Annotated in this window: 103 protein-coding genes and 1 pseudogene; 43 read left to right on the plus strand and 61 right to left on the minus strand. The window is 63.9% G+C overall.

Annotated features, from left to right (window positions below; genetic code table 11):
- Both BN1119_RS17095 and BN1119_RS17100 read right to left on the minus strand, forming a co-directional pair.
- Positions 1-1,376 (minus strand): sensor histidine kinase (locus tag BN1119_RS17095; RefSeq protein WP_042001335.1); only part of this gene is annotated, 1,376 nt, incomplete at its 3' end.
- Positions 1,366-2,070, minus strand: a complete 705-nt coding sequence (locus tag BN1119_RS17100) for a response regulator (protein ID WP_042000939.1) — start codon at positions 2,068-2,070, stop codon at positions 1,366-1,368. The genes BN1119_RS17100 and BN1119_RS17095, both read right to left, overlap by 11 nt.
- A gap of 197 nt (positions 2,071-2,267) precedes the next feature.
- Here BN1119_RS17100 and BN1119_RS17105 point away from each other — a divergent pair, with 197 nt between their 5' ends.
- Both BN1119_RS17105 and BN1119_RS17110 read left to right on the plus strand, forming a co-directional pair.
- Positions 2,268-2,480 (plus strand): hypothetical protein, encoded by a 213-nt coding sequence (locus BN1119_RS17105; RefSeq protein ID WP_042000943.1) that lies wholly within the window; start codon positions 2,268-2,270, stop codon positions 2,478-2,480.
- Positions 2,481-2,517: 37 nt separating this feature from the next.
- On the plus strand, positions 2,518-2,979 hold the full coding sequence (locus BN1119_RS17110) for a GNAT family N-acetyltransferase (RefSeq protein WP_042000946.1): 462 nt from the start codon (positions 2,518-2,520) through the stop codon (positions 2,977-2,979).
- Between the two features lie 132 nt (positions 2,980-3,111).
- Here the strand turns inward: BN1119_RS17110 and BN1119_RS17115 are convergent, their stop codons facing one another.
- The 4 genes from BN1119_RS17115 to BN1119_RS17130 form a co-directional block, all read right to left on the minus strand.
- Positions 3,112-3,747 carry an FMN-binding negative transcriptional regulator gene (locus tag BN1119_RS17115; protein WP_042000948.1) on the minus strand — a complete coding sequence of 212 codons (636 nt, stop codon included), beginning with the start codon at positions 3,745-3,747 and terminating at the stop codon, positions 3,112-3,114.
- Positions 3,748-3,888: 141 nt separating this feature from the next.
- The gene (locus tag BN1119_RS17120) at positions 3,889-4,407 is read right to left on the minus strand and encodes a DUF4865 family protein (RefSeq protein ID WP_244463760.1); all 519 of its coding nucleotides are present in this window, start codon (positions 4,405-4,407) and stop codon (positions 3,889-3,891) included.
- 5 nt (positions 4,408-4,412) lie between these two features.
- Positions 4,413-4,805 carry a tautomerase family protein gene (locus tag BN1119_RS17125; protein WP_042000954.1) on the minus strand — a complete coding sequence of 131 codons (393 nt, stop codon included), beginning with the start codon at positions 4,803-4,805 and terminating at the stop codon, positions 4,413-4,415.
- Positions 4,796-5,122, minus strand: a complete 327-nt coding sequence (locus tag BN1119_RS17130; protein ID WP_042000957.1) for a carboxymuconolactone decarboxylase family protein — start codon at positions 5,120-5,122, stop codon at positions 4,796-4,798. Before BN1119_RS17130 ends, BN1119_RS17125 begins: the two co-directional genes overlap by 10 nt.
- A gap of 96 nt (positions 5,123-5,218) precedes the next feature.
- Here BN1119_RS17130 and BN1119_RS17135 point away from each other — a divergent pair, with 96 nt between their 5' ends.
- Positions 5,219-6,109: a LysR substrate-binding domain-containing protein gene (locus tag BN1119_RS17135; RefSeq protein WP_042000960.1), complete on the plus strand. Its 891-nt coding sequence runs from the start codon at positions 5,219-5,221 to the stop codon at positions 6,107-6,109.
- Positions 6,110-6,218: 109 nt separating this feature from the next.
- On the opposite strand, the gene argH is transcribed toward BN1119_RS17135, so the two are convergent.
- The 5 genes from argH to argC all read right to left on the minus strand — a co-directional run bounded on the left by argH (position 6,219) and on the right by argC (position 11,850).
- Complete coding sequence (argH, locus tag BN1119_RS17140; RefSeq protein WP_042000963.1) at positions 6,219-7,604, minus strand: argininosuccinate lyase; 1,386 nt, start codon at positions 7,602-7,604, stop codon at positions 6,219-6,221.
- Positions 7,605-7,826: 222 nt separating this feature from the next.
- Complete coding sequence (locus tag BN1119_RS17145; RefSeq protein ID WP_042000966.1) at positions 7,827-9,062, minus strand: argininosuccinate synthase; 1,236 nt, start codon at positions 9,060-9,062, stop codon at positions 7,827-7,829.
- Between the two features lie 51 nt (positions 9,063-9,113).
- The gene (locus tag BN1119_RS17150) at positions 9,114-10,025 is read right to left on the minus strand and encodes an ornithine carbamoyltransferase (protein WP_042000969.1); all 912 of its coding nucleotides are present in this window, start codon (positions 10,023-10,025) and stop codon (positions 9,114-9,116) included.
- 22 nt (positions 10,026-10,047) lie between these two features.
- Positions 10,048-10,827, minus strand: coding sequence for an acetylglutamate kinase (gene argB / locus BN1119_RS17155; RefSeq protein WP_042000973.1), 780 nt, complete (start codon positions 10,825-10,827; stop codon positions 10,048-10,050).
- Between the two features lie 15 nt (positions 10,828-10,842).
- Positions 10,843-11,850 carry an N-acetyl-gamma-glutamyl-phosphate reductase gene (gene argC, locus BN1119_RS17160; protein ID WP_042000975.1) on the minus strand — a complete coding sequence of 336 codons (1,008 nt, stop codon included), beginning with the start codon at positions 11,848-11,850 and terminating at the stop codon, positions 10,843-10,845.
- A gap of 288 nt (positions 11,851-12,138) precedes the next feature.
- On the opposite strand from argC, the gene argE reads away from it, so the two are divergent.
- Both argE and ppc read left to right on the plus strand, forming a co-directional pair.
- Positions 12,139-13,284, plus strand: a complete 1,146-nt coding sequence (gene argE, locus BN1119_RS17165) for an acetylornithine deacetylase (protein ID WP_042000978.1) — start codon at positions 12,139-12,141, stop codon at positions 13,282-13,284.
- A gap of 323 nt (positions 13,285-13,607) precedes the next feature.
- On the plus strand, positions 13,608-16,241 hold the full coding sequence (ppc, locus tag BN1119_RS17170) for a phosphoenolpyruvate carboxylase (protein ID WP_042000982.1): 2,634 nt from the start codon (positions 13,608-13,610) through the stop codon (positions 16,239-16,241).
- Positions 16,242-16,316: 75 nt separating this feature from the next.
- Here ppc and BN1119_RS17175 read toward each other — a convergent pair whose 3' ends face one another.
- Positions 16,317-17,810: a diguanylate cyclase gene (locus BN1119_RS17175; protein WP_042000985.1), complete on the minus strand. Its 1,494-nt coding sequence runs from the start codon at positions 17,808-17,810 to the stop codon at positions 16,317-16,319.
- A gap of 202 nt (positions 17,811-18,012) precedes the next feature.
- Between BN1119_RS17175 and ybaK the strand changes: the two genes are divergently transcribed.
- On the plus strand, positions 18,013-18,483 hold the full coding sequence (ybaK, locus tag BN1119_RS17180) for a Cys-tRNA(Pro) deacylase (protein ID WP_042000988.1): 471 nt from the start codon (positions 18,013-18,015) through the stop codon (positions 18,481-18,483).
- 71 nt (positions 18,484-18,554) lie between these two features.
- Here the strand turns inward: ybaK and BN1119_RS17185 are convergent, their stop codons facing one another.
- Both BN1119_RS17185 and BN1119_RS17190 read right to left on the minus strand, forming a co-directional pair.
- The gene (locus BN1119_RS17185; protein WP_042000992.1) at positions 18,555-19,277 is read right to left on the minus strand and encodes a GNAT family N-acetyltransferase; all 723 of its coding nucleotides are present in this window, start codon (positions 19,275-19,277) and stop codon (positions 18,555-18,557) included.
- Positions 19,267-19,704 (minus strand): rhodanese-like domain-containing protein, encoded by a 438-nt coding sequence (locus BN1119_RS17190; RefSeq protein ID WP_042001338.1) that lies wholly within the window; start codon positions 19,702-19,704, stop codon positions 19,267-19,269. The genes BN1119_RS17185 and BN1119_RS17190 overlap by 11 nt, the downstream gene beginning before the upstream one ends.
- Before the next feature lie 119 nt (positions 19,705-19,823).
- Between BN1119_RS17190 and pdxR the strand changes: the two genes are divergently transcribed.
- Entirely contained in the window at positions 19,824-21,323 is a 1,500-nt protein-coding gene (gene pdxR, locus BN1119_RS17195; RefSeq protein ID WP_042000996.1) for a MocR-like pyridoxine biosynthesis transcription factor PdxR, read from the plus strand.
- Here the strand turns inward: pdxR and BN1119_RS17200 are convergent.
- Positions 21,290-22,192: a LysR family transcriptional regulator gene (locus BN1119_RS17200; protein ID WP_042000998.1), complete on the minus strand. Its 903-nt coding sequence runs from the start codon at positions 22,190-22,192 to the stop codon at positions 21,290-21,292. The genes pdxR and BN1119_RS17200 overlap by 34 nt on opposite strands.
- A 125-nt stretch (positions 22,193-22,317) precedes the next feature.
- On the opposite strand from BN1119_RS17200, the gene BN1119_RS17205 reads away from it, so the two are divergent.
- The 3 genes from BN1119_RS17205 (at position 22,318) to BN1119_RS17215 (ending at position 24,403) form a co-directional block, all read left to right on the plus strand.
- Positions 22,318-22,713, plus strand: a complete 396-nt coding sequence (locus BN1119_RS17205; protein ID WP_042001000.1) for a CidA/LrgA family protein — start codon at positions 22,318-22,320, stop codon at positions 22,711-22,713.
- Entirely contained in the window at positions 22,706-23,395 is a 690-nt protein-coding gene (locus tag BN1119_RS17210; protein ID WP_042001002.1) for an LrgB family protein, read from the plus strand. The genes BN1119_RS17205 and BN1119_RS17210 overlap by 8 nt, the downstream gene beginning before the upstream one ends.
- Positions 23,396-23,473: 78 nt before the next feature.
- A complete protein-coding gene (locus tag BN1119_RS17215) occupies positions 23,474-24,403 on the plus strand; it encodes a hypothetical protein (protein ID WP_042001004.1) in 930 nt (309 codons plus the stop codon).
- Positions 24,404-24,427: 24 nt separating this feature from the next.
- Here the strand turns inward: BN1119_RS17215 and BN1119_RS17220 are convergent, their stop codons facing one another.
- Positions 24,428-26,929: a bifunctional aspartate kinase/homoserine dehydrogenase II gene (locus tag BN1119_RS17220; RefSeq protein ID WP_280136500.1), complete on the minus strand. Its 2,502-nt coding sequence runs from the start codon at positions 26,927-26,929 to the stop codon at positions 24,428-24,430.
- The gene (gene metB, locus BN1119_RS17225) at positions 26,926-28,092 is read right to left on the minus strand and encodes a cystathionine gamma-synthase (protein WP_042001007.1); all 1,167 of its coding nucleotides are present in this window, start codon (positions 28,090-28,092) and stop codon (positions 26,926-26,928) included. The genes BN1119_RS17220 and metB overlap by 4 nt, the downstream gene beginning before the upstream one ends.
- 172 nt (positions 28,093-28,264) lie before the next feature.
- Between metB and metJ the strand changes: the two genes are divergently transcribed.
- The 3 genes from metJ to BN1119_RS17240 all read left to right on the plus strand — a co-directional run bounded on the left by metJ (position 28,265) and on the right by BN1119_RS17240 (position 29,787).
- Positions 28,265-28,588 carry a met regulon transcriptional regulator MetJ gene (metJ, locus tag BN1119_RS17230; protein ID WP_042001009.1) on the plus strand — a complete coding sequence of 108 codons (324 nt, stop codon included), beginning with the start codon at positions 28,265-28,267 and terminating at the stop codon, positions 28,586-28,588.
- A gap of 34 nt (positions 28,589-28,622) precedes the next feature.
- Positions 28,623-29,366 (plus strand): AraC family transcriptional regulator, encoded by a 744-nt coding sequence (locus BN1119_RS17235; protein ID WP_042001011.1) that lies wholly within the window; start codon positions 28,623-28,625, stop codon positions 29,364-29,366.
- Positions 29,367-29,448: 82 nt separating this feature from the next.
- Positions 29,449-29,787 carry a tRNA-binding protein gene (locus BN1119_RS17240; protein WP_042001013.1) on the plus strand — a complete coding sequence of 113 codons (339 nt, stop codon included), beginning with the start codon at positions 29,449-29,451 and terminating at the stop codon, positions 29,785-29,787.
- A 73-nt stretch (positions 29,788-29,860) separates the two neighbouring features.
- On the opposite strand, the gene BN1119_RS17245 is transcribed toward BN1119_RS17240, so the two are convergent.
- The 5 genes from BN1119_RS17245 to BN1119_RS17265 all read right to left on the minus strand — a co-directional run bounded on the left by BN1119_RS17245 (position 29,861) and on the right by BN1119_RS17265 (position 34,783).
- Positions 29,861-31,126 (minus strand): aromatic amino acid transport family protein, encoded by a 1,266-nt coding sequence (locus tag BN1119_RS17245; protein ID WP_042001015.1) that lies wholly within the window; start codon positions 31,124-31,126, stop codon positions 29,861-29,863.
- Positions 31,127-31,537: 411 nt separating this feature from the next.
- Entirely contained in the window at positions 31,538-32,350 is an 813-nt protein-coding gene (gene cysQ, locus BN1119_RS17250) for a 3'(2'),5'-bisphosphate nucleotidase CysQ (protein ID WP_042001343.1), read from the minus strand.
- Positions 32,351-32,376: 26 nt separating this feature from the next.
- Positions 32,377-32,961, minus strand: coding sequence for an ADP compounds hydrolase NudE (gene nudE, locus BN1119_RS17255; RefSeq protein WP_042001016.1), 585 nt, complete (start codon positions 32,959-32,961; stop codon positions 32,377-32,379).
- Positions 32,962-33,055: 94 nt separating this feature from the next.
- Positions 33,056-33,667 carry a LysE family translocator gene (locus tag BN1119_RS17260; protein ID WP_042001017.1) on the minus strand — a complete coding sequence of 204 codons (612 nt, stop codon included), beginning with the start codon at positions 33,665-33,667 and terminating at the stop codon, positions 33,056-33,058.
- A 9-nt stretch (positions 33,668-33,676) separates the two neighbouring features.
- Positions 33,677-34,783: an NADH:flavin oxidoreductase gene (locus BN1119_RS17265; RefSeq protein ID WP_042001018.1), complete on the minus strand. Its 1,107-nt coding sequence runs from the start codon at positions 34,781-34,783 to the stop codon at positions 33,677-33,679.
- 116 nt (positions 34,784-34,899) lie between these two features.
- Here BN1119_RS17265 and BN1119_RS17270 point away from each other — a divergent pair, with 116 nt between their 5' ends.
- Entirely contained in the window at positions 34,900-35,805 is a 906-nt protein-coding gene (locus BN1119_RS17270; protein WP_042001019.1) for a LysR family transcriptional regulator, read from the plus strand.
- On the opposite strand, the gene tyrS is transcribed toward BN1119_RS17270, so the two are convergent.
- Positions 35,800-37,065: a tyrosine--tRNA ligase gene (tyrS, locus tag BN1119_RS17275; protein ID WP_042001346.1), complete on the minus strand. Its 1,266-nt coding sequence runs from the start codon at positions 37,063-37,065 to the stop codon at positions 35,800-35,802. The two genes, BN1119_RS17270 and tyrS, sit on opposite strands and share 6 nt — an antisense overlap.
- A 161-nt stretch (positions 37,066-37,226) precedes the next feature.
- Here tyrS and BN1119_RS17280 point away from each other — a divergent pair, with 161 nt between their 5' ends.
- Positions 37,227-38,033: a helix-turn-helix transcriptional regulator gene (locus BN1119_RS17280; RefSeq protein WP_042001021.1), complete on the plus strand. Its 807-nt coding sequence runs from the start codon at positions 37,227-37,229 to the stop codon at positions 38,031-38,033.
- Positions 38,034-38,086: 53 nt separating this feature from the next.
- Here BN1119_RS17280 and chbG read toward each other — a convergent pair whose 3' ends face one another.
- From chbG to exeC, 19 genes are all read right to left on the minus strand, one after another.
- The gene (gene chbG, locus BN1119_RS17285) at positions 38,087-38,857 is read right to left on the minus strand and encodes a chitin disaccharide deacetylase (protein WP_042001023.1); all 771 of its coding nucleotides are present in this window, start codon (positions 38,855-38,857) and stop codon (positions 38,087-38,089) included.
- 48 nt (positions 38,858-38,905) lie between these two features.
- Positions 38,906-40,252 carry a 6-phospho-beta-glucosidase gene (locus BN1119_RS17290; protein WP_042001026.1) on the minus strand — a complete coding sequence of 449 codons (1,347 nt, stop codon included), beginning with the start codon at positions 40,250-40,252 and terminating at the stop codon, positions 38,906-38,908.
- 128 nt (positions 40,253-40,380) lie between these two features.
- Positions 40,381-41,208 (minus strand): transcriptional regulator ChbR, encoded by an 828-nt coding sequence (gene chbR / locus BN1119_RS17295; protein ID WP_042001028.1) that lies wholly within the window; start codon positions 41,206-41,208, stop codon positions 40,381-40,383.
- Between the two features lie 32 nt (positions 41,209-41,240).
- The gene (gene chbA / locus BN1119_RS17300; protein WP_042001031.1) at positions 41,241-41,594 is read right to left on the minus strand and encodes a PTS N,N'-diacetylchitobiose transporter subunit IIA; all 354 of its coding nucleotides are present in this window, start codon (positions 41,592-41,594) and stop codon (positions 41,241-41,243) included.
- A gap of 56 nt (positions 41,595-41,650) precedes the next feature.
- Positions 41,651-43,033 carry a glycoside hydrolase family 1 protein gene (locus BN1119_RS17305; protein WP_042001033.1) on the minus strand — a complete coding sequence of 461 codons (1,383 nt, stop codon included), beginning with the start codon at positions 43,031-43,033 and terminating at the stop codon, positions 41,651-41,653.
- A gap of 54 nt (positions 43,034-43,087) precedes the next feature.
- The gene (chbC, locus tag BN1119_RS17310) at positions 43,088-44,449 is read right to left on the minus strand and encodes a PTS N,N'-diacetylchitobiose transporter subunit IIC (protein WP_042001036.1); all 1,362 of its coding nucleotides are present in this window, start codon (positions 44,447-44,449) and stop codon (positions 43,088-43,090) included.
- Between the two features lie 10 nt (positions 44,450-44,459).
- Positions 44,460-44,780: a PTS sugar transporter subunit IIB gene (locus BN1119_RS17315; protein WP_042001349.1), complete on the minus strand. Its 321-nt coding sequence runs from the start codon at positions 44,778-44,780 to the stop codon at positions 44,460-44,462.
- 599 nt (positions 44,781-45,379) lie between these two features.
- Complete coding sequence (gene exeN, locus BN1119_RS17320; RefSeq protein WP_042001038.1) at positions 45,380-46,135, minus strand: GspN family type II secretion system protein ExeN; 756 nt, start codon at positions 46,133-46,135, stop codon at positions 45,380-45,382.
- Positions 46,132-46,623: a GspM family type II secretion system protein ExeM gene (gene exeM / locus BN1119_RS17325; protein WP_042001040.1), complete on the minus strand. Its 492-nt coding sequence runs from the start codon at positions 46,621-46,623 to the stop codon at positions 46,132-46,134. Before exeM ends, exeN begins: the two co-directional genes overlap by 4 nt.
- Positions 46,620-47,804, minus strand: a complete 1,185-nt coding sequence (gene exeL, locus BN1119_RS17330) for a GspL family type II secretion system protein ExeL (protein WP_042001042.1) — start codon at positions 47,802-47,804, stop codon at positions 46,620-46,622. Before exeL ends, exeM begins: the two co-directional genes overlap by 4 nt.
- 82 nt (positions 47,805-47,886) lie before the next feature.
- On the minus strand, positions 47,887-48,903 hold the full coding sequence (gene exeK, locus BN1119_RS17335) for a GspK family T2SS minor pseudopilin variant ExeK (protein WP_209434935.1): 1,017 nt from the start codon (positions 48,901-48,903) through the stop codon (positions 47,887-47,889).
- Positions 48,884-49,531, minus strand: coding sequence for a GspJ family T2SS minor pseudopilin variant ExeJ (gene exeJ / locus BN1119_RS17340; RefSeq protein ID WP_157438686.1), 648 nt, complete (start codon positions 49,529-49,531; stop codon positions 48,884-48,886). Before exeJ ends, exeK begins: the two co-directional genes overlap by 20 nt.
- A complete protein-coding gene (gene gspI, locus BN1119_RS17345; protein WP_280136501.1) occupies positions 49,528-49,926 on the minus strand; it encodes a type II secretion system minor pseudopilin GspI in 399 nt (132 codons plus the stop codon). The genes exeJ and gspI overlap by 4 nt, the downstream gene beginning before the upstream one ends.
- Entirely contained in the window at positions 49,923-50,468 is a 546-nt protein-coding gene (exeH, locus tag BN1119_RS17350) for a GspH family T2SS minor pseudopilin variant ExeH (RefSeq protein ID WP_042001048.1), read from the minus strand. The genes gspI and exeH overlap by 4 nt, the downstream gene beginning before the upstream one ends.
- A gap of 170 nt (positions 50,469-50,638) precedes the next feature.
- The gene (exeG, locus tag BN1119_RS17355; RefSeq protein ID WP_042001050.1) at positions 50,639-51,070 is read right to left on the minus strand and encodes a GspG family T2SS major pseudopilin variant ExeG; all 432 of its coding nucleotides are present in this window, start codon (positions 51,068-51,070) and stop codon (positions 50,639-50,641) included.
- Positions 51,071-51,301: 231 nt separating this feature from the next.
- Positions 51,302-52,522, minus strand: coding sequence for a GspF family T2SS innner membrane protein variant ExeF (exeF, locus tag BN1119_RS17360; protein ID WP_042001052.1), 1,221 nt, complete (start codon positions 52,520-52,522; stop codon positions 51,302-51,304).
- A gap of 9 nt (positions 52,523-52,531) precedes the next feature.
- Positions 52,532-54,040, minus strand: coding sequence for a type II secretion system ATPase GspE (gene gspE / locus BN1119_RS17365; RefSeq protein WP_042001054.1), 1,509 nt, complete (start codon positions 54,038-54,040; stop codon positions 52,532-52,534).
- Positions 54,040-56,070: a GspD family T2SS secretin variant ExeD gene (exeD, locus tag BN1119_RS17370; RefSeq protein ID WP_042001056.1), complete on the minus strand. Its 2,031-nt coding sequence runs from the start codon at positions 56,068-56,070 to the stop codon at positions 54,040-54,042. The genes gspE and exeD overlap by 1 nt, the downstream gene beginning before the upstream one ends.
- Positions 56,071-56,091: 21 nt before the next feature.
- On the minus strand, positions 56,092-56,958 hold the full coding sequence (exeC, locus tag BN1119_RS17375) for a GspC family type II secretion system variant ExeC (protein ID WP_042001058.1): 867 nt from the start codon (positions 56,956-56,958) through the stop codon (positions 56,092-56,094).
- Between the two features lie 186 nt (positions 56,959-57,144).
- Between exeC and hslR the strand changes: the two genes are divergently transcribed.
- The 7 genes from hslR to BN1119_RS17410 all read left to right on the plus strand — a co-directional run bounded on the left by hslR (position 57,145) and on the right by BN1119_RS17410 (position 64,221).
- Positions 57,145-57,543 (plus strand): ribosome-associated heat shock protein Hsp15, encoded by a 399-nt coding sequence (gene hslR, locus BN1119_RS17380; protein WP_042001060.1) that lies wholly within the window; start codon positions 57,145-57,147, stop codon positions 57,541-57,543.
- Positions 57,544-57,646: 103 nt separating this feature from the next.
- Entirely contained in the window at positions 57,647-58,531 is an 885-nt protein-coding gene (gene hslO / locus BN1119_RS17385; protein WP_042001062.1) for an Hsp33 family molecular chaperone HslO, read from the plus strand.
- 148 nt (positions 58,532-58,679) lie between these two features.
- Positions 58,680-60,305: a phosphoenolpyruvate carboxykinase (ATP) gene (gene pckA / locus BN1119_RS17390; RefSeq protein ID WP_042001064.1), complete on the plus strand. Its 1,626-nt coding sequence runs from the start codon at positions 58,680-58,682 to the stop codon at positions 60,303-60,305.
- Positions 60,306-60,470: 165 nt separating this feature from the next.
- Positions 60,471-61,136, plus strand: a complete 666-nt coding sequence (locus BN1119_RS17395) for a GntR family transcriptional regulator (protein ID WP_042001067.1) — start codon at positions 60,471-60,473, stop codon at positions 61,134-61,136.
- Positions 61,137-61,171: 35 nt separating this feature from the next.
- On the plus strand, positions 61,172-62,974 hold the full coding sequence (locus BN1119_RS17400) for an aminopeptidase P family protein (RefSeq protein ID WP_042001070.1): 1,803 nt from the start codon (positions 61,172-61,174) through the stop codon (positions 62,972-62,974).
- Between the two features lie 181 nt (positions 62,975-63,155).
- The gene (locus BN1119_RS17405; protein WP_042001354.1) at positions 63,156-63,596 is read left to right on the plus strand and encodes a GNAT family N-acetyltransferase; all 441 of its coding nucleotides are present in this window, start codon (positions 63,156-63,158) and stop codon (positions 63,594-63,596) included.
- Between the two features lie 160 nt (positions 63,597-63,756).
- Positions 63,757-64,221, plus strand: a complete 465-nt coding sequence (locus BN1119_RS17410) for an outer membrane lipoprotein (protein ID WP_042001074.1) — start codon at positions 63,757-63,759, stop codon at positions 64,219-64,221.
- A 60-nt stretch (positions 64,222-64,281) separates the two neighbouring features.
- On the opposite strand, the gene lysE is transcribed toward BN1119_RS17410, so the two are convergent.
- Both lysE and BN1119_RS17420 read right to left on the minus strand, forming a co-directional pair.
- The gene (lysE, locus tag BN1119_RS17415) at positions 64,282-64,899 is read right to left on the minus strand and encodes an L-lysine exporter (protein ID WP_042001077.1); all 618 of its coding nucleotides are present in this window, start codon (positions 64,897-64,899) and stop codon (positions 64,282-64,284) included.
- 204 nt (positions 64,900-65,103) lie between these two features.
- A complete protein-coding gene (locus BN1119_RS17420) occupies positions 65,104-65,883 on the minus strand; it encodes a LuxR family transcriptional regulator (protein WP_042001080.1) in 780 nt (259 codons plus the stop codon).
- A 59-nt stretch (positions 65,884-65,942) separates the two neighbouring features.
- Between BN1119_RS17420 and BN1119_RS17425 the strand changes: the two genes are divergently transcribed.
- The 8 genes from BN1119_RS17425 (at position 65,943) to BN1119_RS17460 (ending at position 76,291) form a co-directional block, all read left to right on the plus strand.
- Positions 65,943-66,578 (plus strand): acyl-homoserine-lactone synthase, encoded by a 636-nt coding sequence (locus BN1119_RS17425; RefSeq protein WP_042001083.1) that lies wholly within the window; start codon positions 65,943-65,945, stop codon positions 66,576-66,578.
- 193 nt (positions 66,579-66,771) lie between these two features.
- A complete protein-coding gene (locus tag BN1119_RS17430) occupies positions 66,772-67,671 on the plus strand; it encodes a LysR family transcriptional regulator ArgP (protein WP_042001085.1) in 900 nt (299 codons plus the stop codon).
- Between the two features lie 86 nt (positions 67,672-67,757).
- Entirely contained in the window at positions 67,758-69,794 is a 2,037-nt protein-coding gene (locus BN1119_RS17435; protein ID WP_042001088.1) for an exoribonuclease II, read from the plus strand.
- A 582-nt stretch (positions 69,795-70,376) separates the two neighbouring features.
- Positions 70,377-72,305, plus strand: a complete 1,929-nt coding sequence (locus BN1119_RS17440; protein WP_042001091.1) for a PTS mannitol transporter subunit IICBA — start codon at positions 70,377-70,379, stop codon at positions 72,303-72,305.
- A 36-nt stretch (positions 72,306-72,341) separates the two neighbouring features.
- Positions 72,342-73,484 carry a mannitol-1-phosphate 5-dehydrogenase gene (locus tag BN1119_RS17445; protein WP_042001093.1) on the plus strand — a complete coding sequence of 381 codons (1,143 nt, stop codon included), beginning with the start codon at positions 72,342-72,344 and terminating at the stop codon, positions 73,482-73,484.
- Positions 73,485-73,544: 60 nt separating this feature from the next.
- Positions 73,545-74,066: an MltR family transcriptional regulator gene (locus BN1119_RS17450; RefSeq protein WP_042001096.1), complete on the plus strand. Its 522-nt coding sequence runs from the start codon at positions 73,545-73,547 to the stop codon at positions 74,064-74,066.
- Positions 74,067-74,194: 128 nt separating this feature from the next.
- Positions 74,195-76,006: a cation:proton antiporter gene (locus BN1119_RS17455; protein WP_042001099.1), complete on the plus strand. Its 1,812-nt coding sequence runs from the start codon at positions 74,195-74,197 to the stop codon at positions 76,004-76,006.
- A gap of 36 nt (positions 76,007-76,042) precedes the next feature.
- Complete coding sequence (locus tag BN1119_RS17460; protein WP_042001102.1) at positions 76,043-76,291, plus strand: hypothetical protein; 249 nt, start codon at positions 76,043-76,045, stop codon at positions 76,289-76,291.
- Between the two features lie 60 nt (positions 76,292-76,351).
- Here the strand turns inward: BN1119_RS17460 and BN1119_RS17465 are convergent, their stop codons facing one another.
- Both BN1119_RS17465 and zntB read right to left on the minus strand, forming a co-directional pair.
- A complete protein-coding gene (locus BN1119_RS17465) occupies positions 76,352-76,870 on the minus strand; it encodes a mechanosensitive ion channel domain-containing protein (RefSeq protein WP_042001105.1) in 519 nt (172 codons plus the stop codon).
- Positions 76,871-76,872: 2 nt separating this feature from the next.
- Positions 76,873-77,838, minus strand: a complete 966-nt coding sequence (gene zntB / locus BN1119_RS17470) for a zinc transporter ZntB (RefSeq protein ID WP_042001107.1) — start codon at positions 77,836-77,838, stop codon at positions 76,873-76,875.
- A gap of 133 nt (positions 77,839-77,971) precedes the next feature.
- Here zntB and BN1119_RS17475 point away from each other — a divergent pair, with 133 nt between their 5' ends.
- From BN1119_RS17475 to BN1119_RS17510, 6 genes are all read left to right on the plus strand, one after another.
- On the plus strand, positions 77,972-78,424 hold the full coding sequence (locus BN1119_RS17475; RefSeq protein WP_042001111.1) for a YaiI/YqxD family protein: 453 nt from the start codon (positions 77,972-77,974) through the stop codon (positions 78,422-78,424).
- A 78-nt stretch (positions 78,425-78,502) separates the two neighbouring features.
- Complete coding sequence (locus BN1119_RS17480) at positions 78,503-79,063, plus strand: cytochrome b/b6 domain-containing protein (protein WP_042001113.1); 561 nt, start codon at positions 78,503-78,505, stop codon at positions 79,061-79,063.
- 86 nt (positions 79,064-79,149) lie between these two features.
- Positions 79,150-79,641 carry a metal-dependent hydrolase gene (locus tag BN1119_RS17485; RefSeq protein WP_042001116.1) on the plus strand — a complete coding sequence of 164 codons (492 nt, stop codon included), beginning with the start codon at positions 79,150-79,152 and terminating at the stop codon, positions 79,639-79,641.
- A gap of 583 nt (positions 79,642-80,224) precedes the next feature.
- Positions 80,225-83,695 (plus strand): beta strand repeat-containing protein, encoded by a 3,471-nt coding sequence (locus BN1119_RS19670; protein ID WP_052448085.1) that lies wholly within the window; start codon positions 80,225-80,227, stop codon positions 83,693-83,695.
- Between the two features lie 189 nt (positions 83,696-83,884).
- Complete coding sequence (dbpA, locus tag BN1119_RS17505) at positions 83,885-85,264, plus strand: ATP-dependent RNA helicase DbpA (protein WP_042001120.1); 1,380 nt, start codon at positions 83,885-83,887, stop codon at positions 85,262-85,264.
- A gap of 87 nt (positions 85,265-85,351) precedes the next feature.
- Positions 85,352-85,642, plus strand: a complete 291-nt coding sequence (locus tag BN1119_RS17510) for a YkgJ family cysteine cluster protein (RefSeq protein WP_042001123.1) — start codon at positions 85,352-85,354, stop codon at positions 85,640-85,642.
- Positions 85,643-85,866: 224 nt separating this feature from the next.
- Here the strand turns inward: BN1119_RS17510 and BN1119_RS17515 are convergent, their stop codons facing one another.
- Complete coding sequence (locus tag BN1119_RS17515; RefSeq protein WP_042001366.1) at positions 85,867-86,250, minus strand: hypothetical protein; 384 nt, start codon at positions 86,248-86,250, stop codon at positions 85,867-85,869.
- A gap of 223 nt (positions 86,251-86,473) precedes the next feature.
- Here BN1119_RS17515 and BN1119_RS17520 point away from each other — a divergent pair, with 223 nt between their 5' ends.
- Positions 86,474-87,847: a PepSY-associated TM helix domain-containing protein gene (locus BN1119_RS17520; RefSeq protein WP_042001126.1), complete on the plus strand. Its 1,374-nt coding sequence runs from the start codon at positions 86,474-86,476 to the stop codon at positions 87,845-87,847.
- A gap of 43 nt (positions 87,848-87,890) precedes the next feature.
- On the opposite strand, the gene BN1119_RS17525 is transcribed toward BN1119_RS17520, so the two are convergent.
- Complete coding sequence (locus tag BN1119_RS17525) at positions 87,891-89,501, minus strand: alpha-amylase family glycosyl hydrolase (RefSeq protein WP_042001129.1); 1,611 nt, start codon at positions 89,499-89,501, stop codon at positions 87,891-87,893.
- A 124-nt stretch (positions 89,502-89,625) separates the two neighbouring features.
- Positions 89,626-89,898, minus strand: a complete 273-nt coding sequence (locus BN1119_RS17530; protein ID WP_042001131.1) for a DUF2442 domain-containing protein — start codon at positions 89,896-89,898, stop codon at positions 89,626-89,628.
- Between the two features lie 249 nt (positions 89,899-90,147).
- Between BN1119_RS17530 and BN1119_RS17535 the strand changes: the two are divergent.
- Positions 90,148-92,100 (plus strand): annotated as a pseudogene (locus BN1119_RS17535) (LTA synthase family protein); the annotation flags it as partial.
- Positions 92,101-92,271: 171 nt separating this feature from the next.
- On the opposite strand, the gene BN1119_RS17540 reads toward BN1119_RS17535, so the two are convergent.
- Positions 92,272-92,742: an Lrp/AsnC family transcriptional regulator gene (locus BN1119_RS17540; RefSeq protein WP_042001133.1), complete on the minus strand. Its 471-nt coding sequence runs from the start codon at positions 92,740-92,742 to the stop codon at positions 92,272-92,274.
- 493 nt (positions 92,743-93,235) lie between these two features.
- Here BN1119_RS17540 and BN1119_RS20275 point away from each other — a divergent pair, with 493 nt between their 5' ends.
- On the plus strand, positions 93,236-93,412 hold the full coding sequence (locus BN1119_RS20275; RefSeq protein WP_084205547.1) for a hypothetical protein: 177 nt from the start codon (positions 93,236-93,238) through the stop codon (positions 93,410-93,412).
- A 124-nt stretch (positions 93,413-93,536) separates the two neighbouring features.
- On the opposite strand, the gene BN1119_RS17545 is transcribed toward BN1119_RS20275, so the two are convergent.
- Entirely contained in the window at positions 93,537-94,058 is a 522-nt protein-coding gene (locus tag BN1119_RS17545; RefSeq protein WP_042001135.1) for a GNAT family N-acetyltransferase, read from the minus strand.
- Between the two features lie 146 nt (positions 94,059-94,204).
- On the opposite strand from BN1119_RS17545, the gene BN1119_RS17550 reads away from it, so the two are divergent.
- Together BN1119_RS17550 and ypfJ are read left to right on the plus strand one after the other, a co-directional pair.
- Positions 94,205-94,489 carry a hypothetical protein gene (locus tag BN1119_RS17550; RefSeq protein WP_042001137.1) on the plus strand — a complete coding sequence of 95 codons (285 nt, stop codon included), beginning with the start codon at positions 94,205-94,207 and terminating at the stop codon, positions 94,487-94,489.
- A gap of 79 nt (positions 94,490-94,568) precedes the next feature.
- Positions 94,569-95,435 carry a KPN_02809 family neutral zinc metallopeptidase gene (gene ypfJ / locus BN1119_RS17555; RefSeq protein ID WP_042001140.1) on the plus strand — a complete coding sequence of 289 codons (867 nt, stop codon included), beginning with the start codon at positions 94,569-94,571 and terminating at the stop codon, positions 95,433-95,435.
- A 107-nt stretch (positions 95,436-95,542) separates the two neighbouring features.
- Here the strand turns inward: ypfJ and BN1119_RS17560 are convergent, their stop codons facing one another.
- Positions 95,543-96,244, minus strand: a complete 702-nt coding sequence (locus BN1119_RS17560; RefSeq protein WP_167335487.1) for an adenine nucleotide alpha hydrolase — start codon at positions 96,242-96,244, stop codon at positions 95,543-95,545.
- A gap of 167 nt (positions 96,245-96,411) precedes the next feature.
- Between BN1119_RS17560 and BN1119_RS17565 the strand changes: the two genes are divergently transcribed.
- Both BN1119_RS17565 and BN1119_RS17570 read left to right on the plus strand, forming a co-directional pair.
- A complete protein-coding gene (locus tag BN1119_RS17565) occupies positions 96,412-97,728 on the plus strand; it encodes an MFS transporter (RefSeq protein WP_042001146.1) in 1,317 nt (438 codons plus the stop codon).
- Positions 97,729-97,905: 177 nt separating this feature from the next.
- Positions 97,906-98,589, plus strand: coding sequence for a MarC family NAAT transporter (locus tag BN1119_RS17570; RefSeq protein WP_042001149.1), 684 nt, complete (start codon positions 97,906-97,908; stop codon positions 98,587-98,589).
- A gap of 93 nt (positions 98,590-98,682) precedes the next feature.
- Here the strand turns inward: BN1119_RS17570 and tldD are convergent, their stop codons facing one another.
- The 9 genes from tldD to BN1119_RS17615 all read right to left on the minus strand — a co-directional run bounded on the left by tldD (position 98,683) and on the right by BN1119_RS17615 (position 114,017).
- Entirely contained in the window at positions 98,683-100,131 is a 1,449-nt protein-coding gene (gene tldD / locus BN1119_RS17575) for a metalloprotease TldD (protein WP_042001153.1), read from the minus strand.
- A gap of 70 nt (positions 100,132-100,201) precedes the next feature.
- Positions 100,202-101,008 carry a carbon-nitrogen hydrolase family protein gene (locus BN1119_RS17580; RefSeq protein WP_042001155.1) on the minus strand — a complete coding sequence of 269 codons (807 nt, stop codon included), beginning with the start codon at positions 101,006-101,008 and terminating at the stop codon, positions 100,202-100,204.
- A gap of 33 nt (positions 101,009-101,041) precedes the next feature.
- The gene (locus BN1119_RS17585) at positions 101,042-104,941 is read right to left on the minus strand and encodes a YhdP family protein (protein ID WP_042001158.1); all 3,900 of its coding nucleotides are present in this window, start codon (positions 104,939-104,941) and stop codon (positions 101,042-101,044) included.
- Positions 104,941-106,410 (minus strand): ribonuclease G, encoded by a 1,470-nt coding sequence (gene rng, locus BN1119_RS17590; protein ID WP_042001162.1) that lies wholly within the window; start codon positions 106,408-106,410, stop codon positions 104,941-104,943. The genes BN1119_RS17585 and rng overlap by 1 nt, the downstream gene beginning before the upstream one ends.
- Before the next feature lie 83 nt (positions 106,411-106,493).
- Entirely contained in the window at positions 106,494-107,081 is a 588-nt protein-coding gene (locus BN1119_RS17595) for a Maf family protein (protein WP_042001165.1), read from the minus strand.
- Between the two features lie 2 nt (positions 107,082-107,083).
- Positions 107,084-107,569, minus strand: coding sequence for a rod shape-determining protein MreD (mreD, locus tag BN1119_RS17600; RefSeq protein ID WP_042001168.1), 486 nt, complete (start codon positions 107,567-107,569; stop codon positions 107,084-107,086).
- On the minus strand, positions 107,569-108,459 hold the full coding sequence (gene mreC, locus BN1119_RS17605; protein ID WP_042001171.1) for a rod shape-determining protein MreC: 891 nt from the start codon (positions 108,457-108,459) through the stop codon (positions 107,569-107,571). Before mreC ends, mreD begins: the two co-directional genes overlap by 1 nt.
- A 41-nt stretch (positions 108,460-108,500) precedes the next feature.
- Positions 108,501-109,541: a rod shape-determining protein gene (locus BN1119_RS17610; RefSeq protein ID WP_005308111.1), complete on the minus strand. Its 1,041-nt coding sequence runs from the start codon at positions 109,539-109,541 to the stop codon at positions 108,501-108,503.
- A 204-nt stretch (positions 109,542-109,745) separates the two neighbouring features.
- Positions 109,746-114,017: a DUF6701 domain-containing protein gene (locus tag BN1119_RS17615; RefSeq protein WP_042001176.1), complete on the minus strand. Its 4,272-nt coding sequence runs from the start codon at positions 114,015-114,017 to the stop codon at positions 109,746-109,748.
- Positions 114,018-114,040: the final 23 nt, after the last annotated feature.

Genomic DNA, 114,040 nt, shown 5'->3' on the forward strand with positions numbered 1-114,040 from the left:
CCGCCGTGGATGCGGGCGATGTGGCGGGCTATGGTGAGGCCGAGCCCGCTGCCGGGCAGATCCCGGGTCGACGCGACCCGAAAGTAGGGGTCAAATACCCGCTCCATCAGCGCCGGACTGATACCCGGCCCCTGGTCGCTGAATGCGATCCTCACCTTGTCCCCCCGGTGCGTCACCTGCACCCGCAGGCGCTCTCCGTACTTGATGCCGTTGTCTATGATGTTTTGCAGGCAGCGCTTGATGGCCAGCGGCTTGCCCACCAGCATCAGGCTGGCCGGCCCTTGCAGCGTCATCCTGGCTTCATCATGGTTATAGAGCTCGCCGCAGCGGCGCAGCATCTCCATCAGATCCAGCGCCTCTATCTCCTCGTGAATGTGGGTCTCCTTCATGTACTGCAAGGCCCCCTTTATCATCAGCTCCATCTCGTCCAGGTGAGCGGCAAACTTGCTCTGCTCCTCTGGGTCCGCCAGCATCTCGGTGCGCAGCTTGAGACAGGCCAGCGGGGTCTTGAGATCATGGGACATGGCGCTGAACAGCAGATCCCGCTCGTGCAGGTGGCTGCGAATGCGGCGCTGCATCTTGTTGAAGGCATGGATGGCGGCCCGGGTCTCGCTGCTCCCCTCCTCCTGTACCTCGGGGACCTCCCGCTTGCTGTCGAGCAGGGTGGCGGCCCGGGCCAGGTTGCGGATGGGCCTTATCTCCTTGCGTACCACCCACCAGGTGGCGATCAGGATGATCAATGCCGACCCCAGCATGAAACCGAGCTGGCTCGGGGTGAAGAAACGGGGATCCAGGCTCTCGTACGGGGCGGGCAGGGCCGCCGCCAGATAGAACCAGGCGCCGGGGGCGACGGCAATCTGGATCACCAGAATAGGCGGATTGAGCTCCCCCAGTGCCAGGCTGTAGTGGGCCCAGTTCAGGGGCAGATCGTCGATGGGGATTTCTGTGTTGAATACCCGCAGGTCGGCGCGGCTGGTGAAGTCGACCCGGCTGGTCACCTCGCGGCCCAGCTCCTGTTGCAGCACCCGCTCCACCTCTCCCACCATCTGGACCCGGCGCTGCGATCCCGAGATGGGGGTCACCGGCAGCGGGTGGTTGTTGAGGGAGACGAAGAAGCGGGTCCCCCCCATGTTGCGCAGCTGCTCCAGCACCAGATGACGGTAATCCTGGGGCAGCTTGCGAAAGAAGGCGATGGTGGAGGAGGCGCTCAGGGCCATGCTGCGCACCGTGCTGATCAAGCCCTGCTCCTGTGCCTGATTGCTGTGGCGATACCAGAAGAAACCGGCGCACAGTTCGGCCGCCAGGATGACGCACAGCAGAAACAGGCTGGTACGGCTGGCCAGGGAGCGGGGCCCCCAGCCCCGGTTAGGCCTCATAGACGGTCTCGGTCGCCAGCATGTAACCCTTGTTGCGCACCGTCATGATCAGGGTGCGCTCCTTGTCATCCAGGGCCTGACGCAGCCGGGAGACCTGCACGTCTATGCCTCGCTCGAAAGGGTCGCTCTCCCGTCCCCAGATCTCCTGGGAGATGAGATCCCGGCTGAGCAGCTCGTTGGGATGGCGGATGAAGAGACCGAGCAGGGTGTAGTCGGCCCCCGACAGCTGGCGTGGCGCCTCCCCCGCCCGGGAGAGCTGGCGGGTCACGCTGTCCAGGGTCCAGGGGCCGAAGCTGATGCGCCTGGCACTCGCCGCCTGCTGGGTGAGACGGCTGCGCCGCAGCAGCGCCTTGATGCGGGCCAGCAGCTCGCGGGGATTGAAACTCTTGGTGAGGTAATCATCCGCCCCTATCTCGAGCCCGGCGATGCGATCGGCATCCTCGGTCACGGCGGTCAGCATCATGATGGGCACGTTGGAGAGGCGGCGCAGCTGGGAGCAGAGGGTGAAGCCGTCATCCCCTGGCAGCATCACATCCAGGATCACCAGATCCGGCATGCCCTGGCGCACCTGCTGCCACATGGCCTCGCCATCACAGGCGGTGCGTACCTCGAAACCGGCGCGGCCCAGATACTCGGTGAGGGTATCGGTCAGCGCCTGGCTGTCATCGACGATGAGAATGACTTTACTGTCCATGGCATTATCAATCTGGCTACGAAGATCGGCCTAACTTACCAGCACTGGCGCGCCAGGGTCGAGGCAATTGGCAGGCTTTTTGTAACCAAACTCTTACAAATCAGCCAAGATGGGATCCCCCGCTGGGCAAGACGGGGTGGGGCTGTCAAAATGGCCGGACTGACCCAGACCGGGGTCCTGCTGCCAGGGAGGCAAACATGAGTCTGTGGACCGCCATCGTCCTTATTGTCCTGATCAGCATGCTGTTCGGCTATCTCGGCAAGCGCGCCCGCTACCAGCTGGGGGATGCCCGCATCACCGACCGCCTCGGCAAGCAGGATCTCGTCATCAAGGAGTTGCAGGAGCGAGTCGCCAACCTGGAGGCCATCGTCATCGAGGAAGAGAAGCGCCGGCCATTCAGAGATCTCTGAGCCGGGCACCCAGTCTCCGTTATCCAGAGAGGAAACAATGAACATTCGACGATTCAACATCGGGGATGAAGCCGCGTTATTTAAGGTTTTTTTATCGGCAGTGCATGAAGTTGCATCGGCAGAGTACACAGCGGAGCAGATTCAGGCATGGGCGCCCGAGGATATTTCCCCGACGTTGTGGGCTGACCATATCAGGACATTACGCCCCTTTGTCGCCGACATTGATGGTGACATCGCCGGGTATGCTGACGTTCAGCCCAATGGCTATATCGACCACTTTTTCGTGTCGGGCTCTCATGCACGACAAGGGGTCGGCACCCGCTTGATGATGCGCCTTCATGAAGAGGCCAGGTTATTGGGTATTGGCGAACTGACGGCCGATGTGAGCAAGACGGCGGAACCCTTCTTTGCACTACATGGCTTTCATGTGGAGGAGCGAAGGTATCCCGTCCGCCGTGGCGTCATGATCCCCAATGCATTGATGCGCAAGGCATTGTAGTCCAGGCAGCCACTCGAAATAGACGCTATGACGCCAGCCGCCTGGCCAATGATGCTCTGAACGGACGCACCATCAACAACGGCAACCCATGGGTTGCCGTTTTGCTATCTCTCCACATGGTGGAATTTATCGCTATCGCGGCGAGAGTGGTGACTGTTGCATCGCCGCTGCCAGCGCGGTCTGGCCCTTGGCCTGCAAAGCATCGACAGCCCCCAGCCGGTCCCCCTCCTCCTTGTTCTGACTCAGCTTGAACTTGCCCACCAACCCGGTTATCTCGATTTCGATGCCCACCACGGCCTGCACCATGGCTTCGAGATAGTCTCTCGGCGCATCAGCCATCTTCCAGGGCGCGGGCTCTTCCGCCTCCTGGGTGCGGGTCAGGGTGGCGAGCAGGCGGCGCACGAAGCGGGCATCGTCCCGCACCCGGATACGGCCATGGGCATGCACCACGGCATAGTTCCAGGTGGGCACCTGTTTGTGGTGCGCCTGCTTGCTCGGATACCAGTTGGGGGAGATGTAGCCCTCGACGGCCCTGAAGATCACCAGCACCTCCTGCCCTTCCTTCACCTCCTGCCAGAGCGGGTTGTTGCGCGCCACATGGGCCCGCAAGATCCCATGCTCCCCCTCATCGGCATCGAACTCGAACGGCAGGTGATTGGCATCCAGCCCCTGCTCGCCAGAGGTGACCAGGGCCCCCAGAGGATGGGCCCGGATCAGCCGATGCAAAGCGGCGGGGTCGGCAGCTTCGAAATGGGGTGGCAGGTACATGCAGGCTCCTTTATCCGTGATGGTGTGTCCGTACTAAACCCGTCGAGATGATCCCATGGCGGGAGAACATCATCTCGAGTTTGCCTGCCGAGCGCCACCGAAGAAAGCCTTGGCCGCCAACGGAGAACAGCGGCCACCCGTTCAGGATAAAGGGCTCCCTTTGGCCAGGTAGCCGATGTGATAGGCATCGGCCCCTGCCGGCGTCGCCTGTGGGAGCGATGGCAAGAGATCCACCTCCAGCCACTGCCAGCGGGAAAGATCCCAGCCGCTCACCATGGCCTCGGTGTGCAGCTCGGCCAGGCAGGCATGGGGGGCAATGGCAGTGCGCCGCAAGATGGCCACCCTGGCCTGCTCGAGATCCTCCCTCTGCGGGGCAGATAGCAGATGCCAGGTCTCGATATGGGGCCAGCCGAAGTGCCTGGTGAGCGCCGCAAAGCCTTCGCTTGCCAGGAATCGGTGCATCGCCTCGGCGCTTTGCCACACATAGAAGGGGGCATAGCGATTCTCCCGGCATGGCAGGGCGGCCTCGTCATGGCGGCCATAGAGATAGGCCTTGAACAACAAGCCGGGGAAGCCGTCGAGTCTGGCCCCATTGCTGGCAATCCGCGCCTCGATGAGCCCCATGTCGTAGTCTGCGGGCAGGGTGAATCTGTAGTGCATGGCGATCATGAGGCCACCCCCAGCTGGAACATCAGACCCCGTCCGAAGCTCCACTCCTCGCTGCCGTTTTGCTGGATCACCACCATGAGGTTGTCGGGATGGATGCCCAAGTCGGCATGCAGGTGCTCGGCGAGCCGCCCATAGAGCCGCTCCTTGACCTCAGTGCTGCGCGGCTTCCCCGCCAGGATCTGGAAGAGGATGAAGTCGCCGTCCCGGCGGCCGGTCTGGTAGTGGGGGTGATAGACGAGCGCCTTGGCCGGCAGGATCTCCAGGATCTGGAACTTGTCCTCCGGCGGCACCTCGAACACCTCCACCAGGGTCTGATGATAGAGCGCGGAGAGCTGCTGCAGGCGCGCGTCGCTCATCCCCTCGCGCACTGTGATGCGGGTCAGCGGCATGGGGTCGCCTCCTCGCGGGCGGGCAGCAGGCTCACTGCGGTGACAGCGGCGGGCAAGCCGGCGTAGAAGGCGAGATGGGTGAACAGCTCTTCCAGCTGATCCCGTGTCAGGCCGTTTTGCTGGGCGAACGTGATGTGCCACGGCAGTTGTTGCACCCGCCCCAGCGACGCCAGTATGGCCAGGGTGATCAGGCTGCGCTCGCGGGCTGACAGGGCGGGTCGCTGCCAGATATCGCCAAACAGCGTGTCTTCCGCCAGTTGGGACAGTCTCGGCGCCACCAGCGCCAGGTCGTCACGATCAAGAACAGGATGGGTCATGGCAATCTCCTTGGATGGTGAAGCCACTCTCTCCCACTGCTACAATTTAGAAAATCGAAATATAAAAGACCATCAATCCCGATTATCAGGACAATTATGCAACCCCTTCCCCTGAACCTGGATCTCGATGCCCTGCGCAGCTATGTCGTCGGCATGGAGTGCGGCAACTTTGCGCTGGCGGCGCAGCGGCTGTGTCGCTCCACCTCGGCGGTCAGCGCCCAGCTGAAAAAACTCGAGCAGCAATGCGGTACGGCGCTGGTCGCTCGCAGCGGGCGCCACCTGGTCCCGACCCCCCAGGGCGAGCTGCTGCTGGGCTATGGGAAACGGCTGCTGGATCTCAATGACGAGGCCGTGCGCGCCCTCAAGGGGGAGCTGCTGCAAGGGGAGATCAGGCTGGGGGTACAGGAGGACTTTGGCGAATCTTTGCTGCCTGCTGTGCTGGGGCCCTTCTGTCGCCTGCATCCCGGGCTTCGCATGACGACCCGCATCGATCGCAATGGGCCGCTGACAAAGGGGATCAAGGAGGGCAGCCTCGACATGGCCCTGACCTGGCAGCCACAGGATGAGGGCATGGATGCCCGGCTCATCGCTCTGGTGTCACTGCAGTGGATAGCGCACCCGGACTGGGAGCTCGCCCCTCTGCTGGCACGGGGGGAGCCTTTGCCCCTGGTGCTCTTCGATGCCCCCTGCCTGATGCGATCACGGGCTACCCGGGCCCTCGACGAGGCCGGGATCCCCTGGCGCATCGCCTTCAGCAGCCAGAGTCTAGGGGGGATCTGGGCGGCCTTGCAGGCCGGGCTCGGGCTCACGGTGCGCTCCACCATCGGCATGCCGGCCAGTCTGGTGACCCTCGGCAGCGTGCTGCCGTCAGTGGGCACCTTGGGGGTCGCCCTGCTCAGCGCCAACCACCCATCCAGCGAGGCCGAGCGCCAGTTGCATGCACTGCTTGCCGACGCAGTGCATCGGGCCAGTGCCAGCAAGGGCTGAGAAGACTGGCTGCCATAACCGCAGACCTGCCCGCACAATGGGGGACATAAAAAACGGCAACCCCGAGGTTGCCGTTTTGCTTTCTTAGTCCCATGACAAGCCGGTTGGTTTAACCCGCCCGCTTGGCCAGCCAGGCTTCGGCGACGGTAAGGGCCGCTTCTACCTGCTCACGGGCGACGCCCCCCTTGGCGACCCGCTTGGCCAGGGTGGCTTCCAGCTCCAGGTTCGGATAGACATCCTCCCCCACCACCGGGCTGAAGCGCTGAAACTCAGGCAAAGAGAGCTCTTCCAGCGGCTTCTTCACCTGGATCGCATAGACCACGGTCTCGCCGACGATGTGGTGCGCCTCGCGGAACGGAATGCCCTTGGCCACCAGGTAGTCCGCCAGTTCGGTGGCGTTGGCGTAACCGCCCTGGGCCGCCGCCTTGGTGCGCTCGCCATTGACCTTCAGATCGATCAGCACCAGGGCCGCCATGTCGAGGCAGTCATGCCAGGTGTCGAGGGCGTCGAACAGCCCCTCTTTGTCTTCCTGCATGTCCTTGTTGTAGGCCAGCGGCAATGCTTTCAGGCTCATCAGCATGGCCATCTGGGCGCCCACTACCCGGCCTGTCTTGCCACGAATGAGCTCCAGCGCGTCCGGGTTCTTCTTCTGGGGCATCAGCGACGATCCCGAAGTGACCGCATCGGAGAGCTCCACGAAGCCCGCCTCGCCTGTGTTGTAGAAGATGAGATCTTCGGCAAATCGCGACAGGTGCGCCATGGACAGCGACGCCACGTGCATCAGCTCCACCACGTGATCCCTGTCCGACACAGAATCCAGGCTGTTGCGGGTCGCGCCGGCAAAGCCCATGTCGAGCGCCAACGCCTCCCGGTCGATGGCGTACGCCGTGCCCGCCAGGGCGCCGCAGCCGAGGGGGCTGGTGTCGAGGCGCTTGAGGGCATCCTGCAGGCGGGAGTGATCCCGCTCCAGCATCTCCACATAGGCCAGGGCCCAGTGGGCGAAGGTGACCGGCTGGGCCCGCTGCAGGTGGGTGTAACCGGGCAGCACGGCGGCCTGATTGGCACGGGCACAGGCCACCAGCCCCTGTTGCAGGGCGCTGATGGAGCCGAGCAGCAGCTCACCCTGGGCCTTGCACCAGAGTTTGAGGTCGGTGGCGACCTGATCGTTGCGCGAGCGGCCGGTGTGCAGCTTCTTGCCGAGATCGCCGACGGCATCGATAAGCTTGCCCTCGACCCAGGAGTGGATGTCTTCGGCATCCGAGCTCAGGATCTGCCGGGGATCCTGCTGCACCGAGGCGAGCAGCACCTCCATCGCATGTTGCAGCCTGCCCTGCTCATCGGCGGTCAAGACGCCGACCGTGACCAGGGCGCGAGCCCAGGCCATGGAGCCTTGAATGTCCTGCTCCGCCAGACGGTAATCGAACCGCAGCGAGTCGTTGAACTGCTTGAACCGGCTATCGGCCCCCTGACTGAAGCGTCCACCCCAAAGTGCCATACTGCTCTCCTTGAATGCGTTGTCGGCGGCGCCTTGCACCTGCCGCGAATTGTCTCGATGAAGGGTTATCTCATGAAAGGGGCGCCTGCGCCCCCTTCATCACGCCTGAGGGTCGCCCTGCCGACCCTCCCACCCCGATGGCTAAGGCCCCTGATCCTTAGCCATCGCGGCGCCTTGATAAACGAGGGGGCCAGGCCCCCTCGTCTGGCTCATCAGTGACGATCAACCGTGGGTATGGTCACCGCCTACCGCCAGATTCTGCTCTTTCAGGGCACGAATGCGGCTGGCCAGGGTGTAGAGGCGGATGAAGCCTTCGGCATGGCTCTGGTCGTACACCTCGTCGGCGCCGAAGGTGGCGAAGTCTTCGGAGTAGAGGCTGTTGCCGGAACGCTTCTGGGTCGCGCTCACCTGGCCCTTGTACATCTTCAGCACCACTTCACCGTCCAGATCCTCGGCGATGGCATTGGCGGAGGCCAGCACCGCCTTGCACAGCGGGGTGAACCAGCGGCCGTCATAGACCAGATGGGAGAACTCGGCCCCCAGCTTCTCGCGCCAGGCGCGGGTCGGCTTGTCCAGCACCAGCTCTTCGATGGCGCGCAGGGCCGCCATCATGACGGTGCCACCCGGGGTCTCGTAGCAGCCGCGGGACTTCATGCCCACCAGACGGTTCTCTGTGATGTCGATGCGGCCGACGCCGTGCTTGCCGGCGCGCTCGTTCAGGGTCACCAGCACCTGATAGGGGCTCAGGGGCTGGTCGTCCACGGCCACGATTTCGCCCTGCTTGACGGTCAGCTTGACGTATTCCGGCTCGTTCGGTGCCTGCTCCGGGGAGACGGTCCACTGCCAGACCGCTTCCGACGGCTCGTTCCAGGTGCTCTCCAGCTCGCCACCCTCGGTGGAGATGTGCCAGGCGTTGGCATCGCGGCTGTAGATCTTCTTCAGGGTCGCCTTGCAGGGGATGTTGCGCGCTTCCAGATAGGCGAGCAGCTCTTCACGGGAGCGCATGTCCCAGATCCGCCAGGGAGCGATCACTTTCAGCTGGGGTGCCAGGGAGGCCACGGCCCCTTCGAAACGCACCTGGTCGTTGCCCTTGCCGGTGCAACCGTGGGCGATGGCGTCGGCCCCTTCGGCCTTGGCCACTTCCACCATGGCCTTGGCGATCACGGGACGGGCCATGGAGGTACCCAGCAGGTAGGTGCCTTCATAGATGGCGCCGGTCTTCAGGGTCGGATAGACGTAATCCTTGACGAACTCTTCCTTCAGGTCATAGACCACACACTTGGCCGCGCCGGAGGCCAGGGCCTTCTCTTCCACCCCTTCCAGATCGTCTTCACCCTGACCGACGTCGGCGACGAAGGCGATGATTTCGGCGTTGTAGTGCTCTTTGAGCCAGGGAATGATGGCCGAGGTATCCAGTCCGCCCGAGTAAGCCAATACTATCTTGTTGATTCCGCTCATTTACTTCTCTCCATGATCAATCTTGAAAACATTAAAAACAGGGTCGGTCGCTCATTTGTGACCCAGCAGGGTCAGCAGCACGGCGTTCTGGATATGCATCCGGTTCTCTGCCTCGTCCAGAATGAGGGAGGCGGGGCCATCCATCACTTCCGAGGTGATCTCCAGTTCCCGGTGGGCCGGCTGGCAGTGCAGCACGTGCTGGATGCCGGTCCGGTCGAGCAGGGCCTGGTTGATCTGGTAAGGCATGAAGATCTCTTTTACCTGCTCCATTGGTGTGTTGTCACCCATGGAGACCCAGGTGTCGGTATAAACCACGTCGAAGCCTTCGATATCGGCGACGTCATCGCTGATATGGATGTTGGCCCCCGACTCGGCCGCCAGGGCCTGAGCCTCGAGGAAGATCTGGGTATCCGGACCGTGACCCTTGGGACAGATCAGGGTGACGTCTGTGCCCAGGGTCGCCCCCAGCAGCAGCAGGGAGTGGCTGACGTTGTTGCCATCGCCGAGATAGGCCAGCTTGACCTTGGACAGATCGTCGTAGTGTTCGGCGATGGTCATGAAGTCCGCCAGCCCCTGGCAGGGGTGGTAGAGATTGCACAGGCTGTTGACCACGGGCACGGTCGCGTACCGCTGCAGATCCACGAGCGTCTGGTGATCGAACACCCGGGCGACGATGGCGTCACACCAGCGGGACAGGTTGGCGGCGAAATCCTGCACGGACTCCCGCTTGCCCAGGGCCCCGTTCTGCTGATCCAGGTAGACGCTGTGGCCACCCAGCTTGGCGATGCCGATGTCGAAGGTGACCCGGGTGCGCAGGGAAGGCTTCTCGAACAGGGTGACCACCGCCTTGCCCGCCAGGGCATGGGCATACTTCTTGGGATCGGCCTTGACCTGTTTGCCCAGGGCTATCAACGCCAGGATCTGGGCCTTGCTGAGGTCGCTGTCTTTGAGCAGGTGTTGCATCGAATCGTCCTTTTGTCGTGCCTTAGAGGGTAATCTGGGTGCCGATGGCGGCGCCGCCAAGCAGCTGGAGCAGCTGATCCGGGTAGCGCCAGCTGGCGACACAGACCGGCTTGCCCAGGGTCTCTGCGGCATGGAGCGCCGCCTTCACCTTGACCGCCATGCCATCGGTGATGACCCCTTTCTCCATCAGATCCAGCGCCGTCTGTTTATCAAGCTGCGGCACCAGCTTGCCCTTGCCATCCAGGATGCCGCTCACATCCGACAGCATCACCAGGTCGGCGCCCAGGGCTTCGGCAATGGCCGTGGCCGCCTGATCCGCATTGACGTTCATCAGCTGACCCTCCGCCGTGATGCCGATGGAGCTGATGACCGGCAGGAACTGCTGGGAGAGCACGCCCTGCACCAGGGCCGGGTTGCCCGGGGAGCAGTCACCGACCGCGCCGAGCTGCGGATCCAGCTGCACCACCTGACACAGGCCGCCATCGGCCAGGCACAGGCCCACGGCCGGAATGCCGCAGGCGATGGCCTTGGCCATCATCTGCTTGTTGGCAGTGCCGGCCAGGGCACCGGCGATGAAGGGGATCTGCTCGAACGGGGTCACCCGCAGGCCATTCTTCTTGCTGGAGGTCATCCCCAGCCCCTTGAGCAGATCATCCACCAGGCAGCCACCGCCGTGCACCAGCACCAGGGGTCTGTGCTGATCGTCGAGGAAGGTTTTCAGGGTGGCGAACAGGGCGGTCAGGGCCTCGTCGTTCTCGATGAGGGCACCACCCAACTTGATTACCAGTGTCTGTTTGTCCATTTTCTTTACCCTTCCTTAAATCAGGCCCGTGGCCGGTTCAAAACCAAACTTGATGTTCACGCACTGGATGGCCTGGGAGGCCGCCCCCTTGAGCAGATTGTCGATGGCGGACACCACCACCAGCATGTTGCCCTGCTGCTGCCAGGCCAGATCGCAATAGGGCGTGCTGGCCACGCCACGGATGGAGGGCATCTGGCCGGTGAGCCGCACCAGGGGCTTGCCTTCGTAGGCGGCGAGATAGGCTTGATCCACCTGCTCCGGGGTCACGTCGTCCGCCAGCTGTACATAGATGGTGGCCAGGATGCCGCGCACATAGTTGCCAAGGTGAGGCTGGAACAGCACCCCCTTGCCCAGGTGGTGGCTGATCTCCGGCTGATGTCTGTGATTGAAGGTGCCGTAGGGGCTCAGGCTCACCTCGCAGAAGCTGGTGTTGACCGATGCCTTGCGCCCGGCCCCCGAGACGCCGGAGACCGCATTGATGATGGGCTGCCACTCCGCCTTGATGAGACCCGCCTGCTGCAGCGGCTTGAGGGCGCACAGGGAGGCGGTGGGGTAGCAGCCAGGCACAGCAATCAGCTGGGCGGCGTGGATCCCATCGGCATTCCACTCCGCCAGACCGTAGGCAGCCTGGGCGAGCCACTGCTCGCTCTCATGGGTGAAGCCGTAGTAATCCTGGTAGAACTGCTGATCCTGCACCCTAAAGGCGCCGGAGAGATCGAACACCGGCAGCCCCTTGGCCAGGAACTTGGGAGCCAGCTCGGCGCTCACCTCGTGGGCGGTGGCCAGCAGCACCAGATCGGCCTGGGTCAGGATCCGGGTCATGCCGTCTTCGTCCAGGGGCAGCAGCGGCTGATCCAGCTCGCCCATCCACTGGGGATGGAGGGAGGAGAAGCGCTTGTGGGCGTCCTGGCTGCCGGCGGAGACATAGAGGCCGAACAGCTTGAGTTGGGGGTGGTTCTGCACCAGGGCGGCCAGCTCTGCTCCCGCGTAGCCACTGGCACCGACGATAACGGTGTTAAGCATTGATCGATTCCAAAATCTGAGGTCTGGGTTCACAGCATGATGCTGCATAAAGATTAAGAGGCAGTGAATCGCCTCTTCTGCCTTGCCAGGCAAGGGGCGACGAGCTGGCTAGCTCACGCGGAGACAATTCAGGCGGGGTTGCGTCGTCGGTGATAGATCAGGTGACAGAACATTGACTTTCCCTTACAACTAGAGCCTTATCGGTGAGCGCAAGAACAGAATATTCATTCACTCAGTTTGCATTTGTATTTTCTAACAGAAACCTTCCGAGGGTGCAAGGAGGAGCTAGTGGCCAATCAGGATTTTTTTTCACTTTATAAGAATATTATTGCAATACCCTCCATCAGCAGCACGGATCCCAAGTGGGATCAGAGCAACGAGGGGGTGATCCGGCTGCTGGCGGACTGGTTCGACCAACTCGGCTTTCGGTGCGAAGTGACGGCCCTGCCGGAATTGCCCGGCAAGTTCAACCTGGTGGCGACCTATGGCCAGGGAGAAGGGGGTCTGCTGCTGGCGGGCCATACCGATACGGTGCCGTTCGATCAGGGTGCCTGGCGCAAGGATCCCTTCAAGGTGACCGAGGAGGGCAACCGCCTGTATGGCCTGGGTACCATCGACATGAAGGGTTTCTTCGCCTTCATCGTGGAGGCGCTCAAGGATATCGATCTCAAGACCCTCACCAAACCGTTGCGCATCCTGGCTACCGCCGACGAGGAGACCACCATGGCCGGGGCCCGCGCCATTGCCGCGGCGGCCGAACTCAAACCCGACTATGCGGTGATCGGCGAACCCACCGGCCTGGTGCCCGTGGTGGCCCACAAGGGCCACATGTCGGAGGCCATACGCATCACGGGCAGGAGCGGTCACAGCTCGGATCCCGCCAACGGCGTCAACGCCCTGGAGATCATGCACCAGGCCATGGGGCAGGTATTGGCGCTACAGCGCAGCCTCAAAAATAAATATGCAGATCACCGCTTCAAGGTGCCCCAACCGACCCTGAATCTGGGTTACATCCAGGGGGGGGACAGCCCGAACCGCATCTGTGGCTGCTGCGAGCTGCACATCGACATGCGGCCCACTCCCCAGGTGGGTCCGGACGAGCTGATGGGCCTGCTCAAGGAGGCGCTCTCCCCCATCGAAATCCACCAGCCGGGCTGCCTGCACCTGCAACACCTGCACGAACCCATCCCCGCCTATGCCTGCGACGATGCCTCCTTGCTGGTGCGTGAAGCCGAACAGGCGAGCGGCAAGCGCGCCGAATCAGTCAACTACTGCACCGAGGCCCCCTTCATCCAGCAGCTGGGCTGCCAGACCATAGTGATGGGCCCGGGCCACATCGCCCAGGCACACCAGCCGGACGAGTACCTGGATCTGTCGTTCGTCGAGCCGACCAAGTCGGTGCTGCAGCACCTGATCCGCCGCTTCTGCTGCTAGGTCGGCCGGGCACGGGTCATCCACACGACCCACCTGGCGACGCCTTCATCAGGGCCAGGCGGGAGAGAGCCACCGAGCGCAGGGAGGCGCAATCGGATATGTAGGAAAGTTACATGACAGAAGGCGGGGCAAGCGGACTCGGTCAAGTGCCAGGATCATCGAAAATACATGTTCTTAATCGGCCTGTTATTTGACCTTGCGCAGACATTCTGGGTAGATTGTCCCCCTAAGATGACGGAGCATATGTTGTAATCGCACAACAATAAGTGAGGCTGTCTCTCACCTTGGAAGGAGAGGGACACCAACCAGAATAAGGATGTGGAATGAACGAAAAGTACGCCGCTCTACGGGCCAACGTAGGCATGCTGGGCCAGCTGCTGGGTAAATCCATCAAGGATCATCAGGGACAGGCTTTCCTCGACAAGATCGAAACCATTCGTCAACTGGCCAAGTCTTCCCGCAAGGGCAACGAGGCCGACAGGGAGCGCCTGCTCGACACCCTGCGCACCCTCTCCGATGACGAACTGTTGCCGGTGGCCCGCGCCTTCAGCCAGTTCCTCAACCTGGCCAACGTGGCCGAACAGTTCCACACCATCTCCCGCCGCTGCGAAGAGCAGGTCTGCACCCCGGACCCGCTGGAGCAGATGTTCGACAAGCTCAAGGCGTCCAACCTGTCGCAAGAGGCCATCATCCAGGCCGTGCGCGAGCTGGATATCGATCTGGTGCTGACCGCCCACCCGACCGAGGTGACCCGTCGCACCCTGATCCACAAGCATGTGCAGCTCAACGACTGCCTGGAGGCCCTCGAGCTCTCCGACCTGCTGCCCCGTGAGCGGGACAAGATCCTCAATCGTATCGAACAGCTGGTCAATCAGGCCTGGCACACCAACGAGATCCGGGTACAGCGTCCCACCCCGGTGGACGAGGCCAAGTGGGGCTTCGCCGTGGTGGAAAACAGCCTCTGGCCCGCGATCCCCGAATTCATGCGCAACCTGGACGAACGGTTGCAGCAACACCTGGGGGTACGCCTGCCCCTGGACGCCGCCCCGGTCAAGTTCACCTCCTGGATGGGGGGCGACCGTGACGGCAACCCCTTCGTCACCGCCAAGGTGACCGCTGAGGTGCTGGAGCTGGGCCGCTGGATGGCGGTGAGCCTGTTCTACAAGGACATCAAGGAGCTCACCTCGGAGCTCTCCATGTCCGACTGCACCCAGGCGGTGCGCGATCGCGTCGGCGACAGTGCCGAACCCTATCGCGCCCTGGTGCGCGAGCTGCGCGAACAGCTGCGCGAGACCCAGGAATACCTCACCGCCAAGGTGCAGGGTCAGGTGAGCGAGAGCCGGGACCTGGTCAAGGCCACGGCCCAGCTGCGCGAGCCCCTGGAACTCTGCTACCACTCCCTGCACGCCTGCGGCATGGGCAACATCGCCGACGGCATGCTGCTGGACGTGCTGCGCAAGCTGGCCTGTTTCGGCATCCATCTGGTCAAGCTGGACATCCGTCAGGACGGCGAGCGCCACGGTCAGGTCTTCTCCGAGCTGACCCGTTATCTGGGCATGGGGGACTACGCCGAGTGGAGCGAGGACGACAAGCAGGCCTTCCTGCTGAACGAGCTGAACTCGCGCCGCCCCCTGCTGCCGAGCGACTGGACACCGAGCGACGAGACCCAGGAGACCATAGACACCTGCAAGGTGATCGCCGCCCATGATCCGGATGCGTTCGGCATCTACATCATCTCCATGGCCGGCGCCCCGTCCGACGTGCTGGCGGTGCAGCTGTTGCTCAAAGAGGCTGGCTGCAAGTTCCGCATGCCGGTCGCCCCGCTGTTCGAGACCCAGGAAGACCTGATGGCGGGTACCGCCGTCATGGATCGCCTGCTGTCGGTGGACTGGTATCGCGGCTACATCCAGGGCCGCCAATACGTGATGATCGGCTACTCGGATTCGGCCAAGGATGCGGGCATGATGGCCGCCGGCTGGGCCCAGTACGCCGCCATGGAGTCCCTGGTGGCCCTGGCAGAGACCAACAAGGTGCGCCTGACCCTGTTCCATGGCCGCGGCGGCACCGTCGGTCGCGGCGGCGCCCCCGCCCATCAGGCGATCCTGTCCCAACCGCCGGGATCCCTGCGCGGCGGCCTGCGGGTCACCGAGCAAGGGGAGATGATCCGCTTCAAGTTCGGCCTGCCAAAAGTGGCCATCAACAGCCTGAACCTCTACACCAGCGCCGTGCTGGAGGGCAACCTGCTGCCGCCGCCCAAGCCCAAAGAGAGCTGGCGCACCGTGATCGAGCAGGTGGCCGAGGCCTCCTGCGAACACTATCGCAGCATAGTGCGCGGCCACCCGGACTTCGTGCCCTATTTTCGCGCCGCCACCCCGGAGATGGAGCTCGGCAAGCTGCCGCTCGGCTCCCGCCCTGCCAAGCGCAAGCCCAATGGCGGCGTCGAGAGCCTGCGCGCCATCCCCTGGATCTTCGCCTGGACCCAGAACCGGCTGATGCTGCCGGCCTGGCTCGGCGCCCACCAGGGGCTGCAACAGGCCATCGACAACGGTCACCAGGCCGTGCTGGAAGAGATGAGCCGCCAGTGGCCCTTCTTCCGCACCCGCCTCGAGATGCTGGAGATGGTGTTCCTCAAGGCCGACAGCTGGCTGGCTGAGTACTATGACACCCGTCTGGTGCCGGAGAACCTCTGGCCGCTCGGCAAACAGCTGCGCCAGGAGCTCGCCGACGCCGCCGATGTGGTGCTGGCCCTGCGCCCGCAAGGGGACCTGCTGGACGACCAACCCTGGATCAAGGAGTCCATCAAGCTGCGCAACCCCTACACGGATCCCCTCAACGTGCTGCAGGCCGAGCTGCTCAACCGCTCGCGCCGCGACCCTGAGTCCCTGCACGAGGAGATAGATCAGGCGCTGATGGTCACCATCGCCGGTATCGCCGCAGGCATGCGCAACACGGGTTGATGGCCGGCAAGCTGGAAATCACATAGTCAAAGGGCGCCATTGTGGCGCCCTTTCTCTTTCTGCTGTCTGGCCAGACTAGGCTATCCGGTTGCGCCCCCGGCGCTTGGCCTCGTAGAGGCGCTGATCCACACATTGCAGCCAGTCGTCCATGCAGCGATACCGCATCTGGTAGGGGGTGATGCCCGCGCTGATGGTGACGGCAATCTCCTGACGCCGATGCAAGAAGGGGTGGTTCGCTATCTGCAGGCGGGTTCGCTCCATGATGCCGTGGGCTTCCTCCAGACTGGTGCCGCGCAGCAGCAGGATGAACTCCTCACCGCCAAAGCGCGCCACCAGATCCTGGCTGCGCACCGTCTTCATCAGCAGGCCGGCCAGCTCCTCGAGCACGGTATCCCCGGCGAGATGGCCGTGTTCATCATTGATCTGCTTGAAGAAATCGATGTCAATCAACACCAGGCAGCAGGCCTCCCCCTCGGCAGGGTGGTGCTGAATACGCTCGAGCAGGCGGTTGGCCTGACGAAAGAAGCAACTGCGGTTGGGCAGCCTGGTGAGGAAGTCGTGTTCGGCGTTGAAGCGCAGCTCCCGCTCCATGCGGTTGCGCTCGTCCTCCAGATTGCGGGCATGGATCAGGGTGCCCAGGGCCGTGGTCAGGGGCTCGATCAGGGTGACCAGGGTTTCATCGAAGCCGCCGGGGCGGTTGGCCAGGGCTATCATGCCGATGGCTGCCCCCTTGTGGCGGATTGGAATGCCGAGAAAGCTCTCCAGGTGAGGGTGGCCGGGGGGCGACACGCCGCGGCTGGCCGGATGGCTCGGCAGGTCGTTGCAGCACACCAGGGTGTTGTGGGTGACCACATGGCCGAACAGATTGTCGAGCTTGCTGAAGATGAGGCCCCCCCTCTCCTGGCGCTGCTGCTCGTACCAGGCATGGGTCCTCTCGTCCCAGGAGACATTGGAGATGGAGGGTACATAGAGGCATAACCGCCCCTCCTCGAACCGGGTGATGCCGATGAAGCCATAGTCGCTCTCGCTCACGCTCAGCAGCCGCTCGAACACGGTGTCGCAGGCGGTGGCGAGGTTGCGATCGAGCAGAAAGCCTTGATGGGCGGCGACTATGATGTCAAACAGCTGGCTCTGCTGCTTCACCCTCAGCTCGGCCTGCACCTCTGGCGTGATGTCGTGGGCCAGCTTGAGCACCCCGAGCAGGGTACCCGCCTCGTCCCTGATGGGGGTGTAGACAGCCTGGAGCCAGACGCTCCCACCGCCACGGACGATGCGACGAAACGAGCCGGAATGGATCTCGCCGCCGAGCACCCCCTGCCAGAAGCCGTCATGTTCCCCCTGTTGCTCGGGGGGAAACAGTAGGCGATGGGACTGGCCGATCAGATCCTCGGGGGCGTAACCCAGGAGGGCGCAGAACCTGGGATTGACTGCCACCATGTGGCCCTGGAGATCGAACTCGACGATGCCATAGGCGCGATCGAGCGCACTCAGTCGCGCCAGGATGTCATAGCGACCGAAGGCGTCTGGGTCCATGTCGCCGTTGAGGGAACGGATCGCTGGGGTATTCATGACTACGATTCCTTTCGATAGTCCATCCATCATGACCATCAGCATAGCGGCATGCGGGGCCAGGACCCCAGAGCATAGATGGGGATCGCCCCCTGCGCCCATGTCCTCCCCGCCAACCCGCAGGGGCCATCTCCACGACCACTTGCCAGGCCAGGCCCCTGAGCGCACACTCCTTGTCCTTGCCGCGATTCAAGGAATCCCTATGACCCCCGCAATCAACTTGCTGAAAAAGCTCAAGATCCCCCACAGGCTCTACCCCTACGAGTGCGATGCCCACGACGACTTCGGCAAACATGCCGCGGCCCAGCTCGGCCTGCCAGAGGCCCAGGTGTTCAAGACCCTGCTCGCCCATCACGACAAGCAGGCGGTGGTGGCCATAGTGCCCTCCTCCGGCATGTGCAGCCTCAAGCAGCTCGCCAGGGCCACCGGGCTCAAGAAGGTGGAGATGATGAAACCGGCCGATGCCGAGAAGCTGACCGGCTACAAGGTGGGGGGCATCAGCCCCCTGGCCCAGAAGAAGCCACTGCCGACCGTGCTGGACGACTCCGCCCTGCAATTTGACGAGATCCTGGTGAGCGGCGGCAAACGCGGCCTCTCGGTCGGGGTGGCACCGGCAGACATGGTACGCCTGATGAACTGGATTGCTGCCCCCATAGGCGAGCCCCACGAATAGAGGCCATGAAAGAGGCCCCGCATCCGGGGCCTCTTTCGCTGGCATGGCGATAAACAGAGCCAGGCTGTGCCTTACCCCTCCCTACAGGCTGCGGTCAGATCCGAGAGCCGCAGCCGCTGACGCCCGGCCTGGTCGAAGTTCTCATCCGCCAGCCAGCGCTCGAAGCACGCCTTCAAGGCGGGCCACTCGCCGTCAAGCACGGAGAACCAGGCGGTATCCCGGTTGCGCCCCTTGTCCACCCTGGCCTGACGGAAGGTTCCCTCATAGCTGAACCCCAGCCGCAGCGCCGCCTGACGGGATGGCTGGTTGAGCGCGTTGCACTTCCACTCGTAGCGGCGATACCCCAGGGCGAAAGCCCGCGCCATCATCAGCGCCATGGCCGCCGTGGAGAGGCGGGTGCGCTGCATGGCGGGAGAAAAGTGCAGCCAGCCCACCTCCATGCTGCCCGCCTGGGGGTCGATGCGCAGATAGCTGGCCAGCCCCAGCGCCCGGCCGCTTGCCTCATCGACGATCGTGTAGAACTGGGGATCCCCCTTGGCGGCGCACTGCTGCAACCAGACCAGCATGGCTGGCTCGTCCGCGAAGGGGCCGCTGGTGAGATAGGTCCACATGGCGCCATCATCGGCGGCAAAGGCCTGCCAGAGCGAGGGAGTGTGGCGCGCGGGATCGAGGGGCTCCAGGCGGCAGCCCCAACCACTCATGACCTGATGGGGGGGGAATTCGGCCCCCGCCCAATGTGCCAGCTTGGCGCCTATCGCCTGACCGAAGCCGTTTATCTCCACCTCAGCAGCCACAGTCGCTCCCCCCTGTCAGCAGGCGACCCGGGGCCTCCCCGGTGGCGACGGCAAAGCCATCCTGGCGCCACCAGTGCAACCCGCCGATCAGCTCCTTCACCTTGAAGCCCAGGGCCGCCAGTTTCAGGGCGCCTCGGGTCGAGCCGTTGCAGCCGATGCCATCGCAGTAGCAGACATAGACAAGTTCCCGATCCAGGGAGGCCGTGCTGGCCGCGTCCATGGTGCGGTGAGGAAAGGAGAGGGCGCCGGGAATATGGGCCTCCCTGTAGTGCGCCGGGGAGCGGGTGTCGATGACGACGATGGCGGTCTCCCCCGCCAGCAGGTCGGCGGCGAGGTCGGCCGGGTCGGTGCGATAGGCGAGCTGGTCGGTAAAAAAGCTGACGGCAGCCTGGGGGCTGGCCAATCCGGTGGCAAGAACGGCACTCATGGTTATCTCCTTCTGCATGATGCGGGTGGTCAATGACCCTAATCTAGCGCCATAATGGCCCTGCCAAGATAGCCAATTATGGCAATCAGGCCAGACCAATTCATCACCCGGAGTCCGCCATGCCCGCCCTGCCGACCCTGTTCGCCGACCTGCAACAGGGGGATCTGCCGCTGCACGAGCAGCTGGTACGCGCCCTGCGCACCGCCATCCTGGCCGGCCAACTGCCCCAGCACAGCCGCTTGCCCGCCAGCCGGGCCCTGGCGCGGGATCTCGCCCTGTCCCGCAGCACAGTGGAACTGGCCTACGCCAGGCTCGAGGCCGAGGGCTATCTGGTGCGCAAGGTGGGGGCCGGCAGCTTCGTCGCCATAGCGCCGCGCCAGACCCCCCCCAGGGCCGCCCCGCTCAGGGCGGCGCGCGCACTCTCCCGGCGCGGCGAGGCCATGCAGGCCAGCGGCAGCTGCCGCGAGGAGGTCAACCCCGGGCCCAATTTCGGTGCGGGTCAGGCCGATGCTCTCGCCTTCCCCGGCGAGCTGTGGGGCAAGCTGTTGCAGCAGCGCTGGCGCCGGGAGGGGGAGCGGCTGATGCGCTACGGCGATCCCCAGGGACTGCCGGCCCTGCGCGAGGCCATCGCCGGTTATCTGATGCAGTCGCGAGGGGTCAACTGCGATCCGGAACAGATCCTGATCCTCACCAGCTCCCAGCAGGGGATACAGCTCGCCGCCCAGCTGCTGACGGATCCGGGAGACTGTGTCTGGCTGGAGGAACCTGGCTACCCCGGGGCCCGCAGCGCCATGGTGAGCGCCGGGGCCAAAGTGCATCCCGTGCCCGTGGACGAGGAGGGGCTCAATCCGGTCGGATCCTTGCCCGCCCCCAGACTCATCTACTGCACCCCTTCCCACCAGTATCCCCTCGGCATGGCCATGAGCCTGCAAAGGCGGATGACGCTGCTGGCCGAGGCGGCGCGCCACAACGCCTGGATCATAGAGGACGACTATGACGGCGAGTTCCAGTATGACCAGCGTCCGCTCCCCGCCCTGCAGGGGCTGGACAGCCAGGGGCGGGTGCTCTACGTAGGCACCTTCAGCAAGGTGCTTTTCGGCTCTCTTCGCCTCGCCTACCTGGTGCTGCCCCATGCCCTGATGACGCCCTTCTGCCAGGCCCGCGCCGCCGTCGACGGCCACAGCAACCAGCTGTTGCAGGGGGTGACGGCCGACTTCATCCAGGGGGGACACTTCGCCGCCCACCTGCGCCAGATGCGCCCCCTCTATCGCAGCCGCCGCGACCTGCTGGTGGAGACCCTGGCCAGTCAGTGTCCGACCCTCACCCCCATCCATACCGGCGCCGGCTTGCAGCTGTGCGCCCTGCTCCCCCCGGGGGAGGAGGCGCGCTGGACGGCGCCGGCCAATCGCCAGGGGCTGGGGCTGCGCCCCTTGAGCGACTTCTACCTGACCCCGCCAGACGCGGCGCCGCCATGTTCCCGCCACGAAGGCTGGCTGCTCGGCTATGGGGCGCTCGACAACGCCAGCCTGCGCCAGCTATGCCGCGCCCTGGGCAGGCTGATGGCCCAGGCGCCGGATGACAGGGCTCAGCCCGGAGGCGCGGTCGGGGCCGTCTCCTGACGCGCGCGGCAAAGGGCCAGCCAGGCCTCGGCACTGCGGGAGAGGTAGCGACCCTTCGGCCAGATCACCCCGAGCCGCCAGCTCATCTCAGGTAACAGGGGACGCAGGATCAGGCCATCCTGGGCCAGGCGGCGACAGACGGGCTCGGGCAGGAAGGCGACCCCCATGCCGCTGCGCACCATGGCGGTGAGAAAATCCCACTGGCTGCTGCGCGCCGCCACCTGGGGGGTGAAGCCCTCGGCGAGGCAGGCCTGTTCGATACGCTCGCTCAGGGTGAAGGCCTGGGTGTAGAGCAGCAAGGGCTCGTCCCGCAGATCCGAGAGGCGCACGCAGGCCCGTTCGCGCCAGCGGGGCTCGGCGGGCAGCACCAGCTGGATCGGGTAGCAGTCGAGATCCAGGCTCTCCAGCTCGGCCATCTCCCGGGCCGGCAGCATGGTGATGGCGAGATCCAGCTCCCCCTCCAGCACCGCCTGCTCGATGCGCCGACCGCCATATTCGACGATGGAGAGCTCGATGGCGGGGTAGCGACTGCGATAGCGGCGAATGAGATCCGCATAGACATGGCCCACCATGGGGGGCATGCCCAGGGCCAGCCGCCCTCCCTTGAGGCTCTGCAAGTCCGTCAGCTCCGTCTCCAGCTGCTGCATCTGGGCCAGTATCTCCTGGCCCCGGGCGAACAGCACCCGCCCCCCGTCGGTCAGGGTGAAGCGGCGACCCGCCCGGCTGAGCAGGGGCTGGCCCAGCTCCTCTTCCAGGTTGCGGATCATCTTGCTGATGGTGGGCTGGGTGACGAACAGCTTCTCGGAGGCGCGGGTGAAACTCTGCTCGCGCACCAGCTCGACGAAGTAACGCAGGGCTCGGATATCCATGGACTCTCTCCGCTGATGGGGGTCATATCATGCCAATTTGGCATGATTTTGATAATTTAAATTCATTTTTTGCAGGTTTTTCCCGGCGCTACACTGGTGCCAGTCTCAGCAACCGGCCTGCCTCCATGTCACTGCCCTCCTGGTTTCTCACCCCCTTGCAGGTCGCCCTGCTGGCCGCCATCTGGTGGCTGGCCGATGGCGCCGTGCGCCTGTTCCACCTGCCCCTGCCCGCCAACCTCACCGGCATGCTGGCCCTGCTCGCCCTGATCCTGCTCGGGGTGGTCAAGACCCGCTGGTTCAGCGCGGGATCCCGCTGGCTGCTGGCGGAGATGCTGCTGTTCTTCGTGCCCGCCGTGGTGGCCGTGGTCAACTATCAGGACCTGATGCTCCATCAGGGGGTGCGGATCCTGCTGGTGATCGGGCTCAGTACCGTGCTGGTGCTCGCCACCACGGCCCTGGTGGTGGACAGGGTCTACCGGCTCGAGCTCAGACTGGCCCGCAGGCATCGCCGCCATGACTAGCCAAGCCTTGAGCCTGCTCTGCCTGGCGCTCACCCTGCTGTTCTACTACCTCAGCAAGTGGCTCTATCGCCGGGTGCAGATACTGCCGCTGATGCCGCTGCTGCTGGCCCCGGCCCTGCTGGTCGCCCTGGTGCTGCTCTGCCACATCCCCTACGAGGCCTACATGGCCGACAGTCACTGGCTGCTCTGGCTGCTGGGCCCGGCCACGGTCGCCTTCGCCATCCCCGTCTACGAGAACCGGGCCCTGATGCGCAAGCACTGGCTGTCCCTCTCCCTCGGGGTGCTCGCCTCCGTGGTCATGGCGGTGGGCAGTTCGGTGCTGCTGGCCCGCTGGTTCGGCCTGTCGGATCTGCTGCAACGCAGCCTCGCCATGCGCTCCATCACCACGCCGTTCGCGGTGGAGGCGAGCAGGAGCGTCGGGGGCCAGAGCGATCTGACCGCCCTGTTCGTGGTGCTGACCGGGGTGATCGGCATGGCGGTGGGGGAGCGCGTGCTGCGCCGCCTCGCCATCCGCAGCCGGCTCGGCAAGGGTGCGGGCTTTGGCGCCTCGGCCCACGGGGCAGGCACGGCCCGGGCCTATCAGATGGGCAAGGAGGAAGGTGTGGTCGCCAGCATGGTGATGATGATCGCCGGTATGGTGACTGTGCTGCTCGCCCCCCTGCTCGGCCAGCTGCTGTGGTGAACATGCCCTGATCCCGCCAGCTGATCCCTGCCTCCTGTCCGGTTACACTGGGATCATGCGAACGGCTCAGGAAGCGATATGACCTCAATCAACAGGCGGGCAGAGTATCTGGCACTGCTGTGCACCCTCTGGCTGGCCACCCCCCGGGCCGGAGCCGCCACTCTCTTCACCCATGTCAGCCCCGAGAGCCCCCAGGATCAGCGCACCCGCTACGAGCAGGATCTGCTGCGCCTGGCGCTGGAGGAGACCCGGGCCGACTTCGGGGAGTACCAGCTGGCGCTGGCGCCCCCCATGAACCGGGTCCGGCTGCTCCAGCAGCTGGCGCAGAACAGCTACCCCAACCTGATCGCTTCCCACGCCTGGCTAAGCCCAGGCAAACGCCCCCGCCTCGGCCACGTTCGCTTCCCCATCACCCTGGGCATGCTCAGTTACCGGGTCTGCTTCGTCAACGAGGATCGCCAGGCCGACCTCGCCCAGGTTCGCACTCTGGCGGCGCTGCGTCCCTTTCGCCAGGTGCAGGGGCGAGGCTGGCAGGATGCCCAGGTGCTCAAGCACGCCGGCATGCAGGTGCAGGAGGTGGACGACTACGAGCGCCTGTTCAAGCTGGTGGCCAGGGGGCGGGCCGACCTCTTCTGCCGGGGGGCGGGAGAGGTGTATCAGGAGTGGCAACGGCGCCAGGCCATGCCGGGTCTGGCCCTAGACAGCCAGATCGCCCTCTCCTACCCCAATCCCCACCTCTTCTACAGCCACGAGGCCAACGGCGCCGCCCTCACCCGGGTACAGACAGGGCTGGAGCGTGCCTGGCGCAAGGGCTCCTTGCAGCGCCTCTGGCGCCAGCACTTCCAGCCCGCCCTGGATCTGGTGCAGCCCCAGCGGCGCCATGTCCTGGTGCTCGACAACCCCTATCTCGAGGGGATCGACTTCGACTATCAGGCCTACTTCCATCGGCGGATCGGGGAGGAGGCAGCCTCGCCTCCCGGAGATCAGGAACAAAAAAAGGCGCCATAAGGCGCCCTTTTTGTTTGCCCGGCCTCACAGCGCGGCGCAGATCTGCCACAGATCGTACTGGATGGCCCCGGCGGTCACCTCACGTCCCGCTCCCGGCCCCTGGATGACCAGGGGATTGGTGCGGTAATTGTCGCTCTCGATGGCGAACACATTGTCGCAGGGCAAGAGGTTCGCGAAGGGGTGGTGAGGCTCCAGCGCCTCCAGGCCGACGCGGGCCTTGCCCCCCCGCTCGATACGGGCCACGTAGCGCAGCACCTTGCCGACCCGGCGCGCGCCCTCGAAAGCGGACTGGATGGGGCCGTCGAGCTCGCCCAGCTTGTCCATGAAGCCCTCCACCGACAGCGGACGCAGGGCATGGGGCACCAGGTTCTCCAGCTCTATGTCGGCGGAGTCCAGCTCGAAGCCCGCTTCCCGCGCCAGGATCAGCAGCTTCCTGCGCACGTCCTGGCCGGAGAGATCCTCCCGGGGATCCGGTTCGGTCAATCCCTGCTGCCAGGCTGCGTCCACCAGCTCGGAGAAGGGGCGGCTGCCGTCATACTGCTGGAACAGCCAGGAGAGGGTACCGGAGAAGATCCCCGAGACCCCCTGGACGGGGTCGCCGCTCTGGCGCAGCATCTGGATGCTGGACTGGATCGGCAGGCCTGCCCCTACCGTGGCGTTGTAGCGCCACTGCACCTGATGGTCGCGGCACGCCTGCTTGATGCGCTGGTAGAACTCGCTCTCGGCGGCGCCGGCGAACTTGTTGGCGGCGATGATGTGGCAGCCGAGCTGGGCGAAATCGGGGTAGTAGCGGCTCACCGTCTCGCTGGCGGTCAGATCGAGCGCGATCAGGGAGTCAAAACTGTGCTGCTCCAGCTGGGTCAGCAACTCGGGCCAGATGAGGGGGCTGGGCTCGAAGTGCTTCTGCACCTTGATGGGATCCAGCCCCTCCTCGTCCAGCAGGCCCCCCTGGGAGTTGAACACCCCGTACAGGGTAAGCGCCACGTTCAGCTCGCGCTCGAGGCGGGCCTGCTCGCGGCCATAGAGAGCGAGCCACTGGCTGCCGATGTTGCCCTTGCCAAACAGCACCAGACCGACCCGGGTCGGGCGGCTGAACAGGGCGCTGTGCAGGGCGATGAGCAGGGGCTCGAGCACCACCTGACGCAGCACGGCCACCAGGCTCAGGCCGTCTCTGGCCACCTGGACGAACTCCTGGGGCTGATCCGAGAGCAGCTGGTAGAAACGGTGACACTGTTCGGCGTTGTCGGTCACCCCGGCCCCCACCAGGGCCACCAGGCTGTAACCCTCCTTCTGGATCAGGCCGGTGAAGTTGCCTTGCAGCTGGAAATCCCGCAGCAGATCATAGGCGCCGACCGCCACCTCCAGGGTGTAAGCGAGGCGCAGCACCCGCCGGTCCGGCTGACGTTGCAGGGTGAGGGGGCTCAGGCGATGGCGTGCCAGGTGAGCCTCTATGGTCTTGACCGCCTGGTCGAAGTCCCCCTGGGCCAGCACCTTGAGTTCGATCAGGGCTATCTGATCCACGGAGCTGACGATGCGGGCCCCGTTGCTGCGGGGCGCACGGCGCAGGATATGGGTGCAGCCCTCGTCCGGGTTGTAGCTGCAACGCAGGGTGAGGCGCTGGCGGCTGTCGGCCACCGGTTGCAGGGTGCGGGAATGGAGCACGGAGGAGCCCAGGCGGGCCAGCTCGTTGGCCTCGGCCAGGCTCAGACGCTCCAGCAGGCGCGCCTCCTTCACCCGGCGCGGATCCGCGCTGTAGACCCCGGCCACGTCGCTCCAGATGGTGGTGGACTCGCCGTCTGCCAGCAGGGCCAGGAGGCTGGCGCTGTAGTCGGAGCCGTTGCGCCCGAGCAGCAGGGAGCGTCCCTCCATGTCGGCGGCGATGAAGCCGGTCACCACGATGCGACCGTCATGCTCGGCCAGACGGGCCTTGAGCAGCTCGCTGGAGAGGGCCTCGTCCACCTTGACCAGGGCGCCATCCTCGGCGCGCAGGAAGCTGCGGGCATCGAGCCAGATGGCGGGCTCGCCCCGGCTGGTGAGCAGGGCGGCCAGCAGGCGCGCCGACCAGACTTCCCCGAAGGCGAGCAGGCCGTTGCGCTCGAAGCGATCGAACCGCCCCTCCAGGGTCTGGCCCAGGCGACCGAGATCCCCGTTGAGCTGGGCGGTCAGGCTCTGGTGCAGCTCCCCCTCCAGCAGGCCGTCGATCAAGCCCTGCTGATAGGCGCGCAGGGCATTAAGGGCCTCACCGGCCGCCTCGTCCCCCGCCTCCGCCAGCTCCACCAGCTGGATCAGCCGGTTGGTGGTCTTGCCCGCCGCCGACACCACGATCAGCTCGCTGCCATCCCCCTGCTGTTCGACGATGGCCGCCACCCGGCGATAACAGACGGGGTCGGCCAGGCTGCTGCCGCCAAATTTGTGTACCTGTCTATGCTTCACCCCTGCCGTCACGGCAACCTCCTTCACGCTGTCTCGCTGGTTGTTCACTGCTGCCTGCCCACTCAAGGGGACGTTCTGCTCGGCCTGACTCATTTCGCCGCCTCTCGCTCTGCCGCCGCCAGGGCCTGGGCCAGATCCGCCACCAGATCCTCACCGTGCTCTATGCCCACCGAGATCCGCAGCAACTGGGGACTGATGCCCGCCGCCTGCTGGGCCTCGGCGCTCATGGCCCTGTGGGTCATGCTGGCCGGATGGGCCACCAGGCTCTCCACCCCACCCAGGGACTCGGCCACCGAGAAGTAGTTGAGGGCGCCGAGGAAGGCCCGCAGCCCCGCCTCGTCGCAGTCGAGCTCGAAGCTCAGCATGGCGCCGAAGCCGGACTGCTGGCGACGGGCTATCTCGTGGCCGGGGTGACTGGGCAGGCTGGGGTGATAGATGGTTTTCACCAGGGGCTGGGTCTGCAGGAAGGCCAGAATGTGCTGGGTGTTCTCCTGATGGGTGCGCAGACGCGGCCCCAGGGTGCGCAGGCCGCGCAGGGTGAGGTAGGAATCGAAGGCCCCGCTGGTCAGTCCCAGGCAGTTGGCCCACCACAGCAGGCTGTCGGCCAGCTCGGCGTCCTTGGCGATCGCCACCCCGCCCACCACGTCGGAGTGACCATTGATGTACTTGGTGGTGGAGTGGACCACCAGATCGGCCCCCAGGGCCAGGGGTTGCTGCAAGAGCGGCGAGAGGAAGGTGTTGTCCACCGCCACCAGGGCGCCCACGGCGTGGGAAGCCTCGCAGATGGCCGCCACATCCACCACCCGCAGCAACGGGTTGGAGGGGGTCTCCACCCACACCAGCCTGGGCCCCTCGGCCAGGGCGGTGGCCAGGGCCTGCTCGTCCCCCTGATCGACGAACTTGACGCGATAATTGCCCTTGGCGGCCAGAAATTCGAACAGGCGCCAGGTACCGCCGTAACAGTCGTGGGGGGCGATCAGCAGATCCCCCGCCTGCAGCAGGGCCTGGGTCACCAGGTGGATGGCCCCCATGCCGGTGCCGGTCACCACGGCGCCCGCCCCTCCTTCCAGGGCGGCCAGCGCGTCCGCCAGATTGCCACGGGTCGGATTGCCGGAGCGGGCATAATCGTATTGACGGGGCACGCCGAAGTCGGCAAAGGTGTAGTTGCTGGAGAGATAGATGGGGGGCACCACGGCGCCATGCTGGGTATCTGTCTCTATGCCGGTGCGCACCGCCAGGGTTGCCTTGTGGGTCATCTCTCTCTCCTCATCCTTGCGCGAGTCCACTCTCGCCATTGTTCGAGACATTACGCCACCCCAAGAAGGCCGTCAACACTTCTAGACGTCTAAATGGCTTTGCTGTTGGATTGCCATTGATTTCCTTAAGGGTTAAAATCCGCGCTCAAGGCCAAATGAGAACAGGTGAATCATGGGTACAGAGTGGAACGGCGACTACGTCAGCCCCTATGCGGAACACGGTAAGAAGAGTGAACAGGTCAAGAAGATTACCGTCTCGATCCCGCTCAAGGTGCTGAAGGTGTTGACCGACGAGCGCACCCGTCGCCAGGTGAACAACCTGCGTCATGCGACCAACAGCGAACTGCTCTGCGAGGCCTTTCTCCATGCGTTCACCGGTCAGCCGCTGCCCTGCGACGACGATCTTCGCAAGGATCATCCGGACAGCGTCCCGGCAGAGGCCCGCGCCATCATGGAGGCCCTGGGCAAAGAGATCGAAGACTACGACGCCGAGTGAGCCGGCGCCCATGGCACATGACACTTCCCCTTCGATGACGCGGCCCGGTGCCGCGTCATCTCTGTCTGCCTCCCCCTTCAGCCTGCGCCGCTACCAGAACGACATCCAGAGCCACAGTCACGACCATGCCCAGCTGGTGAGCCCCCTGGACGGCCCCATCGAGATCGAGGTGCAGGGCCAGGGACGCCGCCTCGCCCCCGGCTCTGCCTGCGTCATAGCGCCGGGCCTTCGCCACGACTACGCCGCCGATCCTGCGCTCTCGTTTCTGGTGCAGGAGAGCCTCTGGCTGCCTGCGGCGCTGGGGGATACCCCCTTCATCTCCCTGGACGAGCCCCAGCGCCACTACCTCGCCTTCCTCCATCAGATGGTGCGCCAGGGTCGTTATCTGACGGGCATGGATCAGATCTGGCTGAGCCTGCTGGCCGAGGGCCAGGGCATGGCTCCTCCCCTGGCCCCGCGCATGACAAGAGTGCAGCGCCACATCGAGGCCCACCTCGCCGAGCCCCTTGGCAACGCGCGGCTCGCCGCCATCGCCTGCCTCGGCCAGAGCCAGTTCAAGCACGCCTTTCGCCAGCAGTTCGGCATGAGCGTCTCCCACTACATTCGGGGGCGACGCATGGCGTTGGCACGCACCCTGCTGGCGCAAACCGCCCTGCCCATCGGCGTCGTGGCCAGCCGCTGCGGCTATCAGGATCAGGGGGCCTTCGCCGAGCGCTTCCTGGCCGAGACCGGGCTCACCCCCAGCCGCTGGCGCCAACAAAGCGGCCCGCGGCCATAACCATCCGGCTCCTTGCCGAAGACAGGGGCTGTCGTTTCGAGGCATGCTGGGGCCAATGCAAGGTGTGACAGGAGAAGCCAAGATGCAGACCATAAGCTGGCAGCAATTCGAGATGGTGGAGCTCCGGGTGGGCACCCTGGTGCGGGTCGAACCCTTCCCCGAGGCGCGCAGGCCCGCCTACAAGGTGTGGGCGGATTTTGGCCCCGAACTGGGCGTGCGCAAGAGCAGCGCCCAGATCACGGATCTCTATCGCCCCGAGGATCTGGTGGGGCGCCAGATAGTCGCCGTGGTGAACTTTCCGGCCAAGCAGATAGGACCGTTTCAGTCGGAGTTTCTGCTGACCGGCTTCTACCGCCCGGACGGCGCCGTGGTGATGGCCATCCCGGAGCAGGCGGTGGAGAACGGCGCCAAGCTGGGTTGAAGCCCTGTGCCCCATGAAAGAGAAGAGGCGACCCCCGGGGTCGCCTCTTCTCTTTCTGGCCGCAGCGCCGCTGTTACTTCAGCAGGCTGAAGAGCAGGGCAGAGACCGCCAGCGAACCGGTCAACAGGATGAAGCCGTTGGCCCAGCCCTTGCGAAAACGGGCCAGCGCCTCCACCCGATAGATGGCCACCACCGGCATGATGAAGAGGATCATGGCGATGACGGGGCCGGAGAGGGTCTCCATCAGCCCCAGAATGCCGGGGTTGACCACAGCCGCCCCCCAGATGGCGAAGAACATGATGGCAATGCCGAGCTTGTCCGCCTTGGCGAGCGACAGGCCGGTGGGCTTGGCGATCAGGCTTTTCAGGCTCTCCCGGGCGCCGAGGAAGTGGCCGAGGAAGGAGGAGCTGATGGCGATGAAGGCGATGAGCGGCCCCAGGGTCACGATCACAGGGTTGTCTGTGATGTTGGCAAGATAGGAGAGCACGGAGACGTTCTGGGCCTTGGCCTCGGCCAGCTGGGCCGGGGAGAGGCTGAGCACGCAGGAGAAGACGAAAAAGAGCACGAAGCCCACCAGCATGACGGTGGTGTTGCGCAGAATAAGGCCGCTCCTGGCCTCCGCCTGCTCGCCATATTCCCGCCGCTGCACGTTGGCAAAGCCGGAAATGGCGGCGGCGTGGCTGAAGGCAAACACGGTCACCGGCAGCGCCAGCCAGACGGTGTTGAGAAAGCTGGCCCCCTCGAACATGGCCACTTCCGGCCAGTGCCACTGGGGAATGAGATAGACGGAGAGGGCCGCCAGAATGACTGCCAGCGGATAGACCATGAAGGCGAACGCCCGCAGCATGGCCCTCTCGCCGGCCAGCATCACCGCTATCATGGCAAACACCAGCATGCCCGAGAGCATGACCCGGTTCGGGGCTGCTATGGCGAGCTGGTTGACCATGAAGCTCTCCACCGTGTTGGTCAGGCCGACCCCGTAGATAAGCAGGATAGGGAAGATGGAGAGGAAATAGAGCACAGAGATGAGGCGACCGGCCATCTTGCCGAAGTGCTCCTCCGCCACCTCGGTGAAATCGGCGTGGGGGCGGGACGACGAGAGCACGAAGCGCGCCAGCCCGCGATGGGCCAGGAAGGTCATGGGGCCGGCCAGCACGGCAACGATGACCAGGGGCCAGATGCCCCCCAGGCCCAGGTTGATGGGCAAAAACAGGATGCCGGCGCCGACGGCGGTGCCAAACAGGCTGATGACCCAGTGGGTGTCGTGACGGCGCCAGCCGGTGCGAGTGATGGATGGGGAAGCGGACAGCTCCCGGGAGATCTCTGCAGATGAACTCATTAATAAACCACTTATAGCCAGTATTAAAATCTGGAAGAATTGTGCTCCTTTAGCATTTAATTCTCAAAAATCGGCATTGGCAGATCCCACTGGCAAAGCGCGCCTCAACCAGCAAGATTGGGCAGGGGATGGGAGAGGGATAATTCAGTTGAACCAAATAAAGGCGAAAATGCCAAATATAAAACCAAAATATAAATAATTTTCAAATTTATATTTCAAGGAAATCGAGGTTGCCGGTATTACATGAAAAACATGCCGGCAGCACGCGGCAATGTGTGATGATCCACTGCCATCACAGTGCCTAGCCAGCGAATACCCCTGAATATGCCGCTTTAAAGCAGCGGATCACGCCATGCAATCAGGCAGCCGCCAGGCTGCCTGATGAGATCGAATCATGGCATTTCAACCGCCTCAATGGGCCAGGATCTTGTGCCAGGCGAGATCCGGATCCCCCATCACGATGAAGTCGGGGTTCTCCAGCGATTCGGTTTCGTTGTAGCTGAGCGGCTGCAGCGCCAGGCTGAGGATGCGCCCCCCGGCCGCCTCGACGATGCACTGGGCGGCGGCGGTGTCCCACTCCCCGGTGGGGCCGAGGCGCACATAGCAGTCTGCCGCCCCCTCCGCCACCAGGCAGGACTTGAGGGAACTGGAGCCGAGCGGGACCAGCTCGTAGTGAATGGCCGGGTTGAGGCGGCGGGTCAGGTTCTCCAGCTTCTGGCGACGGCTGATGGCCACCACCAGGGAGTCGGGCTGGTCATGCTCGTGGTGCACGGCGCTGATGGGCTGCACCTCGCCATTCACCTCCTTGAAGGCGCCATGTCCGCGCACCGCCCAGTAAAGCAGGTCGGATTCGGGGGCATAGATGACCCCGAGCACGGGCACATTGTCCCGCACCAGGGCAATCAGGGTAGCGAAATCGCCGCTGCCGGCGATGAACTCGCCTGTGCCGTCGAGGGGGTCCACCAGCCAGTATTGCCGCCAGTTGGCACGCTGGCTGAAGGGCACATCGGCCGCCTCTTCGGTCAGCACGGGCACATGGGGGGTGAGCGCCGACAGCGCCTGCTTGAGGTAGGCATCGGCCGCGAGATCGGCACTGGTGACCGGGGAGTCATCCGCCTTGAGTTCTCGCTCGAACTGGCCCCCCCGATAGATCTCATGGAGTATTCTTCCGGCCTCGCGGGCGATCTCCTTGACCCCGGGCACCCAGCTCAATAATTCCTGCATCGTCTCATCCTCCATGGCACCGCTCGTTATTTTTCCTGCCGGGACAACCACTTCTGGGTCAACAGCAGGGCACTGATACTGCGTGATTCGGTGAAGTCGTCCCGCTCGAGCAGTTCATCGAAGCGAGAGAGGGGCCAGGGGATCACCTCGAGGGGCTCGGGCTCGTCGCCGACCCGCCACTCGGGGAAGAGATCCAGCGCCAGCAGTATGTCCATCTTGCTGGCGAAGTAGCCCGGTGCCAAGGAGACCTGTTTGAGCGGGATCAAGGTGTTCGCCCCGAACCCCGCCTCCTCCATCAGCTCCCGGTTGCCCGCCTCGAAGGCATCTTCCCCCGGATCGATCAGCCCCTTGGGAAAACCCAGCTCGTAGGAGTGAGTCCCGGCGGCATATTCGCGCACCAGCAACAGGGTGTCGGCGTCCAGCATGGGCACCACCATGACGGCGCCCCGGTTGCCGCCACGCATCCGCTCATAGACCCGCTCCTCGCCATTGGAGAACTTGAGATGCAGGGATTCCACCTTGAACAGGCGGCTTTCGGCCACGATTTCGGCCTTGATGATGTCGGGTTTGCGCTTGTTGGGATCCATAGCCGGGCCACTGGCGAGAGTCATGACTCAAGAGTAAACGAGTCGCAGGACGAACACCACGGGCAAAGGGGCGCAGGCCCGGCACCGTCCGCCCTTTTCCAGGGCAGGTGCTGTCGCATCAGGTCAGCAGCCAGTAGCCGGCGACCCCCATCATCAGCAGGGAGGAGATCCGCCCCAGCAGCTCCCCGCGTCCCTGCCCTTCCAGCAGCCGGTTCGCCCGCTGACCCCCGTAGGCGTAGAGCAGCAGGTTGATGCACTCGATCAGGATCACCAGGGCGACGAACAGCAGGGTCTGCAATCCCGCCGAGAGGGACGGGCTGATGAAGGGTGGCAGCAGGGTCATCATAAAGAGCCAGGACTTGGGGTTGGAGATGGCGACGGTAAAGCCGCGCAACACCAACGCCAGGCGTCCGCTGTTCTCCTGGCGGCTCGTCCCCTGCTGCCCGCCACCGCGCCAGCTCGCCACCCCCATCCAGAGCAGATAGAGGGCGCCGAGGTATTTGAAGCCCTGCATCAGCACGGGCTGCTCGGCCAGCACCCGGGTGTAACCGAGCAGGGCGGTGAGGGCTATCAACCCCACCCCGGCCAGCTCGCCGCCGATGACCCACAAGGTGCGGCGCACCCCCAGGCTGGCGCCAAAGCTCATGGCCAGCATCATGCAAAGACCGGGGGAGACAGAGATGAGAAAGAAGGTCGGGATAAACATCAACAGCAGGGTCCACTCGCTCATGATGTCCCCTCAGGCCGCATCGCACGGAGCAAGCACGCCCATGCCGGCCAGGTAGTCGAGGGCGCTTGGGGTGAAGCCGACCTCCGTGAGGTGCTCAGCCGTGAAGGGAGCCGCATGCAGGGGCAGGCCGCGGCTCACCCGCGCCATCCAGTCCGGATTGCCGAGGGCCGCCGTGCCCACCGCCACCAGATCGGCGCCGCCGCAAAGCGCCCGCCCGGCCGTGGCGCCGTCGCGGATCTTGCCCGCCACCATGAGCGGCACCCGCCCCCCCAGCCCGGCCCGCACCGCCTCCAGCAGGGCGCCACCATGGGGATCCCCTGCCACCGCCTTGAAGCTGTCTCCCATGGAGAAGTGCAGGTAGTCGATCCCCTCGTCCGCCAGCAGGCGTGCCACCGCCAGCTGATGGGGCAGCTCTATGCCCTGGATATGGGCATAGCTCTCGGGGGAGAGGCGCACCCCGACCAGAAACTCCCGGGGCAGGCGGCCACGGATGCCGCGCACTATCTCCACCAGGATCCGCGCCCGGTTGGCGATGCTGCCTCCCCAGCGGTCGGTACGCCGGTTGTGTTGGGGGTTGAGGAAGTTGCAGAGCAGGAAGTTGTGGGCCCCGTGCAGCTCGACCCCGTGCAGGCCGGCGCCATGGGCCCGCTCGGCGGCGCGCACGAAAGCCTCGATCAGCGTCAGTATCTCATCCTCGCTCAGCCCCTTGACCCCGAGGGGGTAGCGCCCGCCCGGCGCCAGCGCGCACGGGCCGACCGGCGCCCCGTCGTTCAGTTCGGGCAGGGCACGCATCCCGCCGTGATGCAGTTGCACCACCGCCAGCGCCCCGGCCTGCCGCGCACTGTCGGCCAGGGCCGTGAAGGCCTGCTGTTGGGTGTCTGTCATCAGGGCCGGCTGCCCGGCCCAGCAGCGCCCGCCGGGCTGCACCTGGGTGGCGGCGGCGATGAGCAGACCGAAGCCGCCGCGGGCGCAGCGCGCCAGCCAGTCGAACTCGGCCTGGCCGGGATCGCCGCCTGCGCCGCTCATGTTGTGGGTCAAAGGGGCCAGCACGGCCCGGTTCTTGAGCCGCAGACCGGCCCGCTCGAAGTGAAAGCTGTCGCCAAGTGCCTTGTTCATCACCCTCTCCCGGGATCGCAGTGGAATGGTGGCCACTATAATCCCGGGAAGATGGGATATAATCAGGCGAATAAGCAAGGCATTCATTCCCAACAAGACATAATCAGCGGAGCTTTATGAGCCACCACAAGTTCGACACCCTCTATCTGATGCGCCTGCTGGTCGCCATCGTCCGCTGTGGCTCCTTCGCCGCGGCGGCGGCCCAGCTCGGCATCACCCCGAGCAAGGCGTCAAAAGATCTGCGCCACCTGGAGCAGAGCCTCGGCAGTGCGCTCCTGAGCCGCACCACCCGCCGGGTACAGCTGACCGACGCGGGGGAACTCGCCTACCGCCAGGCCGACCAGATGATCGCCCTGCACGAGCAGTTGCTCGACGGCCTGCAACGCCGCCGCTCGGCCCTGTGCGGGGAGCTGCGCATCACTGCGCCGGATCTGTGGGGCGAGGTGGTGCTGACCCCGGTGCTGCTGCGCTTTCGCGCCGACCACCCGGAGGTGCGCCTCATCGCCGACTTCAGCAACCGCCCCGCCGACCTGCTGCGCGACAACCTGCACGTGGCCTTTCGCAGCACCGAACTCTGCGCCGAGCCCTATCTGGCGCGCCCAATCGGCCCGGACGAGCTGGTGCTCTGTGCCAGCGCCCCCTACCTGGAGGCCCACCCGCCCCTGGCCACCCCGCAGGATCTGCACCAGCACAGCCTCATTACCCGCAGTCAGGAATACGGCCGTCACGAGCGCTGGACCCTGCTGGATCAGGGGCGCGAGATCCCCCTCGAGGTAGCGGGCGAGCTGGCTTTCAGCAGCAAGAAGGCTGTCCACCAGGCGATGCGCCAGGGGCTGGGGATAGCCCGCCTGCCACGCTACCTGGTGGCGGCCGAGCTGGCCGAGGGAGTGGTGCGCGAGGTGCTGCCGGACTATCGCCCCAAGGGGGCCCACTTCTACGCCCTCTACACCCAGCGCAGGGCCGAGTCGGCCCTGGTCGGCCACTTCCTCGACTACGTCATCGAGGCGCTCACCGCCTCATGAGCGGATCACCAGGTGGTACTGCTTCTTGCCCCGGCGCAGCATCAGGTAGCGGCCGAACAGCCAGTCGCCGTCGGTCACTTGCTCATCCTGGCGGATCCCACCGTTGAGACTGATGGCGCCCGCCGCCAGCAGCTCCCGGGCAACCCGCTTCGAGTTCGCCAGACCGCTCTCCACCAGCAGGGTCACCAGATCCGTTTCACCTTCGATGGGGCTGCTCGGCATGCCATCCTGGGCCAGCTGGGCGAGATCGCCCTCCCCGAGCCGGGCCACGTCGCCGCGAAACAGCAGCTCGCCGATGCGCCGCGCCGCCGCCAGCGCCCCCTTGCCGTGCACCAGCTCGGTCAGCTCGTCCGCCAGCACCTGCTGGGCCTGCTTGCGCCCCTGCCGCTGGGCGTCCTCCGCCTCCAGCTCGGCGATGGCGGAGAGCGGCATAAAGCTGTAGTAGCGCAGGAAGCGGTAGACATCCTCGTCTGCGGTGCCGAGCCAGAACTGATGGAAGGCGTAGGGCGAGGTGAGCGCCGGGTCGAGCCAGATGGCGCCCCCCTCCGTCTTGCCGAACTTGGTGCCATCCGCCTTGGTGATGAGCGGCAGCGTCATGCCATAAACCTGGGCCTGATGCAGTCGCCGGGTGAGATCCATGCCGCTGGTGATGTTGCCCCACTGGTCGTTGCCGCCGATCTGCAGGGTGCAGCCGAGGCGCTGGCTGAGCACGGCGAAGTCCTGGGATTGCAGCAGGGCATAGGAGAACTCGGTAAAGGAGATCCCCTGGTCCGGGCGAGCCAGCCGCTGACGCACCGATTCCCGCGCCAGCATGGCGTTGACCGAGAAGTGCTTGCCGATGTCCCGCAGAAAATCGAGGGCGGACATCTGCCCCATCCAGTCGGCGTTGTTGACCAGCAACGGGGCCGCCAGCCCGTCGCTCGCTGGCAGCAGCGCTTTTATCTGGGCCGACAGGCTGGCCACCCAGCCCTGAACGGTATCGGCGCTGTTGAGGCTGCGCTCGGTCGCCTTGAAGCTGGGATCGCCGATGAGGCCGGTGGCGCCCCCCACCAGGGCCACCGGGGTGTGGCCCGCCAGCTGGAAGCGGCGCAATATCAGGAGCGGCACCAGATGGCCTATGTGCAGGCTGCCGGCGGTGGGGTCGAAGCCGCAGTAGAGGGTGCGTGCCGTGGCGAGGTGATCGCGCAGCGCCGCCGGGTCGGACATCTGGGCCACCAGGCCGCGTTGGGTCAGCTCATCGAGCAGGTGAAGATTTGTCATGGAGGGCTCCAACAGCAAGAGAAAGAGAAAGAGGGTCATCCTCGCCGTTTGAGCGCCTGGTCGATATGTCCCCTAGGGGACAGTTTTGCCACTCCCGTGCTAGCATCCAGCCATAGCACGACCATCGCGGGGAGCCAGCCCGCCACCCGGAACCCACCATCATGACCCAGCCCCTCGCCACAGACTCGCTGACCCCAAGCCTGACCGCCGCCGTCGATGCCCTGCACGGCAGCGGCTTTCCGGCGGCCCTGGTGCGCCTCATCCAGCAGCAGGTGGCGTTCGACTGCGCCCTGCTGCTCGGGGTGGGGCAGCGTCCCGTCTACCTCTATGACAACCTGCATCACCAGCGGGCCCTGCTGTTTGATCGCTACCTCACCCGCCACTTCAGCCAGGATCCCTTTATGCAGGCGCTCAAGGACGGCCTCCCCGCCGGGGTCTGGACCCTGGCGCAGGTGTCGAAGGGGCGGCTCGACCCCGAATATCGCCACCACTTCTATCAGGCCACCGGCTGGCAGGAGGAGGTGGGGCTGATCCTGCCGGTGCGCAGTGGCCTCACCCTGATGCTGTTTCTCGGGCGGCTCGACAAGCGCAGCACCCTCGGTCAGGACGAGCAAGCCCGGCTGGAGGCGCTGTTTCCTCTGGTGCATTCACTGTGTCGCCAGCACTGGCGGGAAGAGACGCCCCGCCTGGCCCAGAGCCCGGCCAGGCCTGGTGGCAGCGACCTGAGAGTCGAAGTGGAGCAGGCCATCGCCAGCCTGGGGAGCGAGAGCCTCACCCGCCGCGAGCGACAGGTGGCGGGATTGCTGTTGCAGGGGCTGGATACCGAGGCCATAGCCCAGACGCTCGGCATTGGCGCAGGCACGGTGAAGAATCACCGCAAGCACCTCTACGGCAAGCTGCACCTGCGCTCCCGGGCCGAGCTGTTCCACCTCTTCCTCAACCACCTCATCACCACATCGACCAGCTAGCGCCCCACCATAGGCCTGGCCCCATCACGGTACAGTCCTGCCACCTTGGTGATTCAAGATGGCTGCCACCCCTGGTAACTGGTGAGGCAATAGCCTCTCGCCGCGATCAACTCAGGCAAGGCCGGATCGGTGAGGATGGCAAGCTCGGTGAGCCTGGACAGGTTGTAAGAGCTGCGCTGCACCTCGAGATCGATAAAGGCGGGGTGACACATGATCTCAAGGGAGCTGACCCCCTGTTCATCGGCGTCATCGAGTAGTTGCAGCAACCGCTCCCGGGTGAGTGACTCACCATAGAAGCGGCTGTCAAAACGCTGGCAACTGAGCTCATGGTTGACGATCAGGCCGTGACGGCGCACCTCCTCCCGATCGATGCGCATAGGGATGCCCTGCTGGCGGGCGAAGGCTTCCACCAGCGGATAGAGGCTCGGCAGCATATGCACATGGTGATGGCTGTCGATGTGGGTAGGAGAGCGGCCAAACAGGGTGACGAAACGATCGAACTGCTGCCTGAGCTCTTCCATGATTTCCCTTGCGACCAGCAGGCCCTGCTCGCTTTTTTGCCAGATGCTTTTGTCCAGCTCCCCCTGGGCATTGACCAGGCAGGAGAGAGGAGAGAGCGGCTTGCCCCAACTGAGCACGAAGTGCAGCCCGATGGGCAAGTCCGGGAAGCGCCTGGCCAACCAGGCCGCATGCGCTATGGCCGGGGAATTGACCATGGCGGTGGTCGAACTGACCACCCCATGCTCGAAGGCTTCGACTATGCCGTAGCTCTGGGCAGGACAGAAACCAAAGTCGTCGGCGTTGATAATCAATCGTTTATGCATCTCTATCTCCTGTATTGCCCCGCCGACGATCAACGGGACCCGGTGTGCTCAGGCGAGATCCGCAATGGCGGCGGCAAACTTGGGCAGGTGCTCGCGGTGCGCCAGCAGCAGTTCCCGGGCAACGGTTTTTGCCTCGTTGTCCGAGTGGATCAACGGATTGAGGTTCATGGCCAGCAGCAAGTCATCGAAGGAGCCGCTCAAGGCTGCCTGTGAGGCGGCAATCTCGAAGCTCTTGATGAGGTGAATGAGCCCGTTGGTCTTGTCGTCGAAGCGGGTGAGGCGCGGGTGAGGAATGGCACCATCACGACCCACCAGGCAGGTCATCTCCACGGTCCAGTCGGCCGGAATGTTGGTGACATGGCCATGGTGGGGGACTATCACATACTGTTCGCTGCGCTTGTCGTTATGGATGGCGCTGATCACCTCGCAGGCCGCATCCGAGTAGTAGGCGCCGCCGCGCAGCTCCAGCTCCTTGGGCTTCTCGTCGAGTTCCGGGTTCTGATAGAGCTCAAAAAGCGTTTTCTCGACTTGTCTCACCACCTGGGCCCGGGCGCCGCCCTTGTAGAACTCGCCCATCTCGATCCCCAGCATCTCTTTCTCTTTGAAGTAGTAACGCAGGTAGGAGCAGGGCAACAGGCGCAGTCCGCGCATCAGGTTCGCATCGAAGGGCAAATCGAAGATGTTCTTGACCGAGCTGGAACTGGTGAGGCTGCCGTCTATCACCCCCTCGAGCAGTTCATCGAAGCGCGATACCCCATTGACCAACACATCGCCGATGAACACCAGGTGATTGAGGCCGAAAATGTCGATGGAGAGGGCGTCTTCTGCGCGGACCTTGAGGGCGTCGCGCACAAACATCTGCATGCCGACCGGAATGTTGCACACCCCGATGAAGCGGCGAAACTGGGTGTGGCGATGCACGGCTTCGGTCACCATGCCGGCCGGATTGGTGAAGTTGATGAGCCAGGCATCCGGGCAGATCTCCTCTACGTCCCTGATGATGTCGAAAATGACGGGGATGGTGCGCAGCCCCTTGAACAGGCCGCCCGCGCCATTGGTCTCCTGACCCAACAGGCCGTGGCTGAGGGGAATGCGCTCGTCTTTTTCCCGGGCCTGCAGCTGGCCGACCCGCAGCTGGGTGGTGACGAAGCTGGCCCCTTGCAGGGCGGCGCGGCGATCCAACGTCTTGTGCAGCGTCATGGGGATGCCGGCTTTCTGGATCATGCGCTGACAGAGGTCGAAAATAATGTCCAGTTTCCCCTGACCTTCGGGGACATCGACCAGCCACAGCTCGTCGATGGGCAATTCGGCGTAGCGTTTGATGAAGCCATCGACCAGCTCCGGGGTGTAGCTGCTTCCGCCACCTATGGTGACCACTTTAAGCGTCTTGTTCATAAACACCTCTTTCATCATTCTCGAATAGGTTGAATAAGGGGCCGCAGCCACCTGTGGCAGGGGCCGGTCAATCTGGGTCAGATTTTTTGCAATGCTATGTTTTTAAATGAAAATACGGTTAGCCCATATCAGACTGGGGTCTCAAATTTCGGATAGAGATGTTTGCGGTAACTGCCCGGGGTAAAGGAGGTCAGCTTCTTGAAGTTTTTGATAAAAAGGCTGACATCGTTGTAGCCGGTCTCGAAGGCGATGTCGGCCACGGAGTCGTTGGTGACTTCCAGCTGCATCTTGGCGTAGTTGACCCGGATCTCGTTGATGATCTGCATCGGCGTTTTGTTGTAGTAACGCCGGGTGGCACGGGTCAGGTATTCCTGACTCTTGCCGGAGAGATGGATCAGATTGGCCAGGGCATCGTCGGCAAACAACGGGCGATCGTGCATGCGCTCCACCGCCTCATGGAGCCAGAGCGGGAGATCTTCGCTGGCCGAAGCATCCTTGTAGTGACGCAGACGGTTCATCACCGAGTAGGTCACCCCTTCGAGAAATTCGGTCAGCGCCTCTTCCCGAAAGCCGGGGGAGACCAGTACCGACTCGATATAACTCAGGAATTCATGCTTGAGCGGATAGGCCTGGGACGCCACGAAGTGTTCCGGCAGCAGGTACTTGAAGTGCTCGTCAAAGTAGCTGCGGCTGATCCCGACGTTGAAGATCCGGGTGGTGCCGAACTCGTAGAAGCTCTGATGGGACGAACCCAGCGGAATGAACACCAGATCGCCGCGCTCGAGCAGCACCCGCTTGCCGTTGACCTCCTGGTAGTAGCGGCCGGTCAACACCAGGGTGAACTCGTAATAGTCGTGCTGATGCAACCCGGTACCGCTCACCTGCTTGTTGTAGATGAACATGTGGAAGGGTCTGTTGTTGAACAGCTCGTTTTCCCGGATGGTCTTGACGTTCATTATTCGCCCCTTGTGACTGGCCGATGCCGTTGTTACTTGGCGAGCAGTTTTTCGTGCACGTCGATGAGCTCGTTGATGAGCTCCCGCGCCAGCATGGAGGTCATCAGGTGATCCTGGGCATGCACCAGTACCAGAGTCACCGGGATCTTGCCCTCCCCCTGGTCGCTCTCAATCAGCTGGGTCTGCACCAGGTGGGCGGCGTTGAGGGCCTCGCGGGATTGGTTCATCAGCAGGCGGGCGGCGGTTATGTCGCCCTCCTTGGCCTTCTTCAGGGCACTGTAGGCCAGGCTGCGTGCCTGCCCCGAGTTGATGATGAGTCCCATCACCACCTCCTCCATGTCATCGCACGTCGTGGTCTCTGCCTCTATGTTGTCCATATCGAACATCTCTTTATCCCCTTGATTACAGCTGGTTGATTGAAAGCGGTTTACTGGCATCTCACTTAATTGAAACCATGGTTGCGTGCCACCTCGGCGAACCAATAGCCGCTCTTCTTGATGGTGCGGGTCTGGCTGTCAAGATCCAGCCGGACCAGGCCATAGCGATTCTTGTAGGCATTGAGCCAGGACCAGTTGTCGATGAAGGTCCAGAGGTGATAACCGCAGCAGGCGCTACCCTCTTGCAGGCCGCGATGCAGCCACTCGAGGTGACCACGAATGAAGTCGATGCGGTAGTCATCCTCGACTCGCCCTTCGGGCCCGATGAAGCGCTCTTCCCCCTCGACCCCCATGCCATTTTCCGAGATGTAGCAGCGGGGGTTGCCATAGCCCAGGCGCAGCTCGGTGAGGATGTCGTAGATCCCTTTCTCATAGATCTCCCAGCCCCGGTGCGGGTTCATCTTGCGACCCGGCATCTCATAGAAATCGAACAGATCTTCGGGGGTGCGCGGCACCCCCGAGCAGGCTTGATCCTTGGCCTTGACTCGCCGTGGCTGGTAGTAGTTGATCCCCAGCCAATCCACCCGTCCGACACTGAGTAGCGCCTTGTCACCGGCTTCCACCGCAGGCAGTAGATCATGCTGGCGCAGCAAGGCGACCAGCTCGGGGTCATAGCTCCCCTTCAGGGCCGGATCGAGGAAACTCTTGTTGAGCAGCAAGTCGGCCCAGCGCGCCGCCTGGCGATCTGCCGCCGAATCGGAGCGGGGGTAGGTGGGGCTCAGGTTGAGGATGATGCCAATCTCGCCACTGGCATGGGTATCGCGAAAGGCCTTGACCGCACCGGCATGGGCCAGGGCGGTGTGATAGGCGACAGTGACGGCGCGGCGAAAATCCACCACACAGGGATAGTGGAAGTGGCCGAGATAGCCGCACTCGACTGGCACTATGGGTTCGTTGAAGGTAAACCAGTGCTGGATGCGCGAACCAAACAGCTCGAAGCACAGGCTGGCGTAACGCACATAGGCCGCCACCACGTCCCGGCTCTCCCAACCGCCCTGCTCCTGCATGCACAGCGGCATGTCGAAGTGGTAGAGATTGATGAAGGGGGTGATCCCCTCGGCCAGCAAGCGGTCAAAGACGGCATGGTAGAAAGCGACGGCCTGCTGATTGATCTCGCCCGTCCCGTCCGGGATCAGTCGGGACCAGGAGATGGAGGTACGAAAACTGTTGTGATTGAGCTGCTTGAGCAGGGCGATGTCACTCTCGAAACGATCATAGAAGGTCGAGGCTTGCGCCGGGCCTATGTCCTGATGGAAGCGCGTCGGCTCAATGGCGTGCCAGTAGTCAAAGATGTTGTCGGACTTGCCATCTCGGCTGGAGGCTCCCTCCGTCTGGGGCGCCGAGCTGGCGCTGCCCCACCAAAAATCGTCCGCAAAGCGATACATCATCTTCTTCTCCTTCGGCTTGAAGAGGGAGGAGCCAGGCTCCTCCCGGGAGTGTCATCAGAATTTCAGGGCCAGCGCGATATCCTCTTCGCTCTCCTGTTCTTCCTCGATAACGGCCTGGGCCTTGTTGGCAATCAGCACGAAGGGGACATACATCAGAGTGGCTATCCCCAGGTTGAATACCGCCAGCAGGGCTGCGGCTATGCTGCCGTTGGTGTTGAAGAAGGCCCCCAATCCGGCCGGCATGGTCCAGGGCGCCATGTTGGTGATGGGCGGGATAACGCCGGTGTTGTAGGCAAACAGGGTGATGGTCGCCAGCACCGGCTGCACCATCACGAAGGGGATGAGCAGCACAGGGTTCATGATGACCGGCAGACCAAACAGGATGGGTTCGTTGATCTGGAAGATGCCGGCGGGCATGCCCAGTTTGGCCACCTGACGGTAGTCATCGCGACGGGACACCATGAACACCGCGAGGATGAGGCCCAACGTGGCCCCCGTACCACCGAGGAAGATGTAGGAGTCGAGCATCGGCTTGGTCCAGACGTGGAAGGTCTTGCCGGCGGCGATGGCGGCTTCAACGGAGCCGTATTGGGTATAGAGGGCGACGTTTTCCTGGGTGAAGGGCACCAGAATGCCGTTCTCCAGTGCCGACAGGGCCAAAGAACCATGAACCCCGAAGAACCAGAGCAGCGGGGAGAAGAGCACATAGACCCAGCCGACCAGGCCACCCATGTTGGACAGGGGGGTGGAGATGGTGTCCATGATGATCTGGTGGAAGTGGGTACCCTCTGTCTGGAGCAGGTAAGCGACTATCCCCATGATGGAGAGGATGATGAAACCGGGGATCAGCGCCGAGAAGGAGCGTGCTACCGAGGTCGGTACGCTGTCAGGCAGGCGTATCACCCAGTTGCGACGAATGACGAAGGCAAACATCTCGGCCGAGACGAGACCGATGATCATGCCGGAGATGATGTTGGCGCCCCCCAGCCAGTTGGCGCCGACCGCATAGGCCTCGCCGACGCTGAAGGGGGTGACCGTCATGAAGGCGGCGACCGAGAGCAGACCGGCCGAGAGGGGATCAACCTTGCGCTCTTCTGCCATGGCATGACCGATGAAGAAGGGCGCCATCAGGGACATGATCCCCAGGGTGCCGTTGTAGACGCTGCCACCAATGCTCTTGAAGCCGTCCAGGGTCGCTATGGTGGCGGGATCGAGTCGCACCCCCATGGAGTAGAAGAAGGATCCCTCCCCAAAACTCAGGAAGACGTTGTTGATCAGGACGAACATGGCCCCGGCCAGGGTCAGGGGCATCAGTTTGATGAAACCATTCTTGATGGCGTTGACATGAGGCTGCTTACCCAGCTTGATGGCGATGGGCAATATGGCCTTTTCCAGCGATGCGATGATGGTGCTCACGGTGCTCTCCTTACTGAGTGAGGCTCTTCTTGATGGATGCGACGGCGGCCTTGAGGACCCCTAACCCATCGACCTTGCCATAGAGCAGGGAGTCGATGACTTCGACCGGCTTGCCCGGCAACAGGGCCTGGATCTCAGCCAGCATGTAGGCAATCTGCGGGCCCAACAGCACCAGATCGGCATCCTGACCCTTCTCGGCTGCCAGGGTTTCCGGGTAGGCATCTATCTCCACGGGCACATCATATTTCTCAGCCTGCGCCTTCATCTTCGAGACCAGCAGTGACGTCGACATTCCGGCAGAGCAAAACAGGTAAATACGCTTCTTTCCCATAACCATTTCCCTCAACACTTGAAACCAGATGAATAGATCGACCGAGATGACGGCTTGTCGTGCCCTCAAGACAAATAAAGCATCTCTGATTGACATCATTCTAGCGGCGCTGAGGTTAACTCGGTATTTCGACAAGTTATCGGATCGTCTTAAATTGACCACTCATTTCGCCAACGCTCACATTTTTTATGTGATATGAGCCGAGAAAATGCTGAGCCATGTGATAAGAAAACAAAGTTATTTTATTTTTTATAATATTTTCAATTGGTTGCAATCACACCCAGACATAACCACTAATTCCACATTAAAAACATCAATAATCAGCCCCAGCTCACACAATTAAATATCAATGAAACATTATTGATATTCACCTTCCATGGAAGCAGGATCCGCACACCCACCAATATAGGGTTTAATTGACCATATACGGTGGAGAGTGACGAAGTGGATTCCGCTGTGGCAGCGCATCTGATTGGTCGGGAAAAAGAGGGAGGTGATTCTAGATGCCACCAGGATGTGGCGGTCATCGACGCAGGGCGACGAATGAGCGGGGAAGATGGAGCCGACCCCGGGATAAACCGGAGTCGGCGAAAGCCGGATTAAATCCGGCCCTGATAGCGCAGCGGGAAGCGGCCCTGACCATCGGGCTGGCCGAGGAAGGGCAGCCCCTGCTTCATCTGATCCGGCAGCTCGGGCCCGGGCTTGAGGGTGCCCTGGAACAGGTACTGGCGATTGGCCTTGAGCTCAAGCTGCCCCGCCACCTGCACCGCCTCCGAGCCCTGCTTGAGATCCACCTTCAGGGTCGAGTCCAGGCAGGTGAGCCTCGCCTCGGGATCCCCCAGCAGCAGCTTGCCTGCCGGCGTCTGGGCCTCGGCGCCGTACCAGAAGAGGTTGCCATACAGGCTGTCGCACCAGGGCTGGCCCTGGGCGAACTGATCCACCTTGAGTTGCAGCTGGCCCGCCGCCGTCAGGGGGAAGGGCGGGCGCAAGGGCAACCGCGCCAGCACCCAGGGGGCGGGGGCGTTGAGGGTGAGGTCGCGGCCGAAGGCGGCGCCATTCCAGCCGATCATGCCCTGACCATTGAGACCGCTGCGCTCGCCGAAGCGCACCGCCACCTCGGGGGCCAACCGCAGCAGGGACCAGCCATCGAGATCCCAGCGCAGCCGGGTCAGGGACTCGCTGGCGTATTGCAGTCGGGCAATTTCCCCCTGCCAGAGGGTGCCGCTCACCCCTTCCAGCTTGACCATGGGGGGCAGGGGCAGATGGCGCGCCACCAGGCTGGCGGGCACGCTGATCAGCAGGAAGCCGAGCCAGGCCAGCAGGAAGACGACCAGTATCCAGATCTTGCGTTTCATTGCGGGCGACTCACCTGTAAGCGTCTTACCTTGACCATGCCGGCGGGCAGTTGCTCGCGGGCCACCTCTATCACCTGTACCCTGACCCCGTACTTGTCCGTCAGCTCGGCCAGCCACATCAGCAGATCGTCGAAGGCAACCTGGTCTATCCAGACTTGCAGCTCCTGACCCTGGGGTTGCAGCCGGGCGATCTTGATCTTGTGGTTGAAGGCGGTGCGATTGACCACGCCATCCAGGGTTCCCCCCAGATCCATGTTGCGGCCGCTGCCCGCCTGGGCCGCCAGCACCTGCTCTCCCTTCTCCTTGAGCCAGATCAGGGTCTGCTGCTGGCTCTTCACCTGGCGCTCCCGCTCCTCGATGCGATTGCCGAGGGGCTGCCACACCAGCCAGTAGAAGAGACCGACCAGCAGCACGCTGCCCCCCACCGCCACCAGCCGCTGTTCCCGGGCGCTGAGACCGCGCCACCAGAGTTCAAACCTTGCCATCATGATGATTTATCCTTGAGCACCAGCGCCCCTTCTACCTTGCCCTCATGGCTTCGCACCTCACCCTGCTGCACCTCGAAGCGCTTGCCCGCCAGCTCGCGGAAACGCTCGATCTCGGTGAAGCCGGGGGCCGTCACCTGCAACCTGAGCTCGCCCCGGGTGGCGTCGAAGCGCAGCACCTCGGGTTTGAGCCCGGGCACCTCGGCAAACACAGGGGCCAGCTCGGTCAACAGCAGCAGCACGCCGCTCTGGGGCGCCGCCCCCAGCAGCCGCAGGTGCTGCTCCATCTGGCTGCGCACGTTCACTATCCGGCTCTCCCCGGGGAAGATGCGGGTGTAGACCTGACGGATCTCCCCCTTGAGGGCCTTGTCCTGCCCCTCCAGCTGATACAGGGCCAGCCCCCGTTGGCCCAGGGTGACCAGCAGCAGGGCAGCCGCCACACCCAGCACCTTGCGCCACTGCAACCAGTGGCGGCCGTATTCGGTCTGGGGCCGGAAGGGGCCCTGCAACAGATTGATCTTGCCGCGCAGCGCCTCCCGCGCCAGCAACAGCATGGGCAGTTCCGGATCCGCCGCCTGCCAGTCGGCCCCTGCCAGGGGCGGTGGCGGCGTGTGGCTGTGCAGGGTGACGGGCTCGGCCTGGGCCGCCAGCAACAGGCCGAGCAGGGCCTCGTCGGCCACCAGCCCCTGATGGGGCCCTTGCCGTATCAGCCAGTGCCTGCCCAGTTGCAGGGCGGACCAGCCGTCCACCGCCTGAGGCAGTGCCAGCACATCTGGCAGCATCTGCACGCAGCCGAGCCCGGCCGCCTCCAGCCAGCCGAGCCAGCGGCGCATCTGCTGGCTGTCCACCGCCATCAGATCCACCTCGTGCCCCTCGTGACCCAGCACCACCAGATGCAGGGACTCCACGTCCGAGGCGATCTGCTCCTCCAGCAGGTAGGGCAGGGCCGCCGCCGACTGGCGGTTGTATTTGCCCGGCAGGCGAACCCGCCGGAAGATGACGGCGCTGCCGGGCACCAGGGTCACCACGGGGCGCCCTCCGGCCCGCTCGCGCAGTTCATGCAGCCCATGGGCCGAGGCCAGGGTGCCGGAGGCGATGATCTCCCCCTCCCGCGCCGACCAGACCAGCCAGTCGACCGGCTCTTCCTGGGCTGTGCCCAGACGGATGACCAGACTCTCGTTCAACACTCTCTCCTTGGTCTGCCCCGACGGTGCGGCGACTGACGCTTGCTATTGGCTGCGGGGGGCCGCGCCGGGCCGGAGCCGCTCACTCGGCGCCCCCATTGACCCGGCGCAGCACCACCGGCTTGTTCTCTTTGCTGCGCTGGAAGTAGGTCTCCAGCCTGGCCCGGGTATCGGCCACCTCGGCCAGCAGGTAGGCCGCAAAATAGTCGCTCTTGACGCCGAGCGCCTCGTTCAATCCGGTCAGCCCGGCGCCGGCCGCCAGGGCGGGCAGGGATGTCATCTCCTGCTTGTCCTGCCACCCCTTCCTGGGACGATCGCTGAGCACGGCCCTGGCCTCGTCCACCCCTATCTTGCCGAGGTAGAGGGCCGCCAGCAGCTCGGCCTGCTCCGGGGCTATGGTGTTGATGTTGACCAGCAGCTTGTCGTTGGGCAGGGCGCAGACATAGGGCGCCAGCCTGGCATACAGCTTGCCGCTGACCCCACGCACCGCCCGCAGTTCATCCACCCCCAGCATCTTCTGGTTGGCGGGCAGATAGGGCTGACTCAACCCTTCATAATATGCATCTTCGGCGCCATAGCTGGAGACCAGCACCGTATCGCTGTCGGTCCAGTCACGCACCGCGTCCGTCAGCTGCACCGCCTCATACTCATCCACCTCGAGCAGGGTCAGCAGGGTGCGAAACACCTTGACCGGATAGGGCGGATTCGCCTCATCCTCCGTGCCGTCCCCCTTACGCGCCACGCTCAGGCTGTTGAGGTTGAAGCACCCCTGCAGATCCCGCACCTCCCCCTTGAGGGTGCCGTCCTCCACCGGGAAGACCCCGTCCTTGCGGGCCCAATACTGGCCCAGGCTCACCACCTTGGGGTCATCCTTGAAGTCCTGGGCCAGGATCTTGCTGACCAGGGCCTCGGCGGACAGGGCATACCACCAGGCCTGCTTGCCCGTGGTGAGGTTGCTGGTGCGACGCAGCTCCAGCTGCAATCGTCCGCTCATGTTGCTGGCGATGATGACCATCACGGAGAGGATGAGCAGCACCACCAGCAGCGCCATGCCCCGGTTTCGTCCAGGCCCGCGCCCCTCAGGATTGCGTCGGTGCATCTTCGATCCTCGCCCCTGGGGCGCCTATCAGGAATTGACGGCGCAGGGTGCCGTAATCTTCCAGATCCAGCTCCACCGCCAGCCCCTCGGGCAGGCGCTCCCGGGTTGTCCATTCCGAGCGCCAGCTCCCCTCGGCATAGAAGAAGATCCGCAGTCCGCTCACCTTGCCGAGCAGGGGCTGCACCCTGGGTTCAGTGCCGATCACCGGATCCGGATAGAGGTAGCTCAGCCGCTCCAGGGTCTGCCCCTTGAGGCGCCAACCCACCCGCTGCAAGCCGGAGCGCGGCAAGATGCCGTCCGGGTTGAGCCAGCCGCCGCGGATGAAGGCCATGCCCCAGTCGTCGCTCTCCTGACCGAAGCGGGACGCCGCCAGCAGCACACGGTTGCTCTCCCCCTCGGTGCGACCGGTACGCGGCACCATCTGGCCCACATCCCGCTCCAGCAGGTCGAAGGCCCGTTGCAGCTCGGCCAGCCGCTGCTCCTTCTGCCTGGCCACCTCGTCGCTGGTAAGCACCCCCTGCAACACCTGATAGGCCCCCAGGCTCAGGCCGGCGAAGATGGCGATGGCCACCAGCATCTCCAGCAGGGTAAAACCGGCGTGACGGGGGCGAGAAGGAAGGTGCATCATCGGCTGATATAGGTCCGCATCATGGCGACAGGATTGTCGGCCTTGGGGGCGGTGCGCACCTCCAGATCCAGGGCCTTGAAGTTGGCATCGCTGGTGGCGACGCCGCGATAGCGCCAGTACCAGATCTGGCCTGCCATCTCCTCCTCCCCCTCGACCCAGCTGTCGCCAGGCCATTTGTTCTCCAGCTTCTGCTGCACCAGCTGGTTCTGGGCGACCCAGGTGGCCAGGGTCTTCTGCTCCAGATGGCTGAGACCAGAGAGGTGCTCGCTGGCGGTCTTCATCACGGCGAGCCCGGCGATGGCGAACACCACCAAGGCCACCATCACCTCGAGCAGCGTCATGCCCCTCGCCCGGCGAGGCCCACCATGGCGCAAAGCCGCGCGCGGGGTCCTCATTGCTCCTCCTCGGGCCGATCGCTATCCAGGGTAAGGTTGCCAAACTCATCGGCCCACACCACACGGAAATAACTCTCCTCATCGACCAGCTGACTGAAGGTCAGCACGAAGGGGGTCAACTCGTCACCGGGAAAGATAAACACCTGGGGGCTGGCCATCTTGTCGCCCTCCCCTCGCTCATCTTCATCCGGCTGCCAGGCCAACCCGCCCAGTTCGACGCCGAGCTGGATATCCTCAGGCAGCTGCACCGGCCCCAGCACCTTGTCATCATTCAGGGCCTTCCAGCTGCGATCTTTCCCTTGGCGCACCATGAATTGCCAGCCGTGATCGTCGAGCCGCAACCCCAGCAGGCGACCATCCATCACCGCCTGCTCCTGGGCCTGTTGCAATACGGCCATGAAGCGACGCGCCTGCTTGTCCAGCTCCCTGTCCCCCCTGGCGCCCCCCATGCTGAGGGTGACGGCGGTCGCCACCAGTCCCATCAACATGGCGACCAGCAAGACCTCCAGCAAAGTAAAACCCGCTTGGCGGCTATGTTTCATGAGGTCGGCCTTAACTGCATGGCGGTGGCCCCTGGCCATCCCATCAACATGGCGGCCAGCAAGACCTCCAGCAGAGCAAAACCAGCTTGGCGGCTATGTTTCATGACGAGACGATGCAACCCTCATTCAGGCTGCTCCAGCAAGGTGGAACCAAGGGGGCGGCCAATCACTTATTGGAAATCCTTCAGATTCCAGTTGCCGATGTCGTCATCGCTGCCCGCTTCCCCGTCTAGTCCCATGGAGAAAATGTCGATCTTGCCGAACTGGCCCGGGCTCAGCAGCTGGTACGGATTGCCCCAGGGATCCTGCGGCAGGCGCTTGATGTAGCCGCCGTCACGGTAGCTGCGCGGCTCGGGAGCGGCACTCGGCTTGTTGACCAGGGCGTCCAGCCCCTGCTCTGTGGTCGGGTAGCGGTTGTTGTCCAACTTGTACATGTCGAGGGCATTTTCCAGCGCCACTATGTCGGAAACCGCCTTCTGCTGATCCGCCTTCTCCTTGTTGCCCATCAGGTTGGGCACCACCAGGCTGGCCAGGATCCCCAGGATCACGATGACCACCATGACTTCCAGCAGGGTGAAACCCGATTGACGACGCTTTTGCATGACTGACTCCCTAACGAAATGAGATGGCATGAACCATCGACGATTGATTGTTGACCCGCGATCGTCCGATGACGCCGCCGTGCGGCTGATCGAACCCGCGAGGTCGACTGGCTTTGCAGGTTCGAACAGGGCCGCGTATTCGCACGTCCGAACCTCACTCACAAATTGACCATGTTGTTCAGTTCGAGCGAGTTGACCGCAGGATCGACCGAAGCCACCCGCACGCCAGCATCATAAATTCACCATATTGTTGAGCTCGAGGATAGGCTGCAGGATCGACATGACGATAAACAGCACCACCCCGGCCATGGAGACCACCAGCATGGGTTCGAACACCCCGAGGGCGATGTTGACCTGACTCTCGAACTCCCTGTCCTGGTTGTCCGCCGCCCGCTCCAGCATGCTGTCGAGCTCGCCGCTCTGCTCGCCGGAGGCGATCATGTGCAGCATCATGGGCGGGAAAATCTTGGTCTCATCCAGCGACTTGCGCAGGCTGGTCCCCTCCCGCACCCGCTCGCTCGCCGCCAGGATGCGGGCGCGGGCAAAGTCATTGGAGAGCACCTCCCCCGAGATCTTCATCCCCTCCAGCAGGGGCACGGCGCTGGCATTGAGGATGCTCAGGGTGCGGGCGAAGCGGGCGGTATTGAGGCCGCGGCTGACTCTGCCTATCACAGGCAGGCGCAGCAAGACCCCGTGCCAGCGCTGGCGGCGAACCGGATCCGTCAGCCACCAGCGCCAGATCAGGCCGCCGATGCCGAGCAGCAGCAGGAACCAGAGGCCGTAGTGCTGCATCAGCTCGCTGGTGCCGATGAGAAAGCGGGTCGTCATCGGCAGCTGCTGGCCCATGTGTTCGAACTGGGCCACCACCTTGGGCACCACGGCGGTGAGCAATATGGAGATGACGCCGATGGCCACCAGGGTCAGCACCATGGGGTAGATCATCGCCTGCAACAACTTGGTGCGCATGTGCTGGCGCTGCTCCGTGTAATCGGCAAGACGGTTGAGCACCTTCTCCAGATGGCCCGACTTTTCGCCGGCCGCCACCATGGAGCGAAACAGCTGGTCGAACACATGGGGGAAGGCCCCCAGCGAGTCGGCCAGGGTGTAGCCCTCGACCACCCGACCACGCACCGTGGCCACCAGGCTGCGCAGGTGCGCCTTCTCGCACTGCTGGGAGACGGCCTTGAGCGCCTCCTCGATGGTGAGACCGGCGCCCACCAGGGTCGCCAGCTGGCGGGTGATCAGCGCCAGTTCCGCCGTGCTGGCGCCGCGACGAAACAGCACGAAGCGATTCGCCTCCCGCTTCGCCTTCTCCGTGGTCTCGCTCACCTCCAGCGGGGTCAGCCCCTGCTCGCGCAGCTGCTGGCGCACCTGGCGCGCCGAGTCCCCTTCGGCCACCCCTTGTTTCTGGCGGCCCTTGTCGTCGAGGGCCTTATATTCGAATGCAGCCAAGTCCTGTCCTCAATCTTCCCGGGTCACCCGCAGCACTTCTTCCAGGCTGGTCTGGCCCTGGAGCACCTTGTCGATGCCGTCGCGGCGTATGCTGGGGGTATGGCCCCGGATCAGGCGCTCGATGGCCAGCTCGCCGCTGGCGCCATGGATGGCTTCGCGCACCGCCTCGTCGATCACCACCAGCTCGTGGATGCCGGTCCGGCCACGATAACCCGTGTGGTTGCACTGCTCGCAGCCCACCGGGTGCCAGATCTGGCGGGCGGCATCCTGGCCCTCGATGCGCATCAGTTCGCGCTCCTGCGGGCTGGCAGGACGCGCCTCCTTGCAGTCGGGGCAGAGGGTGCGCACCAGCCGCTGGGCCAGCACCGCCAGCAGGGACGAGGAGAGCAGGAAGGGCTCGATCCCCATGTCCCGCATCCGGGTGATGGCGCCGATGGCGGTGTTGGTGTGCAGGGTCGACATCACCAGGTGGCCGGTCAGCGACGCCTGCACCGCTATCTGGGCGGTTTCGAGGTCACGGATTTCCCCTACCATCACCACGTCGGGATCCTGGCGCAGTATGGCCCGCAGACCCCGGGCGAAGGTCATGTCCACCTTGGGATTGACCTGGGTCTGGCCCACCCCTTCCAGGTCATACTCGATAGGGTCTTCCACCGTGAGGATGTTGCGGTCCCGGGAGTTGATCTCGGAGAGCGCGGCATACAGGGTGGTGGACTTGCCCGAGCCGGTCGGGCCCGTCACCAGTATGATGCCGTGGGGCTTGCGAATGAGATCCCCTATGATCTCGCGGTTGGCCAGCGTCATGCCGAGCTGCTTGAGCTCGAGGCGCACGTTGTTCTTGTCGAGCAGTCGCAATACCACCCGCTCGCCGTAGCTGGACGGCATGGTGGAGACCCGCACGTCGACGGCCCGGCCACCGATGCGCAGCGAGATGCGGCCATCCTGGGGCACCCGCTTCTCGGCGATGTCCATGCGGGACATGACCTTGATGCGCGACACCAGCAGGGACGCCAGCTTGCGATGGGGGCGCAGTATCTCCCGCAGCACCCCATCGATGCGAAAGCGGATGACCAGAGCCCGTTCGAAAGTCTCGATATGGATGTCGGACGCCTCCTCCTTGATCGCCTCGCTCAGCATGGCGTTGATGAGGCGGATGATGGGGGCATCGTCGTCGGCGTCCAGCAGATCCTCGCTCTGGGGCAGCTCCTCGGCCAGGGCGAAGAAGTCCATCTCGTTGCCAAGATCCTCCATCAGCTGACGCGCCTCGGAGGAGTCCCTCTGATAGTGGGCCATCAGCTGCTGCTCAAACGCCTCCCCTTCCAGGGACTGCACGGTGAAGCCGCTGCCGGCCACCCGCTGCACCTCGAGCAGGGCCTGGGGGCTGACCCCGGGTCGGCACAGCAGCACGGGGGCGCCGGCCTCCTCGGTCAGGATGACGCCGAAGTTGCGGGCGAAGGCGAACGGCAGCTCGGGCAGCGCCGCCGGCAGTTCGCCATCGTCGAGTCGATAGGCCGCCATCAGGGCTTGCTCTGCACGAAGGGCTTCACGCTGTCCGCCGTGGCCTGCTGTCGGTTTCTCATGGACTGGATCTGCTGCTGCACCTCGGGGGAGACCATGACGTCCTGGCCATAGGCTGGCAGCACCTGGCGCGGCGGCGAGGTGAGATACCCCTCCTCGGACGCCCTCTCCAGCTGCTCGGCACGGAACAGGGTGTACTTGTTGCTGGAAATGCCGGAATAGACGTTGGCATCGCGCAATATGGTCGGCCGGATGAAGATCATCAGGTTGCGCTTGGAGGTGGTGTTGGAGGTGGAGCGGAACAGATAGCCCAGCACGGGGATGTCACCCAGCAGGGGCACCTTGGAGACCTGCTCCTTGGTCTGTTCGTCCATCAGACCGCCCAGCACCACGGTTTCGCCGCTCTTGACCAGCACCGCATTCTTGACGGTGCGGGTGTCGAAGGTGGGGCCGAGATCCGCCGTGCCTGTGGCCTGGGTCTGGGCCACGCTGGAGACCTCCTGCTCTATGTTGAGCAGCACTGAATCCCCTTCGTTGATCTGGGGCGTCACCACCAGCTTGGTACCCACCGTCTTGCGCTCTATGGTGTTGAAGATGTTGTCCCCCGAGGTGGAGCTCTGGGAGCCGGTCTGTACCGGCACCTCCTGACCCACGTTGAACGACGCCTCCTTGTTGTCCATGGTGACTATGCTCGGGGTCGAGAGAATATCGTTCTTGGTGTTGGTGGAGAGGGCAGTCACCAGCATGGCCCAGTCCCCCTGATAGAAGCCGGCGGCCATGCCGCTGAAGCCGCCCACCAGCTTGCTCAGGGAGTCGATGTTGCCATTCTCCTTGTAGTCGATGGCCCCCGCCGCCACGCCGCCGATCGGCAGATTGGTGTTGGTGAACTGGGTGCCGCCGCCATTGGTGTTGGCCCACTGCACCCCGAGGTTGAGGCCGTCGCCATCGGCGACCTCCACTATGATGGCCTCCACCAGCACCTGGGCACGGCGGATGTCGAGCTTGGCAATCACCTGCTCCAGCTCCGCCATCACGTCCGGCTGGGCGGTGATCACCAGGGCATTGGTGGTCTCGTCCGCCGAGATGGCGAGCTGGCCGCCGCCTATGCTGCTGCCGGCACCGGCTGCTGTGCCGCCCTTCTTGTCGGCCTCTATGCTGGAGCTGACCCCCTTGAGCACATCCACCAGATCCTTGGCCTTGCCATATTTGAGGTAGAAGACCCGGGTATTGCCCTGGCTCTGCAGATCGCGATCGAGCTGGTGCACCATCTGGATGATGCGGGCCCGCGCCTTGGGTTCACCACTGACCACCACCGAGTTGGTGCGCTCATCCGCCACCACCTTGGGGGTCAGCTGGAAGCCGGCATTGCCGCCCTGGGCATTGCCTTCCTTGTTGAGGTTGGTCACCAGCCGCACCATCTCGCCGGCCGAAGCATATTTCAGCTTGATGATGTCCACGTCCTGGTCCCCGGCCTTGTCGACCCGGCGCACCACTTCCACCAGACGATTGACCACGGCGGCGCGACCGGTGATGAGCAGCACGTTGGAAGGCTCGTAATGGACCACGTTGCCGCCGCCGGCGTTGTCATTGAGCTGACGCAGCAGGGGGGCGAGTTCGCGCACCGAGACGTTGCGCACCGGCACCACCCGGGTCACCATCTCGTCCCCCGTGCCCGGGTTGCGGTCGTCCACCACTGGGATGGCCGAGGTCTTGGCATCCTTGGAGCGCACCACCTTGAGCACGCCGTTGTCCATGGGCACCACGGCGAAACCGTAGACGTCCAGCACGCTCAGGAAGAATTGATAGTACTGATCCTCGTTGAGCAGATCGTAACTGCGCACATTGATCTTGCCGCGCACAGAGGGCTCTATGATGATGGTTTTATTGAGGTTCTTGCCAACCGTGTTGATGAACTCCTCGATCTCGGCATTCTTGAAGCTAGCCGAGTACTCGGTCGCCCAGACGGAGCCCGTCATCAACAAGGCCGCCGCCACAGACGCCAGGCGCCAGCCTTTCCCTTTATTTATCATTCTTGGTGCTACTCCAATTCATTATTCTGACAAGCCGACATAGACGTCATACAGCTGTCCCTGCCGTTCGACCGTCACTGTCATCTCGGTGGCGCTCGCCACCTGTTGCATGGCCTGCATGGCCTGGGCGTTATCCCGCAGATCCAGACCATTGATGCTGACCGCCAGGTCATTGGCGACCAGGCCGAGTTGGTTGAAAAGTTCCGGATCCCGGCCCGGATTGAGGCGATAACCCGTCATGCGGCCATCGACCCGCACCGGGGAGATATTGAGGTAATCGGTCAGCTTGCCGGGGTTGCTCATCAGCGCGCCCCGCACCTCATCGAGCCTGGCCCCCGGCGTCTCCTGGGCCGGAACCGGCTTGCCATACTCCTCGCCGTCCAGCATCAGGGTCTCGTCGCGCCCGTTGCGCGCTATGATGACGCGATCGGCGAACACCTGCCGCAGCTGGGCCTGGGTGCCATCTATATAGTCACCGATACCGTAGGAATTCTGGCTGCCACCATGGGCGATGATGGCAATGGACTTGGCGGGATTGGAGCTGGCCAGCACCCCGTTGAGCTGGGCGTTGAGCTGGGTCTTGGGGGCATCGGCAGCCACCTGGGTCTGGGCCTTGGGGAGCTCGGCGCGGCCAAACAGGGAGAGGCGAGTCAGGGGCACCAGATCCGTGCCCTGGCGCCCACCCTCGGTCATCTGGACGCCGGGTTGCCAAGGGACGGGCTGCTCAGGACTCGCCAGAGTCAGCAAGCGCCAGGTCAGTCCGGCACTCTGGTGCGCCAGCAGCAACAGCAGGCCCCAGAACAGCCACTGGCTGAGACGGGCAAGGGGCAGCCGCTTGCCCAGGGCAAGCAAGGTAGACAGCAAGTCATCCTTGAACGGTAGCGTCATGTTTCTCAAAATAATTTTCTATCCAAATCGGTCAGCTATTGTGTACGGCAATGGCCCGGGAGACAACTGACCGCATGCGCAATATGGCCAAAAATGCTCGCACCGTCACTGCAAGCCAGCCCAGATTCAATCCTGGGCCCCGGCTCTGGTATAATCGGCGTCCATGTCACATCGTCGGAGCCCGTCATGAGCAAAGCCGTTTCGCCCGAATCCTCCCTGCGTCTGGACAAGTGGCTCTGGGCCGCCCGCTTCTACAAGAGTCGCAGTCTGGCACGGGATCAGATCGACGGCGGCAAGGTGCACTACAACGGTCAGCGCAGCAAGCCGGGCAAGGCGGTCGAGGTCGGAGCCCTGATCCGCTTCTGGCAGGGTCAGGACGAACGGGAAGTGCGGGTGCTGACCCTGTGCGAACAGCGAAAATCGGCCCCCCTGGCCCAGCTGATGTATGAGGAGACGGCCGAGAGCCTCAAACGCCGGGCCGAGAATACCGAGGCGCGCCGCTTCAACAGCCAGTTTGCTCCTAGCCCGGAGCGCCGCCCCGACAAGCAGGAGCGCCGCCAGCTGATCCGGGTCAAGCAATCCTGAGCCAGCCCCATGACCCTTGTATGACGACAGGGACCCAAGAAAGTTCACCCCCGGCCACTAAGCGCCGGGCGTCCAAGCCATTACCACCCCGAAGGAAGATGAGATGAGTCACCAAGATCTGCTGTATCGCTATCTGTTTGAAGAGTACGAAGTGCGGGGTGAGCTGGTCCAGCTGGATAGCACCTACCGCCATGTGGTCGAGGCGCAGAGCTACCCGGTTCAGGTACAGCACCTGCTGGGGGAGCTGCTGGTCGCCACCAGCCTGCTGACCGCCACCCTCAAGTTCGAAGGCTCCATCACGGTGCAGTTGCAGGGGGACGGCCCGGTGCGTCTGGCCGTCATCAACGGCGACCACAACCAGCAGCTGCGCGGCGTGGCCCGCCATGAGGGAGAATTGCCGACGGACGGCAAGCTGCAGAGCCTGATCGGCAACGGCCAGCTGGTGATCACCATCACCCCGGAACAGGGTGAGCGCTATCAGGGCATCATCGCCCTGGAGGCCGACACCCTGGCCGGCTGCCTGGAACAGTACTTCGCCCAGTCCGAACAGCTGGCCACCAAGCTCTGGATCCGCACCGGCCACCTGGACGGCGCCCCCCGTGCCGCCGGCATCCTGCTGCAGGAGCTGCCGGCCCAGAGCGAGGATCACAGTGCCGACTTCGAACACCTGACCCAGCTCACCGCCACCATCAAGGACGAGGAACTGTTTGGTCTGGAGGCCGAGGAGATCCTCTACCGCCTCTACCACCAGGACAAGGTGCGGGTGTTCGATCCCCAGGCCGTCGCCTTCCGCTGCACCTGCTCCCGGGAGCGCTGCGAGGGTGCCCTGCTGCAGATAGAGAAGGAAGAGGTGCTCGATATGCTGCAGGAGCAGGGCAAGATAGAGATGCACTGCGACTACTGCGGGGCTCACTATCCTTTTGATGCGATCGATGTCGAAACCCTGTTCAGCGGGGCTCCCGGTAATGATGCAAACCAGTTACACTAAATAAAGGCGGGGAAACCCGCCTTTAACTTAAATAACAAAAAAATACCCTACTTTATAAAGTTTGATGAAGGTCGCTAAATTCTACCACCTAGGTGGTAGAGTTGATGCCAGATAGAACCCTACACACCTCTGAACCCAGGAGAATACAATGACAATCGTGGCAGAACCCACCCTGGCCCAAGGATTACAACTGGAGCAATACGGTATCCATGATGCCGTGGAAATCCTGCGTAACCCCTCCTATGAGCAACTGTTCGTAGAAGAGACTCGTCCCGACCTCGAAGGTTTCGAGCGCGGGGTGGTGACAGAACTTGGCGCCGTCAATGTCAACACCGGCATCTTTACCGGTCGCTCCCCGAAAGATAAATATATCGTCAAGGATGGCACTACCCAGGATACTGTGTGGTGGTCCGACCAGGGCAAGAACGATAACAAGGCGATCACCCCCGAGATATGGGCAGATCTGAAGGCGCTGGTCACCCAGCAGCTCTCCGGCAAACGCCTGTTCGTCATCGACGGCTACTGCGGTGCCAACCCGGACACCCGCCTGGCGGTGCGCGTCATCACCGAGGTGGCCTGGCAGGCACACTTCGTCAAGAACATGTTCATCCGCCCGAGCGAGGAAGAGCTCAAGAGCTTCAAACCGGACTTCGTGGTGATGAACGGTGCCAAGTGCACCAACCCGAACTGGCAGGCCCAGGGTCTCAACTCAGAGAACTTCGTCGCCTTCAACCTGACCGAGAAGATCCAGCTCATCGGCGGCACCTGGTACGGTGGCGAGATGAAGAAGGGCATGTTCTCCATGATGAACTACTTCCTGCCCCTGCGCGGCATCGCTTCCATGCACTGCTCCGCCAACGTGGGTCAGGATGGGGACGTGGCCATCTTCTTCGGCCTGTCCGGCACCGGCAAGACCACCCTCTCCACCGATCCCAAGCGCCAGCTCATCGGCGATGACGAGCACGGCTGGGACGACGACGGCGTGTTCAACTTCGAAGGGGGCTGCTACGCCAAGACCATCAAGCTCTCCAGGGAAGCCGAGCCGGACATCTACAACGCCATCCGCCGCGATGCGCTGCTGGAGAACGTGACCGTGGCGGCCGACGGTACCATCGACTTCGATGATGGCTCCAAGACCGAGAACACCCGGGTCTCCTACCCCATCTATCACATCGACAACATCGTCAAGCCGGTCTCCAAGGCGGGTCACGCCACCAAGGTGATCTTCCTGACCGCCGACGCCTTCGGTGTGCTGCCTCCGGTCGCCAAGCTGACCAAGGAGCAGACCAAGTACCACTTCCTGTCCGGCTTCACCGCCAAGCTGGCCGGCACCGAGCGCGGCATCACAGAGCCGACCCCGACCTTCTCCTCCTGCTTCGGCGCGGCCTTCCTCAGCCTGCACCCGACCAAGTACGGTGAAGAACTGGTCAAGCGGATGGAAGCGTCCGGCGCCGAGGCCTATCTGGTCAACACCGGCTGGAACGGCACCGGCAAGCGCATCTCCATCAAGGACACCCGCGCCATCATAGACGCCATCCTGGATGGATCCATCGAGCAGGCCGACACCAAGATGCTGCCCATCTTCAATCTGGAAGTGCCGACCGCGCTGCACGATGTGAACCCGGCCATCCTGGATCCTCGTGACACTTACGCCGACAAGGCCGAGTGGGATGCCAAGGCCGTGGATCTGGCAGGGCGCTTCATCAAGAACTTCGAGCGCTTCACCGACAACGACGAAGGCAAGCGCCTGGTCGCCGCGGGTCCTCAGCTGTAACGACCCCAGCCAGCCATGATCAGACCGGCCAGCTCAGCTGGCCGGTCTTTTTTTCGCCTCGCTCCGGCAATTCCCCCGGCCAGCCTTGCCATGGGCACGCCCGCGCGTTAGATTCAGCCACACTTTATACAATATACAATTTTGCAACCTGCCCCAGATGCAACCATGAGCCCGACCTACAAGACCCGCACCCATATGGTGGCGGACAGCCTGAGGACCAGGATCCTGCGGGGCGACCTTCCCGCCGGGGCGCCCCTGCGTCAGGACGCCATCGCCAAAGAGCTGGCAGTGAGCCGCATCCCGGTGCGCGAGGCCTTGATGCAGCTGGAAGTCCAGGGGCTGGTGAAGTTCGAGCCCCATCGCGGCGCCGTGGTCACCCGGCTGGATCCGGACGCCGTGGCCGAGCTCTTTTATTTGCGGGCCCTGCTGGAAGCCGATACCCTGTTCCACGCCGTCGATCTGATGACGGAGGAGACCTTCGTCAACGCCCAGGCCATTCTCGATCAGTTCGATGCCGCGCTCGCATCGGGTACCCAGGTCGAGCATTGGGCCGAGCTCAATCACAGCTTCCATGCCACCCTCTACCAGGCCGCCAATCGCCCCCAGGCGATGGAGCTGATCGCCCAGATCAACCTGAGTTGCGACCGCTACGTGCGCTTCGAGCTGCTGTTTGCCCAGAACGGGGCAGACAAGGCGGAGCGGGAACACGCCGAGCTGCTGGCCCTGTGCCGGGCGAGGCGCAAACACGAGGCCGCCGTCCTGCTCAAGCAGCACATACAGGCAGCCGGTCACTCCGTCGGCCACATGCTGAGCCGCGGCAAACCCGGCTGAACCCTCTCATCGACCAACCATCTGGCAACTACGACATGAACCATTTCGAGATCATTGCAGCCCGCGTCGCCCAGGTCAGGGCCACCCTGGCCCAGCAGGAGCTGGACGCCTTCATCGTGCCCCATGATGACGAACATCTGGGAGAATACATTCCGGCCCATGCCGAGCGCCTCGCCTGGCTGACCGGGTTCAATGGCTCGGCGGGCCTGGCCATCATACTGCCCCAGCAGGCGGCCCTGTTCGTCGATGGCCGCTACACGGTACAGGCCAGATTGCAGAGCCCGGCAGAGACCTTTTCCTTCCTGCACCTGGTCGATGATCCCCACATCGACTGGCTCGCACAGCAGCTGGACTCCGGTACCCGGGTCGGCTTCGATCCCCGTCTGCACAGCCTGACCTGGTACCAGAACGCCAAGGCCCAGCTCGGCGAGCACGGCATCGAGCTCATCGCCGTCACCGACAACCCCATCGACCTGCACTGGAGCGATCGCCCCGCCCCCGGCAAGCATCCGGTCATCCTCTACAGCGAGGCGCTGGCGGGTCAGTCGAGCCAGGCCAAGCGCGAGCTGCTGGCGAGCGATCTGCGCAAACGCGGGCTGGATGCGGTGCTGCTGACCCAGGCCGAACCCATCAACTGGCTGCTCAACCTGAGAGGTCGCGACGTGGAGCGACTGCCGGTAGTGTTGGGGTATGCCGTGCTCTATGCCAACGCCAGCATGGATTTCATCGTCGATACCGACAAGCTGGACTGCATCGCCTTCAGCCAGCACGCGGGGCAGGATGTCTCCGTCTACCCCATCGACAAGCTGGGCGCCCTGCTCAGACGCATAGGGAGCGATCAGCAACGGGTGCTGGCCGACCCGAACAGCGCCAATGCCTGGACCCAGCTCACCATGGAAGAGGCGGGCGCCATCCTGGTGGCGGGCCAGGATCCCACCATGCTGCCCAAGGCGTGCAAGAACGACGTGGAGCTGGCCGGCATGCGCGCCGCTCACCTGCGCGATGGCGTCGCCGTCACCCGCTTCCTCGCCTGGCTGGATCGGCTGATCGCCGCCGGCGAATTCGACGGGGTGGACGAGGGCACCCTGGCCGACCAGCTGGAGGCTTTCCGCCGCGAGCAGGAACACTATGTCGAGCCGAGCTTCGACACCATCTCAGCGCTCGGCCCCAATGCCGCCATGTGCCACTATCGCCACTCCAACGGGGTGCCGCGCCCCTTCGGCCAGGATGCCATCTATCTGGTGGACTCCGGCGGCCAGTATCTGGATGGCACCACCGACATCACCCGAACCGTCAAGGTGGGCGAGGTGAGCGCCGAGCACAAGGCCATGTTCACCCGGGTGCTGCAGGGCCACATCGCCCTGGATCAGGCCCGCTTCCCCCGTGGCACCTCGGGCATCCAGCTCGACGTGCTGGCCCGCATGCCCCTGTGGCAGGCCGGTTACAACTATGACCACGGCACAGGCCACGGGGTCGGCCACTTCCTGAGTGTGCACGAGGGTCCCCAGCGCATCTCTCCCAAAGGCAGCCTGGTGCCCCTGATGCCGGGCATGGTGCTCTCCAACGAGCCGGGCTACTACCGGGAGGATGGGTTCGGCATTCGCTGCGAGAACCTGGAGATAGTGGTGGAACTGCCCGGCCAGGGGGAACTGGCCATGCTGGGCTTCGAGCGGCTGACCTATGTGCCGTTCGATACGCGTCTCATCGACCGCGACCTGCTGAGCCCGGCCGAGTTTCGCTGGATCAACGAGTACCATGCCGAGGTCCATCGTCGACTGAGCCCGCTGCTGGAGGGCGAGGATCTCGCCTGGCTGGAGCAGGCCACCCGCCTTCTCTGAGGCAATGCCACTACCACAGGGCCTTCGGGCCCTGTTCTGTTGCGAGAGCATCGGGAGCGCCCGCTCCCTTGAATCCCCTCCGGGCAGGGGCTACCCTTGCCGGCCGAGTGCCGCCCATCGGCGGCCCATTCACCGAGGAGATCCCGTGACCCCCATCCTTAGAGTCGCCAGCCCGGCCGACATGCACGCCATCTGGCAGATAGAGCGCCAGGTCTTCGGTGACGCCGTCTACCCCGACTTCTTCTTTCGCCAGGCCATGGATCTGTGGCCGGACTTGCTGCTGGTGGCCGAGCGCGATGGCCAGCTGCTCGGCTATGGCCTCGGCGGCGTGGGACAAGAGGGAACCCAGGGCTGGCTGCTCTCCCTGGCCGTGCTGCCCCAGGCCCGCGGTCTCGGCCTGGCCGCGGCCATCATCACCCGCCTGGAACAGGCCCTGCTGGCACAAGGGTGCCGCCGGGTACGCCTGACGGTGGATCCGGCCAACCCGGCCCGGCGCCTCTACCAGCGGCTCGGTTACCGCGAGCTGGCCCGGGATCCCGCCTATTTCGGCCCGGGGGAAGCGCGATGCCTGCTCGAACATGCGCTCGCCCCCCAGGCGGAGGAAGCGCGCGACAGACCATGACGGGGCCCAGGCGCCGCGGATGGCGAATATCCCCACCGCCCCCTGATGGACTCCCTGCCATGGCACATACTTGGTTACACTTTTGGGGTGCCATCCTGGCGAAGAGGGGGGTAGAGTGGCCCCGAACGCCCAATTTGTAGTCAAGTTCAGGAGAACCATCATGTTGCAACGACTGACCCTCATCCTCCTGCTGGCCACCGCCATCACAGGTTGCGCCAACAGCGACGTCTATTCCGGCGACGTCTACACCAAAGACAGGGCCAAGCAGGTGCAGACCGTCAACTACGGCACCATCCTCTCCACCCGTCCGGTCAAGATCCAGGCGGAGGAGAACTCCATCCTCGGCACCATAGGGGGCGGCGTGGTCGGTGGCCTGCTCGGCAGCACCATTGGTGGCGGCACGGGCCGCAGCCTGGCCGCCGCAGGGGGAGCCATCGCCGGCGCCGCCGCCGGCAAGGCCGCCGGTGACAAGCTCAATCAGGTCGATGGCGTCGAGCTGGAGATCAAGCAGGACAATGGCAGCACCATAGTGGTGGTGCAAAAGGCCAGCCCCACCTTCGTGCCCGGCGCCAGGGTTCGCCTGACCCAGGGCAATGGCAGCGTCAACGTCGCCGTGGTGCCCTGATAACAGCACCCCACGAAAAAGCCCTCGCACTGCGAGGGCTTTTTGTTGACCACAGCCGCGCTAGGCCCCCAGGGCGCCCCTCGCCAGTTGCAGTGCCAACCCGAGCATGATAAGGCCGACCAGGGCGTCGATCACCCGCTGCACCCGGCCCCGGGCCAGCCAGGGGGAGAGGGCCGCCGCCCCCAGCGCCAGACCGTAGAACCAGACCAGGGAGGCCAGCATGGCCCCCGCCGCAAAGGCGGGGCGCAGGGGTTCGGCAAACTGGCTGCCGAGGGAGCCCAGCAGCATCAGGGTATCCAGATAGACATGGGGGTTGAGCAGGGTCACCCCCAGCGTCATGGCCAGCACGCTCTTGACCCCCATCCGCTGGGGTGAGTCCGCCAGGGCAGCCCCCTGACCACGCCAGGCACTGCCCAGGGAGCGCGCTCCGAACCAGCCGAGAAACAGCACGCCGCCCCAGGTCAGCAGCGCCAGCCCCAGCGGGCTCGCCGCCAACAGGCTGGCACCCCCGAACACCCCTATCCCGATCAGGATGAGATCGCAGAAACAGCAGAGGGTCGCCGTCAGCAGGTGGTGGTTGCGGTGGATGCCCCGGCTCAGCACGAAGGCATTTTGGGCTCCGATTGGAATTATCATGGCAAGGCCCAACAGAAAGCCTTGTAAACTGGTCGCCATCATGGTGCGAGTCCCTCACAGAAGATGGCGGCAGTATGGAGAAAACGAGAAATTAAGAGAAATTCATTAATTTTCTTGTTGATTCGAAAATTTAATAAATTCGGTGGGCAAGGGTGGCAGAGTGCCTTCTGGCGCAGTCAATGACGGCAGGAGAACGCCTCCTGCCACTGCCCCGACGGGCCTGGAGATCGACCAATGGGAAGGGAATCATTGCAGCTGGCGCGGGAAATTGGTGACCACCACCTCCTCCAGGTTGGGCAGCAGTATGCCGCTGCTCACCCCTTTGGCGATGGCCTGGTAGCGGTTGATGGAGTCTGTCTTGCGGGTCACCTGGTTGAGGTGGTAGTTCACGGTGCGTTCCGTGATCCCGAGGATGCTGGCGATCTCGCTCGAGGTCTTGCCCTCGCTGGCCCAGGAGAGACACTCGGTCTCCCGCATCGTCAGCACCTCCTGCCCCCCCTCCCGCGCGCCGATCCGCACGGTGCGCAGGGCGGCATCGAAGATATAGGTCGACATCCAGGAGAGCACGGGGGAAGACTCCAGCAGCAGGTCGCTGGAGGCCCGCTCCCGGGTGATGAAGGAGAGGATGCCGCTCTCGCCGGTCGGCCCGTGCAGGGGGAAGGAGACGCCGTTGCGCAGGCCGAATTCCGCCGCCAGCCCCATCACGTCCAGGCTGCCCGCTTGCAGGAAGCGCGCCTTCTCGTCGAGCCGGTTCCAGTAGATGGGCAGGGTCTGCTGGCGGGCGAGTTGTATGATGGGGTCCCGGGCCAGCATGTGCTGCGCCGTGTAGGCCTGCACCCAGGAGTCGGGGCACTGGTTGAACAGCACCACCTTGGGGTGCTGCATCGACCTTGGCAGGATCAGGGCGAAGCGAAAGTAGTCATATCCCATGGCGACGGCGAAGCGCCCGATCAGCCTGGACAATTGGTCCCCGTCCGTGGCCGTGGTAAACAGTTCGAGGTATTCGAGCAACTGAGTCTGTTTCATCTTGATCCCCTTCCCGAGGCCGAAATTATAGCGCCCTTCCTGACTCTGGAGTGATCCGTATGCGCGTTTTCAAGGGAAAACTGAGGAAACATTGGGATAAAAACATAGAAAATTCGCTTTACTCATTCAGAAACCGGATTTTCTTTGAAAGATTACGGTGGGATGTGGAATCAAGCCAGGGGCTGGAGCGGGACCATTTCGATGGCCCCGACACCCACTGGATCCTGGTCGAGGATGATGCCGGCCTGTGTGGTTGCATCCGCCTGCTCAGCTGCGCCGCCGATTACATGCTGCCCACCTGCTTCCCCGCCGCCCTCGCCGGCGAGTCGCCGCCCCGTCGCCAGGATGTCTGGGAGCTGACCCGGCTCGCCATCGACGCCGCACGCGCTCCCCGACTCGACAACGGGGTGAGCGAGCTCACCTGCGTCATCTTTCGCGAGGTTCACGCCTTCGCCCGCGAACATCATATCCGCGAGATGGTCGCCGTGGTCAGCCTGCCGGTGGAGCGCATCTTTCGTCGCCTCGGCCTGCCCATCGAGCGGCTCGGCCATCGTCAGGCGGTGGATCTGGGGGCCGTGCGCGGGGTCGGGATCCGCTTCGTGCTGGACGAGCGTTTCGCCGCCGCCGTGCAACGCCCCCTGACCGGCGAATACCGGGCTGCGACCATAAAAAATCCCGGGAAGATCCCGGGATAAAACACTCATGCCATGTCCGATCCCACCCCACGCAGGAACGAACTCAAAAGAGTATCACCACTAACCGAGTGGCTGGCTACTGCCACTTCTGACAGGCGCGGCCCCTCGACGCCCCTGGTCGAGCCGCCCTTGTGCCGGATCGGCACCAGCAGTAGAGTCGCTGCTTGAGTTGCATTGTTCATAAGGAAATATGATGAAGGCCCTGGACTACAAGCTGCTGCTGGCCCTGGATGCCGTGATGCAGGAGCAGAACTTCGAGCGCGCCGCCCAGCGCCTGCACCTCACCCAGTCCGCCATCTCCCAGCGCATCAAGCAGCTGGAGCAGCAGTTTGCCGAGCCGCTGCTCATCCGGGGCCAGCCATTGCAGGCGACCCCCCTCGGCCAGAAGCTGCTGGCCCACTACCGTCAGGTGCGCCAGCTGGAGCTGGAGCTGGCGGGCGAGCTCTCCCCCAGCGAACCCCAGGCCCCGATCCGCATCAGTATCGCCGTCAACGCCGACAGCCTGGCCACCTGGTTCCTGCCCGCCCTGGCGCCCCTGCTGGAGCGCCATCCCATCGAGCTCAATCTGCTGGTGGATGACGAGAGCCGCACCCTGGACAAGGTACGCGAGGGCCAGGCGTTCGGCGCCGTCAGCCTGCACCCCCAGGCCCTGCCCGGCTGCCGCGTCGATGAGCTGGGCACCATGTGCTATGTGCTGGCCGCCAGCCCCGCCTTCATCGCCCGCCACTTCCCCCATGGCCTGACGCCCCAGGCCATGGCCAAGGCGCCCGGGGTGGCATTCGATCCCCGTGATGACATGCACATCCGCTTCCTGCACCGCGAGTTCGGCCTCGAGCCAGGCGGCTACCCCTGCCACACGGTGCACTCCTCCGAGGCCTTCGTCGCCATGGCGGAGCAGGGACTCGCCTACTGCCTGATCCCGGAATTGCAGATCAGACCCCAGCTCGAGGACGGGCGCCTGCGGGATATCTGCCCGGACAGACACCTGATAGAGACCCTCTACTGGCATCGCTGGCTGCTGGAGCGGGGGCTGCACAAACAGATATCCCAGCGCCTGATCGAGCAGGGGCGCCGGGCACTGCAACCCCGCTGAGCGGGCCATTCACCTTGGCTTTGGAGGGGTAAAAACGTATAGTGCTGGGCGATTCTTCATCAGGTCTCCACTCAGGTTCCTCACTTATGTTCCAAGACAATCCCTTGCTGGCCCAGCTCAAACAGCAGATCCGCGAAAACATCCCCAAGAAAGAGGGGGTGATCCGCGCCTCCGATCGGGGCTTCGGCTTCCTGGAGGTGGATGAGAAGACCAGCTACTTCGTGCCGCCCCCCTACATGAAGAAGGTGATGCACGGTGACCGGGTGAGTGCCCTGATCCGTACCGAAAAAGAGAAGGAAGTGGCCGAGCCGGACGCCCTGCTGGAGCAGGCGGTGACCCGCTTCGTCGGCCGCGTCAAGATGTTCCGCGACCGCCTCAACGTGGTGCCGGATCACCCCCTGATAAAGGACGCCATCAAGGCCCGCGCCAAGAAGGGTCTGGACGAGAAATCCTTCAAGGAAGGGGACTGGGTGGTCGCCACCCTCAAGCGTCACGCCCTGGCTGACGGCAACTTCTCCGCCGAGATCATCGAGCTCATCGCCGACAAGGACGATCACAACGTGCCCTGGTGGGTGGTGCTGGCGCGCCACAACCTGGCCCAGATTGAACCGGCGGACCTGGCGGAGTGGAAGGTGATTGAAGAGGAGGAGCTGCCCCGCACCGACCTGACCAGCACCCCCTTCTTCACCATAGATGGCGCCAAGACCAAGGACATGGATGACGCCCTGGCCATCCGCAAGCTGGACAACGGCTGGGAGCTGCTGGTGGCCATCGCCGACCCGACCGCCTATGTGGCCGAGGGCAGCGAGCTGGACCAGGAAGCCGCCAAGCGTGCCTTCACCGTCTACATGCCGGGGCGCAACGTGCCCATGATACCGCGCACCCTCTCCGACGAGCTCTGCTCCCTGAAAGAGGGGGAGGAGCGCAACACCCTGTGCGCCCGCTTGCGGATCAATGAGGATGGCCTGCTGCTGGAGGAGACCGAGTTCTTCGCCGCCCGCATCAATTCCCATGCCCGTCTCAGCTATGACGACGTCTCCGACTGGGCCGAGCACGGCAAGGTGCTGGATATCGACGCCGGCGTGCTGGCCCAGCTGCCCCTGATGAAGGCGATGACGGAGGCGCGCATCGCGTGGCGCACCGAGCACGCCCTGGTATTCCCCGACCGCCCCGACTACGACTTCGAGCTGGGGGAGAACGGCGAGGTGCTGGCCATCCACGTCGAGCCGCGCCGCATCGCCAACCGCATGGTGGAAGAGTCGATGATCGCCGCCAACATCTGCGCCGGCCGCGTGCTGGGCAAGCAGGTAGGCTACGGCATCTTCAACGTCCACACCGGCTTCGATGAAGAGTCTCTGGATGGCGCCATCGATCTGCTGAAGACCGCAGAAGCGCCGTTCGAGAAAATCGATATCGCCAGCCTGTCCGGCTTCTGCGCCCTGCGCCGCTGGATCGACAGCCTGGATACCCGCTGGCTGGACGGCAAGATCCGCCGCTTCCAGAGCTATGCCCTGATGTCTGCCGAGCCGGGTGCCCACTACGGCCTGGGGCTGGATGCGTACGCCACCTGGACCTCTCCCATCCGCAAGTACGGCGACATGGTCAACCATCGCCTGCTCAAGGCCGTCATCGCCGGCAAGACCCCGGGTGAGCGTCCGAGCCTGGAGCTGACCGAGCACCTGACGGAGTGCCGTCGCCTGCACCGCAGGGTCGAGCGCGACATCGGCGACTGGCTCTATGTCCGTTTCCTCCAGTCTGCCGCCGGTAGCGATCAGGTGTTCAACGCCGAGATCATCGACGTGATGCGCGCCGGCCTCAAACTGCGCCTGCAGGAGAACGGCGCCGTGGTCTTCATGCCAGCCCGCCACATTCTGGACAACAAGGACAGGCTGGAGTGCAACTGGGACAACGGCCGCGTCTACCTGGACAAGACAGAAGTGGTCTATGAGCTTGGCCAGATCATCGAGGTGAAACTGAGCGAAGCGGTGGAAGAGACCCGCTCCCTCATCGCCAGGCCCGCCGTCGCCCTGGTGCCGGGCCCTGTGCCTGAGGCGCCTGCTGTCGAGAACGCAGAGACCGGAAGCACAGAGGCGGCGGCCGAAACAGCCCCCAAGGCGGACTAAGCCGGCCCCTCCCCTTCCTATGCCAAAAGCCCGCAATCTTGCGGGCTTTTTTGATCGAGGAAAGAGCGAGTCAGTCGAGCCTGCTAGCGGGAGCATGGGTCCGTAGAGCTGGCAGGACTCTGGGGATGACAACCTGAAAGTAGGTTACAAAATCAGTCAATCTTTACTGATTCATTGGCGATTAATCATGAAACCTGACTTTTTCATCGTTGGTGACCCGTGATAACGCCCCTGAAATCATGCCTCATTTGGATACAAATAATAAACATGTGACAGCAATCACATTGACACGGTATTTGCGCAAACCGCAAGGCGTGACATTGATCACGAAAATTTGATGGCGACGGTGAGAAAGGGCGAAATGTAGCCGAAATACAGCGAATGAATGTGATCCGCGTCACTATGAAGGGAGGGGGGTAGCCCGGGTATTTGAGAGGTGCATCACAAGACACCCCGTTTTCAGCCCAACTTGATGGCGAACTGGTAGATTGAAGTTGCTTAGACGACAGGGATGAGGGTTCGGCAAAACCCGTTATCCCGACTACCACTTTCAATCAAACAGGCTCAAAACGGGGTGCCGTCATGTTATCACCGGATACCAAAGTCAAGATACAGAATTTTGGACGCTTCCTGTCCAATATGGTCATGCCCAACATAGGGGCATTCATCGCCTGGGGCTTCATCACCGCCCTCTTCATTCCCACCGGCTGGCTGCCCAATGAAACCCTGGCCAAGCTGGTCGGCCCCATGATCACCTATCTGTTGCCCCTGCTGATTGGCTATACCGGCGGCAAGCTGATGGGGGGTGAACGGGGCGCCGTGGTCGGTGCCATCACCACCATGGGCGTGATCGTCGGGACCGACATCCCCATGTTCATGGGCGCCATGATGGTCGGCCCGCTCGGTGGCTGGGCCATCAAGCGCTTCGACAAGGCGATGGAAGGCCGGGTCAAGAGCGGCTTCGAGATGCTGGTCAACAACTTCTCCGCCGGCATCATCGGCATGTTGCTGGCCATCCTCGCCTTCTTCGTCATCGGTCCCTTCGTCAAGGTACTCTCCGGCGTGCTGGCGGCCGGGGTCGGCTTCCTGGTGGACAACCACATGCTGCCGCTGACCTCCATCTTCGTCGAACCGGCCAAGATCCTCTTCCTCAACAACGCCATCAACCACGGCATCTTCTCGCCGCTCGGGATCCAGCAGGCGACCGAGCATGGCAAGTCCATCTTCTTCCTGATCGAAGCGAACCCGGGTCCGGGCCTGGGTGTGTTGCTGGCCTACATGGTGTTCGGCCGCGGCGCCGCCAAGCAGTCCGCCGCCGGTGCCTCCATCATCCACTTCTTCGGTGGCATCCACGAGATCTACTTCCCCTACGTGCTGATGAATCCGCGCCTCATCCTGGCGGTGATCGCCGGCGGCATGACAGGGGTCTTCACCCTGACCCTGTTCAACGCAGGTCTGGTCTCCCCCGCCTCGCCGGGTTCCATCTTCGCCGTGCTGCTGATGACGCCCAAAGCCTCCCTCATCGGAGTGCTGCTCTCCATCGTCGCCTCCGCCACCGTCTCCTTCCTGGTCGCCGCCGTGTTCGTCCGTGCCCAGCAACCGGAAGCCGACGAGGCCGATGCCCTGGGTGAAGCCACTCGCAAGATGAAGGCCATGAAGGGTGCCAAACCCGAGACCTCGGCCGCCAAGAAACCGGGCGCCGAGCTCAAGACGGTACGCAACATAGTGGTTGCCTGCGACGCCGGCATGGGCTCCAGCGCCATGGGTGCCGGCATGCTGCGCAAGCGGGTTGAGGCCGCAGGGCTCGACATCCGCGTCACCAACCGCGCCATCGACCAGCTCGACGACCAGGTGGACTGGGTCATCACCCACCAGGATCTGACCGAACGGGCCCGTCGCCACGCGCCGCACGCCCACCATATCTCCCTCACCAACTTCCTCGACAACGGCCTCTATCAGGCACTGGTGCAGGAGCTGAGCCAGACCCGGGCCGCCAACGACGACGTGGCCCACCCCCAGCTGCTGGTGGCCGCCAACGATGACAGCTACGAACAGCAGGAACCGGAAGTGTTCACCCTGAGCCATCATGACATTCAGCTCGGCCTCAAGGCCGACAGCAAGGAGGCCGCCATCCGTACCGCGGGCCGGCTGCTGGCGGAACGTGGCTACGTGGAGCCCGATTACGTCAACGCCATGCTGGAGCGGGAGCAGCTGGTCTCCACCTACCTCGGCGAGTCCATCGCCGTGCCCCACGGCACCATAGCCGCCAAGGAGAAGGTGATCCGCACCGGCATCGTCATCTGCCAGTACCCGGCCGGGGTGGCCTTTGGCGAGGCCGCCGACGAAGTGGCGCGCCTGGTGATCGGCATCGCCGCCCGCAACGACGAACACATGCAGGTGATAACCCGCCTGACCAATGCCCTGGATGAACCCGGGATCATCGACCGGCTGGCCAGCACCCTGGATCCCCAGGCGTTCCTGGACCTGCTGGGCGGCGAACAGGCCGCCTGAACACTCGGCTCATCATTGGTTAAAGAGGTTGATATCATGAAAACATTGCATTTTGGCGCCGGCAACATAGGCCGTGGCTTCATCGGTAAACTGCTGGCTGACGCCGAGCATCAGGTCACCTTCGCCGACGTGAACGAGACCCTGATCGACCAGCTCAATCATCGCCAGGAGTACAAGGTCCACGTGGTGGGGGCGGATCAGAAGCTGGACGTGGTGCGCAACGTGGCCGCCGTCAGCTCCGCCGGGCACGAGGTGATCGCCCGTCTCATCACCGCCGATCTGGTGACCACGGCGGTGGGCCCCAACATCCTGGACAAGATTGCCAGCACCCTGGCCAAGGGGCTGCAGGCCCGCTTCGATGCCGGCAACCTGACCCCCCTCAACGTCATCGCCTGCGAGAACATGGTGCGTGGCACCAGCCACCTCAAGGAGGAGGTACTCAAGTACCTGCCGGTCGCGTATCATGCCACCCTCGAATCCTGCGTCGGCTTCGTCGACTCGGCGGTGGATCGCATCGTGCCCCCGGCCGCGGCCAACGACGATCCCCTGGAGGTGACGGTGGAGAGCTTCAGCGAGTGGATCGTCGACCAGACCCAGTTCAAGGGGGAGCTGCCCCGTGTGGCGGGCATGGAGCCCACCGACAACCTGATGGCCTTCGTCGAGCGCAAGCTGTTTACCCTCAACACGGGGCACAGCATCACCGCCTACCTCGGCAAGCTGATGGGCTATCGCACCATCCGCGAGGCGATCGAGGATCCGGTGATCCGCAGCAAGGTGCGCCGTGCCATGGAGGAGAGCGGGGCCGTGCTGGTAAAACGCTACGGCTTCGATCCGCGCCTGCACGCCGCCTACATCGAGAAGATCCTGGCCCGTTTCGCCAACCCCTATCTGGTGGACGAGGTGGACAGGGTCGGCCGCCAGCCCCTGCGCAAGCTGGGTCCTCAGGATCGTCTGATCAAACCCCTGCTCGGCACCCTGGAATACGGGCTGCCAAACGAGGGGTTGCAGGAGGGCATCGCCGCCGCCCTGCGCTACCAGGATGACCAGGATCCCCAGGCCCGGGAGCTGCAGGCCGCCATCGAGACCGACGGCGTGGCCGCGACCCTGGCCCGGGTATCGGGACTGGATCCGGCCCACCCCCTGGTCGCCGCCATCGCCGCCCGCTACCAGGCACTCTAACCGGACTCACAGGGAGGGCCTTGCCCTCCCTGCACACGACTAGCTGGACCCTATCGATTTATGACCACACACCAGGAAGATGAAGTACTGGAGCGACTCAACGAGCAGGATGGCCCGCGCGGCTTCTTCCTCGAGGTCGTCACCCTCCTGGAAGAGGCGGTAGACTCCCTGATGCGACGCGCCTTCCGCCAGGAGGAGTACGCCGTCAAATACGCCATCGAACCCCTGCTCAACCAGAGCGGCCCCCTCGGCCAGATAGAGGTGCGCCTCAAGCTCATCTTCGCCCTCGGCCTGGTCTCTCTCGAGCTCTATCAGGACATAGAAGCCTATCTGAAAGCCCGGGATGCCCTGGTGCGCGATCCCAAGGATTATCGCTTCAGCGACAAACCGGTGCGGGACCTGCTCGAGCGGCTGCACGGCATCAACCGGACCGGCCTCCAGGAGCTGGTGCCCCCCGCCACGGAAGAGGATTGGGCCTTCTATCAGATGCAACTCGCCCGCCAGGATCAGATGGTGCGATCCTCCCTGATGCTTGCCGTCGCCCACTGCGTCGGCGAGCTTCACAAGGAGAGCCCCATCTGACCCGATTGCGCCGGATACTGCCGCATCAGACCCTTCACACCTCAGACCCTTGTCTCATTCGAGTTAGAGTGTCAGGCTGACATATATTCTTCCTGGCATGCCCTTTCCACTCCCTTGACGAGGTACTCATGACCGCACTCTCTCTGGCGGGGATCGCACTGATCTCTCTGCTGGCCCAATGGCTGGCCTGGGCCTTGCGGGTTCCCGCCATCCTGTTCCTGCTGCTCACCGGCCTGACCCTGGGTCCGGTGACCGGTGTGCTCAATCCGGATCTGCTGCTCGGCGACCTGCTGTTCCCCCTGGTCTCGCTGTCGGTGGCCATCATACTGTTCGAGGGAGCCCTGACCCTGCACCTGACCGAACTCAAGGGGATCGGCAAGGTGGTGCGCAATCTCTGCTCCATCGGCATGCTGACCAGCTTCGCCGTCATCGCCGCCGCCAGCTACTGGCTGCTGGGGCTGGACTGGCGGGTCGCCATGGTGCTCGGCGCCGTGCTGGTGGTGACTGGGCCGACCGTGGTGGCCCCCATGCTCAACGTGATCCGCCCGACCCGGGAGGTGGACAAGATACTGCGCTGGGAGGGGATCGTCATCGACCCCATCGGCGCCCTGTTCGCGGTACTGGTGTTCGAGGCAGTGCGCCTCGGCAGCCAGGGCAACCTGATCAGCCACACCCTGCTGGCCCTGGCCAAGACGGTGGGGATAGGCACCCTGATCGGGGTGGCGGCCGGCTGGATCACCACCTTGCTCATTCGCAAGGACTGGCTGCCGGTCAGCCTGCACAAGTTCGGGGTGCTGGCCCTGGTGCTGGTCACCTTCAGCCTCTCCAACTGGCTCAGCCACGAGTCCGGCCTGCTGGCGGTCACAGTGTTCGGCATCTGGCTCGCCAACCAGGATGGGCTGGATCTGGAGGAGGTGCTGGCCTTCAAAGAGGACCTTGCCGTCATCCTCATCTCTTCCCTCTTCATCCTGCTGGCGGCCCGCCTGGATCTGGCCCAGCTGTGGCAGCTCGGCCCCATGGTGTTGCTGTTGCTGTGCGTGGTGCAGTTCGTGGCACGCCCGCTCTGCATTCTGGTCTCGACCTGGGGCTCGGATCTGGGCTGGCAGGCCCGCGCCCTGCTCGCCTGGATAGCGCCGCGGGGCATAGTGGCGGCGGCGGTCAGCGCCTCCTTCGCCATCAGCCTGGGGGAAGCCGGGATCCCGGATGCGGGCAAGCTGGTACCCCTGGTGTTCGCCGTCATCATCTCCACCGTGGTGCTGCAGAGTCTCACCTCGGCTCCGTTGGCGGGCTTGCTGCGCATGCGCCAACCCACTCCCAACACCTGGCTGCTGATCGGCGCCAACTCGGTGGCCCGGGCCGTCGGCAAGGCCCTGGCGGATCAGGGCGTCCCCGTCTATCTGTCGGATCCGGCCTGGGAAAACTGCAAGCTGGCCCGCATGAGCAACCTGCCCTGCTATTTCGGCAATCCGCAATCGGAACATGCCGAGCTGCACCTGCCCCTCACCAGCATCAGTACCGTGCTGGCACTCTCCCCGAGCCGCCACAACAACGCCCTCGGGGTGCTCCATTTCGCCCACCTGTACGGTGAAGAGAGGGTCTACTCCCTGCGTTCGAGCGATCAGCACGGCAAGGCAAACCGGGAGAGCGCCACCTTCCGCGCCCGCCAGCTGCTGTTTGGCGGGGACGTCAACTTCGCCCGCCTGAGCGGCCTGCTGGCCCGCGGGGGTCAGATCAAGGCGACCCGCCTCTCGGAGGCCTTCGACTGGTCTGCCTACCAGGAGGCCAACCCGGGGGCCATCCCCCTGTTCGTACTGGATGCGAGACAGCAACCCAGGGTCGTCACCGGCCCCATACAGCCGGGAGCCGGGGAGCTGGTCGTGGCACTGCAACCGGCCAGGGAGAGTACAAACCGGGGCGAGCCTGGCCCTGGCAAGGACTAGACTTGTCATTGAACCGCTTCATCAGAGGAGGCAAGCATGACAGTCAACGAGCTACGCCAGCTCTATCGCCAGCAGGGCATACACGAGGCCGAAATCATCCATGATGCCGTGCTGCCGGGCTGGACCGTCGAGTTTCGCGGGGAGGGAGGGCGCCTGTTCGAGCTGACCGACAGCTTCGGCCTGCCCCTCAGCTTCGGCACGGTGGAAGAGGCGCGCGAGCACATCCACAAGGTGGCCGACTGCCCGATCCAGGTCGAGCACCTCTACCACTTCTTCGAACGCTGACTCCCCCAGCAAGCAAGACCCCGCCGAGGCGGGGTCTTTTTTTGGCCCATGCTGGTCGCCTTACTCCGGCTGGCTCGGCACCTGGGGGGGCGATTCCAGCCGGCGCACGGGTTTTTGCAGGATCAGGTTGGCCGGGTAGGTGACCAGGTCGCCATTGTCGTCGCGCACCCTCAGATAGAAGAGGCCAATCTCGGTGATGACCCCGGTGACGGAGTCATCCTTGTCGAGGATGCGGATCCGGTCGCCGATCCGGTAGGGGAAGGCGAAGAAGATGGTGATGCTGGCGGTGATGTTGGAGAGGATCGACCACTGGGCCACCATGGCGACCCCGAGCACGGCGAAGAAGGAGGAGGCAAGCACCACCAGCCGGGAGAAGTCGAGACCCCACACCCCGGCCAGGATCAGCAGGGTGGCGCTGCCGAGCAGGAAATGGAACACATGCTCCACATAGAGCACCCGATTCTCGCTGACCTGCTTGTGGCGCCCCAGGGCCAGCAGGCTGCGCCTGATGATCCGCCTGATGATGCCATGGCCCAGCAGCACCAGCAGGGTCAGTCCGAACGATTGCCACAGGGTCATGGTCACCACCAGCGTCTGTGTTTGAGCCAGAGGGCCAGTCCCAGCGCCAGGCCACCCAGGCTGACACAGAACACCCAGAAGGCGGCAGGGCTCTCGGCACCCGGGATGCCCCCCAGATTGATGCCGAACAGGCCGGTCAGGAAGCTGGCGGGAAGGAACAGCAACGCCATCACCGACATCTGGTAGGCGCGGCGGTTGGTCGCCTCGGCCACCATGTTGTTGACCTCGTCCGCCAGCACGGCGGTGCGCGCCACCCCGGCATCCAGATCGTCGAGCCAGCGCCGCAGGCGGTCGGCGATGTCCAGCAGGCGGCGCCTGTCATCCTCGTCGAACCAGCCGATCTTCTCGCTGGCGAGGCGGGCGATGAGATCCCGCTGGGGAGAGAGGTAGCGGCGGATCATGATCAGCTGCTTGCGAATGCGTGCCAGGCGGCCCATGGTCGGCAGCTCCCGCTCCAGCACCTGCTCCTCTATGGTCAGGATCTGATCGTGCAGCTCCTCGACGAACTCCCCCGCCCTGTCGGTCAGGGCGTCGCAGATCTCCACCAGCCAGTCCGCCGGATTGTCGGGCCCGGCCCCCAGCCGCAACTGCTCGAAGACATCTTTTTCCGACAGCAGGGGGCGACGACGACTGCTGATGATGAGGTCCGGGGTGATGAAGATACGCAGGGCCACCATCTCTTCGGGCCTGTGGTCCTGGTTGTGATTGATGCCGCGCAGGATCAGCAGCACCGTCTCTCCCATGCGTACCAGCTTGGGGCGGTTGCTCTGACCGAGCAGGGCTTCCCGGGCCGCCTCCCCCAGCAGGGGAGTCTGCAACAGCCAGCGGGCCGCCTCGGGATTGCCGTAATCCAGATGCAGCCAGCTCGGCTGACTCCCGGGCAGCTGCGCACCGGCCCCGAGGGGCTGCATGCCCCCCTTGCCGTCCAGACTCAGACCATAGATAAGCTCACTGGGTACCCGATCCACGCCACCTCCCCCTTGATTGATGATATGCCTCGGCGGGGCCGGGGCAGCAGTCGCCCAGCTTACACCAAAGCCGGGACCGTCTCAGCTCTGGCCGTGGTAAGATGCGCCCTCATCACAGCCTGGAGATACCACCATGCCCATCTGGGTCGACGCCGACGCCTGCCCCATTCCGGTCAAGGAGATCCTCTACCGTGCCGCCCACCGTGCCCGGGTCGTCACCACGCTGGTGGCCAATCAGGGGCTGAGAGTGCCCCCCTCCCCCTTCATCAAGACCCAGCAGGTAGCGAAGGGATTCGACGTGGCGGATCACGTCATCGCCCAGCAGGTCACACCGGGTGATCTGGTGATCACGGGGGACATTCCCCTCGCCTCCTGGGTCATAGACGCCGGCGGCGAGGCCCTCAATCCCCGCGGCGAGATCTACACCCGGGAGACCATCCAGGCCCGGCTCGGCATGCGCAACTTCATGGAAGAGCTGCGCTCGGCCGGGGTACAGACCGGCGGCCCGCCCCCCTTCAACGCCGCCGACAAGCAGCGCTTCGCCAATGCGCTGGACAAGTGGCTGCTCAAGGGCAAGTTGAGCTGACGCCCAGACCCTTCATTCTTCCTTAAGTCTCGGCCCCTAACCTTGTCGCTGTTCCATCCCGATCAGCAAGGAAGAATCATGACAACGACATCGGAAGTGAGAGTCTGGGATCCCCTCGTCCGAGGGTTTCACTGGATCACGGTGATCCTCTGCCTGCTCAACTTCTTCGTCTTCGAAGAGGGCGGCAGCAACCACAGGTATGTCGGCTATGGCCTGGCCGCCCTGCTGTCGTTTCGACTGCTGTGGGGGTTGGTGGGATCTTACTACGCCCGGTTTGCCCAGTGGTGGCCGACGCCAGACAGGATCCGCAACTATCTGGGACAACTGTCCCGGGGCCACCATCCTTACTATCTGGGTCACAACCCCCTGGGGGCATTGATGATCTGGTTGCTGCTGCTGTCGCTGGCCGGCACGGTCGCGACCGGCTGGCTCATCACCTTGGCGCCTTTCAAAGGAGCAGAGTGGATGGAGGAGGCCCACGAGATCCTCGCCAATACCCTGATGGCCGCCACCGGCATACACGGGGCCGTGGTGCTCCTGACCGACAGGCTCACCCGCAGCGATCTGCTGCGTGCCATGGTGCGGGGGAGAAAGCGGGTGCCCACGGGGATCAAGGTGGAAGATCCGCGCAGCGAATGACAGGGTCGGCCCTCGGCCCCGATTTTTGCTGCAATGGCTCGTGACACTGGTAAGATGCGCCGCCATTTCCCCATGCCGTAGCCACCATGACCGCCCAAGGGCATCTACTGTTTTCTGTCACCTGCGCCCTGCTGGCCCACAAGTTGCCACTCACCCCAGCCCTGGCCGATGCCAATCTCGGCCAGACCATGCTGGCTGCCCTGGCCACCTCCCTGCTGCCGGATCTCGATCACCCCAAATCGGTGCTGGGGCAGAAGGTACGCTGGATCTCTGTGCCCCTCTCCCGCCTGTTTGGCCACAGGGGATTCACCCACAGCCTGCTGGCCGTCGCGCTCTGCGCCTGGGGGCTGGGCAGCAATGTCATGACCGACCTGATGCCCGTCGCGGTCAAGGATGCCCTGATCCTGGGCTACCTGAGTCATCTGCTGGGGGACTGGCTCACCCCCGCAGGCATACCGCTGCTCTGGCCCATCAAGCAGCGCTTTCGCCTGCCCGGCTGGCCCCTGCGCAGTGGTGGCGCCATGGAGACAGGTTTTTGCACCCTGAGCCTGCTGATCGCGGGTTACTGGGCTTACTGACAAGGCGCCCCCTATTTCCCACCCTGCCCGACTGCCTGCCCCGGCCATAAAGGGACTCTATCAAAACCAATCATGATTTATTATTCCATGGGTAGCAGGCTTCCATAAAATCACTACTTTTTATTATGTCAATAGTGATTGGACAGATATCTCCTACTCACCTAAACATATAAATCACCTGCATTAATATAAAAATCAATAACGGTATATTGATAAAGGGAGGACTTATGTAAATAGGGGTAGAACGGCAAAGCCTTATCACAAGTAAGGGCTAGCATCAGACTGAATGCCCTTTCAAGAGGTGAGCACCTCGGCAAGGCAAGCTTGAGTCGTCATTTCAATAAACATAAACGACATAGCCACCATTAATTAAAGAGGATGGTTACGGGATATTTTTGCCCGAAAAAAATGCGCACTCATATTGAATCGTTCTGATTTATTAATGACAAGGAGAAATACCATGAGCAGGATGCTTAATATCTTACTCCCATTTCTTTTCACACTCACCTTGTATGCCTGCGGCGGCGGTGGAGGAGGGGGAGGCGACGATGGCAGCCCCCCAAGTCCAACCTCAGCCAAGACATTGAGCAGCCTCCAGATCACCGCCGATGACACCGGAGCCGGGGCCCGCGGGGCCGTGGATCCCCAGGTGCCCATCGGCATCAACAGCCAGTATCAGGCCATCGGGACCTACAGCGATGGCACCACGGCGGATCTCACCAAAGAGGTGACCTGGGCCAGTTCAGACACCTCCATCGTGACGGTCGATGAGGCCGGGATGGCCAAGACCCACAATCTGGGACAGGCGATCATCTCGGCCAGTCATCAGGGCAAGACCAGCAATGCGTCCAGGTTCCAGGTGACCAATGCCATCGTCACCCGGATCCAGATCAGCACCTCCCCTCCCACCCTGGCCAAGGGGCTCAAGCAGCAGCTCACCGCCAGGGCCACCTTCTCGGATGGCAGCGTCAAGGATGTCTCGTCCCAGGCCAGCTGGAGCAGCAACAAACCCGAGGTGCTCACTGTCGACAACAAGGGCGAAGCGACAGGCAAGGCCGTCGGCGTCGCCACCGTCATCGCCAGATTGCAGGAGGTGAGCGGGCAGATTGGCATCTCGGTCACCAATGCCACCATCAGCCAGATCCAGATCCTCCCCTCGTCCCTGACCCTGGCCAAGGGCATGAACGGCCAGCTGGTCGCCATTGCCCAGCTCAGCGATCAGACCACTCAGGACGTTTCCAACCAGGTCGCCTGGCTCAGCAGCGCCACCAACGTTGCCACCATCAGCAATCTGGGGGTCGTCAGTGCGCTGACCCCAGGAGCCAGCACTCTCTCGGCCAGCCTGCTGGGGGTCACGAGCAGCATCAGCCTGACCGTCACCAATGCCACCCTCAATAGCGGCGGCCTGACCATTACCACCCCACCCCTGACCCTGGCCGCCGGCCTGACGGCCCAGCTCGTCGCCACGGGCAACTACAGCGATGGCAGCACGGTGGACGTCACCGCCAGCGTCAGCTGGACCAGCAGTGATCCCCTCGTTGCCAGCGTGAGCCTGACCGGTCTGGTCAGCGCCGTCGCCCCCGGCACAGCCACCATCACAGGCACCCTGGACGGCGAGAGCACCAGCCTCCAGGTCACTGTCACCAATGCCACACTCAATGCGGGCGGGCTCACCATCACGGTTCCCCCTCTGACCCTGGCCGTCGGTCTGACCGGACAACTCAGCGCCAACGGCAGCTACAGCGACGGCAGCAGCCGGGATGTCAGCGCCGATGTCAGCTGGAGCAGCGACGATCCGTCCGTCGCCACTGTCAGTGCCACCGGTCTGGTCACCGCCGTCGCCCCGGGTACCGCCATCATCACGGGCACCCTGGGCGCCGAGAGCGCAACCCTGCTGGTCACCGTCACCAACGCCACCCTCAATACGGGAGGTCTGGCCATTACCACCCCGCCCCTGACTCTGGCCGCCGGCCTGACCGGGCAACTCGCGGCCAGAGGCAGCTACAGTGACGGCAGCAGCCGTGATGTCACTGCCAGCGTCAGCTGGTCCAGCAGCAACACGGCCGTTGCCACCGTGAATGCCACCGGCCTGATCACTGCCGTCTCCCCCGGCACCGCCACCATTGCGGGCACCCTGGATGGCCAGACGGCAACCATCCTGGTCACTGTCACCAGCGCAACCCTCAACGCGGGCGGCTTGACCATTACCACCCCGCCCCTGACCCTGGCCGCCGGCCTGACTGGCCAACTCGCGGCCAGAGGCAGCTACAGTGACGGCAGCAACCGTGAGGTCACCACCAATGTCAGCTGGACCAGCAACAATGCAGCCGTTGCCACCGTCGGCTTGCATACCGGCCTGGTCAGCGCCGTCGCTCCGGGTACCGCCACCATCACGGGGAGCCTCGGCGGGCAAAGCGCCACCATACAGGTCACTGTCACCAACGCCACCCTGGTCAGCGATGGCCTGGAACTGAGTACGGGAGCCCTGCTCGACACCCTGCCCGTCGGCACCACCACCCAGCTGACCGTCAGCGCCACCTTCAGCGATGGCAGCAGCCAGAACGTGACCGCCCTGTCGGCCCCCAACAGCAGCAATACCGGGGTCGCCACCGTCTCGCCCAGCGGGCTCATCACCGCCGTGGCGCCGGGAAGCGCAAGCATCACCGCCAACTACGCAGGGCAGTCGAAGGCGCTGACCATCACGGTCACGCCCACCGTACTGGCCGGTATCCAGCTCACCCCCCCCGTCATCAGCCTGATTGAAGATCTGACCCAACCCCTGGTGGCCATCGGTCTGTTCGACAACGGCACCACCTCGGACATCACGGATCTGGTGGCCTGGACGGTCGCCCCGGTCGATGCCGCCCTGGTGAGTAGCGACGGCCTGCTGACAGCCCTGCTGCCCACAGTGGGAGGCACGGTCAAGGCCACCCTGAACGGTATCGACAGCAACCTGGCACAGCTGGATATCACCTCGGCCACTCTGGATCACCTCGATATCCTGGATGTCCCCGTCAACCTGGTCGCCGGGCTGCTCTCCCAGCTCAGGGTCAATGCCGTCTATAACAACGGTCTGGTGGTGGATGTCACCAGTCAGGCGAACTGGAGCAGCAGCAATCCCCTGGTGGCGACCGTGGTCAATGGCCTGGTCACCAGTCTGCTGCCCGGCTCAGTGACCCTGACGGCCGAAGTCGGAGGGATCAGCAACACGGTAACCCTCAACGTCGGCAACCCCAGCCTGGACAGCCTGACGGTACAGGGAGATCTCAGTGACCTGCCCTTCGGGATCCAGCGTCAGCTGAGGGCCTTCGCCAAATACTCCAACTCGGCGACACCGGTCGATGTCACCGGTCAGGCCCAGTGGAGCAGCAGCAACCCGAGCGTGATCGCCGTTGGCAACCTGTCGAACAAGGGGCGGATAGAGGCCAAGGCCAGCAGCGGCACGGCCACCATCAGCGCCAGCCTCAATGGTGTCAACAGCCTGCCGACGGCTCCTATCACGGCGGCCCCCTCGGTGGTCAATGCGGTGGTCATTGCGGGCGGCAGCTCGGGCACACTGATCGTCGGCACCAGCGTGCAGCTCTCCGCCCAGGCCAGCCTGAGCGGCGTGGGCAGCCCGCAGGACGTGACCAACCTCACCAGCTGGGTCAGCAGCAACAGCAGCGTATTGACCGTGACCCAGCAAGGCCTGGTCACCGCCGTCGGTCCGGGCACGGCCACCATCACGGGCACCTACTCAGGCGTCAGTGGCAACCAGGCATTTACCGTGTCTGCCGCCAGCCTGGATAGTCTGACGCTGACCTGCACCAAGGGGCTGGTGGTCGAGTTGCTGGGGATCCCGGTCGCCAACCTGATCAGCCTGCAGGCCACGGGTCACTACAACAACGGCTCGAGCCAGGATCTCACCAACGTGGCGAACTGGACCCAGAACGGCGCTCCCATCAGCGTCAACCTCGGCTCCACCAGAACCGTACTGTTGAGCGATACCGTCACCTATGGCGCCAGCAAGGATGGCGTGAGCGGCACAGTGACCGCCCTCGCCGATTGCCTCTAGTGACCCATCACTCCCAGCTCGAAGGGCTCCGATAAGGAGCCCTTTTTCATGGCACTGGCGCCCAAGCCGTACTCCGCCCCTCTCTTCTGCGCAAGCGTTCAAAAAATCACCGCATCCCGAACCGGGTTCTGGTACAATGCGCGCCCTTGCGCACGACGCAGCCCGTTTTCTCCGATATAGAGTCCTTTTGTGAACAACAGCGAATTTAGCAGTCTCAATCTCTCCCCCGCCCTGCAAGAAAACCTCACCAGCCTGGGTTACCTGCAGATGACCCCGATCCAGGCCCAGAGCCTGCCCCTGGTACTCGAGGGCAAAGACCTGATCGCCAAGGCAAAAACCGGCAGCGGCAAGACAGCCGCCTTCGCCCTCGGCCTGCTCTCCCGCCTCAACGTCAACCGTGTCGACGTACAGGCCCTGGTGCTCTGTCCGACCCGCGAGCTGGCGGATCAGGTGGCCCAGGAGATCCGTCGTCTGGCCCGCGCCCTGCCGAACGTCAAGCTGGTGACCCTGTGTGGCGGCACCCCGACCGCCCCCCAGTCCGCCACCCTGGGCTTTGGTGCCCACATCGCCGTCGGCACCCCGGGTCGCATCCTCAAGCACCTGGAGCAGGGCACCCTGGAGCTCTCCAGCCTGGAGACCCTGGTACTGGACGAAGCGGATCGCATGCTGGACATGGGCTTTGGCGAAGACATCAACAAGGTGATCCGCCATGCGCCCGAGCGCCGTCAGACCCTGCTGTTCTCCGCCACTTATCCGGAGGGGATAGCCCAGATGAGCCGCGGCGTGCAGCGCAATCCGGTCGAGGTGAGCGTGGAGTCCCTGCACGAGGGCAGCGCCATCGAACAGAAGCTGTATGAAGTGCCGGCCGGTCAGCGCCTCGACGCCCTCACCTGGCTGCTGAGCCACCATCAGCCGAGCTCCTGCGTGGTGTTCTGCAACACCAAGCGCTCCTGCAACGACGTGGCCGATCACCTGGCCGCCAAGGGTTTCTCGGCCCTGGCGCTGAACGGCGATCTGGAGCAGCGGGAGCGGGATCAGGTATTGGTGCGCTTCGCCAACGGCAGCGCCACCATACTGGTCGCCACCGACGTGGCGGCCCGGGGTCTCGACATCAAGGAGCTGGGCGCCGTCATCAACTACGAGCTGACCTACGACCCTGAAGTGCATGTGCACCGCATCGGCCGTACCGGTCGTGCCGGCCAGCAGGGCCTGGCCCTGAGCCTGTATCAGCCCAACGAAGCCCAGCGCGTCAACCTGATCGAGGAGTACCAGCAGGCCCCCATGCCACTGGGGGATCTCGATACTCTGGGTCGCGACATCAAGCCGATAGCGCCGCAGATGGTGACCCTCTCCATCGATGCGGGCCGCAAGACCAAGGTGCGGGCCGGTGACATCCTGGGGGCCCTGACCGGCGAAGGTGGCATTGCCGGCAGCGACGTGGGCAAGATCCAGATCGCCGAGCAGTACTCCTACGTGGCGGTCAAGCGTCAGGTGGCGAGCGCCGCCCTCAAGCGGCTGCAGGAAGGCAAGATCAAGGGGCGCAGCTACCGCGCCCGCAAACTGGGCTAAGGTGCTTAACAAGCCGTTGGCCAGACCACAGGCGCCTGACAGGCGCCTGTTTCATATCATTCGCCGCCATGCGGCAAGACAGGTGACATGACCCAAGCAACCCAGAGCGATGTGAGCTGCCAGAACTGCGAAGCCTGCTGCTGTCGCCTCGAAGTGATGCTCTTTACCGATACCGGCGTACCGGAGCGCTATGTGCTCGATCGGGAAGGGGAGATCCCCGTGATGCGCCGGCTGGACGATGGCTGGTGTGCGGCGCTGGACCGCAACACCATGATGTGCCGCATCTATGAGGTGCGGCCCCTTATCTGCCGCGAGTTCGAGATGGGCGAACCCGATTGCGTCGACGAGCGGGACAAGTGGTTTATCAAGCTGGAGTGAAGCCCACATGCCGCCATGTACCTACCCCGTGAGGTACGGCAACTGTCTGCCGTAAATACAAGATGGGCGAGCCAGACTGCGTCGACGAGCGGGACAAGTGGTTTATCAAGCTGGAGTGAGACCCACATGACGCCATGTGCCCACCCCACGAGGTACGGCAACTGTCTGCCGTAAATGCAAGATGGGCGAGCCAGATTGCGTCGACGAGCGGGACAAGTAGTTTATCACGCTGGAGTGAGATCGCTTGGCTCAGCACCCAGCTGCTGTTCCAGCCAGCGCAGCGCCTCATCGGCTCCTTGCGTGTAATGGATGGCCTTGAACGGCAAGGCGCCAAACACCTGCTCGGCCAGGTAGCGCTTGAAGTGACCCGATAGCACCACGGCCAGGTATGCGCAGCCATGGGCGGCACACCAGGCAAACTGGCCACGAAAATGCGCCAGCACCTCGGGCCCTGCCGCCTCGAACTCGGTGGCATCTTCGAGCAGGGCCCAGGCCGCACTGCCCAACTCCTGCACTCTGGCCTGAAAATCGGCCTCATAGGATCTGGCCCCGGCCAGATTGAAGGGCCCTTTCGGCCGACATATCAATATCCGCCCCCGCTGTTCCATCTCGAACTGACCATGCACCTGCACCCTGCGTTCCTCTCGCGGCTTGTTTCGGTCGCTATTCTGATGACTTTGACATCAAGATGCCAGCCGTGCGGCGCCTCTCCCTCATTCGTCATCGCCCTGCCAGCTTTGTAACATTGCAGTTAACAAAACCTTGCTGCTATGATGCGCACGCCAAACCTTCCACCAGCTATAAGGTTCTTATCTTCCCTAGGAGTGTCGTGTGAATAATAAGGATGTCAGTCGTTATCAGAGAATATGGCGTTGGCACTTCTATGCCGGTCTGTTTGTTGCCCCCTTCCTGATCCTGCTCTCCCTGACCGGGATCATCTATCTGTTTCAGCCCCAGCTCGATCGCCTCATGTATGCCGAACTGCAGACCGTCACCCCTGGCCTGCAGCGCATGGATGCCGACTTCCTGGTCAACAAGGCCCACGGCTCCCTGCCCGGCAGCGAGATAGTGAAGTACATTCCCGCCCCGGCGCCGGATCGCAGCGATCAACTGGTGGTGCGCCATCAGGGCCAGGAGTTGACTCTCTTCATCGACCCCATCCGCGGCACCCTGCTCGGCAGCCAGGACAATCAATACAACCTCCAGGCCATGGCGCGCGCCCTGCACGCCGACCTCATGCTGGGCACCACTGGGGATCGGCTGATCGAGCTCGCCGCAGGCTGGGGCCTGGTGCTGGTCGGCACGGGTCTCTATCTGTGGTGGCCCCGCAAGGGGCCCGGCATGCAGGGGCTGCTCTGGCCAAGGCGGGACCAGAAGGGTCGCCTCTGGTGGCGCGACATGCACGCCGTGGTCGGCTTCTGGGGCGCCGGCTTCCTCATACTGCTCTTGCTGACCGGCATGACCTGGACCGGCTTTTGGGGGGACAAGTTCGCCGGGGTCTGGAACCGCTTCCCGGCCCAGATGTGGAACCAGGTTCCCACCTCGACCCCGCTGACCCGCACCCTGAATCACGCCCATGAGCAGACGGTGCCCTGGGCGGTGGAAACCCTGCCCATGCCGGAATCCGCAACCCATGACCACAGCGCCATGGGTCATGCCGCAGGCCCGGCCGAGCCCGGCCGCATCAGCTGGCAACAGGTAGTGGAAACCGCCTCCGGTCGCCAGGTGCAACCCGGTTACAGCATCACGCCGCCAGCGGGATCCAAGGGGGTGTTCACCCTCTCGGTCTTTGCCGATGATCCGCGCAACGATGCCACCCTGCATCTGGATCAATACAGCGGCAAGGTGCTGGCCGATGTGCGCTGGCAGGATTACGGCCCGGTCGCCAAGGCGGTCGAGACCGGCGTCATGCTGCACATGGGCAAGATGTACGGCTGGCCCCATCAGCTGGCCATGCTGCTCATCTGCCTGATGATCTTGCTGAGCTCGGTCAGCGGTCTCTGGATCTGGTGGCGCCGTCGTCCGGCGGGTCGCCTCGGGGTGCCCCCCCTGCCCAGTCCGCTGCCCTCCTTGCGTGGCGCCCTGGTGCTGCTGATCCTGCTTGGCCTCGCCTTCCCCCTGGTCGGCGCCTCCATGCTGGTGATCTGGCTGCTCGACAGCCTGCTGCTCACCCGCCTGGGTGCGCCCCTGGCGCGGCTGAGGTAAGTCGGCATCCATCAAAAAGGGCCCCATCGGGGCCCTTTTCTGTTCACTCCAGCCGCAGAAAGCGACCGGTGAGGGGCGGCAGGTCCACCGTCAAGCTGCTACCCCCCATGGCCAGGCGCTCGCCGCTCTGCAGATCCACCAGGGCGCTGCCGCTGCGCAGCTTGGCCAGAGGCAGGCTGTAGCTCTGGGGCGTGGTGGAGACGTTGAGCAGGTAGACTACTTGCTCGCCCGCCGTCTGCTTGATGTCGCCATAGACGCTCCCCTCGGCCACCAGCTTGACTCGCTCCCCCTGATAGAGGGCGGGGTGGGCGGCGCGCAGGGCCATCAGCTGGCTGAGCCACTGTTTCAGCTCGCTCTGCTCCCTGCTCGGCACGAAACCGGTGACACCGGGCACCTTGCCGTCGCTGCGGGCCACGTGATCGTCGCACAATCCCTGGGCCGCACAGTCGCCCCCCACCTGATTGGCAAAGCCAGGCACCTCGTCGCCGAACTCCTCGCCGTAGTAGAGGGTGATGGGGCCGGAGTGGGCCGCCAGGAAGCTGAAGGCCGCCTTGTGGCGCTGCCAGTAGTCCGCCCCATTGAAGTTGCCCCGCTCCAGCAGATCGCCGAAGCGCACCAGATCGTGGTTGCCCAGCATCAGGTTGGGCATGGCATGGTCCGGGTAGTTCTCCACCTTGTTCCAGCTGGCGTCGAGCACGCTGGCCCCCTGCCCGCCCTTGCCGGACTCCTCCACCGCCAGCGCCTGCACCAGGCCATAGCGCAGCGGGAAGTCGAACGCCGAGGAGAGCGCCGGGTTGTCGCTGCTGCCATACGCCTGGGCGCGGATCTCGTCGGCCCCCTTCCACACCTCCCCCACCAGGTAGCCAAGCGTGCCCCACTGCTGGCCGGCCGCCTTGCGCGTTGCGCTGGCCTGCGCCACCTCGGCGCGAATGGCGCGCCAGTCATCCAGCCCCAGCTGATAGGCCTGATCGAGGCGCCAGCCGTCGATGCCGTACTGCTGGACCCAGTAGCGGGCCACCTCCTTGAAGTAGGCGAGGCTCTCGGGCTGGCTGTAATCCACCAGCTGGCCCGGATAACCGGCACCGCCGCTCTTGAGGGCGGGCAGGCGTCCCTCTGGCGAGGGCTTGCTCACCCCCACCCTGCCCACGTGGCCGAAGACACCGTCGAGGAAGACGTAGAGGCCGCGCTGGTGGGCCGCGTCCACCAGGGTCTTGAGCTGGGCGTTGCTGCCGAAGTGGGGGTCCACGTTGAAGAAGTCGCAGGCGAAATAGCCGGTGGCATCCAGCCGATCGTCCCCGGCTTGACCGGCGCAGGAGTCGAACACAGGGGTGAGCCAGATGGCGTTGACGTTGAGGCTCTTGATGTGGTCCAGGCTGTCGATGATCCCCTGCAGATCGCCGTTGTGCCTGGAGGGGCCGTAGCCGACGCCGTAGTTGGCACTGCCGTCGCCGTCCACGAAGGACTCCACCATCACCTGATAGGTGCGCAGGTTGCAGGCCGGCTGGTCATCGCCGTAGCAGGCGCGACTGGCCGGGGCAGGGGGCGGATTGGCCGAGGGGGGCTGGGGTTCGCTGCCGGATCCCCCGCTGCCGCACGCAGTCAATAACAGGGCGGCCCCGATGAGGCCGCCATGGCGCAACCATCCTTGTTTCATTGTTATGTTCCCGCTGTGGTGAGATTGGCGCAAAATGCGCCAGCCTGGGGCCATGATAACGGCCTCGCCAGGGCGGGTCTGTGACTGAAAACGTTACCTGACTCAAGGCGTTAGCCTGTCGCACTCAGCCCGCACCGGGCTCGGGGAAACCCTCCCGCTCGTCGACGGGCTTGATCAGGTGGTAGACCTCATGGGCCGACAGGGTGCAGCCCGAGGGCCACTCCAGCTGGTGGCGGCGATTGATGAAGACACGGGCACAGCGCCGCTCCGTATCCAGCGCCGCGAACAGGGGCTGGCTGCGCCAGGGGATGAGATCCAGCACCCCCGTGGTGCCGTCGGAAAGCACCACGAACAGAGACCAGCCCTGCATATATTCCACATCGATGAAGACCGGCATCCTTTCGGCTCCGATTGAGAAAATCCGGCGCCATTATAGGCAAGCCCCCCTCCCCGCTGTGCAGGCGGGATCACAGTTTTTCCAGTCGTTTATGCTGGCCGCCTGGCGAGGCAAACCGGCGCGCAGGGTATAAAGATCCATTTAAATGACAATGAGACGCAACCTTTCCCCTTTCCCCGTGTCTTACCAACAACAATAAAATAATGTCTGAAGAAACAGGCATATACAGGCTCATATCAGGATCTCTTAATGACACAGCTCAAACGATGGCTCGGCCCTTTCTGGCCGTTTGCCTGCTTTTCCTTGTTCGCTCTCTGCCTGCTCGGCTTCTCTCGCCTCGGCCTTGCTCTCTGGCAGGCGGATCGCGTCAGTGCGGTCGATGGTTGGGGCACCATACTGTTGCAGGGGCTCAGGGTCGACTTCGCCACCCTCTGCTGGGTGTGGGGCATTCCCGCCATGTTCACCATGCTGCTGGCCGGCCCCCACGGGGCAGGGCGGGTCTGGCTCTCCCTGATGAGAGTCTGGCTGACCCTGAGCCTCTGGCTCATGGTGTTTCTGGAGATCTCCACCCCCGCCTTCATCACCGAATACGGGGTCAGACCCAACCGTCTCTATATCGAATACCTCATCTATCCGAAAGAGGTGCTCTCCATGCTGTGGGCGGGCCGCAAGGGCGAGCTGCTGCTGGCGGTCCTGGTCAGCCTGCTGACCCTCTGGGGTGGCTGGCGTCTGTCGGGGCGCCTGCTCGGCGGGCTGTCGCTGCCACGCTGGCCCCTGCGTCCTGTGTTTGCCCTGCTGATCCTGGCCATCGGCTTTCTCGGCGCCCGCTCCAGTCTGGGGCACAGGGCCCTCAATCCCGCCATGGTCGCCTTCGCCGACGATCCCCTGGTCAATGCCCTGACGGTCAACTCCTCCTACTCCCTGTTCTTTGCCATCAAGCAACTCGGCAACGAGGAAGATGCCGCCAGCATGTACGGCACCCTGCCGGATGAGCGGGTCATCGAGATAGTCCGGGCCGAGAGCGGTCGTCCCGCGGCCGCCTTCGACTCGGTCAGCCTGCCGAGCCAGAGCGTCAACCCCGCCAGCCATCAGGGCAAGCCGAAAAATCTGGTGATCCTGCTGCAAGAGAGCCTGGGCGCCCAGTTCGTCGGCTCCCTCAGCGGCCTGCCGCTCACCCCCAACATAGATGCCCTGTCCCGGCAGGGCTGGGCGTTCGAGCAGCTCTATGCCACCGGCACCCGCTCGGTGCGCGGCATAGAGGCGGTCGTCACCGGCTTTACCCCGACGCCGGCCCAGGCCGTGGTCAAGCTTGGCAAGAGCCAGACCAACTTCTTCACCCTGGCGGACCTGCTCAAGCAGCGCGGCTACAGCACCAGCTTCATCTATGGCGGCGAGAGTCACTTCGACAACATGCGCAGCTTCTTCCTTGGCAACGGCTTCAGTCAGATAGTCGAGCAGAAGGATTTCAAGGATCCCGTGTTCGAAGGATCCTGGGGGGCCTCCGACGAGGATCTGATGGCCAAGGCCAATGATACCTTCGAGGCGCTGCACAAGGAGGGCAAACCCTTCTTCAGCCTGGTGTTCAGCTCCAGCAACCATGACCCGTTCGAGTTCCCGGATGATCGCATCGAACTGTATGAACAGCCCAAGGCGACCCGCAACAACGCCGCCAAGTACGCCGACTACGCCATCGGCGAGTTCTTCAGGAAGGCCAAGCAATCCGAATACTGGCAAGACACCCTGTTCCTGGTCATCGCCGATCATGACAGCCGGGTCGGTGGCGCCAGCCTGGTGCCCATCCCCCGCTTCCATATCCCCGGAGTCATAGTGGGGGACGGCATAGCACCTAAACAGGACAGGCGCATCGTCAGCCAAATCGACATGGCGCCGACCCTGCTCTCCCTGATGGGCATAAGTGCCAGCTACCCCATGCTGGGCCAGGATCTGACCCGCACGCCGGACGACTGGCCCGGACGCGCCATCATGCAGTACGACAAGAACTTCGCCCTGATGCGGGGCAAGGATGTGGTGATACTGCAACCCGAGCAGGCGGCCGAAGGCTTCGTCTATGACGCGACCGCCCAGACCCTGCGCCCTGCGCCCCAGTCAGATGCCATGAAGGAGCAGGCACTGGGGCTGGCGCTGTGGGGCAGCATGGCCTATCAGCAGGGGCTCTATCGCACCGCCGACACCACAGAGACAACCCCCAAGCAGCAGGGGAGCTATCGCACTGCCGACACCACAGAGACCGCGACCAAGCAGCAGGGGCTCCATCAACCCCCAGAAAACGCCGATACCGTTGTCAGATAGTGCCCGCCATGCACCATGAAACAACCCGCCAGCAGGCGGGTTGTTTCATGGTCGGCGAGGCGGTCAGGTGGTCAGAAAGCAGGGCAGGGAGCGGCTGAACCTGTGCTCGAACACCAGGGAGGTCTCGAGGTGCACCACCTCCTCCCGGGAGGTGAAGTGGTCGAACACGAAATTGCGCAGATGTTCGGTGTCGGCGACGCACAGATGCACCAGGAAATCATCCTTGCCTCCCATGTGGAACAGGCTGATCACCTCGGGCAGCAGCAGGATGGCGTCGCGAAACTCGTCGATGATCTGGCGGCTGTGGCGCGCCAGCTGCAGCGAGACCATGGCCTGGATATGACCGCCGAGGGCCTGGTGATCGACCTCGCAGTGGGCCCCCTTGAGCACCCCATCCTGCTGCAGCTTGCGCACCCGCTCCAGGCAGGTGGAGGGCGCCACCCCGACCAGGGCTGCCAAGTCCTTGTTGGTCATGCCTGCATCACGAAACAGGTGTGCCAGGATATCCAGATCCAGCTGATCCAGGTTTCTCATCTCTACTCCTTGAACCGATCAAATTGTCCCAACTCTGCCCGACAAGCGCCGCAAACACAACGCGCAAGACGCCAGGGGCCACGACCTGAGGCCCCAGCAGTCGGGCTGGTCGGCATCATGGCGATGCACGTCAATAAATGTTTGCTTTTTGCCCAGCTTGCCGCCATAGTGTGCGCCGGCTAGTCAATCAGCCCTGTTTATGTTCGCAATGCTTCACCTCACGATGAATCCTGCCAGTACCCACATAACCTTCCTCTGATTCACTCGCCTTGAGAACCGTCAGGCTGTCTGCCTGCGTTGCCCGGCTCTCACGGTGCAGACCCGATCTGCCCACCCAAATACACTATGCAACCGCATAGTCCTTGGTGCATTCCTTGACACAGTGCAGACGCCCCTGACAGGGCTGGGTATTCCTGCGTGGTTCTGACCACGCCCATTGACCTGACATTTGCAAATACAAGGAGCAAACACTTAATTTATATAGAGAAATACCATGATGAAAGCCATACAGACACACAAACCCCTGCGTCGCAGCAAACCCATCAACCTGCCCCCGCAAGAGCAGGATTCCGATGCGTTCCTGATCCAGTTCAGCACCCGCTTCAGCGGCGGTTTTGCCATCTCCTGTGATGGTATCGCCGGCGAGTTCTCCATCGAAGACCTCAACTGATCCCGCCTGCCCCTCGGCAGCGCACGATGCACAAGGGCCGCAGCTCACGGCGGCCCCCTTGTCCAACGATCCGCCTCCTTCCCGCCAACAGACTCCCAGCTGCCGCCTGTCGCCATGTCACGGCTCAGACCAGAGTGGTTTCAGCTCCGGCAGCCTCAAGCAGCAGACACGCGTCCGCATCCTCGCTCAATTTCACCAGGCGACTCTGCACCAGCCCCAGCTTGGCCAGCAGCGCCACCGAACGGGTATTGCCCGGAGTGACGATGGCGATGACCCGGGCGATCCCGAGCCGCTCCCGACCATCCCGCAGCGCCGCCTGGGCCGCCTCGATGGCATAACCCTGGCCGCGATAGGCGGGCAGGAAGGCATAGCCTATGTCTTCGCAGGGCAGGCTGTCGCGCCTGATCAGGCCGCAGATCCCCAGCTTGGCGCCGTCACTGCGGCGGGCGACCAGATAGAGGCCGTGACCATGATGGGCATAGCTGACGGCGGGCCCCTGCTGTATGTAATGCTCGGCATCGGCCAGGGTGCGCACCCCGCGATCGCCGATGTAACGGTGGAAATCGTCATCGCTCAGCAGGGCGAGGATGAAGGGGGCATCGGCGCAGGTCAGCTCCCGCAGGATCAGGCGATCGGTAACAATCATGGGTTCTCTCACAGCAGACCATGGATGGGATTCTCAAGACTGCCCCCGGAAAGGGCCGATGGCAAGAGCCCTCACTCGGATCGGACGCCTCCCCCGCGGGCAGGTTATACTGGCCGCTCTTTTCTGACACAGCCCGAGATGACCTCATGAACGACACCCCCCATGACGATGCCAACGACACCGAATTTTTCGACGAGAAGACCCTGCTGGAGATGGTCGACAACCAGCTGCTCGATGGCCACCCGCTCCAGGTCAAGGCGACCCTGATGCGACTGGTGATGAAGGGCACCCCGCGGGAGGAGGCGTTGCAGTACATCGCCTGTGCCCTGGGCGCCGAGCTGATGGCCATGGAAGCGGATCAGGGCCCCTTCAATGTCGAGCGTTACGCGCAATTCCTCGACACCTTGCCCGAGATGCCCTGGGCCGAGTGAGCCGGTACGCCACCTCGAACGGGTAGGATCCCGCCACAGCCGTTATCATTAACTCCCACCGGATTGAGGAGTATCGAACATGCGCTGGCAAAACCGTCGTGAGAGCAACAATGTCGAGGATCGCCGCCAGCAGGGCGGTGGCGGCAGGGGGGGCCTGCCCCTTGGCGGCAAGGGACGCCTGATCCTGCTGGTGGTGGTCATGGTCGCCGGTTACTACGGTGTGGATCTCGGCCCCCTGCTCAATGGCCCGGATCCGGGTCAGTCCATGTCGCAGCAAACCGGGGCAGGTCAGCCGGGCAAGTCCGCCGCGGATGACGAGCTGGCGCGTTTCACCTCTGTGATGCTGGCCTCGACCGAAGATACCTGGGGCGCCATCTTCCAGAGTGCCGGCAGCCGCTACCAGCCTCCCAAGCTGGTGCTCTACCGCGGCGCGACCCGCACCGGCTGCGGCCAGGGGCAGGCCGTGATGGGCCCCTTCTACTGCCCCGCCGATCGCTCCGTCTACATAGACCTCTCCTTCTACCAGGACATGAAGACCAAGCTGGGGGCCGACGGCGACTTCGCCCAGGGTTACGTGGTCGCCCACGAGGTGGGCCATCATGTCCAGAACCTGCTCGGCATCTCCACCAAGGTGCGCCAGCAACAGCAGGGGCTGAGCCAGGCGCGCCAGAACCAGCTGTCAGTCAAGCTGGAGCTGCAGGCCGACTGCTTCGCCGGGGTCTGGGGTCATCAGATGGAACAGGAGCAGGTGCTGGAGCGTGGCGATCTGGAGGAGGCCCTCAACGCCGCCCAGGCCATAGGCGACGATCGCCTGCAACAGCAGAGCCAGGGGCGCGTGGTGCCGGACAGCTTCACTCACGGCAGCTCGGCCCAGCGCCTGGAATGGTTCAAGCGGGGCTTTGACAGCGGGGATCCCGCCCGCTGCGACACCTTCGCCGCCCGCTGATCCCGGAAAAAGGGGCCGGATCCTGCCAGGATCCGGCCCCTTTCGTCACAGCTTCCCTCGGCCGGGGTCGCCGAGGGATCCCCATCCCATCGTCATCGTCGCCCTCGTCAGGCTGGCCCGCAGGCCGCCCCCTCCTCCGGGTCTGCCGGCAGCAGATCGGTAAACAGGAAGTCATCCCGCAGCACGCTCTCCCCCACCCGGATGGCCAGGGGCCGCCGGAACATGGGGCCATCAAAGGCCAGGGTATGGAACTCGCCGTTCTCGCCGCAGGGGTCCACCCCCGCGGGCAGGGCCGCCAGCAAGGCGTCATCGAAGGCGTGCCCCCCCAGGGTGGCCGGCAGCTTGCGGGGATCCAGGCAGCTGATCCGGGCCCTGAGTCCGGCGGCCATCATCTCCCGGGCAAGTTGCGCGGTATCGCTGCCCCAGAGCGGAAACAGGGGGCGGATGCCAGTGCCTTCGAGCTGTTTCTCTCGATAGGCGCGCACGTCCTCGAGGAAGAGATCGCCAAATGCCATATGGCGGACTCCGCTGGCCACCACGCCCGCGATGAAGTCGCTCATGACCCGGCCATACTCCTCGTTGCTGCAGGGCCAGGGCAGGTCGATGCAGTGCAGTGGCAGCCCCACGCACTCGGCCTGCTCCGTCAGCAACTGCTTGCGTACCCCGTGCATGGCCACCCGCTCGAACGCCTGGTTGAGGGTGGTAAACAGGCCCACCACCTCGATGGCCGGATCCTGGCGCAGGCGATGCAAGGCCCAGGCGCTGTCCTTGCCGCTGCTCCAGGAGAGCAGGACCCGTGTGGGGGCCACATCCCGTTGTTTCATTCGTTTCTCTCCTCATGGCACCACAGGATTGCAAGACTGTGTTGCACATTGCGCGATTTACACCCAGGGACACAAAAGCATACTCTCGAGGGTGAGCGTACCCCGGTACAAGGGGGAACAATAACGAAAAAATAATGGGGAAACATAAGGATATGACAACAGCCGCCCAATCAGATGGCCATGCCCGCCCACTCAACCGGCAGGATTACAAGACCCTGAGCCTGGCCGCCCTCGGCGGTGCCCTCGAGTTCTACGACTTCATCATCTTCGTCTTCTTCGCCGTGGTGATAGGCGAACTCTTCTTCCCCGCCGACATTCCCGAGTGGCTGCGCCAGTTCCAGACCTTCGGCATCTTCGCCGCCGGCTACCTGGCCCGCCCCCTGGGGGGCATCATCATGGCCCACTTCGGCGATCTCATCGGTCGCAAGCGCATGTTCACCCTCAGCATCATCATGATGGCGCTGCCCACCCTGCTGATCGGCCTGCTGCCTACCTATGCCGCCCTCGGCATAGCGGCGCCCCTGTTGCTGCTGCTGCTGCGGATCCTGCAAGGGGCCGCCATCGGCGGCGAAGTGCCGGGTGCCTGGGTCTTCGTGGCCGAGCACGTGCCCGCCCGCCGCATCGGGGTCGCCTGCGGCACTCTCACCGCCGGGCTGACCGCCGGCATACTGCTCGGCTCCCTGGTGGCCACCGCCATCAACCGCGGCATGAGCCCGCTGGAGGTGAGCGAGTGGGGCTGGCGCCTGGCCTTCATCCTCGGCGGCGTGTTCGGCATCGTCGCCATGTACCTGCGCCGCTGGCTGCACGAGACCCCGGTGTTTGCCGAGATGCAGGCCAACAAGACCCTGGCCGAGGAGCTGCCCCTCAAGACGGTGCTGCGCGAGCACAAGGGCAGCGTCATCGTCTCCATGCTGCTGACCTGGCTGCTCTCCGCCGGCATAGTGGTGGTGATCCTGATGACCCCCACCTATCTGCAGAAGCTGCATGGGGTCAGCCCGGCCGATGCCCTGACTGCCAACTCCCTGGCCATCCTGGCCCTCACCCTGGGCTGCATCGTCTACGGCCGCCTCATCGATGCCATTGGCAGCGGTCCCACCTTCGTGCTGGGCTCACTGCTGCTGGCAGGCGCCAGTTACGCCTTCTACCACGGTCTGCAGGCCGGCACCGAGCAGCTGGTCCCCCTCTACACCCTGGCGGGCTTCGCGGTGGGGATTGTCGGTGCCGTACCCTATGTGATGGTCAACGCCTTCCCGGCGGTGGTGCGTTTCTCCGGGCTGTCGTTCTCCTACAACGTGGCCTACGCCATCTTCGGTGGCCTCACCCCCATGCTGGTGACCCTGTGGATGAAGCACGACGTGCTGGCGCCCTCCCACTATGTGATGGCCCTGTCGGCCCTCGGCTGCCTGCTCGGCCTCTTCCTCTGGTCCAGGCAGCGCAGCCAGCGGCAGGCCGTGCCACAGGCGGCCTGATTTACCCAGGCTCGGGGCTCCTTTGACCCCGGCAAAAAACCGCCTGCTACCCCGCGCCCCGACCCTGGTCGGGGCGCAACTATATGGCCTGTGTTCAGCATGGTCGGCATAAGCTAGCCTTCCCCTGAGCCTGGCGGTTGCCAGGCTGGTATCCATTCAACTCTTTCGAGGCTCAAGATGTTCTTCCAGGTCGTATTTCTCGCCTTGCTGGCGCTGCTGCCCATGGTCAACCCACCCACCACGGCCACCCTGCTGCTGGGGCTGAGCAAGGGCATGTCCCGTGAACACGTGCGCCGCCAGATCAACCTGGCCGCCCTCTATCTGTTCGCCACCCTCTGCGTCAGCTTCTTCATCGGCTCCTCCATCCTGGATCTGTTCGGGATCTCCATCCCCGGCCTGCGCCTGGCCGGTGGCCTCATCATCGCCTTTATCGGCTTTCGCATGCTGTTCCCCGCCCCCGCCCAGGCGGGTGACGCCGACATCAACCAGAGCATCGCCTTCGTGCCCCTCACCATGCCCAGCATGTGCGGCCCGGGCACCATGGCCCTGGTGATCAGCGGCGCCGCCCAGATTGCCGAGCTGCCCGCCGAGACCAACCGCGTCGTCATCTACGCCGCCATGGTCACGGCGTTCGCCCTGATGAGCCTGCTGAGCTGGGGTGTACTGAAACTGGCGGATCCGGTCTGCAAGCTGCTCGGCGCCACCGGCATCGACGCCATGACCCGCATCATGGGCTTCCTGCTGGTGTGCATGGGCATGCAGTTCTGCATCAACGGGGTCAAGGAGGTCGCCCAGGATCCCGTGTTCCACTGCGCCCCCGTGACCCAGAGCGCCCCTGCCAAACCCGCCCCCCTCGACTGACTGGGGCGGTTTTTCACCCCCATAAATGACAAAACCCCGGCACAGGGCCGGGGTTTGACGGGAACGGGTAACGCCGCCTGGGGACAATGCAGGCTAGGAAGTGCCGCCCACTGTGAGCTGATCCAGCTTGAGGGTGGGCTGGCCGACCCCGACCGGCACGCTCTGCCCCTCCTTGCCACAGACGCCGACCCCGCGATCCAGGGCAAGGTCGTGACCCACCATGGAGACCTGGCTCATGGCCTCGGGCCCGTTGCCGATCAGGGTCGCGCCCTTGATGGGGGCGGTGATCCTGCCATCCTCGATGAGGTAGGCCTCGGAGGCGGAGAAGACGAACTTGCCTGAGGTGATGTCCACCTGGCCGCCGCCGAAGTTGGGGGCATAGATCCCCTTCTTCACCGAGGCGATGATCTCCGCCGGATCGTACTGGCCCGCCAGCATGTAGGTATTGGTCATGCGCGGCATCGGCAGGGCGGCGTAGGATTCGCGCCGGCCGTTGCCGGTCAGCGGCACCCCCATCAGGCGGGCGTTCTGCTTGTCCTGCAGGTAGCCCTTGAGGATGCCGTTCTCGATCAGCACGTTGTAGCCCCCTGGTGTCCCCTCGTCATCGATGGAGACGGAGCCGCGACGCCCCGGCAAGGTGCCGTCATCGACTATGGTGCAGTGCCTGGAGGCAACCTGCTCGCCGATACGGCCAGAGAAGGCGGACGACCCCTTGCGATTGAAGTCCCCCTCCAGGCCGTGACCCACCGCCTCGTGCAGCAGCACGCCGGGCCAGCCGGCACCGAGCACCACAGGCATGGTGCCGGCCGGGGCATCGATGGCATCCAGGTTGACCAGGGCCTGACGCACGGCTTCGCGCACATAGCCGAAGGCACGGCTCTCGAGGCCATCCAGCTCCAGGAACCAATCGTAGCCAAAACGGCCACCCCCACCTGCGCTGCCCCGCTCGCGCCGCCCGTCCCGCTCCGCCAGCACAGTGATCGAGAGCCGTACCAGGGGGCGCACATCGGCCGCGAGCGTGCCGTCGGTGGCCGCCACCAGTATCTCCTCATAGACGCCGTTGATGGAGGCCATCACCTGGCTCACCGCAGGATCCAGACTGCGGGCGAACTTGTCCATCTGCTCGAGCAGGGCGATCTTCTGGTGCTTGTCCAGGGTCTGCAGGGGATCCAGGGCCGGATAAAGCAGGTTCGCGGAGGTTCTGGCCCACGCCTTCACCTTGCCCTCTCCCCCTGCTGCTGCGATGCCGCGGGCGGCGGTGACGGACTGGGTCAGGGCCCGCAGGCTCAGCTCGTCAGAATAGGCGAAGCCGGTCTTCTCGCCGCTGACGGCACGCACCCCCACCCCCTGGTCTATGTTGTAGCTGCCATCCTTGACGATGCCGTCCTCCAGCATCCAGGACTCGTGCCAGCTGCGCTGGAAATAGAGATCACCAAACTCCACCTGATGGCTCATCAGGCTGCCGAGCAGCTGCTGCAGGCGCCCTTCGTCAAGATCGTTCGGGGCCAACAGGGAGGCACTAACCTGGCTCAATAGACTCAATCTTCTTCTCCACTCTCGTAACGAGCTGTTTTAAATCGTCTTGCCGACGGGTTGGCAACAAGCCACACCATCACAACAAACGGGCATGGGTCAGCACTGGCATGGTGCGATGCAATTCGTCGATAAGCCCAAGCTCCATCTTCGCCAGCACGGTGCCGCGCCCGGACTCTTTGCTCGCCACCACCCGGCCCCAGGGGTCGATCACCATGCTGTGGCCCCAGGTCTGGCGCCCGGTCTCGTGAGTGCCCCCCTGGTTGGCGGCCACCACATAGCACTGGTTCTCGATGGCGCGGGCCCGCAAGAGCGGCTCCCAGTGGGCCTCACCGGTCACGGCGGTGAAGGCGGCGGGCACCAGCAGCACCCGGGCGCCGACCCTAGCCAGCTGGCGATAGAGCTCGGGAAAGCGCAGATCATAACAGATAGAGAGGCCGAGGGGACCAAAGGGGGAGTCCACCAGCACGCACTCCTGACCAGGACTGAAAGTCTCCGACTCCCGGTAGCGACCGTGGTTGTCCGCCACGTCCACGTCGAACAGGTGGATCTTGTGGTAGTGGCCCTTGAGCTCGCCGCTGGGGTCGAACACCAGGGTACTGGTGTGGATATGGTCGGAATCGGCGATGGTGGTCGGCATGGCGCCCGCCACCAGCCAGATGCCGTAATCTCTTGCCCATTCGGCCAGTTGCTGCTGGATGGGGCCAGCACCGATCTCCTCGGCACCATCCAGATAGCCCTGACGCTCGCCAAACAGGGCGAAGTTCTCAGGCAGCAGTACCAACAGCGGCCGCTCTTTGGGCAAGGCCGCCAGTTCTGCGGCGATCTGCTCCCGGTTATCCTGCCAGTGACGGCCAGAGACCAGCTGCATCGCACATAACCACATGGCACACTCCTTGTTCGTCACGGGGATGGGGTCTCAGCGCTGGGACGGGCCATCATGCTTGGGATTGAGCAGGAAGGGGCTCACCTCCTGACTCTCGGGAGCCAGGGTAGGCGCCACGGCGTCCACCGCCTGCTTCTGCTCCTGATTGAGCTTGATCATGGCCCGGTTGCGGCCCGCCTCGATCAAGCGGGGGGCATCGATGGGGCCCGAGACCCGAAAATCGATGCGGGTGATCACGTCCACCACGGGTTCGAGCAGCTTGGAGAGCGCCAGCACATAGAGCCCGGTGATGGGGGTCAGGGAGAAGGCCGCCACCACCGGCAGCGTGCCCCCCAGGTTGGGGGAGAAGCTGAGGTCGTAGTCCACATGCCAGCGCACGAAATCCAGCACCCCCTCTCCCCTGAGATTACCCGCGGCGCCCTTCATGTAGAAGTCATTGTTGCGAGCCACCCCCTGGCTGATGTCGGCACTGGCGGACATGGACTCGAAATAGAAGCCCTTGTCGAACACATCGCGAAAATCGAGGCGCAGCTTGCGCAGCAAGGAGTCCAGGCTCAGCAGGGAGAGCAGGCGCGCCCCCTTGTCGTTGACCTCCCGCAGTGTGCCCCCCTCCAGCTGATAGTCGACCTTGCCGGCCAGGCTCCCGAGTTGGGGGCGGTAGGGCACATCCTGCCAGCGGAGGCTCGCCTTGGCCTTGGCCGGCGCATCGCCGATGGGCGAGGTGTAGCCGAGCCGCTTGAGCAGCAGCTCGCTGTTCTTGCTGTTCGCCTCCAGCCGGACCCGAGTCTCCATGCCGCCGGCCGTGGCGAGCCAGTCGGCACTGCCGCTGAGGCGGCTGTTGGCCAGCGCCATCTCCAGCCCCTTGAGGCTCACCTTGCCGGCGGAGGGCACCAGCTCCCCCTTGATCGAGCCCAGGGGCAGCTCGCCGAAGCGGCAATCCACGCAATTGAAGGTGAGCCAGGGCACGGCGGCCATGATGGCCCTGTCCTGGCTCGCGTCGGCCTTGGGCCGCAGATCCTGGCTGCTGCCGGACCAGTGGATGCGGGCGAACCTGGCATCCACCGGCTGCCCCGCCGCCAGGGGGATGCGCACCACCCCCATCACGTCCGGGCTGTCTATCATCACCTCGCTGGCCCCGGCCACGGGGCCGACCGTGAACTGCACCGCCTTGAGCAGGGCAGTGCCAAGGCGCGCCTGGGCGAGCTGGCCATCCACCCACCACTCCTGGGGCAGAAAGGAGGGCCCCACCAGGGCGGTGGCGCCATCGGCCCGTGCCGGCAGCCAGCGGCCGAGCGCAGCGAGCCAGCCCGCCACATCGGCGCCGGGCTGATTGATGGCAATCACCATGGGCTTGTCCCGCAGCACCCGGTTGCCGGCCCGTCCCACGTCCAGCCGCAGCCGCCGCAGGTAGGGGCTCGCCTCGCCATAGACCAGGCTGCTCTGCAGCGCCACGTCCGACCCGAGGGCACCATGGATTTCGGCCACCCCCTCCTGGCCGCGCACGCTCACCTTGAGGGGCCGACGCGCCCCCGCCTCCTTGGCGAGGGGGTCGGGCAGGGTGAGGGCCATGCCCTGCAAGTTGCTGTCGAGGCCGAGCTGGAAGTTGAACGGCTTGCCCTCGGGCAGATTCAGCACCAGCTTGCCACGCCAGTCGCTGCGCCCCTGCAAGATGGCAAGGCTGCGGATCTGCGGCGGCTGACGGGCGCTGTCCCAGCTCCCCTTGAGGTCGAGGTCGACCCTATATCCCCCGGACGTCTGCTTGCCCAGATAATCCAGGGTCAGGGGCTGATCCCACAGGCTGGCCTTGAGGCCGCGAAAACGGGTCTGCTCGTTGTCATAGTCGAGCCGACCCTGCACCCGCGTCAGGGGCAGATCCAGGGCCGCCACCCGCACCCGGTTGTTGTTGAAATCGGCGTGGCCTTCGGCCTTCACCTCCCCCTCGCCATCGAGGGGGATGTCCAGCTTGACGCTGCCGCTGAGGGGACCACGCACCTCCAGCTCGCTCAGGGCCTGCCCCACCGTGCCCTTCAGGGGAGAAGCCTGCAGATAGTCGCTGATGGCCTTGCCCTCTCCGGCGACCCTGGCGTCGATCAGGAGATGGGCCCCGGGGTAGAGATCCGGGATCCAGGCATGGACATCGTCGGAACTCGCCTTGCCAAGCCGGGTGGCGCGGCTGCGCATGTCGAGGCTGGCGTTCTGGAACAGCAAGTCAATCTGCAGATCGGTGAGGGGCTGCCAGTCCGGATCGAACTGGAAACGGGCGCCTTTGAGGGGCACCGCCACCTGGAAGATGCCCTCGCCCCTGGCGTAAGGGAAGTCCTTGAACTCGCCGTACCAGAGCAGATCCGCCCCCTTGGCCTGCCCCCCCTGGATGGCGCCGCTCAGGTAGTCCACCAGGCTCTTGTCCATCACCTGCAAGGGGAAGTAGCCGTCGGCATGGGCGGCATTCTTGACGTCGACGCGCCCGGTCAGGGCGAGGAAGGGGTGTTCGAACAGCTCGAGTCGAAAACGGCTGGCGAGGGTCAGGTCCGGGTTGTCCAGGGCGATGTCCCGGCCGTAGAGCACCCAGCCCTGTGGCGCCTGCCACCAGTCGAGCCGCGCCGAGAAATCGTCGATGGGAATGACCCGCTTGAAGTGGCGGGCCGGGTCCAGCTTGTCCTGGCTCATCCCTAGCCGGGCGCTGCCGCCGTCGGGAGTGAGCCAGAACTCACCGTTGAGATCCCCCACCCCTGGCACGTCCTGCCAGGCGTTCACCTTGAGGTGGGAGAGCCGGCCGCTCAGGGAGAGCCCCTGCCAGTCCCCATCGGCCTGCAGTACCAGATCCTGCAGCTGCCCCTCGGGCTGGGTCTGCTTGAGGGTCTCGGTCAGGCGGGGGTAGAGGGCGGAGACCAGCTGGCTCAGGTTGGCGATCTGCGCCAGATCCACCGAGGGCACATAGCCCTGGATCCGGTTGCCGATCCGCTCCAGTTGCAGCCGGCTGCGCAGCCAGGGCTCGCCGTCGAGCCTGAAGGTCATCTCGTGGCTGGCGAGCTGCCAGTCATCCCCGTCCCGACGCAGCTGCACCTTGCCATCCTTGAGGCCGAGGCGGTGGGCCTCGCCCTTGGGGTCCTGCCAGATGAGGTAGTTATCGCCAAACGCCAGCAGGGAATCCCCCAGCCGGCCGTCGGCGAACGAACTCCACAGCTGGAAGTCGAGCTGGCCCTCCACCCTGGGGTCGCCCTGGTGAATGCGGGCCAGCAAGGGCCCCAGATTGAGCCGGTTTGCCCCCAGATAGATCTGCCCCTCCAGCCGATCCAGCCGGTGGGAGGGGGTGGTCACGTCGACGATAAGGTCGAGGGTACTCTCCCCCACCCCCTCCACCAGGTAGGCCTTGCCCACCCCCTGATGGCGGCTGCCGCTGTTCTGCCAGCGCAGGCTCGCCACATTGAGGGCGCGCACTGCCCCCAGCGCCGTGGTGACGCTGACGCGGGTGTCGTGCACATCGAAGGTGTCGAGCTGGGTCAGCAGGAAGCGCAGCAGGGCGCGCTGCTGGCCATCCGGTCGCGCCGGGCTGGCGTCGGCCGGCTGGCTCAGATCGAGGTGAATGTCCCCGTCGCCGAGCTGCAACTCCCCAAACACAGGCCTGAGCCGTTGCAGGGATTGCCAGACGTCGAGGTGGGCCCACACCTTGCCAAGGCGCAGGGAGAAACGGCCCGAATCCGGGGCCAGGGTGAAGTCACTCAGGGTCAGCGCCGGTCCGCGCCGGGTCCAGTCCAGCCCCACCGCGGCCACGCTGGCCTCGAGCTGGGTGCCTCCGAGCAGCTGATCGAGCAGGGCCTGGCGATGCTGGTTGAGCAAAGGCCCCCCTACCCGTACCAGGCTGACCAGGATGGCCAGCAGTACGAAGAAGATGCCCAGGGCCAGCCAGCCCCGACTCAACCAGCGATAGATCACTACATCATCACCACATCGAATTGTTCCTGGCCGCAGAGGGGTTCACTGATGACCCGCACCTGCTTGCCGATGAAGACTTCCAGCTCCGCCAGGCTGTGGGACTCCTCCCCCCGCAGATAGTCGGACACCGCCGGGGCGGCGTAGACGGTGAACTGATCCGCGTCGTAGGCGCGATTGACCCGGATGATCTCCCGCAGGATCTCGAAGCAGACCGACTCCACCGTCTTGACCCGGCCGCGTCCCTTGCACTCGGGACACTCGGAGCAGAGCACGTGCTCCAGGCTCTCCCGGGTCCGTTTGCGGGTCATCTCCACCAGGCCGAGCTGGGAGAAACCGTTGACGTTGGTCTTGGCCCTGTCCTTGGCCAGCGCCAGTTCCAGGCTGTGGAGCACACGGCGGCGGTGATCCTCGGACTGCATGTCGATGAAGTCGATGATGATGATGCCGCCGAGGTTGCGCAGCCGCAGGTGGCGGGCGATGGCCGCCGTCGCCTCGACATTGGTGTTGAAGATGGTCTCTTCCAGGTTGCGATGGCCGACGAAGGCGCCGGTGTTGATGTCCACCGTGGTCATGGCTTCGGTCTGGTCGATGATGAGGTAGCCGCCGGATTTCAGCTCCACCTTGCGCTCCAGGGCGCGCTGGATCTCGTTCTCCACATCGTAGAGATCGAAGATGGGGGACTCTCCTGCGTAGTAATCCAGCTTGCCGGCCAGCTCGGGCACGTACTCCTCGGTGAAGCGCTTGAGCGCCTCGAAGCTCTGGCGCGAGTCCACCCGGATCTTGTCGAGCTCGGCGCCGACGAAGTCCCGCACCACCCGAAAGGCCAGGCTGGGATCCTCGTAGAGGATCTTGCAGGGGGGGTACTTCTGCTTGCGCTCGAGGATCTTGCGCCACAGGCGCTTCAAGAAGGCGGCGTCCTGCTCCAGCTCCTGCTCCCCCACCCCTTCGGCGGCGGTGCGGATGATGTAGCCACCCAGATCGTCCACATAGCCGGCCACGGTACGCTTGAGGCGTTCCCGCTCCGCTTCGGACTCGATGCGCTGGGAGACGCCGACGTGGGCACTGCCCGGCATGAACACCAGGTAGCGGGAAGGGAGGGTGATGTCTGTGGTGAGGCGGGCACCCTTGGTACCGAGCGGGTCTTTGACCACCTGCACCATGATGTCCTGCCCCTGGCGCACCAGCTCGGCGATGTTACCCGCCTGGAACTGCTCCTTCTCCTTCACCGCCACGCATTCGGTGTGGGGCACTATGTCGGAGGCGTGCAGGAAGGCGGCCTTGTCCATGCCGATGTCGACGAAGGCGGCCTGCATGCCGGGCAGCACCCGGCTGATCTTGCCCTTGTAGATGTTGCCCACTATGCCGCGCTTGGCCTGGCGTTCCACATGCACTTCCTGCAGCAGGCCGTTTTCGACCAGGGCAACCCGGGTCTCCGAGGGGGTGACGTTCACCAGCAGTTCTACCGACATAAGTTACCTTGTCTGTTCTAGTTTGAATTCTGGGCAGCCATCCGGCGCAGGGCGGAGGAGGTAACGGGGCAGAACGAAGAGACTCAGCCTGCCTGTTCCAGATGTGCCTTGATCAGAAGATCCGTCTCCAGCAGGGGCAGGCCGACCACGGCGCTGTAGCTCCCCTCGATGCGGCTGACAAATTTGCCCGCTATCCCTTGAATGCCATAGGCCCCGGCCTTGTCGCAGGGCTCGCCGGTGCGCCAGTAGGCCTCGATCTCGGCCTCGTCCAGCTTGCGAAACGCCACATTGGTGGTGACCAGCCGCACGTCGCAGCGCTCCGGGGTGGCCAGGGCCACCGCCGTCATCACCTGATGCACCCGGCCCGACAGTGCCTCCAGCATATCCTTGGCGTCGAGTAAATCCGAGGGTTTCTCGAGCACCCGATCGCCGAGCACCACTATGGTGTCGGACCCCAGCACCGGCAAGGCGCTCGGGGCGATGGCCAGTCCGGCCATCGCCTTGTCCCGGGCGAGGCGGCAGACGTAGTCCTGGGGCTTCTCCCCTTCGAGGCGCTGTTCCGGCACATCCAGCCTGAGCACTTCGAAGCGATAACCCAGCTGGGTCAGCAGCTCACGACGACGGGGCGAGCCGGAGGCGAGATAGAGTTGCAGTTCGTTGTGTTTGCTCATAATCACTTGATATTGAAGCGGCGGCGCACCTTGCGCAGCACCAAAAACACCCAGGGCCATATTAACATCGTGGAGAGGGTGGACCAAAAATAGGCCAGATTGAGACTGGCACGACCGAACAGATGCTCGGCCCAGAAGATGGTGAGCTTACCCACCAGGGAGAGCAGCCCTATGATGAAGGCCTGCTGCCAGAGGGAGAAGTTGCGGATCTTCTGGAACTGGAAGGCCGCCAGATAGGTGCTGATGGCCATGGCCATGGCCCGCACGCCGAGGGTGCTGCCGAGCAGCACATCCAGCAGCAGGCCCGCCACCCAGGCGGTACCGACGTTGGCCCTGTGGGGCAGCGCCAGGGCCCAGTAGATCAGCACCATGGCGAGCCAGTCCGGGCGAAACGGCTCGAATTGATGGGGCAGCGGCATGATGGAGAGGCTCAGGGCCAGCATGACCGAGAACCAGATCCAGACTCGCCCGCTCGCGGGTTGCAGCATCAGGGGGTCGCTCCCGCGGCCGGAGCGGCAGGCGCAGCACTCGCCGCCGCCTCGTCATGGACCTCAGGGGTCTTGTCGGTCCACAGCAGCAGCAGGTAGCGCAAGCGGTCCAGCGCCACCAGGGGCCTGGCCTCGACCTGGGCGAAGGGCTTGCCCTCCACGTAATCGGATCGGGTCACGGTCGCCACCGGGTAACCTTCCGGGAAGCGGCCGCCGAGGCCAGAGGTGACCAGCAGGTCGCCGACCTGGACGTCGGTGTTGCGGGGCAGGTTGCGCAGCTCCAGCTTGTCCAGCTCGCCGCTGCCGGAGGCGATGGCGCGCAAGTCGTTGCGCAGCACCCGCACCGGAATGCCGTGGCTGGAGTCGGTGATGAGCAGGACCCGGCTGGTGGTGGAGCCCACGTGGAGCACCTGGCCGACCACCCCCTGATCGTTGATCACCGGCTGGCCGTTGTAGACGCCGTCCAGCGCCCCCTTGTTGATCAGCACCTGATGGCTGAAGGGGTCGGAATCCACCGACAGCAGCTCGGCCACCATCTTGCGGGACTCGTTATGGACGGGCGAACCGAGCAGCTCCCGCAGACGCTGGTTCTCGTGCTCCAGATGATCCATCTTGAGCAGGCGCGAGCGCAGGGTGAACAGTTGCTGCTCCTGCTGCTTGGTCTGCTCGATGAGATCGGCCCGGGTCTGCACCTGGGTCGACATGGTGTCGAGCAGGGAGCCGGGGGCATTGGCCATGTATTGCAGCGGGCTGACCAGGGAGCTCAGATAGACGCGGACGTGACTGAACACACCGAAGCGGGAATCCGCGACGATGGCAGCAACCGAGATGATGACGGCGAGAAACAACCGTAACTGAAGCGAAGGGCCTCTACCAAAAATGGGTTTCATGAGTCGTCAAAAAAGAGCCGGCGCTCGGCCGGCTTTGGGTCTTATTCGTAGTGGAACAGATCGCCACCGTGCATGTCGATCAGCTCCAGCGCCTTGCCGCCGCCGCGGGCGACGCAGGTGAGGGGATCTTCGGCCACGACGACCGGGATGCCGGTCTCTTCCATCAGCAGACGGTCGATGTCCTTGAGCAGGGCGCCACCACCGGTCAGCACCATGCCGCGCTCGGAGATGTCGGACGCCAGCTCGGGCGGGGACTGCTCCAGGGCCACCATGACGGCGGAGACGATGCCGGAAAGCGGCTCTTGCAGCGCTTCCAGGATCTCGTTGGAGTTCAGGGTGAAGCTGCGGGGTACCCCTTCGGCCAGGTTGCGACCGCGGACTTCGATCTCGCGCACCTCTTCGCCCGGGTAGGCGGAGCCTATCTCGTGCTTGATGCGCTCGGCGGTGGCTTCCCCGATCAGGCTGCCGTAGTTGCGACGCACGTAGCTGATGATGGCTTCGTCGAACTTGTCGCCACCGATGCGCACGGACTGGGAGTAGACCACGCCGTTCAGGGAGATGATGGCCACTTCTGTGGTACCACCACCGATATCGACCACCATGGAGCCGGTCGCTTCGGAGACCGGCAGGCCGGCACCGATGGCGGCAGCCATGGGTTCATCGATCAGGTAGACCTCGCGGGCACCGGCGCCCAGGGCGGATTCCTTGATGGCGCGACGTTCCACCTGGGTGGAGCCACAGGGTACGCACACCAGCACGCGGGGGCTGGGGCGGAAATAGTTGTTGTCGTGAACCTGCTTGATGAAGTGCTGCAGCATCTTCTCGGTCACGTAGAAATCGGCGATCACGCCGTCTTTCATCGGACGAATGGCGGAGATGTTACCCGGGGTACGACCCAGCATCTGCTTGGCGGCATGGCCGACGGCAGCGACCGATTTGGCGTTCCCGCGCTCTTGGCGAATGGCGACAACTGAGGGTTCGTTAAGGACGATCCCTTGATCTTTTACGTAGATCAGGGTGTTGGCAGTTCCCAAATCGATCGACAGATCGTTGGAAAAGACGCCTCTGAGCTTTTTGAACATGGCTACGGGAAATCCTAAGAATTTGGAGGTGCAGAAAACCGGCTAACTTTACCAATGCCCACCCCAATGGGCAAGCGCTCAAACTGTCGCCAATCAATCAGGCGCGACAAAAATGCGAGTCATTACTCACCCGCTCGGGCCGACAAACACTAAGAAACAAGGAGATAAGGGGGCAGGCTCTCCTCACCCTCCGGCATCTGCCCTTTAGGGCATCACTTCGCGGCGATAAATAATTCTGTCATTACCCCGGCTGGAGCCGAAAATGGCCTCACCTTGCAGGTTGCCGTCATTGACACTCGTGGGGTCAGACAACCAGAGGGGCTGCGACGGCTGTTTTGCCAAATCGACCTTGTAGGGGATGCGCACCGAGATGTCCGGCTTGGCAAAGTGGAACAGGATCTCCCCATCTTTCGCCAGTGCAACGTCCCCACCCGGTGCCGAGCTGCCCAACCCCAGCTTGATCTTGCGACCCGCCCCAAGATTCAGTTCGCGAGTCGCCGCATCAAAGGTGTGACTCGGATTGAGGAAAATGAACCCCTGATTGGCCAAAGAGAGCTGGGTACATTGATCTTCCTTGTTCGTCAGCCAGTTGCCCGCTTCGTAATATTGCATCTGCAGTGGAATGGCCAGCGACTCCGAGGCCACCCCCTGCCGGGTGCCCGCCTGGACCCGACCAAAGTAAGCCTCCATGGGCTCCTCATCGATGAGCCTGGCATTGCAGCCAGCGCCACTGCATGACCCCGGCTGCCCGTCGTTGAAGTCGGGATTGGCGATCAGGGTCTGCTCACCATCGTTGTCCTTCATATAAAGGCCAAACGACAGGGCCCGGTAGGGGCCGTCTGGCTTGCCATCGGAGCGGCGAGCAAACTCGGTCGGCCCGTTGAAGTCGGCCTCCCCTGCCACCCAGGGCAGCGGCCCCAGGCTGCGTAACCGGGCGGAGAGCGACACCCCGTCCTTGTTGTTGGCCACGCTCAGGTAGGCATCCCCCTTGGCAAACGCCTCCCTGTAGTTCAGGGTGGTCTCGCCAAACTGATTGCGGGCCTGAATATTCAACTCCGCCAGGAAGGGTTGCCCCATATAGGAAAACGCCTCGCAGGCGGGGACTATGTTGCCACTCACCAGATTGAAGTCCACCGGGATGAAACGCCCCACCGGCACGCTGGTCGCGGGGGGTATGGTGTAGTTGAAATAACCTGCCGACGGCGGGGTCGCTGTCATCCGGAACACCCCGACCTCGTCCACCGACTGGCCGACGGAGTTGAGGTTGCTGTCCTTCTGGTTGGAGTGGTCGTAGCTGGACGTGCCGACCACCGCCCCTTCCCCTGGTTTGGGCGCCACCAGCTCGCTGCCCAGCGCAATATTGGCCAGCGCGAAGTTGGGGGTCGCCAGGTTGCCGTTGCACAGGTCCTTGTCATCATCCGCTTGCCAAGCCACCCCTTTGAGATTCAGCTGGAACGCCTCACCGGTCTTCTTGAACACGGGGCAGCTGACATCCCCTGCCGCGCAGATCCCCTGGGTGGGCGTGATGCAGAGCCCCACCGGGCGACTGACGAACAGATCCGAGCCCGTCATCACCAGTCCCGCCGTGTCGCCACTGCCATCGTGACGGGCATTGAGTCGCATCTGACCCGCATCCGGATAACTCACATCCTTCAGCGTGGTTTCGCCCAGCTCATTGAAATAGAGATCCATGGCAGTGGGAGCCTCCGCCGTGGTGGCTATGGCTGTCTTATCAATCCTTATCTGGCTGCCAAAGAGATTGGTCGCAGGCATGTTGTAATCACTCCAGAACGAGATTCTTTTAGTCTGCTTCTGAAAACTCGGCACGCACAGCTGGCTCGTGTTGTCCTTCCTGACCGCCGTCATCACTACCTGTTGTGGTTTGTTGGCCAGGGTATCCGGCACATTGAACAGGAAGCCGCTGTCGGCAAAGCTCAAGGTACAGGCGGCGTCGCTCAGGGCGCCGCTGCCCGCCCGGCAAAGCGTCTCGCTAAGCGGCTTGGTGGAGGGAATAGAGCCACTCACCCCCACCTTCATGGCGCTCGCCAGATTGTTGCGCAGCTGCAATTTGGCGGTGCCGTTGCTGAAGGTCACGGTAGCGGTGTTGCCGCTGTAGCTCACCTGGCTGTCGGCTATCCAGCCGTTGCTGCCATTCTTGAGGGGGGTCAGGATGGCGCTCACCGGGTCCGTGAACAGCTGGCTGCAACTGGCGTTGGCGCAGGCCCGTATGATGAGGGTCTCCGGGTTGCAGGTCAGGGCCTGGCCGGAGTGATCGAACTCGAAGTGATCGATCTGGGTGCCCACCGGATTGGAGTTGAGGGCGCAGATCCGGACGTTGTCGATCTGGTGGGCGTTGGTCGCATCCCCGGTCGAGCCGGTCAGGGACAACAGCAGATTCTCGGGAATGGCCGCCTGGCCACTCTGGGCGGCGGCATTGAAGCTGTCGATCAGAGTGCTGTAACCCCCTCCGGTATTGCGCTCCACCTTGACCAGGGACTGGCCGCCGATGCGCGAGTCTATGGTCAGTCGATAACGGTGGGGGCGATTGCTGTCCGAGCCACTGTCTACGGTCGGCGACAGGCAGTTGCCATTGGCGTTGTCGGCGCCGTTGTTGCAGGTGCCTCTGAGGTAGTTGTAGCCGCTGGTGCCGGAACCCGATCCCCGTACCGCCACGGACTGCTTGCGCCGCCCCTTGTTGACAATACCGCCTTCACCGGAGAAGTTGCCGTACTCATCTATCCCAACCCCGAGCCAGCCACCGGCAAAACCGTTGACGTCTGGCTTGAAACCATACCCGAGCGGGCCGCCGAAAGCGCCGGGTTGAGGAGTCACTCTGGCATCCGAGAGTACCACCGCCATGCCGTCCGCCCCGTTACCACCGTGGGCATACTGGTCGAACTCTATGGTCACCAGGTTGTTGGCGGCGGGGAAGAGCCGCTGGTAAGTCGCCGAGGTGGATTGCTTGGGGCTAGCCCGGGTCATGCCGAGCCGGCCATTGACGATAGCGGGGGTAAAGTCGCCGCTGCTGCGAGCCACCACCCAGTCGTTGCTGAGGGTGCTGGCGGAGAAGTCGTCGCTGAAGCAGGTCAGATCCTCTTCACAGATGCCGGGCCAGTCGCCGGTGAAGGGCTCGTGGATCACCCTGCTGTTATCCGTCATGGTGACATTGACCGCCGACACGGCTCCCGTCAGCACGGCCTGACCACTCATGGCCAGATCGTCCGCATTGACATAGAGGATGGCGTTGAGCATGGCGTTGTCGCGCATGGTCATCCTGCCAAAGTGATAGAACAGCAGATCGTTGGCCCTGCCCCCGGCATTGACCTCCATCTGGTCGCTCAGAGTGAAGTCGCTCTTGAGGTAGAGCTGGGCGGCCTCGCCGCTATCGAAGATCAGCTTGTCATTCTGACCGAGCTCCAGCCTGTCTATCCAGTGGCTGCCGCCACGAAAATAGAGGCGGATGTCGGAGGCGCTCTGATGCTTGAAGGTCTTGACGTAATTGGCCTGCAGGTAGCCATTGATGACGCCGTTGTCGCTCACTTCCAGGCTCTGGTGGAGCTGGAGCGTCAGATCGCTACGACTGCCCGCCGCCGTGATCCTGCCCTGCCCCTTCATCTGGAGGGCATAGACGCCGAGGGTACTTTGCCCCTGCAGGGTCATGACGCTGTTGTCCTCCACCGTCAGTGCCCTGATGGCCCAGTCCCCCGCCGCCATGGGCAGCTGGCTCTGTCCGCTCAGGCTGGCCCGGTCGAGATAGTGAGGTTGAAAACTGGCCGTGACATTGCCAATCGAGCTGGTCGAGAGTGCCAACCGGTCGTAGACGGTGACGCTCGCATCGGACAGCTTGCCGTTGCCCGAGACCGTCAGATCGTCGACATGCAGGTTGCCATTGCCCTTGATGCCATCCGAATAACCCGTCACCTGCACCGTCTTGGCATAGACGGTCGCGCCGTTGAGATCGAGCACGGCCCCGCCGGAGAGGGAGAGCGTCTCGAAATAGTAGGTTTGCCCCGAGCGCAGGGTGGCCAGGCAGTTCTGGCTGCTCCAGTTGGCATTCCTGTATTGTCTGGCGGCGGGAGAGATGGTGCCGGTGCAGGCCAGGTTGTTCTGGCCACTGAAGCTGGGGAAGTCGCCGGGATCAGCCGGGAACTCGTCGGGATCGCCGATGAACACGAGATCCTTGAGGGGGCTTGCCAGGGCCCCGCTGACGTTGCAGTTGGAGATCCAGGTGCCCCCGTTCCAGTAGCCACCGTTATTGCAGTTGGCGTTAGGCTGGATGTTCTTGCGAATGAAGGGATAGCTGGTTCCCACCGCCGCGCTGGTGATCTTGCTTTCGTTGCTCATGGTCAGCACACCGGGAGCGGCGTGACTCTGGACCGGGTAGGCGAATGCCGCCATGCACTGGCTGGCGGCCTCGACCGAGGCGGAGCACCAGATCAGCGCCAGGCACAGGGCGGGACGAAAGCGGGGCATCATGGATTCTCACTCCTCACAGGCAT

The organism is Aeromonas bivalvium, from assembly GCF_000819765.1.
Taxonomy (GTDB): Bacteria; Pseudomonadota; Gammaproteobacteria; order Enterobacterales; family Aeromonadaceae; genus Aeromonas; species Aeromonas bivalvium.

Bases quoted from the DNA above. Each gene is read 5' to 3' on its own strand.
- BN1119_RS17245 (WP_042001015.1), bottom strand. From the start codon at position 31,126: ATGAGTTCATCTGCAGAGATCTCCCGGGAGCTGTCCGCTTCCCCATCC.
- BN1119_RS17455 (WP_042001099.1), top strand. From the start codon at position 74,195: ATGACCGCACTCTCTCTGGCGGGGATCGCACTGATCTCTCTGCTGGCC.
- pckA (WP_042001064.1), top strand. From the start codon at position 58,680: ATGACAATCGTGGCAGAACCCACCCTGGCCCAAGGATTACAACTGGAG.
- BN1119_RS17515 (WP_042001366.1), bottom strand. From the start codon at position 86,250: ATGGAACAGCGGGGGCGGATATTGATATGTCGGCCGAAAGGGCCCTTC.
- BN1119_RS17610 (WP_005308111.1), bottom strand. From the start codon at position 109,541: ATGTTCAAAAAGCTCAGAGGCGTCTTTTCCAACGATCTGTCGATCGAT.
- nudE (WP_042001016.1), bottom strand. From the start codon at position 32,961: ATGACTCTCGCCAGTGGCCCGGCTATGGATCCCAACAAGCGCAAACCC.
- BN1119_RS17570 (WP_042001149.1), top strand. From the start codon at position 97,906: ATGTTCTTCCAGGTCGTATTTCTCGCCTTGCTGGCGCTGCTGCCCATG.
- BN1119_RS17315 (WP_042001349.1), bottom strand. From the start codon at position 44,780: ATGGGAAAGAAGCGTATTTACCTGTTTTGCTCTGCCGGAATGTCGACG.
- exeK (WP_209434935.1), bottom strand. From the start codon at position 48,903: ATGCACCGACGCAATCCTGAGGGGCGCGGGCCTGGACGAAACCGGGGC.
- BN1119_RS17120 (WP_244463760.1), bottom strand. From the start codon at position 4,407: ATGCACTACAGATTCACCCTGCCCGCAGACTACGACATGGGGCTCATC.
- BN1119_RS17125 (WP_042000954.1), bottom strand. From the start codon at position 4,805: ATGCCGCTGACCCGCATCACAGTGCGCGAGGGGATGAGCGACGCGCGC.
- exeH (WP_042001048.1), bottom strand. From the start codon at position 50,468: ATGAAACATAGCCGCCAAGCGGGTTTTACTTTGCTGGAGGTCTTGCTG.
- ppc (WP_042000982.1), top strand. From the start codon at position 13,608: ATGAACGAAAAGTACGCCGCTCTACGGGCCAACGTAGGCATGCTGGGC.
- BN1119_RS17110 (WP_042000946.1), top strand. From the start codon at position 2,518: ATGAACATTCGACGATTCAACATCGGGGATGAAGCCGCGTTATTTAAG.
- tyrS (WP_042001346.1), bottom strand. From the start codon at position 37,065: ATGACAAATCTTCACCTGCTCGATGAGCTGACCCAACGCGGCCTGGTG.
- hslO (WP_042001062.1), top strand. From the start codon at position 57,647: ATGAGTCACCAAGATCTGCTGTATCGCTATCTGTTTGAAGAGTACGAA.
- BN1119_RS17210 (WP_042001002.1), top strand. From the start codon at position 22,706: ATGACTAGCCAAGCCTTGAGCCTGCTCTGCCTGGCGCTCACCCTGCTG.
- BN1119_RS17205 (WP_042001000.1), top strand. From the start codon at position 22,318: ATGTCACTGCCCTCCTGGTTTCTCACCCCCTTGCAGGTCGCCCTGCTG.
- BN1119_RS17305 (WP_042001033.1), bottom strand. From the start codon at position 43,033: ATGATGTATCGCTTTGCGGACGATTTTTGGTGGGGCAGCGCCAGCTCG.
- gspI (WP_280136501.1), bottom strand. From the start codon at position 49,926: ATGAGGACCCCGCGCGCGGCTTTGCGCCATGGTGGGCCTCGCCGGGCG.
- BN1119_RS17420 (WP_042001080.1), bottom strand. From the start codon at position 65,883: ATGAAACAGACTCAGTTGCTCGAATACCTCGAACTGTTTACCACGGCC.
- BN1119_RS17425 (WP_042001083.1), top strand. From the start codon at position 65,943: ATGCGCGTTTTCAAGGGAAAACTGAGGAAACATTGGGATAAAAACATA.
- cysQ (WP_042001343.1), bottom strand. From the start codon at position 32,350: ATGCAGGAATTATTGAGCTGGGTGCCCGGGGTCAAGGAGATCGCCCGC.
- BN1119_RS17400 (WP_042001070.1), top strand. From the start codon at position 61,172: ATGAACCATTTCGAGATCATTGCAGCCCGCGTCGCCCAGGTCAGGGCC.
- BN1119_RS17220 (WP_280136500.1), bottom strand. From the start codon at position 26,929: ATGAGTCAGGCCGAGCAGAACGTCCCCTTGAGTGGGCAGGCAGCAGTG.
- chbR (WP_042001028.1), bottom strand. From the start codon at position 41,208: ATGAACGTCAAGACCATCCGGGAAAACGAGCTGTTCAACAACAGACCC.
- lysE (WP_042001077.1), bottom strand. From the start codon at position 64,899: ATGATGGCGACCAGTTTACAAGGCTTTCTGTTGGGCCTTGCCATGATA.
- hslR (WP_042001060.1), top strand. From the start codon at position 57,145: ATGAGCAAAGCCGTTTCGCCCGAATCCTCCCTGCGTCTGGACAAGTGG.
- BN1119_RS17510 (WP_042001123.1), top strand. From the start codon at position 85,352: ATGACCCAAGCAACCCAGAGCGATGTGAGCTGCCAGAACTGCGAAGCC.
- BN1119_RS17540 (WP_042001133.1), bottom strand. From the start codon at position 92,742: ATGAGAAACCTGGATCAGCTGGATCTGGATATCCTGGCACACCTGTTT.
- BN1119_RS17545 (WP_042001135.1), bottom strand. From the start codon at position 94,058: ATGATTGTTACCGATCGCCTGATCCTGCGGGAGCTGACCTGCGCCGAT.
- argH (WP_042000963.1), bottom strand. From the start codon at position 7,604: ATGGCACTTTGGGGTGGACGCTTCAGTCAGGGGGCCGATAGCCGGTTC.
- BN1119_RS17215 (WP_042001004.1), top strand. From the start codon at position 23,474: ATGACCTCAATCAACAGGCGGGCAGAGTATCTGGCACTGCTGTGCACC.
- BN1119_RS17175 (WP_042000985.1), bottom strand. From the start codon at position 17,810: ATGAATACCCCAGCGATCCGTTCCCTCAACGGCGACATGGACCCAGAC.
- BN1119_RS17290 (WP_042001026.1), bottom strand. From the start codon at position 40,252: ATGAACAAGACGCTTAAAGTGGTCACCATAGGTGGCGGAAGCAGCTAC.
- BN1119_RS17480 (WP_042001113.1), top strand. From the start codon at position 78,503: ATGACAACGACATCGGAAGTGAGAGTCTGGGATCCCCTCGTCCGAGGG.
- metJ (WP_042001009.1), top strand. From the start codon at position 28,265: ATGGGTACAGAGTGGAACGGCGACTACGTCAGCCCCTATGCGGAACAC.
- BN1119_RS17395 (WP_042001067.1), top strand. From the start codon at position 60,471: ATGAGCCCGACCTACAAGACCCGCACCCATATGGTGGCGGACAGCCTG.
- exeM (WP_042001040.1), bottom strand. From the start codon at position 46,623: ATGATGGCAAGGTTTGAACTCTGGTGGCGCGGTCTCAGCGCCCGGGAA.
- BN1119_RS17410 (WP_042001074.1), top strand. From the start codon at position 63,757: ATGTTGCAACGACTGACCCTCATCCTCCTGCTGGCCACCGCCATCACA.
- BN1119_RS17550 (WP_042001137.1), top strand. From the start codon at position 94,205: ATGAACGACACCCCCCATGACGATGCCAACGACACCGAATTTTTCGAC.
- BN1119_RS17530 (WP_042001131.1), bottom strand. From the start codon at position 89,898: ATGCCGGTCTTCATCGATGTGGAATATATGCAGGGCTGGTCTCTGTTC.
- BN1119_RS17260 (WP_042001017.1), bottom strand. From the start codon at position 33,667: ATGAGCGAGTGGACCCTGCTGTTGATGTTTATCCCGACCTTCTTTCTC.
- ybaK (WP_042000988.1), top strand. From the start codon at position 18,013: ATGACCCCCGCAATCAACTTGCTGAAAAAGCTCAAGATCCCCCACAGG.
- BN1119_RS17460 (WP_042001102.1), top strand. From the start codon at position 76,043: ATGACAGTCAACGAGCTACGCCAGCTCTATCGCCAGCAGGGCATACAC.
- BN1119_RS17525 (WP_042001129.1), bottom strand. From the start codon at position 89,501: ATGAAACAAGGATGGTTGCGCCATGGCGGCCTCATCGGGGCCGCCCTG.
- BN1119_RS17595 (WP_042001165.1), bottom strand. From the start codon at position 107,081: ATGAGCAAACACAACGAACTGCAACTCTATCTCGCCTCCGGCTCGCCC.
- BN1119_RS17565 (WP_042001146.1), top strand. From the start codon at position 96,412: ATGACAACAGCCGCCCAATCAGATGGCCATGCCCGCCCACTCAACCGG.
- argB (WP_042000973.1), bottom strand. From the start codon at position 10,827: ATGGACAAACAGACACTGGTAATCAAGTTGGGTGGTGCCCTCATCGAG.
- BN1119_RS17405 (WP_042001354.1), top strand. From the start codon at position 63,156: ATGCACGCCATCTGGCAGATAGAGCGCCAGGTCTTCGGTGACGCCGTC.
- BN1119_RS17445 (WP_042001093.1), top strand. From the start codon at position 72,342: ATGAAAACATTGCATTTTGGCGCCGGCAACATAGGCCGTGGCTTCATC.
- BN1119_RS17150 (WP_042000969.1), bottom strand. From the start codon at position 10,025: ATGCAACACCTGCTCAAAGACAGCGACCTCAGCAAGGCCCAGATCCTG.
- BN1119_RS17580 (WP_042001155.1), bottom strand. From the start codon at position 101,008: ATGTGGTTATGTGCGATGCAGCTGGTCTCTGGCCGTCACTGGCAGGAT.
- ypfJ (WP_042001140.1), top strand. From the start codon at position 94,569: ATGCGCTGGCAAAACCGTCGTGAGAGCAACAATGTCGAGGATCGCCGC.
- BN1119_RS17105 (WP_042000943.1), top strand. From the start codon at position 2,268: ATGAGTCTGTGGACCGCCATCGTCCTTATTGTCCTGATCAGCATGCTG.
- exeG (WP_042001050.1), bottom strand. From the start codon at position 51,070: ATGCAAAAGCGTCGTCAATCGGGTTTCACCCTGCTGGAAGTCATGGTG.
- BN1119_RS17200 (WP_042000998.1), bottom strand. From the start codon at position 22,192: ATGGATATCCGAGCCCTGCGTTACTTCGTCGAGCTGGTGCGCGAGCAG.
- BN1119_RS17465 (WP_042001105.1), bottom strand. From the start codon at position 76,870: ATGACCCTGTGGCAATCGTTCGGACTGACCCTGCTGGTGCTGCTGGGC.
- BN1119_RS17615 (WP_042001176.1), bottom strand. From the start codon at position 114,017: ATGATGCCCCGCTTTCGTCCCGCCCTGTGCCTGGCGCTGATCTGGTGC.
- rng (WP_042001162.1), bottom strand. From the start codon at position 106,410: ATGTCGGTAGAACTGCTGGTGAACGTCACCCCCTCGGAGACCCGGGTT.
- BN1119_RS17190 (WP_042001338.1), bottom strand. From the start codon at position 19,704: ATGAGTGCCGTTCTTGCCACCGGATTGGCCAGCCCCCAGGCTGCCGTC.
- exeN (WP_042001038.1), bottom strand. From the start codon at position 46,135: ATGAAACGCAAGATCTGGATACTGGTCGTCTTCCTGCTGGCCTGGCTC.
- mreC (WP_042001171.1), bottom strand. From the start codon at position 108,459: ATGAAACCCATTTTTGGTAGAGGCCCTTCGCTTCAGTTACGGTTGTTT.
- metB (WP_042001007.1), bottom strand. From the start codon at position 28,092: ATGACCCACAAGGCAACCCTGGCGGTGCGCACCGGCATAGAGACAGAT.
- BN1119_RS17145 (WP_042000966.1), bottom strand. From the start codon at position 9,062: ATGAGCGGAATCAACAAGATAGTATTGGCTTACTCGGGCGGACTGGAT.
- BN1119_RS17130 (WP_042000957.1), bottom strand. From the start codon at position 5,122: ATGACCCATCCTGTTCTTGATCGTGACGACCTGGCGCTGGTGGCGCCG.
- chbG (WP_042001023.1), bottom strand. From the start codon at position 38,857: ATGCATAAACGATTGATTATCAACGCCGACGACTTTGGTTTCTGTCCT.
- BN1119_RS17100 (WP_042000939.1), bottom strand. From the start codon at position 2,070: ATGGACAGTAAAGTCATTCTCATCGTCGATGACAGCCAGGCGCTGACC.
- BN1119_RS17135 (WP_042000960.1), top strand. From the start codon at position 5,219: ATGCAACCCCTTCCCCTGAACCTGGATCTCGATGCCCTGCGCAGCTAT.
- BN1119_RS17485 (WP_042001116.1), top strand. From the start codon at position 79,150: ATGACCGCCCAAGGGCATCTACTGTTTTCTGTCACCTGCGCCCTGCTG.
- BN1119_RS17440 (WP_042001091.1), top strand. From the start codon at position 70,377: ATGTTATCACCGGATACCAAAGTCAAGATACAGAATTTTGGACGCTTC.
- BN1119_RS17115 (WP_042000948.1), bottom strand. From the start codon at position 3,747: ATGTACCTGCCACCCCATTTCGAAGCTGCCGACCCCGCCGCTTTGCAT.
- BN1119_RS17475 (WP_042001111.1), top strand. From the start codon at position 77,972: ATGCCCATCTGGGTCGACGCCGACGCCTGCCCCATTCCGGTCAAGGAG.
- exeJ (WP_157438686.1), bottom strand. From the start codon at position 49,531: ATGATGCACCTTCCTTCTCGCCCCCGTCACGCCGGTTTTACCCTGCTG.
- BN1119_RS20275 (WP_084205547.1), top strand. From the start codon at position 93,236: ATGATGAAAGCCATACAGACACACAAACCCCTGCGTCGCAGCAAACCC.
- gspE (WP_042001054.1), bottom strand. From the start codon at position 54,040: ATGGCGGCCTATCGACTCGACGATGGCGAACTGCCGGCGGCGCTGCCC.
- BN1119_RS17240 (WP_042001013.1), top strand. From the start codon at position 29,449: ATGCAGACCATAAGCTGGCAGCAATTCGAGATGGTGGAGCTCCGGGTG.
- argC (WP_042000975.1), bottom strand. From the start codon at position 11,850: ATGCTTAACACCGTTATCGTCGGTGCCAGTGGCTACGCGGGAGCAGAG.
- exeC (WP_042001058.1), bottom strand. From the start codon at position 56,958: ATGACGCTACCGTTCAAGGATGACTTGCTGTCTACCTTGCTTGCCCTG.
- BN1119_RS17435 (WP_042001088.1), top strand. From the start codon at position 67,758: ATGTTCCAAGACAATCCCTTGCTGGCCCAGCTCAAACAGCAGATCCGC.
- chbA (WP_042001031.1), bottom strand. From the start codon at position 41,594: ATGTTCGATATGGACAACATAGAGGCAGAGACCACGACGTGCGATGAC.
- exeD (WP_042001056.1), bottom strand. From the start codon at position 56,070: ATGATAAATAAAGGGAAAGGCTGGCGCCTGGCGTCTGTGGCGGCGGCC.
- BN1119_RS17270 (WP_042001019.1), top strand. From the start codon at position 34,900: ATGAGCCACCACAAGTTCGACACCCTCTATCTGATGCGCCTGCTGGTC.
- mreD (WP_042001168.1), bottom strand. From the start codon at position 107,569: ATGCTGCAACCCGCGAGCGGGCGAGTCTGGATCTGGTTCTCGGTCATG.
- BN1119_RS17265 (WP_042001018.1), bottom strand. From the start codon at position 34,783: ATGAACAAGGCACTTGGCGACAGCTTTCACTTCGAGCGGGCCGGTCTG.
- BN1119_RS17235 (WP_042001011.1), top strand. From the start codon at position 28,623: ATGACGCGGCCCGGTGCCGCGTCATCTCTGTCTGCCTCCCCCTTCAGC.
- pdxR (WP_042000996.1), top strand. From the start codon at position 19,824: ATGCCCGCCCTGCCGACCCTGTTCGCCGACCTGCAACAGGGGGATCTG.
- BN1119_RS17450 (WP_042001096.1), top strand. From the start codon at position 73,545: ATGACCACACACCAGGAAGATGAAGTACTGGAGCGACTCAACGAGCAG.
- BN1119_RS17280 (WP_042001021.1), top strand. From the start codon at position 37,227: ATGACCCAGCCCCTCGCCACAGACTCGCTGACCCCAAGCCTGACCGCC.
- BN1119_RS17430 (WP_042001085.1), top strand. From the start codon at position 66,772: ATGAAGGCCCTGGACTACAAGCTGCTGCTGGCCCTGGATGCCGTGATG.